113 protein-coding genes, 2 tRNA genes and 3 pseudogenes (1 of these 118 only partly in view) are annotated in these 109,125 nt (G+C 68.6%); 58 read left to right on the plus strand and 60 right to left on the minus strand.

All coding sequences use genetic code 11. The features are described 5' to 3' along the window. Positions 1–2: 2 nt before the first annotated feature. From tuf to ASC98_RS03865, 14 genes are all read left to right on the plus strand, one after another. On the plus strand, positions 3–1,147 hold a 1,145-nt coding region (tuf, locus tag ASC98_RS03805; protein WP_056806959.1), incomplete at its 3' end, for an elongation factor Tu. Between the two features lie 27 nt (positions 1,148–1,174). Then, positions 1,175–1,312: an elongation factor Tu gene (locus ASC98_RS31230; RefSeq protein ID WP_082004417.1), complete on the plus strand. Its 138-nt coding sequence runs from the start codon at positions 1,175–1,177 to the stop codon at positions 1,310–1,312. Positions 1,313–1,425: 113 nt separating this feature from the next. Continuing rightward, a complete protein-coding gene (gene rpsJ, locus ASC98_RS03810; RefSeq protein ID WP_047506357.1) occupies positions 1,426–1,740 on the plus strand; it encodes a 30S ribosomal protein S10 in 315 nt (104 codons plus the stop codon). A gap of 216 nt (positions 1,741–1,956) precedes the next feature. Continuing rightward, a complete protein-coding gene (gene rplC, locus ASC98_RS03815) occupies positions 1,957–2,628 on the plus strand; it encodes a 50S ribosomal protein L3 (RefSeq protein WP_056809648.1) in 672 nt (223 codons plus the stop codon). Further along, positions 2,628–3,248: a 50S ribosomal protein L4 gene (rplD, locus tag ASC98_RS03820; RefSeq protein ID WP_056809651.1), complete on the plus strand. Its 621-nt coding sequence runs from the start codon at positions 2,628–2,630 to the stop codon at positions 3,246–3,248. The genes rplC and rplD overlap by 1 nt, the downstream gene beginning before the upstream one ends. Beyond that, complete coding sequence (gene rplW / locus ASC98_RS03825; protein ID WP_047506361.1) at positions 3,245–3,559, plus strand: 50S ribosomal protein L23; 315 nt, start codon at positions 3,245–3,247, stop codon at positions 3,557–3,559. Before rplD ends, rplW begins: the two co-directional genes overlap by 4 nt. Next, a complete protein-coding gene (rplB, locus tag ASC98_RS03830; RefSeq protein ID WP_056809653.1) occupies positions 3,559–4,383 on the plus strand; it encodes a 50S ribosomal protein L2 in 825 nt (274 codons plus the stop codon). The genes rplW and rplB overlap by 1 nt, the downstream gene beginning before the upstream one ends. Positions 4,384–4,392: 9 nt before the next feature. After that, positions 4,393–4,671 (plus strand): 30S ribosomal protein S19, encoded by a 279-nt coding sequence (rpsS, locus tag ASC98_RS03835; RefSeq protein WP_047506365.1) that lies wholly within the window; start codon positions 4,393–4,395, stop codon positions 4,669–4,671. An 11-nt stretch (positions 4,672–4,682) separates the two neighbouring features. Continuing rightward, the gene (gene rplV, locus ASC98_RS03840) at positions 4,683–5,012 is read left to right on the plus strand and encodes a 50S ribosomal protein L22 (RefSeq protein ID WP_047586273.1); all 330 of its coding nucleotides are present in this window, start codon (positions 4,683–4,685) and stop codon (positions 5,010–5,012) included. Positions 5,013–5,028: 16 nt separating this feature from the next. Continuing rightward, positions 5,029–5,949, plus strand: coding sequence for a 30S ribosomal protein S3 (rpsC, locus tag ASC98_RS03845; protein WP_056809657.1), 921 nt, complete (start codon positions 5,029–5,031; stop codon positions 5,947–5,949). A gap of 11 nt (positions 5,950–5,960) precedes the next feature. Then, the gene (rplP, locus tag ASC98_RS03850) at positions 5,961–6,377 is read left to right on the plus strand and encodes a 50S ribosomal protein L16 (RefSeq protein WP_047506369.1); all 417 of its coding nucleotides are present in this window, start codon (positions 5,961–5,963) and stop codon (positions 6,375–6,377) included. Between the two features lie 19 nt (positions 6,378–6,396). After that, positions 6,397–6,594 carry a 50S ribosomal protein L29 gene (gene rpmC / locus ASC98_RS03855; RefSeq protein WP_047585666.1) on the plus strand — a complete coding sequence of 66 codons (198 nt, stop codon included), beginning with the start codon at positions 6,397–6,399 and terminating at the stop codon, positions 6,592–6,594. After that, a complete protein-coding gene (gene rpsQ / locus ASC98_RS03860) occupies positions 6,591–6,878 on the plus strand; it encodes a 30S ribosomal protein S17 (RefSeq protein WP_056809658.1) in 288 nt (95 codons plus the stop codon). Before rpmC ends, rpsQ begins: the two co-directional genes overlap by 4 nt. Positions 6,879–6,975: 97 nt before the next feature. Next, a complete protein-coding gene (locus tag ASC98_RS03865) occupies positions 6,976–7,482 on the plus strand; it encodes a peroxiredoxin (RefSeq protein WP_056809771.1) in 507 nt (168 codons plus the stop codon). Between the two features lie 63 nt (positions 7,483–7,545). On the opposite strand, the gene ASC98_RS03870 is transcribed toward ASC98_RS03865, so the two are convergent. Both ASC98_RS03870 and ASC98_RS03875 read right to left on the minus strand, forming a co-directional pair. Continuing rightward, positions 7,546–8,658 (minus strand): YbdK family carboxylate-amine ligase, encoded by a 1,113-nt coding sequence (locus ASC98_RS03870; RefSeq protein ID WP_056809659.1) that lies wholly within the window; start codon positions 8,656–8,658, stop codon positions 7,546–7,548. A gap of 1 nt (position 8,659) precedes the next feature. Continuing rightward, the gene (locus ASC98_RS03875) at positions 8,660–9,943 is read right to left on the minus strand and encodes a cation:proton antiporter (protein WP_056809661.1); all 1,284 of its coding nucleotides are present in this window, start codon (positions 9,941–9,943) and stop codon (positions 8,660–8,662) included. Positions 9,944–10,148: 205 nt separating this feature from the next. Between ASC98_RS03875 and htpG the strand changes: the two genes are divergently transcribed. Further along, positions 10,149–12,029 (plus strand): molecular chaperone HtpG, encoded by a 1,881-nt coding sequence (htpG, locus tag ASC98_RS03880; protein ID WP_056809663.1) that lies wholly within the window; start codon positions 10,149–10,151, stop codon positions 12,027–12,029. Positions 12,030–12,033: 4 nt separating this feature from the next. Here the strand turns inward: htpG and ASC98_RS03885 are convergent, their stop codons facing one another. From ASC98_RS03885 to ASC98_RS03895, 3 genes are all read right to left on the minus strand, one after another. Further along, the gene (locus ASC98_RS03885) at positions 12,034–13,068 is read right to left on the minus strand and encodes a serine/threonine protein kinase (protein WP_056809665.1); all 1,035 of its coding nucleotides are present in this window, start codon (positions 13,066–13,068) and stop codon (positions 12,034–12,036) included. A gap of 38 nt (positions 13,069–13,106) precedes the next feature. Beyond that, the gene (locus ASC98_RS03890; protein ID WP_056809667.1) at positions 13,107–13,922 is read right to left on the minus strand and encodes a DUF2726 domain-containing protein; all 816 of its coding nucleotides are present in this window, start codon (positions 13,920–13,922) and stop codon (positions 13,107–13,109) included. A gap of 159 nt (positions 13,923–14,081) precedes the next feature. Next, entirely contained in the window at positions 14,082–14,792 is a 711-nt protein-coding gene (locus tag ASC98_RS03895) for a GNAT family N-acetyltransferase (protein ID WP_056809669.1), read from the minus strand. A gap of 312 nt (positions 14,793–15,104) precedes the next feature. Here ASC98_RS03895 and rplM point away from each other — a divergent pair, with 312 nt between their 5' ends. The 5 genes from rplM (at position 15,105) to erpA (ending at position 17,725) form a co-directional block, all read left to right on the plus strand. Then, entirely contained in the window at positions 15,105–15,533 is a 429-nt protein-coding gene (gene rplM, locus ASC98_RS03900) for a 50S ribosomal protein L13 (protein WP_056809671.1), read from the plus strand. A 9-nt stretch (positions 15,534–15,542) separates the two neighbouring features. Continuing rightward, a complete protein-coding gene (rpsI, locus tag ASC98_RS03905) occupies positions 15,543–15,935 on the plus strand; it encodes a 30S ribosomal protein S9 (protein WP_056809673.1) in 393 nt (130 codons plus the stop codon). 156 nt (positions 15,936–16,091) lie between these two features. After that, the gene (locus ASC98_RS03910) at positions 16,092–16,802 is read left to right on the plus strand and encodes a DUF6776 family protein (RefSeq protein ID WP_056809676.1); all 711 of its coding nucleotides are present in this window, start codon (positions 16,092–16,094) and stop codon (positions 16,800–16,802) included. Between the two features lie 73 nt (positions 16,803–16,875). Beyond that, positions 16,876–17,304, plus strand: a complete 429-nt coding sequence (locus ASC98_RS03915) for a polymer-forming cytoskeletal protein (RefSeq protein WP_056809677.1) — start codon at positions 16,876–16,878, stop codon at positions 17,302–17,304. Positions 17,305–17,347: 43 nt separating this feature from the next. Beyond that, entirely contained in the window at positions 17,348–17,725 is a 378-nt protein-coding gene (gene erpA / locus ASC98_RS03920; RefSeq protein ID WP_047506389.1) for an iron-sulfur cluster insertion protein ErpA, read from the plus strand. A 73-nt stretch (positions 17,726–17,798) separates the two neighbouring features. Here erpA and ASC98_RS03925 read toward each other — a convergent pair whose 3' ends face one another. After that, complete coding sequence (locus tag ASC98_RS03925; RefSeq protein WP_056809679.1) at positions 17,799–18,905, minus strand: anhydro-N-acetylmuramic acid kinase; 1,107 nt, start codon at positions 18,903–18,905, stop codon at positions 17,799–17,801. Between the two features lie 45 nt (positions 18,906–18,950). Beyond that, a complete protein-coding gene (locus ASC98_RS03930) occupies positions 18,951–20,330 on the minus strand; it encodes a M23 family metallopeptidase (RefSeq protein WP_235581159.1) in 1,380 nt (459 codons plus the stop codon). A gap of 249 nt (positions 20,331–20,579) precedes the next feature. Between ASC98_RS03930 and tyrS the strand changes: the two genes are divergently transcribed. The 4 genes from tyrS to dtd are packed head-to-tail and all read left to right on the plus strand — an operon-like array spanning position 20,580 to position 23,510. Then, on the plus strand, positions 20,580–21,806 hold the full coding sequence (gene tyrS, locus ASC98_RS03935) for a tyrosine--tRNA ligase (RefSeq protein ID WP_056809681.1): 1,227 nt from the start codon (positions 20,580–20,582) through the stop codon (positions 21,804–21,806). A 5-nt stretch (positions 21,807–21,811) separates the two neighbouring features. Continuing rightward, complete coding sequence (locus ASC98_RS03940; protein ID WP_056809683.1) at positions 21,812–22,171, plus strand: DUF5329 family protein; 360 nt, start codon at positions 21,812–21,814, stop codon at positions 22,169–22,171. Then, positions 22,171–23,070 (plus strand): cation diffusion facilitator family transporter, encoded by a 900-nt coding sequence (locus ASC98_RS03945; RefSeq protein ID WP_056819662.1) that lies wholly within the window; start codon positions 22,171–22,173, stop codon positions 23,068–23,070. Before ASC98_RS03940 ends, ASC98_RS03945 begins: the two co-directional genes overlap by 1 nt. Further along, on the plus strand, positions 23,067–23,510 hold the full coding sequence (gene dtd / locus ASC98_RS03950; RefSeq protein WP_056809687.1) for a D-aminoacyl-tRNA deacylase: 444 nt from the start codon (positions 23,067–23,069) through the stop codon (positions 23,508–23,510). Before ASC98_RS03945 ends, dtd begins: the two co-directional genes overlap by 4 nt. Before the next feature lie 6 nt (positions 23,511–23,516). Here dtd and ASC98_RS03955 read toward each other — a convergent pair whose 3' ends face one another. From ASC98_RS03955 to ASC98_RS03965, 3 genes are all read right to left on the minus strand, one after another. After that, positions 23,517–24,488 carry a tripartite tricarboxylate transporter substrate-binding protein gene (locus tag ASC98_RS03955; RefSeq protein ID WP_056809689.1) on the minus strand — a complete coding sequence of 324 codons (972 nt, stop codon included), beginning with the start codon at positions 24,486–24,488 and terminating at the stop codon, positions 23,517–23,519. A 135-nt stretch (positions 24,489–24,623) separates the two neighbouring features. Continuing rightward, positions 24,624–27,665, minus strand: coding sequence for an FAD-binding and (Fe-S)-binding domain-containing protein (locus ASC98_RS03960; RefSeq protein ID WP_082542181.1), 3,042 nt, complete (start codon positions 27,663–27,665; stop codon positions 24,624–24,626). Then, complete coding sequence (locus ASC98_RS03965; protein ID WP_056809691.1) at positions 27,662–28,354, minus strand: GntR family transcriptional regulator; 693 nt, start codon at positions 28,352–28,354, stop codon at positions 27,662–27,664. The genes ASC98_RS03960 and ASC98_RS03965 overlap by 4 nt, the downstream gene beginning before the upstream one ends. A gap of 136 nt (positions 28,355–28,490) precedes the next feature. Between ASC98_RS03965 and ASC98_RS03970 the strand changes: the two genes are divergently transcribed. Both ASC98_RS03970 and ASC98_RS03975 read left to right on the plus strand, forming a co-directional pair. After that, positions 28,491–29,732 carry an alanine--glyoxylate aminotransferase family protein gene (locus ASC98_RS03970; RefSeq protein ID WP_056809692.1) on the plus strand — a complete coding sequence of 414 codons (1,242 nt, stop codon included), beginning with the start codon at positions 28,491–28,493 and terminating at the stop codon, positions 29,730–29,732. A 120-nt stretch (positions 29,733–29,852) separates the two neighbouring features. Beyond that, positions 29,853–30,830, plus strand: a complete 978-nt coding sequence (locus tag ASC98_RS03975; RefSeq protein WP_056809694.1) for a tripartite tricarboxylate transporter substrate binding protein — start codon at positions 29,853–29,855, stop codon at positions 30,828–30,830. Between the two features lie 3 nt (positions 30,831–30,833). Here ASC98_RS03975 and ASC98_RS03980 read toward each other — a convergent pair whose 3' ends face one another. The 9 genes from ASC98_RS03980 to ASC98_RS04020 all read right to left on the minus strand — a co-directional run bounded on the left by ASC98_RS03980 (position 30,834) and on the right by ASC98_RS04020 (position 40,330). Next, the gene (locus ASC98_RS03980) at positions 30,834–32,108 is read right to left on the minus strand and encodes a phenylacetate--CoA ligase family protein (RefSeq protein WP_056809696.1); all 1,275 of its coding nucleotides are present in this window, start codon (positions 32,106–32,108) and stop codon (positions 30,834–30,836) included. After that, complete coding sequence (locus ASC98_RS03985) at positions 32,108–32,401, minus strand: hypothetical protein (RefSeq protein ID WP_056809699.1); 294 nt, start codon at positions 32,399–32,401, stop codon at positions 32,108–32,110. Before ASC98_RS03985 ends, ASC98_RS03980 begins: the two co-directional genes overlap by 1 nt. Before the next feature lie 14 nt (positions 32,402–32,415). Further along, positions 32,416–33,237, minus strand: a complete 822-nt coding sequence (locus ASC98_RS03990) for an ABC transporter ATP-binding protein (protein WP_056809701.1) — start codon at positions 33,235–33,237, stop codon at positions 32,416–32,418. A 16-nt stretch (positions 33,238–33,253) separates the two neighbouring features. Next, positions 33,254–34,588 carry an ABC transporter substrate-binding protein gene (locus tag ASC98_RS03995; protein ID WP_056809702.1) on the minus strand — a complete coding sequence of 445 codons (1,335 nt, stop codon included), beginning with the start codon at positions 34,586–34,588 and terminating at the stop codon, positions 33,254–33,256. A gap of 38 nt (positions 34,589–34,626) precedes the next feature. Then, positions 34,627–35,691, minus strand: a complete 1,065-nt coding sequence (locus ASC98_RS04000; protein WP_056819665.1) for a branched-chain amino acid ABC transporter permease — start codon at positions 35,689–35,691, stop codon at positions 34,627–34,629. A gap of 225 nt (positions 35,692–35,916) precedes the next feature. Next, positions 35,917–36,846, minus strand: coding sequence for a branched-chain amino acid ABC transporter permease (locus ASC98_RS04005; RefSeq protein WP_056809706.1), 930 nt, complete (start codon positions 36,844–36,846; stop codon positions 35,917–35,919). Continuing rightward, a complete protein-coding gene (locus ASC98_RS04010) occupies positions 36,846–37,628 on the minus strand; it encodes an ABC transporter ATP-binding protein (RefSeq protein WP_056809708.1) in 783 nt (260 codons plus the stop codon). The genes ASC98_RS04005 and ASC98_RS04010 overlap by 1 nt, the downstream gene beginning before the upstream one ends. Next, entirely contained in the window at positions 37,625–39,577 is a 1,953-nt protein-coding gene (locus tag ASC98_RS04015; protein WP_056809709.1) for a long-chain fatty acid--CoA ligase, read from the minus strand. The genes ASC98_RS04010 and ASC98_RS04015 overlap by 4 nt, the downstream gene beginning before the upstream one ends. A gap of 111 nt (positions 39,578–39,688) precedes the next feature. Beyond that, complete coding sequence (locus tag ASC98_RS04020; protein WP_056809711.1) at positions 39,689–40,330, minus strand: VOC family protein; 642 nt, start codon at positions 40,328–40,330, stop codon at positions 39,689–39,691. A gap of 122 nt (positions 40,331–40,452) precedes the next feature. On the opposite strand from ASC98_RS04020, the gene ASC98_RS04025 reads away from it, so the two are divergent. Together ASC98_RS04025 and ASC98_RS30060 are read left to right on the plus strand one after the other, a co-directional pair. Then, complete coding sequence (locus ASC98_RS04025) at positions 40,453–41,193, plus strand: Crp/Fnr family transcriptional regulator (RefSeq protein ID WP_056809777.1); 741 nt, start codon at positions 40,453–40,455, stop codon at positions 41,191–41,193. 82 nt (positions 41,194–41,275) lie between these two features. Next, positions 41,276–42,163: a hypothetical protein gene (locus tag ASC98_RS30060; protein WP_157598153.1), complete on the plus strand. Its 888-nt coding sequence runs from the start codon at positions 41,276–41,278 to the stop codon at positions 42,161–42,163. A 16-nt stretch (positions 42,164–42,179) separates the two neighbouring features. On the opposite strand, the gene ASC98_RS04035 is transcribed toward ASC98_RS30060, so the two are convergent. Continuing rightward, positions 42,180–42,953, minus strand: a complete 774-nt coding sequence (locus tag ASC98_RS04035) for a hypothetical protein (protein WP_056809715.1) — start codon at positions 42,951–42,953, stop codon at positions 42,180–42,182. 15 nt (positions 42,954–42,968) lie between these two features. Then, the gene (locus ASC98_RS04040; protein ID WP_056809717.1) at positions 42,969–43,688 is read right to left on the minus strand and encodes a TetR/AcrR family transcriptional regulator; all 720 of its coding nucleotides are present in this window, start codon (positions 43,686–43,688) and stop codon (positions 42,969–42,971) included. Positions 43,689–43,834: 146 nt separating this feature from the next. Between ASC98_RS04040 and ASC98_RS04045 the strand changes: the two genes are divergently transcribed. The 14 genes from ASC98_RS04045 (at position 43,835) to ASC98_RS04110 (ending at position 54,549) form a co-directional block, all read left to right on the plus strand. Beyond that, positions 43,835–44,761: an ABC transporter ATP-binding protein gene (locus ASC98_RS04045; protein ID WP_056809720.1), complete on the plus strand. Its 927-nt coding sequence runs from the start codon at positions 43,835–43,837 to the stop codon at positions 44,759–44,761. Beyond that, positions 44,758–45,534 (plus strand): ABC transporter permease, encoded by a 777-nt coding sequence (locus ASC98_RS04050; RefSeq protein WP_056809721.1) that lies wholly within the window; start codon positions 44,758–44,760, stop codon positions 45,532–45,534. The genes ASC98_RS04045 and ASC98_RS04050 overlap by 4 nt, the downstream gene beginning before the upstream one ends. A 39-nt stretch (positions 45,535–45,573) precedes the next feature. Next, positions 45,574–45,846, plus strand: coding sequence for a BolA family protein (locus tag ASC98_RS04055; RefSeq protein WP_056809723.1), 273 nt, complete (start codon positions 45,574–45,576; stop codon positions 45,844–45,846). Positions 45,847–45,929: 83 nt separating this feature from the next. Next, a complete protein-coding gene (gene murA, locus ASC98_RS04060) occupies positions 45,930–47,189 on the plus strand; it encodes a UDP-N-acetylglucosamine 1-carboxyvinyltransferase (protein ID WP_056809725.1) in 1,260 nt (419 codons plus the stop codon). After that, entirely contained in the window at positions 47,189–47,833 is a 645-nt protein-coding gene (hisG, locus tag ASC98_RS04065) for an ATP phosphoribosyltransferase (protein ID WP_056809727.1), read from the plus strand. Before murA ends, hisG begins: the two co-directional genes overlap by 1 nt. Continuing rightward, complete coding sequence (gene hisD / locus ASC98_RS04070; protein WP_056809729.1) at positions 47,830–49,152, plus strand: histidinol dehydrogenase; 1,323 nt, start codon at positions 47,830–47,832, stop codon at positions 49,150–49,152. The genes hisG and hisD overlap by 4 nt, the downstream gene beginning before the upstream one ends. After that, positions 49,149–50,228, plus strand: a complete 1,080-nt coding sequence (hisC, locus tag ASC98_RS04075; protein ID WP_056819668.1) for a histidinol-phosphate transaminase — start codon at positions 49,149–49,151, stop codon at positions 50,226–50,228. Before hisD ends, hisC begins: the two co-directional genes overlap by 4 nt. Beyond that, positions 50,228–50,827 (plus strand): imidazoleglycerol-phosphate dehydratase HisB, encoded by a 600-nt coding sequence (gene hisB / locus ASC98_RS04080; protein WP_056809733.1) that lies wholly within the window; start codon positions 50,228–50,230, stop codon positions 50,825–50,827. Before hisC ends, hisB begins: the two co-directional genes overlap by 1 nt. Further along, the gene (hisH, locus tag ASC98_RS04085) at positions 50,828–51,484 is read left to right on the plus strand and encodes an imidazole glycerol phosphate synthase subunit HisH (protein ID WP_056809736.1); all 657 of its coding nucleotides are present in this window, start codon (positions 50,828–50,830) and stop codon (positions 51,482–51,484) included. 70 nt (positions 51,485–51,554) lie between these two features. Further along, positions 51,555–52,310 carry a 1-(5-phosphoribosyl)-5-[(5-phosphoribosylamino)methylideneamino]imidazole-4-carboxamide isomerase gene (gene hisA / locus ASC98_RS04090; protein ID WP_056809738.1) on the plus strand — a complete coding sequence of 252 codons (756 nt, stop codon included), beginning with the start codon at positions 51,555–51,557 and terminating at the stop codon, positions 52,308–52,310. Continuing rightward, the gene (gene hisF / locus ASC98_RS04095; RefSeq protein ID WP_056809739.1) at positions 52,310–53,074 is read left to right on the plus strand and encodes an imidazole glycerol phosphate synthase subunit HisF; all 765 of its coding nucleotides are present in this window, start codon (positions 52,310–52,312) and stop codon (positions 53,072–53,074) included. The genes hisA and hisF overlap by 1 nt, the downstream gene beginning before the upstream one ends. Next, complete coding sequence (gene rsmD / locus ASC98_RS04100) at positions 53,071–53,748, plus strand: 16S rRNA (guanine(966)-N(2))-methyltransferase RsmD (protein ID WP_082542179.1); 678 nt, start codon at positions 53,071–53,073, stop codon at positions 53,746–53,748. Before hisF ends, rsmD begins: the two co-directional genes overlap by 4 nt. A gap of 22 nt (positions 53,749–53,770) precedes the next feature. Then, a complete protein-coding gene (coaD, locus tag ASC98_RS04105) occupies positions 53,771–54,271 on the plus strand; it encodes a pantetheine-phosphate adenylyltransferase (RefSeq protein ID WP_047506454.1) in 501 nt (166 codons plus the stop codon). Between the two features lie 20 nt (positions 54,272–54,291). After that, positions 54,292–54,549, plus strand: coding sequence for a YfhL family 4Fe-4S dicluster ferredoxin (locus tag ASC98_RS04110; RefSeq protein WP_056809740.1), 258 nt, complete (start codon positions 54,292–54,294; stop codon positions 54,547–54,549). A gap of 13 nt (positions 54,550–54,562) precedes the next feature. Here ASC98_RS04110 and ASC98_RS04115 read toward each other — a convergent pair whose 3' ends face one another. From ASC98_RS04115 to ASC98_RS04155, 9 genes are all read right to left on the minus strand, one after another. After that, entirely contained in the window at positions 54,563–54,982 is a 420-nt protein-coding gene (locus ASC98_RS04115) for a hypothetical protein (RefSeq protein WP_056809742.1), read from the minus strand. Beyond that, positions 54,979–55,611: an aminoacyl-tRNA hydrolase gene (gene pth / locus ASC98_RS04120; protein WP_056809744.1), complete on the minus strand. Its 633-nt coding sequence runs from the start codon at positions 55,609–55,611 to the stop codon at positions 54,979–54,981. Before pth ends, ASC98_RS04115 begins: the two co-directional genes overlap by 4 nt. A 46-nt stretch (positions 55,612–55,657) precedes the next feature. Next, positions 55,658–57,010 (minus strand): peptidase inhibitor family I36 protein, encoded by a 1,353-nt coding sequence (locus tag ASC98_RS04125; RefSeq protein ID WP_162249333.1) that lies wholly within the window; start codon positions 57,008–57,010, stop codon positions 55,658–55,660. 161 nt (positions 57,011–57,171) lie between these two features. Then, positions 57,172–57,813, minus strand: coding sequence for a 50S ribosomal protein L25/general stress protein Ctc (locus tag ASC98_RS04130; protein WP_056809746.1), 642 nt, complete (start codon positions 57,811–57,813; stop codon positions 57,172–57,174). A gap of 107 nt (positions 57,814–57,920) precedes the next feature. Next, positions 57,921–58,883, minus strand: a complete 963-nt coding sequence (locus ASC98_RS04135; RefSeq protein WP_056809748.1) for a ribose-phosphate pyrophosphokinase — start codon at positions 58,881–58,883, stop codon at positions 57,921–57,923. A gap of 139 nt (positions 58,884–59,022) precedes the next feature. Beyond that, positions 59,023–59,099 (minus strand) — tRNA-Gln (locus tag ASC98_RS04140). Positions 59,100–59,147: 48 nt separating this feature from the next. Continuing rightward, complete coding sequence (gene ispE / locus ASC98_RS04145; RefSeq protein WP_082542177.1) at positions 59,148–60,035, minus strand: 4-(cytidine 5'-diphospho)-2-C-methyl-D-erythritol kinase; 888 nt, start codon at positions 60,033–60,035, stop codon at positions 59,148–59,150. Between the two features lie 16 nt (positions 60,036–60,051). Next, a complete protein-coding gene (locus ASC98_RS04150; RefSeq protein ID WP_056809751.1) occupies positions 60,052–60,591 on the minus strand; it encodes an outer membrane lipoprotein LolB in 540 nt (179 codons plus the stop codon). Continuing rightward, a complete protein-coding gene (locus ASC98_RS04155; RefSeq protein ID WP_056809753.1) occupies positions 60,588–62,450 on the minus strand; it encodes a tetratricopeptide repeat protein in 1,863 nt (620 codons plus the stop codon). Before ASC98_RS04155 ends, ASC98_RS04150 begins: the two co-directional genes overlap by 4 nt. Positions 62,451–62,582: 132 nt before the next feature. On the opposite strand from ASC98_RS04155, the gene mutM reads away from it, so the two are divergent. From mutM to mutY, 3 genes are all read left to right on the plus strand, one after another. Continuing rightward, a complete protein-coding gene (mutM, locus tag ASC98_RS04160; RefSeq protein ID WP_056809755.1) occupies positions 62,583–63,410 on the plus strand; it encodes a bifunctional DNA-formamidopyrimidine glycosylase/DNA-(apurinic or apyrimidinic site) lyase in 828 nt (275 codons plus the stop codon). 136 nt (positions 63,411–63,546) lie between these two features. Further along, positions 63,547–65,526, plus strand: coding sequence for a dynamin family protein (locus ASC98_RS04165; RefSeq protein ID WP_056809757.1), 1,980 nt, complete (start codon positions 63,547–63,549; stop codon positions 65,524–65,526). Position 65,527: 1 nt separating this feature from the next. After that, a complete protein-coding gene (gene mutY, locus ASC98_RS04170) occupies positions 65,528–66,598 on the plus strand; it encodes an A/G-specific adenine glycosylase (protein WP_369820478.1) in 1,071 nt (356 codons plus the stop codon). Between the two features lie 6 nt (positions 66,599–66,604). Here the strand turns inward: mutY and ASC98_RS04175 are convergent, their stop codons facing one another. From ASC98_RS04175 to ASC98_RS04190, 4 genes are read right to left on the minus strand one after another with little or no spacing between them, the layout of a single operon-like run. Further along, a complete protein-coding gene (locus ASC98_RS04175) occupies positions 66,605–67,225 on the minus strand; it encodes an LON peptidase substrate-binding domain-containing protein (protein ID WP_056809759.1) in 621 nt (206 codons plus the stop codon). 29 nt (positions 67,226–67,254) lie between these two features. After that, positions 67,255–68,235: an RNase adapter RapZ gene (gene rapZ, locus ASC98_RS04180; protein ID WP_082542176.1), complete on the minus strand. Its 981-nt coding sequence runs from the start codon at positions 68,233–68,235 to the stop codon at positions 67,255–67,257. Further along, the gene (gene recN / locus ASC98_RS04185; protein WP_200953092.1) at positions 68,232–69,929 is read right to left on the minus strand and encodes a DNA repair protein RecN; all 1,698 of its coding nucleotides are present in this window, start codon (positions 69,927–69,929) and stop codon (positions 68,232–68,234) included. Before recN ends, rapZ begins: the two co-directional genes overlap by 4 nt. Positions 69,930–69,936: 7 nt before the next feature. After that, the gene (locus ASC98_RS04190; protein ID WP_056809761.1) at positions 69,937–70,809 is read right to left on the minus strand and encodes an NAD kinase; all 873 of its coding nucleotides are present in this window, start codon (positions 70,807–70,809) and stop codon (positions 69,937–69,939) included. A 69-nt stretch (positions 70,810–70,878) separates the two neighbouring features. On the opposite strand from ASC98_RS04190, the gene hrcA reads away from it, so the two are divergent. From hrcA to ASC98_RS04205, 3 genes are all read left to right on the plus strand, one after another. After that, positions 70,879–71,901 (plus strand): heat-inducible transcriptional repressor HrcA, encoded by a 1,023-nt coding sequence (gene hrcA / locus ASC98_RS04195; RefSeq protein ID WP_056809763.1) that lies wholly within the window; start codon positions 70,879–70,881, stop codon positions 71,899–71,901. Positions 71,902–71,961: 60 nt separating this feature from the next. Further along, positions 71,962–72,038, plus strand: a tRNA-Ile gene (locus tag ASC98_RS04200). An 85-nt stretch (positions 72,039–72,123) separates the two neighbouring features. Continuing rightward, on the plus strand, positions 72,124–72,798 hold the full coding sequence (locus ASC98_RS04205) for a tRNA-uridine aminocarboxypropyltransferase (RefSeq protein ID WP_369820477.1): 675 nt from the start codon (positions 72,124–72,126) through the stop codon (positions 72,796–72,798). Positions 72,799–72,901: 103 nt separating this feature from the next. Here the strand turns inward: ASC98_RS04205 and ASC98_RS04210 are convergent, their stop codons facing one another. From ASC98_RS04210 to ASC98_RS04240, 9 genes and pseudogenes are all read right to left on the minus strand, one after another. Then, on the minus strand, positions 72,902–73,993 hold the full coding sequence (locus tag ASC98_RS04210; protein ID WP_056809765.1) for a sulfotransferase: 1,092 nt from the start codon (positions 73,991–73,993) through the stop codon (positions 72,902–72,904). Then, positions 73,990–75,003 (minus strand): hypothetical protein, encoded by a 1,014-nt coding sequence (locus ASC98_RS04215; protein WP_056809767.1) that lies wholly within the window; start codon positions 75,001–75,003, stop codon positions 73,990–73,992. Before ASC98_RS04215 ends, ASC98_RS04210 begins: the two co-directional genes overlap by 4 nt. Continuing rightward, the gene (gene cysC, locus ASC98_RS04220) at positions 75,000–75,680 is read right to left on the minus strand and encodes an adenylyl-sulfate kinase (RefSeq protein ID WP_082542175.1); all 681 of its coding nucleotides are present in this window, start codon (positions 75,678–75,680) and stop codon (positions 75,000–75,002) included. The genes ASC98_RS04215 and cysC overlap by 4 nt, the downstream gene beginning before the upstream one ends. Positions 75,681–75,696: 16 nt before the next feature. Beyond that, positions 75,697–76,419, minus strand: a pseudogene (locus ASC98_RS31480) (sulfate adenylyltransferase); the annotation flags it as partial. A gap of 1 nt (position 76,420) precedes the next feature. Beyond that, positions 76,421–77,088, minus strand: a pseudogene (locus ASC98_RS31485) (GTP-binding protein); the annotation flags it as partial. Continuing rightward, the coding region (gene cysD / locus ASC98_RS04230; RefSeq protein WP_235581160.1) for a sulfate adenylyltransferase subunit CysD at positions 77,088–77,768 on the minus strand (681 nt) is incomplete at its 5' end. The pseudogene ASC98_RS31485 and the gene cysD, both read right to left, overlap by 1 nt. A 1-nt stretch (position 77,769) precedes the next feature. Then, positions 77,770–78,236 (minus strand): annotated as a pseudogene (locus tag ASC98_RS31490) (phosphoadenosine phosphosulfate reductase family protein); the annotation flags it as partial. Positions 78,237–78,264: 28 nt separating this feature from the next. Then, on the minus strand, positions 78,265–79,032 hold the full coding sequence (locus ASC98_RS04235; protein ID WP_056805980.1) for a sulfite exporter TauE/SafE family protein: 768 nt from the start codon (positions 79,030–79,032) through the stop codon (positions 78,265–78,267). 175 nt (positions 79,033–79,207) lie between these two features. Then, positions 79,208–80,806: a methyl-accepting chemotaxis protein gene (locus ASC98_RS04240; RefSeq protein ID WP_056805982.1), complete on the minus strand. Its 1,599-nt coding sequence runs from the start codon at positions 80,804–80,806 to the stop codon at positions 79,208–79,210. A 624-nt stretch (positions 80,807–81,430) separates the two neighbouring features. Between ASC98_RS04240 and kdpF the strand changes: the two genes are divergently transcribed. The 6 genes from kdpF to ASC98_RS04270 are packed head-to-tail and all read left to right on the plus strand — an operon-like array spanning position 81,431 to position 89,474. Then, positions 81,431–81,520, plus strand: a complete 90-nt coding sequence (kdpF, locus tag ASC98_RS04245; protein WP_056805985.1) for a K(+)-transporting ATPase subunit F — start codon at positions 81,431–81,433, stop codon at positions 81,518–81,520. Continuing rightward, positions 81,520–83,328 (plus strand): potassium-transporting ATPase subunit KdpA, encoded by a 1,809-nt coding sequence (gene kdpA, locus ASC98_RS04250; protein ID WP_056805987.1) that lies wholly within the window; start codon positions 81,520–81,522, stop codon positions 83,326–83,328. The genes kdpF and kdpA overlap by 1 nt, the downstream gene beginning before the upstream one ends. A 31-nt stretch (positions 83,329–83,359) precedes the next feature. Beyond that, positions 83,360–85,444 carry a potassium-transporting ATPase subunit KdpB gene (gene kdpB, locus ASC98_RS04255; RefSeq protein WP_056805990.1) on the plus strand — a complete coding sequence of 695 codons (2,085 nt, stop codon included), beginning with the start codon at positions 83,360–83,362 and terminating at the stop codon, positions 85,442–85,444. A gap of 22 nt (positions 85,445–85,466) precedes the next feature. Then, complete coding sequence (kdpC, locus tag ASC98_RS04260; RefSeq protein ID WP_056805992.1) at positions 85,467–86,042, plus strand: potassium-transporting ATPase subunit KdpC; 576 nt, start codon at positions 85,467–85,469, stop codon at positions 86,040–86,042. A 10-nt stretch (positions 86,043–86,052) separates the two neighbouring features. Beyond that, positions 86,053–88,779, plus strand: coding sequence for a DUF4118 domain-containing protein (locus tag ASC98_RS04265; protein ID WP_056805995.1), 2,727 nt, complete (start codon positions 86,053–86,055; stop codon positions 88,777–88,779). A 5-nt stretch (positions 88,780–88,784) separates the two neighbouring features. Next, positions 88,785–89,474 carry a response regulator gene (locus ASC98_RS04270; RefSeq protein ID WP_056806315.1) on the plus strand — a complete coding sequence of 230 codons (690 nt, stop codon included), beginning with the start codon at positions 88,785–88,787 and terminating at the stop codon, positions 89,472–89,474. Between the two features lie 64 nt (positions 89,475–89,538). Here ASC98_RS04270 and ASC98_RS04275 read toward each other — a convergent pair whose 3' ends face one another. Next, positions 89,539–90,150 (minus strand): class I SAM-dependent methyltransferase, encoded by a 612-nt coding sequence (locus tag ASC98_RS04275; protein WP_056805997.1) that lies wholly within the window; start codon positions 90,148–90,150, stop codon positions 89,539–89,541. A gap of 11 nt (positions 90,151–90,161) precedes the next feature. On the opposite strand from ASC98_RS04275, the gene ASC98_RS04280 reads away from it, so the two are divergent. Next, the gene (locus tag ASC98_RS04280; protein ID WP_200953101.1) at positions 90,162–90,704 is read left to right on the plus strand and encodes a GFA family protein; all 543 of its coding nucleotides are present in this window, start codon (positions 90,162–90,164) and stop codon (positions 90,702–90,704) included. Positions 90,705–90,763: 59 nt separating this feature from the next. On the opposite strand, the gene ASC98_RS04285 is transcribed toward ASC98_RS04280, so the two are convergent. Then, the gene (locus tag ASC98_RS04285) at positions 90,764–91,789 is read right to left on the minus strand and encodes a DNA glycosylase AlkZ-like family protein (RefSeq protein WP_162249349.1); all 1,026 of its coding nucleotides are present in this window, start codon (positions 91,787–91,789) and stop codon (positions 90,764–90,766) included. 34 nt (positions 91,790–91,823) lie between these two features. Next, the gene (locus tag ASC98_RS04290) at positions 91,824–92,576 is read right to left on the minus strand and encodes an SDR family oxidoreductase (protein WP_056806004.1); all 753 of its coding nucleotides are present in this window, start codon (positions 92,574–92,576) and stop codon (positions 91,824–91,826) included. 110 nt (positions 92,577–92,686) lie between these two features. Between ASC98_RS04290 and ASC98_RS04295 the strand changes: the two genes are divergently transcribed. From ASC98_RS04295 to ASC98_RS32255, 3 genes are all read left to right on the plus strand, one after another. Then, entirely contained in the window at positions 92,687–93,598 is a 912-nt protein-coding gene (locus tag ASC98_RS04295; protein WP_056806007.1) for a LysR family transcriptional regulator, read from the plus strand. A 127-nt stretch (positions 93,599–93,725) separates the two neighbouring features. Next, positions 93,726–94,094: a DUF1428 domain-containing protein gene (locus ASC98_RS04300; RefSeq protein WP_056806011.1), complete on the plus strand. Its 369-nt coding sequence runs from the start codon at positions 93,726–93,728 to the stop codon at positions 94,092–94,094. A 252-nt stretch (positions 94,095–94,346) separates the two neighbouring features. Continuing rightward, positions 94,347–94,808: a GrpB family protein gene (locus ASC98_RS32255; protein ID WP_082542256.1), complete on the plus strand. Its 462-nt coding sequence runs from the start codon at positions 94,347–94,349 to the stop codon at positions 94,806–94,808. 50 nt (positions 94,809–94,858) lie between these two features. Here the strand turns inward: ASC98_RS32255 and ASC98_RS29255 are convergent, their stop codons facing one another. The 14 genes from ASC98_RS29255 to ASC98_RS04365 form a co-directional block, all read right to left on the minus strand. Continuing rightward, positions 94,859–95,482: an adenylate kinase gene (locus ASC98_RS29255; RefSeq protein ID WP_235581162.1), complete on the minus strand. Its 624-nt coding sequence runs from the start codon at positions 95,480–95,482 to the stop codon at positions 94,859–94,861. A gap of 53 nt (positions 95,483–95,535) precedes the next feature. Further along, positions 95,536–95,955 carry an SCP2 domain-containing protein gene (locus ASC98_RS04305; protein ID WP_056806014.1) on the minus strand — a complete coding sequence of 140 codons (420 nt, stop codon included), beginning with the start codon at positions 95,953–95,955 and terminating at the stop codon, positions 95,536–95,538. Next, positions 95,952–96,884 (minus strand): U32 family peptidase, encoded by a 933-nt coding sequence (locus ASC98_RS04310; RefSeq protein ID WP_369820813.1) that lies wholly within the window; start codon positions 96,882–96,884, stop codon positions 95,952–95,954. Before ASC98_RS04310 ends, ASC98_RS04305 begins: the two co-directional genes overlap by 4 nt. Next, entirely contained in the window at positions 96,875–97,921 is a 1,047-nt protein-coding gene (locus ASC98_RS04315) for a peptidase U32 family protein (protein ID WP_056806019.1), read from the minus strand. The genes ASC98_RS04310 and ASC98_RS04315 overlap by 10 nt, the downstream gene beginning before the upstream one ends. A 191-nt stretch (positions 97,922–98,112) precedes the next feature. After that, positions 98,113–98,850, minus strand: a complete 738-nt coding sequence (locus ASC98_RS04320) for a helix-turn-helix domain-containing protein (protein ID WP_056806023.1) — start codon at positions 98,848–98,850, stop codon at positions 98,113–98,115. Positions 98,851–98,931: 81 nt separating this feature from the next. Then, positions 98,932–101,823 carry an adenosylcobalamin-dependent ribonucleoside-diphosphate reductase gene (locus ASC98_RS04325; protein ID WP_056806026.1) on the minus strand — a complete coding sequence of 964 codons (2,892 nt, stop codon included), beginning with the start codon at positions 101,821–101,823 and terminating at the stop codon, positions 98,932–98,934. Continuing rightward, a complete protein-coding gene (locus ASC98_RS04330) occupies positions 101,820–103,073 on the minus strand; it encodes an NnrS family protein (protein WP_056806029.1) in 1,254 nt (417 codons plus the stop codon). The genes ASC98_RS04325 and ASC98_RS04330 overlap by 4 nt, the downstream gene beginning before the upstream one ends. After that, positions 103,070–104,332 carry a nitronate monooxygenase family protein gene (locus ASC98_RS04335; RefSeq protein ID WP_056806032.1) on the minus strand — a complete coding sequence of 421 codons (1,263 nt, stop codon included), beginning with the start codon at positions 104,330–104,332 and terminating at the stop codon, positions 103,070–103,072. The genes ASC98_RS04330 and ASC98_RS04335 overlap by 4 nt, the downstream gene beginning before the upstream one ends. Before the next feature lie 160 nt (positions 104,333–104,492). Continuing rightward, positions 104,493–104,882 carry a SirB2 family protein gene (locus ASC98_RS04340; RefSeq protein WP_056806035.1) on the minus strand — a complete coding sequence of 130 codons (390 nt, stop codon included), beginning with the start codon at positions 104,880–104,882 and terminating at the stop codon, positions 104,493–104,495. Positions 104,883–104,886: 4 nt separating this feature from the next. Next, positions 104,887–106,080 (minus strand): NnrS family protein, encoded by a 1,194-nt coding sequence (locus ASC98_RS04345; RefSeq protein WP_056806039.1) that lies wholly within the window; start codon positions 106,078–106,080, stop codon positions 104,887–104,889. After that, the gene (locus ASC98_RS04350; RefSeq protein WP_157598246.1) at positions 106,071–107,177 is read right to left on the minus strand and encodes a hypothetical protein; all 1,107 of its coding nucleotides are present in this window, start codon (positions 107,175–107,177) and stop codon (positions 106,071–106,073) included. The genes ASC98_RS04345 and ASC98_RS04350 overlap by 10 nt, the downstream gene beginning before the upstream one ends. Beyond that, positions 107,174–107,506, minus strand: coding sequence for a metal-sulfur cluster assembly factor (locus tag ASC98_RS04355; protein ID WP_056806324.1), 333 nt, complete (start codon positions 107,504–107,506; stop codon positions 107,174–107,176). The genes ASC98_RS04350 and ASC98_RS04355 overlap by 4 nt, the downstream gene beginning before the upstream one ends. After that, complete coding sequence (locus ASC98_RS04360; protein ID WP_056806327.1) at positions 107,503–107,970, minus strand: Rrf2 family transcriptional regulator; 468 nt, start codon at positions 107,968–107,970, stop codon at positions 107,503–107,505. Before ASC98_RS04360 ends, ASC98_RS04355 begins: the two co-directional genes overlap by 4 nt. Continuing rightward, a protein-coding gene (locus ASC98_RS04365) for a nitric-oxide reductase large subunit (protein ID WP_056806041.1) crosses the window boundary here: on the minus strand, positions 107,967–109,125 show its 3' portion. It continues 1,115 nt past the right edge of the window; only the last 1,159 of its 2,274 coding nucleotides appear in the window; its start codon lies beyond the right edge, outside the window; the stop codon is at positions 107,967–107,969. The genes ASC98_RS04360 and ASC98_RS04365 overlap by 4 nt, the downstream gene beginning before the upstream one ends.

A 109,125-nucleotide genomic window follows, 5' to 3' on the forward strand; every position in this document is an offset into this window, starting at 1 on the left:
AAATGGCAAAAGGCAAATTCGAGCGGACCAAGCCGCACGTGAACGTTGGCACGATTGGTCACGTGGACCATGGGAAGACGACGCTGACGGCGGCGATCACGACGGTGCTGTCGGCRAAGTTCGGTGGCGAGGCGAAGGCCTATGACCAGATCGATGCGGCGCCGGAAGARAAGGCYCGCGGCATCACGATCAACACCGCGCACGTCGAGTACGAGACGGCGAACCGCCACTACGCGCACGTCGACTGCCCGGGGCACGCCGACTACGTGAAGAACATGATYACGGGTGCGGCGCAGATGGACGGCGCGATCCTGGTGGTGTCGGCCGCTGACGGCCCGATGCCGCAGACGCGCGAGCACATCCTGCTGGCCCGCCARGTSGGYGTGCCGTACATCATCGTGTTCATGAACAAGTGCGACATGGTCGATGACGCCGAGCTGCTGGAGCTCGTCGAGATGGAAGTGCGCGAACTGCTGGACAAGTACGACTTCCCGGGCGACAAGACGCCGATCATCCACGGCAGCGCGAAGCTGGCGATGGAAGGCGACAAGGGCGAGCTGGGCGAAGGCGCGATCTTCAAGCTGGCCGAGGCACTGGACAGCTACATCCCGACGCCCGAGCGTGCGATCGACGGCGCGTTCCTGATGCCGGTGGAAGACGTGTTCTCGATCTCGGGTCGCGGCACGGTGGTGACGGGTCGCATCGAGCGCGGCGTGGTCAAGGTCGGCGAGGAAATCGAGATCGTCGGTATCTCGGCGACGCAGAAGACGACCTGCACGGGCGTGGAAATGTTYCGCAAGCTGCTGGACCARGGTCAAGCGGGCGACAACGTGGGCATCCTGCTGCGCGGCACCAAGCGTGAAGACGTGCAGCGCGGCCAGGTGCTGTGCAAGCCGGGCAGCATCAAGCCGCACACGCACTTCACGGCCGAGGTGTACGTGCTGAGCAAGGAGGAAGGCGGTCGCCACACGCCGTTCTTCAACAACTACCGCCCGCAGTTCTACTTCCGCACGACGGACGTGACCGGCGCGGTGGAGCTGCCGAAGGACAAGGAAATGGTGATGCCTGGCGACAACGTGAGCATCACGGTGAAGCTGATCGCCCCGATCGCGATGGAAGAAGGCCTGCGCTTCGCCATCCGTGAAGGNGGCAAATAGTCATCTGGGACAAGGAAATGGTGATGCCTGGCGACAACGTGAGCATCACGGTGAAGCTGATCGCCCCGATCGCGATGGAAGAAGGCCTGCGCTTCGCCATCCGTGAAGGCGGTCGCACCGTCGGCGCCGGCGTCGTCGCCAAGATCCTCGAATAAGGTGGAGTCATCGGTCGGTCGGGCGGGGTGCTTCGGCACCACGCCTGCCGGCCACTCACCCTCCATCGATTTCGCGATCCGCAAGGACCGCACGCTCTTTTTCAGGAACTGTCATGGCCACCAAGCAAAAGATTCGCATTCGCCTGAAGGCGTTTGACTACAAGCTGATCGACCAGTCGGCACTCGAGATCGTCGACACCGCGAAGCGCACCGGCGCGATCGTCAAGGGCCCGGTGCCCCTGCCGACCCGCATGCAGCGTTTCGACATCCTGCGCTCGCCGCACGTCAACAAGACCTCGCGCGACCAGTTCGAAATCCGCACCCATCAGCGCCTGATGGACATCGTCGATCCGACCGACAAGACCGTGGACGCGCTGATGAAGCTCGACCTGCCGGCCGGCGTCGACGTCGAGATCAAGCTGCAGTAATCGGCAGGGCCTGCGAGGAAGTGGTTGCGGCTTTGCCCGCAGCTGGCTAGAATCGCAGGCTTTCCGAAGTAGCCGGCCTTTCGAGGCCGGTCTGGTATTTGCCTTTCGGGGCAAGTCACCACCAAGTCAGCCCGGCCAATCGATGTCGGGCATGTCAAACAAAGGCTTCCAAGCGCTCCCAGTTGTTGGGGGTGGCGCGGGGGCTGGAGAATATTCATGAGTCTTAGCGAACAAGTCGGTTTGCTGGGCCGCAAGGTGGGCATGATGCGCATCTTCACGGACGACGGCGATGCCGTTCCCGTGACGGTGCTCGATGTGTCGAACAACCGTGTCGTCCAGGTCAAGACCGAAGCCACCGACGGCTACAACGCCATTCAAGTGGCGTTCGGCGCGCGCAAAGCATCGCGCGTCATCAAGCCGGCAGCCGGCCACTTTGCGAAAGCAGGGGTCGAAGCCGGTGAAGTCCTGAAGGAATTCCGCGTCACCGCCGACGTCGTCGCAGGCTTCAAGCCCGGCGCGCAGGTTCCGGTGACGACGTTTGCCGTGGGCCAGCTCGTGGACGTGCAGGGCACCTCCATCGGCAAGGGCTTCACGGGCACCATCAAGCGCCACAACTTCAGCTCGCAGCGCGCGTCGCACGGCAACAGCCGTTCGCACAACGTGCCGGGTTCGATCTCGATGGCACAGGATCCGGGTCGCGTGTTCCCGGGCAAGAAGATGTCCGGTCAGATGGGCGACGTCACCAAGACCGTCCAGAACCTCGACGTCGTCCGCATCGACGAAGCCCGCCAGCTGCTGCTGGTCCGTGGCGCGGTGCCCGGTGCGAAGAACGGCCATGTGGTCGTGCGCCCCGGCGTCAAGGTGAAAGCCAAGAAGGGAGCCAACTGATGCAACTCGAGCTCCTCAACGACCAAGGCCAGGCGACCTCCAAGGTCGACGCGCCCGACACCGTGTTCGCCCGCGACTACAACGAAGCCCTGGTCCACCAGGTCGTCGTCGCATTCCAGGCCAACGCCCGCCAAGGCACGCGCGCCCAGAAGGACCGCGCCGTCGTGAAACACTCGACGAAGAAGCCGTGGCGTCAAAAGGGCACGGGCCGCGCCCGTGCCGGCATGACCTCGTCGCCGCTGTGGCGCGGGGGCGGCCGGATCTTCCCGAACAGCCCGGACGAGAACTTCACGCACAAGGTCAACAAGAAGATGTACCGCGCCGGCATGGCCGCCATCTTCTCGCAGCTGGCCCGTGAAGGCCGTGTCGCGGTGGTCGATTCGATCAGCGTCGACTCGCCCAAGACCAAGCAGCTCGCCGCCAAGTTCAAGGCCATGGGCCTCGACTCGGTGCTGGTGATCGCCGACCAGGTCGACGACAACCTGCTGCTCGCCGCACGCAACCTCGCCAACGTGATGGTGGTCGAGCCGCGTTACGCCGATCCGCTGTCGCTGGTCTTCTTCAAGAAGATCCTGGTGACCAAGGGCGCGATCGAGCAACTCAAGGAGATGCTGGGATGAGCACGACCAAGCATGACGAGGGCCGCCTGGCCCAGGTGCTGGTGGCGCCGATCGTGAGCGAAAAAGCCACGTCCGCTGCCGAAAAGCACAACCAGGTTCTGTTCAAGGTGCTGCGCGATGCCACCAAGCCCGAGATCAAGGCTGCAGTCGAACTGCTGTTCAAGGTCGAGGTCGAGTCGGTGCAGACCGTGATTCAAAAGGGCAAGGTCAAGCGCTTTGGCCGTTCCATCGGCCGCCGCGACCACGTCAAGAAGGCGTATGTGTCGCTGAAGGCTGGCCAGGAGCTCAACTTCTCCGGGGAGGCCGCGTAATGGCCGTCATCAAAGTCAAACCGACATCGCCTGGCCGCCGTGCCGTCGTGAAGGTGGTTCACAGCCACCTCTACAAGGGCCGTCCGGAAGCGTCGTTGCTCGAACCGCAAATGCAGAACGCGGGTCGCAACAACAACGGCCACATCACGATGCGCCACAAGGGCGGTGGTCACAAGCACCACTACCGCGTGGTCGACTTCGTGCGCAACAAGGACGGCATTCCGGCGAAGGTCGAACGCATCGAGTACGACCCGAACCGCACGGCGCACATCGCGCTGGTGTGCTACGCCGACGGCGAGCGCCGCTACATCATCGCCCCGCGTGGCCTGGATGTCGGTGCCACCGTGCTGAGCGGCGCCGAAGCGCCGATCAAGGCCGGCAACACGCTGCCGATCCGCAACATTCCGGTGGGCTCGACGGTGCATTGCGTCGAACTGCTGCCGGGCAAGGGTGCACAGATCGCACGCTCGGCCGGCACTTCGGTGACGCTGCTGGCACGCGAAGGCACCTACGCCCAGCTGCGCCTGCGCTCCGGTGAAGTGCGCCGCATCCACATCGACTGCCGCGCGACGATCGGCGAAGTCTCCAACGAAGAGCACAACCTGCGCCAGTACGGCAAGGCCGGTGCGCGTCGCTGGAAGGGCATCCGTCCGACGGTTCGCGGTGTCGCGATGAACCCGGTGGATCACCCGCACGGTGGTGGTGAAGGTCGTACCGGCGAAGGCCAGGTGCCTGTGTCGCCGTGGAACACGATGACCAAGGGCTACCGCACTCGCAACAACAAGCGCACGCAGACGTTCATCGTCTCGCGTCGCAAGAAGTAAGGGGCTGCCATGACCCGTTCGCTCAAAAAAGGTCCGTTCGTTGACCATCACCTGATGGCCAAGGCCGAGAAGGCCGCGGCCATCAAGGACAAGAAGCCGATCAAGACCTGGTCGCGTCGCTCGACGATTCTTCCCGACTTCATCGGGTTGACGATCGCGGTGCACAACGGCAAGCAGCACGTGCCCGTGTACATCACCGACCAGATGGTCGGCCACAAGCTCGGTGAATTTGCGCTGACCCGCACGTTCAAGGGCCACCCGGCCGACAAGAAGGCCAACAAGAAGTAAGGATGACGACGATGGAAACCCGTTCAATCGTTCGCGGCGTCCGCCTCTCTGCCGACAAGGGTCGGCTGGTGGCCGACATGGTCCGCGGCAAGAAGGTCGACCAGGCGCTGAACATCCTGACCTTCACGCCCAAGAAGGCAGCCGGCATCATCAAGAAGGCCCTGGAGTCGGCGATCGCCAACGCAGAGCACAACGACGGTGCCGACATCGACGAGCTCAAGGTCAAGACGATCTTCGTCGAGCAAGCCGCCACCCTCAAGCGCTTTTCCGCACGGGCCAAGGGCCGCGGCAACCGCATCAGCAAGCCGACGTGTCACATCTTCGTGACCGTGGGCAACTGAGCGCAGAAGGAAAACCATGGGACAGAAAATCCATCCGACCGGTTTCCGGCTGCCGGTTACCCGCAACTGGGCTTCGCGCTGGTACGCATCGAACGCGAATTTCGCGACGATGCTGGCCGAAGACCTGCGCGTCCGCGACTTCCTGAAGGCTCGCCTGAAGAGCGCTGCCGTGTCGCGCATCCTGATCGAACGCCCCGCCAAGAGCGCCCGTGTCACCATCTTCTCGGCACGTCCGGGCGTGGTCATCGGCAAGAAGGGCGAGGACATCGAGAAGCTGAAGGCTGAACTGACGCGCCGCATGGGCGTGCCGGTCGCGGTCAACATCGAAGAAGTGCGCAAGCCCGAAATCGATGCACAGCTGATCGCCGACAGCATCACCCAGCAGCTCGAAAAGCGCATCATGTTCCGCCGCGCGATGAAGCGCGCGATGCAGAACGCGATGCGTCTGGGCGCCCAGGGCATCAAGATCATGTCGTCGGGTCGCCTGAACGGCATCGAAATCGCCCGCTGCGAGTGGTACCGCGAAGGCCGCGTGCCGCTTCACACCTTGAAGGCCGACATCGACTACGGCTTCTCCGAAGCCAAGACGACCTACGGCATCATCGGCGTGAAGTGCTGGGTCTACCGTGGCGACCGCCTCGCCAATGGCGAAGTGCCGCAACTGAAGGCCGAGGTGCCTGAAGACGACCGCCGTCCGCGTCGCAACACGCGCCCCGGCGCCCCGGCTGGCCGTGGCCGCCCGGGTGGCGGTGCCGGTGACCGTGGCGACCGCGGTGGTGATCGCGGCGGAGACCGTGCCCCCCGCCAAGGTGGTGCCCCGGTTGAAGGCAGCGACAAGCCGGCCGAGGCGACGGGTGCTCCCGCCACCGACGCGCCGACCAGCGCAGCCAAGCGCGTGCGCAAGGCCCCCGACGCCACCGGCTCGGGCAAGGCCTAAGGAGAACTAGCATGATGCAACCGTCTCGGCGGAAATACCGCAAAGAGCAGAAGGGCCGCAACACCGGCGTCGCCACCCGTGGCGCGAACGTGTCGTTCGGTGATTTCGGCCTGAAGGCCACGGAGCGTGGTCGCCTGACCGCGCGCCAGATCGAGGCCGCACGTCGTGCGATCTCGCGCCACATCAAGCGTGGCGGCCGGATCTTCATCCGCATCTTCCCGGACAAGCCGATCTCGCAAAAGCCTGCCGAAGTCCGCATGGGCAACGGCAAGGGCAATCCGGAGTACTACGTCGCTGAAATCCAGCCCGGCAAGGTGCTCTACGAACTCAACGGTGTGCCCGAAGAGCTGGCCCGCGAAGCGTTCAAGCTGGCTTCGGCCAAGCTGCCGCTGAGCACCACCTTCGTGTCGCGTCAGGTCGGCTCTTGAGGCCTGACTGGAGAAACACATGAAAGCATCTGAACTCCGCACCAAGGACGTCGCCGGCCTTGAAAAGGAAGTGGCTGACCTGCTGAAGGCCCATTTCGGTCTGCGCATGCAGAAGGCGACTCAGCAACTGACCAATCACTCGACGCTGGGCAACACGCGCCGCGACATCGCGCGTGCGAAGACCATCCTGGCCGAGAAGAAGAGGGCTGCCAAATGAGCACCACGCAAACCACGACCGAAGCGCCGCAGAAGAACACCCGCACGCTGGTGGGCAAGGTCGTCAGCGACAAGCGCGCCAAGACCGTCACCGTGCTGATCGAGCGCCGCACCAAGCACGAGCTGTACGGCAAGATCGTCGGGAAGTCGAGCAAGTACCACGCCCACGACGAAAAGGGCGAGTACAAGCTGGGCGACGTGGTCGAGATCGCCGAAGGCCGTCCGATCTCCAAGACCAAGTCCTGGGTGGTCACGCGCCTGATCGAGAAGGCGCGCGAAGTCTGATTTGAGTTGACCCTGGGGCCTTCGTCAGAAGGCCTCCCGAAGACGGTCGGAACGCTGGGATACTGGCGTCCGGCCGTTTTTTCATTTGGAGATCCGCATGCTCAAAGTTGGTGACAAGCTGCCCGCAGGCTCGCTGCAGGAATTCATCGAGGTCGAAGGCAATGGCTGCAGCCTGGGCCCGAACACCTTCGACGTCGAGAAGGAAACCGCCGGCAAGAAGATCGCGATCTTCGCGCTGCCCGGCGCCTTCACGCCGACCTGCTCGGCCCAGCATGTGCCGGGCTACGTGAAGAACGCCGACGCGCTGAAGGCCGCCGGCGTCGACGAGATCTGGTGCTTGTCGGTCAACGACGCGTTCGTGATGGGCGCCTGGGGCCGCGACCAGCACACGCAGGGCAAGGTGCGGATGATGGCCGACGGCAGCGGCACGTTCACGCAAGCCGCCGGCCTGACGCTGGACCTGGTCGCGCGCGGCATGGGCGTGCGCTCGCAGCGCTACTCGATGCTGGTCGACAACGGCGTCGTCAAGACGCTGAACATCGAGGCGCCGGGCAAGTTCGAGGTCAGCAACGCCGAGACGATGCTGGCTCAAGCCAAGGGTTGATTCCGGGGCCCGGATGCCAATCCGGGTTGTCCGGGAAACGCCGCTCCGCGATTCGCATCCGGGTCACGGCATCCAGCGGTCCGCGGCGCTGTGCACCACCGACGACAGCGGCTCGCCCGTTGCACGCAGCCCGCGCAGCCACTGCGCATCGTTGCCTTGCCGCAGGCTGTCCCGGATCAGGTTGCTGGCGTCGAGCGAGCGCAAGTCCAGCGCATGTTCGTCGACCCGTGCGAGCGTGCGCACGATGTTGTCGCGCAACTTTTCGCGCTGCTTGGTCTGCGGGTCGACGATCTCGCCGTCGAGCCCGAAGCGGCAGGCCTGGAAGCGGTTGAAGGTGTAGACAAGGTAGTCGTCTTCCGACGGCTCGAACGGCCGCTCCTCGCGCAGGTAGCGGCAGATCGCCTGCAGGTAGCAGGCGAGTGCCGCGGCCTTGTCGACGTCGAGCGGCGTGTCGCACACCCGCAGCTCGATGGTGCCGAACTCGGGCTTCGGGCGGATGTCCCAGTAGAAATCCTTCATCGACTGCACGACGCCGGTGCTCGTCATCTTGTCGAAGTACAGCCCGAAGTCGTCCCAGGTGGTCACGAACGGCGCGCGCCCGGACAGCGGAAACGCGAACACCGAGTTCAGCCGCGCCGAATCGAAGCCGGTGTCGACGCCCTGCACGAACGGTGACGACGCGCTCAACGCGATGAAGTGCGGCACGTAGCGCGACAGCGCATGCAGCAGCCACAGTGCGGTGTCGCCGTCTTCGCAGCCGACGTGCACGTGCTGGCCGAACACGGTGAACTGCTTGGCCAGGTAGCCGTACAGCTCGCTGATGTAGTGGAAGCGCTCGGTCGGGAAGATCTGCTGGTCGCTCCAGTGCTGGTAGGCATGCGTGCCGCCGCCGGCGATGCCGATGTTCAGCTTGCGGGCGGCCTGCGAGAGCTGCCCGCGCAGGTCGTGCAGCTCGGCGACCAGCCCGCTGTGCTCGCGCTGGATCGAGGTGCCGATCTCGATCATGCTGCGCGTGATCTCGGGCTTCACGTCCCAGGCGCCGGAGTGCTTCGCGAGCACGCGCAGCAGGTCTTCCGCCTGCGGTGCCAGGTCGAAATCGTGCGTGCTGACGAGTTGGAGTTCGAGTTCGACGCCCAGCGTCAGCGGCTCGGAGGTGGTGAATTCGGCGAGTGCCATGTCAGGGAGCCTTTGTCTTCGGGACGGGCGCGCACTCCTGCGCCAGGTCGCGCACCGCGCGCTCGGCCAGCAGCGGGCCGATGAACTGCAGCAGCGTGGTCGAGATCAGCAGCGCCTGCAGCACGCCGCCATTGGCGCCGGGCAACTGCGACGGCCAGCCGAAGGTGTCGGCGGTCAGCAGCACCGCGAGGCTGCTCATCGGCTGCAGTGCGATCGTCAGCGCGCCCGCCTGGCGCCAGCCGAGGCCGCTCGGCCGCGTCAGCACGGCGATCGCGATGCCCTTGCCGATCAGCCGCGCGACGACGATCACCAGCACCCACGGCCACAGCGTCGTGAAGCCGTCGAGCGTGAACAGCATGCCCAGGCAGATGAACAGCAGCACGCTGAGCGTGGCACCGGCCGTGCCGAGCTGCGGCTCGACGGTCAGGCCGTGCGCCATCCGCGAGCGCGCCACCATGCCGGCCACCAGCAGCGCCAGCAATGGCGACAGCCGCCATTGGGCCGCCAGCATCGCCGCGATGATGACCAGCGCGATCTGCAGCACCGGCGCGGTGGTCAGGCCGCGCACCTGCTTGGTCAGCTGCGTCAGCATCCAGCCGGCTGCGACGCCGAGCAGGAACGAGCCGCTGACCACCAGCAGCGCGCTGGTGATGGCGGGTTCGAGCCCGACGGGCTCCACGCCGACGCCACCGCTGGCGGCGAGCACGCCCCAGGCCTTCAGCGCGACCACCGCGAGCACGCTGTTGATGGCCGACATCATCAGCAGCCGCTCGGTGACCTGTCCGCGCGGGCGCATCTGGTGCACCAGCGCCAGCACGATGACCGGCGAGGTCGACATCGCGACGGCGCCGGCCAGCGCGGCCGAGATCGACGGCGCATCGAAGGCCAGCAGGCCGACATACACCGCGAGGCCGGACAGCACGCCTTCGAGCACGCAGGTCAGCGCGAGCCAGGGGTTGTCGATCAGCCAGCGCGGCCGGATCCGGCTGCCGAGCTCGAACACCAGCACGCCGATGGCCAGGTCGATCAGCGGCTTGACCGGGTCGAGGTCGGTGCGCTCCAGCAGCCGCAACGCCAGTGGGCTGGCCAGCGCGCCGGTCAGCATGTGGCCGCACAGGCGCGGCAAGCGGAAGCGCCGCCTCAGGATCTCGCCAAGCACCACCGCCACGACCATCACGATCGCAAAACCCAGCACCGGGTCGATCCCGCGCAAGCGGTCGAGGGTCCAGGAGGCGGTGGCGGCGGAGGGGGCGAACCAGTTCTCGAACGTGGAAGACAGGGACATGCGTCGGCAGCAGAGCGAAAGATGAGACGGCCGCCCGGATCCCCGGCAAGGATCGGGGAAACTTCGGGGCCTTGAAGGTAACCGTATCCGACCTCAGGTGCAGTGCCTCCGTGGCGCGACTTCGTGTCAGACAGCGCCTACAGGTTGGCTCGCCAACATTCGCTCCGACGTTCGTCCTCAACCTCATTTCAGCTGCGGCAAGACCATGGACAAGCAAACACTTTCCTTCCAGGCCGAGGTCAAGCAGATCCTGCACCTCGTTACGCATTCGCTCTACTCCAACAAGGAGATCTTCCTGCGCGAGCTGGTCTCGAACGCGTCGGACGCCTGCGACAAGCTGCGCTTCGAGGCGCTGAACAACGCGGCGCTGTACGAAGACGCGCCGAACCTCGAGGTGCGCATCGCGTTCGACAAGGCCGCGAAGACGCTGACGATCACCGACAACGGCATCGGCCTGTCGACTGACGAAGCGGTGGCCAACCTCGGCACCATCGCGAAGAGCGGCACGCGCGAGTTCATGAGCAAGCTCGAAGGCGACCAGAAGAAAGACGCGCAGCTGATCGGCCAGTTCGGCGTCGGCTTCTACAGCGGTTTCATCGTGGCCGACCGCATCACCGTCGAATCGCGGCGCGCCGGCCTGCCGGCCGAGCAGGGCGTGCGCTGGAGCTCGGAAGGCAGCGGCGACTTCGAGGTCGAGACGATCACGCGCGCGCAACGCGGCACCTCGGTGATCCTGCACCTGCGCGACGGCGAGGAAGAGTTCCTGACGGCCTGGAAGCTGCGCTCCATCATCGGCAAGTACTCCGACCACATCTCGCTGCCGATCCTGATGCAGAAGGAAGAGTGGGACGCCGACAAGCAGGAGCAGGTGGTCCAGGAGGAGTGGGCGCCGGTCAACAAGGCCGCGGCGCTGTGGACGCGCAGCAAGAGCGACATCACGCCGGAGCAGTACACCGAGTTCTACAAGCAGATCAGCTACGACACCGAAGCGCCGCTCGCGTTCACGCACAACCGCGTCGAAGGCCGCAGCGAATACACGCAGCTGCTGTACGTGCCGGCGAAGGCGCCGTTCGATCTGTGGAACCGCGACAAGCGCGGCGGCGTGAAGCTCTACGTGAAGCGCGTCTTCATCATGGACGACGCCGAGGCGCTGATGCCGGTCTACCTGCGCTTCGTGAAGGGCGTGATCGACAGCGCCGACCTGCCGCTGAACGTCTCGCGCGAGCTGCTGCAGGAAAGCCGCGACGTGAAGGCGATCCGCGAAGGCTCGACCAAGCGCGTGCTCGGCATGCTGGAGTCGCTGGCCGACAGCGAGGACGCCGCCGAGCGCGCGAAGTACGCGGCGTTCTGGAAGGACTTCGGCGCGGTGCTGAAGGAAGGCGTCGGCGAAGACCATGCGAACCAGGAGCGGCTGACCAAGCTGCTGCGCTTCGCGTCGACGCATGCCGATGAAGGCGTGTCGTTCGCCGACTACCTCGGCCGCATGAAGGAAGGCCAGGACGCGATCTACTACATCACCGCCGACAACCTGGCCGGTGCCAAGAGCAGCCCGCAGCTCGAGATCTTCCGCAAGAAGGGCATCGAGGTACTGCTGCTGGTCGACCGCGTCGACGAATGGCTGCTCAGCCACCTGTACGAGGTCGAGGGCAAGCCGCTGCAGAGCGTCGCGAAGGGCTCGGTCGACCTCGGCAAGCTGCAGGACGAGGCCGAGAAGAAGCAGGCCGAAGAGGTCGCGACCGCGTTCCAGCCGGTGCTCGACCGCCTGAAGGAAGCGCTGAAGGATCGTGCGAAGGACGTGCGCGCGACCTCGCGGCTGGTCGACTCGCCGGCCTGCCTGGTCGTCGAGGAGGGCGACATCAGCGGGCACCTGGCGCGCCTGCTGAAGCAATCGGGCCAGAGTGCGCCGAAGACGAACCCGGTGCTCGAGGTGAACGTCGAACACGCGCTGGTGAAGCGGCTCGAGACCAGCGCGCAATTCGACGAGCTGGCGAACATCCTGTTCGACCAGGCGGTGCTGGCCGAAGGCGGGCAGCTCGAGGACCCGGCGGCCTATGTGCGCCGCGTCACGGCGCTGTTGACGGCCTGACCGCTCAGTAAGCGGGGCCGCCGAAGGCCGGCGGCTCCCGCAGCGTCGCGATCTGCTCGCGCAGGCGCACCGCCTGGTCGGTCCAGTAGACCGGCGCGCCGAACCACGGGAAGGCGATCGGGAACGCGGGGTCGTTCCAGCGCCGGGCGAGCCAGGCGCTGTAGTGGATCATCCGCAGCGTCCGGAAGGCTTCGATCAGGCGCAACTCGCGCCAGTCGAACTCCATGAAGTCCTCATAGCCGCTCAGCAGCGCATGCAGCTGGCGGGTCGCGACGCTGCGCTCGCCCGACAGCAGCATCCACAGGTCCTGCACGGCCGGGCCGGACAAGGTGTCGTCGAGGTCGACGAAATGCGGGCCGGCCTCGGTCCACAGCACGTTGCCGGCGTGGCAGTCGCCATGCAGCCGGATCGTGCGCGTGTTGCCGACGGCATCGAAGCAGGCGGCGATCTCGGCCAGCGCATCGCGCGCCGCGCGCTCCCAGCCGGGCTTCGCATCGGGCGGGATGATGTCGCCGGCGAGCAGCCAGTCGAGCGGGCCCTGGCCGTAGGTCGCGAGGTCGAGCGTCAGCCGGTGCGAGAACGCCGACTTCGCGCCGACCAGGTGCATGCGGCCGACGAAGCGGCCGATCCACTCCATCGTGGCCTCGTCCTCCAGCTCGGGCGCGCGGCCGGAGCGGCGCTCGGTGATCGCGAAGCGGTGCGGGTCGGCGCCACCGGTGTAGTGGCACAGCGTCGAGGTGGTGCCGCTCTGCTCGCTGGTCAGCGACCACGGGCTGACGACGGGGATCTCGGCGGCGGCGAGTTCGTTCGCGAACGCATGCTCCTCGAGGATCTGCGCGTCGCTCCAGCGGCCGGGGCGGTAGAACTTCGCGACCACGACGCGCTTGTCTTCGAGGAACACCTGGAAGACGCGGTTCTCGTAGGAGTTCAGCTGGATCAGCCGGCCGTCGCCGCGCAGGCCGACCGAATCGAGGGCGTCGAGGACGACTTCCGGCGTGAGGCCGGCGTAGGGGGTTTCAATCGGCGATGCGGATGACATGCACGCATCGTAAGCGGCAGCCGCGCTGCCGCCGCGATTCAATGCCGCGTGCTCGACGCGTAGTGCGGCGGATCGACGACGACCCCGCCGACATCGTCGCCCAGCGTGCTGTCGCCGGGGTTGGTCGTCGCGAACGCCGGACCCTGGCGCGACGTGGACTTTCCGCTGCGCTCGGTGAGCCCGGAGAACTCGCTGCTCGAGAAGGCATCGAGCCGGCTGTCGGGGGAGAAGAACGAATCCTGGAACAGCGTCGAATCGCTCCACAGTGCGGTGCGCTCGGCGCGCTTCGTCGCGACCGTGGTCGCCAGCGTGTCGCGCGCCTCGTGCAGCGTGTGCGTCGGCGCGGGTTGCGGTGCGCGCGACGCGGCGCCGCTGTGCGGCACCAGCAACTGCAGTTCAGCGATCGACGGCAGGTGCTCGGTGGAGCAGCGCAGGTAGCGCACGCGGCAGGCGGCCAGCACCGACTGCTTGATCTGTTGCAGCCGGCGCGAGCCGCCGCGTTCGACATCGAGGTCGATGGCGGCCAGCACGCGGCCGTTGGCACTGCAGACCGCGAAGGTCACGTGGTTGGAGCCGAGCAGGTCGAACCAGAAGCGAACCTCGGACGGATCGTTGGGCTGGCAGAAGCGCACCAGCGGCAGCTTGGACAACACGATGTGATGCGGCAGCGCTTCACGCAGCAGGCGGTAGATGCGGCGCTCGTCGGTGCTGAACACGGGGCGGGCGGTCAGCGCCCACTCGGTCGGCAGCGGCTTGGGTTGCGGCGGCTTGCGCCCGCGCCACAACAGCACGAGGAGCGCGAGGGCCAGCAGCACGGTGACTGCCAATGCGGCGATCCAGGGCAGGACTTGCATGATCAGGGCACAGACTCGAAGAGGGTCCATCGGACCGGGGCCGAAGGCACCCGTCGAGCGACGAACCGAAGGCATCCTAGCCGTCGGCCCTCGGGGCCGCATCCCCCACATCGGGGCCGTACAGTTGTCAGAATGGTGTCTGAAAACTGATTTCGTCGCTCATTGTGACGCGATGCGGCGTGTGCCGCTCACGTGGGCCTTCACTTCGGTGACGGTGTCAAGCAGGTCGCCCATGCGTTGTGCGTGGCGCTTGAGCTGGTAGTTCAGTTCGGCGGCGTGGCGTTCCATCAGCTGGCCCATCTGCGACGCCAGGCTGTCGGGCGGCAGCTTCAACCAGGCCTCCGACTCCGACCCGTCGCGCTGAACCAAGGCGCCGGCGCGGCGGGCGATCTTCAGCATCGCGACGTTCTCGCTGAGCGCATGGATGAACAGCCGATCGCAGCCGCGGTTGCGCGCCTGCAACACGGCGCGTTCGAACAGCCGGGCGCCATAGCCACGGCCGCGCGCGTGGCCGGCGACCGAAACGCCGAATTCCGCCATCGCCGCGTCGTCGGGCCGGCTGACCGGCGCGTAGGCCAAGTGCGCCAGCGCTATCAGCTGCAGGCGCCGGTTGAAAATGCCGAACAACTCGTCGCGTTCGAAGTCCAGCGACGCGACGTAGCGCTCGATCTGGACATCCGTGGCCGGATAGCCGAATCGAAGATAGCGGTCACTTTCATTCAGCGCGAGCAAGTGTGCTGAAATTCGCTCCCGATGGCGTTCGGACATCGAGCGGATCGGCACCCAGCTGAAGCGTGGAGCTTCGGGCGTACCGCCAGGGTTCGACGCGAGAGGCGACGAACGTTCGGGGGCGGTGGCGGTGCTGCTCATGGCGGGGTGTTGGTGGAAACCCTAATGTACCAGTTCAGGCATTCTCTTGCGAGCGCGTGCAGGCAGGCGGCGCCTCTAGCCAGTCCTGGCATTGATCCGCTACACTAGAAGGCTTTTCCGTCATGGCCCGGAGAGAACCGTGGAGTTGCGCAAGGGAAACCTCAGCAAACCACGGGATGGCGAGTCCTCCAGACCCGCCGCGACGCCGTCCTGCCTGAGAGGCTGCCTGAACAAGCAGCACCGATCGCAGCGAAGGAAGTCAGGCCGTAATCCGCTGGTCGCATGTCGCGACCGGCTCATTGAAAGAACCTCATGAAGACCTTCAGCGCCAAGCCGGCCGAAGTGACGCACGAGTGGTTTGTACTTGACGCCACCGACAAGGTGCTCGGACGTGTTGCCAGCGAAGTGGCACTCCGTTTGCGCGGCAAGCACAAGGCCATTTACACGCCTCACGTCGACACCGGAGATTTCATCGTCGTCGTCAACGCAGACAAGATCCGCGTCACGGGCAACAAGGCCAACGACAAGGTGTACTACCGTCACTCGGGCTTCCCGGGCGGTATCTACGGCACCAAGTTCAAGGACATGCAAGCCAAGCACCCCGGCCGCGCGCTGGAAAAGGCCGTCAAGGGCATGCTGCCCAAGGGCCCGCTGGGCTTTGCGATGGTGAAGAAGTTGAAGGTGTATGCCGGTGACACCCACCCGCACGCCGCCCAGCAGCCCAAAGTGCTGGAAATCTAAGGAGCGGCCATGATCGGAGAATGGAACTACGGAACCGGCCGCCGCAAGTCTGCGGTGGCGCGCGTCTTCATCAAGAAGGGCACCGGCCAGATCGTCGTCAACGGCAAGCCCGTCGACAAGTACTTCGGCCGGCAGACTTCCATCATGGTCGTGCGCCAGCCGCTGGTGCTGACGGCCAACGATGCGACGTTCGACATCAAGATCAACGTGCATGGCGGTGGCGAATCCGGCCAGGCCGGCGCAGTGCGCCACGGCATCACCCGCGCCCTGATCGACTACGACGCCGCGCTGAAGCCGGATCTGAGCCGCGCCGGCTTCGTGACCCGCGATGCGCGCGAGGTCGAACGCAAGAAGGTCGGTCTGCACGGCGCTCGTCGCAGGAAGCAGTTCAGCAAGCGCTGATCGACGCGACGCCCAGGCGTTGCAACAAGGGGCCGCTTTCGAGCGGCCCTTTTCGTTTTCTGGGGTCGCCGTTCCGGCAAGGTTTGGAAACAAGCGCGCCGATGGCCGCTTCTACAATCCCTAGCTTCTGTCCCGACCTCATGCCGTACTGACCTCATGCGCTGGAAACTGCTTCGTCGTCGCATGTCCATCAGCGCACCGCGCATGATCGTCAGAAGCCACCTGCCGTGGCCGTTGCGTTGGGCGGTCGTCGCCCTGGTCTTCGGCTTCTCCGCGGCGCTCGCGCTGTGGGCCTTCGAGTTCGGCAAGGACATCGCCGGCCTCGACCGCGACGCCAAGGCCGAGCTGGGTCAGTTGCGGATCGAGGTCGCGCAGTTGCGCGCCGAACGCGAAGGCGCCCAATCGGTCGCCAACACCGCCGGCAGCCTGCTGCGCACCGAGAAGGTGGCGCAGGACCGTCTGGCCCAGCAACTGAAGCAGCTCGAGTCCGAGAACATGGCGCTGAAGGCCGACCTCGGCTTCTTCGAGCGCCTGCTGCCCGCTGGCACCGCTGAGGCCTTGACAGTGCGCGCGCTGCAGGCCGAAGCCAAGGCGCCGGGACAACTTCGTTACCAATTGCTGGTGATGCAGATGGGCAAGTCGGCTCCGGAATTCACCGGCCGCTACGACATCGTGCTCACCGGTCTGCTCGATGGAAAACCCTGGACGCTGTCGATGCCGAACGGGGGCTTGCCGCTCGCCGTGAAGCAGTACCTCCGTCTCGAAGGAATGATCGATCACCCGCTGCAGGCCGTGGTAAAAACCGTGCAGGTCAAGGTCATCGACAGCCGCGGCGCCGTCAGAGCGACGCAGATGCTCAAGCTCTGACGCCAGCCTCCGAAGACCCTGGCAAGCGCCACAAAGACGGCACCCCTCGTTGGATCACGTTGGAGCAACCACCATGTTCGGTAAAACCAAGCAGCCTCCCATCCGCACCCTGATCGGCGAGGGCACCGTGATCACCGGCGAATTGCGCTTTGCCGACGGCCTGCGCATCGACGGCGAAGTGCAGGGCGACGTGATCGCCAGCAGCGAGGCCTACAGCATCCTCGTGATCAGCGAGAAAGCCAGGGTGGTCGGCAAGGTCAAGGCCGGCCACGTGATCATCAACGGCACCGTGATCGGCCCGGTTCTGTCGGATCAGCTGCTCGAACTGCAACCCAAGGCCAGCATCGTCGGCGATGTGCGCTACGAATCGCTCGAAATGCACCAGGGTGCCCGCATCGACGGCGAACTCCACCCGTTGAAGGCCGACGAAAAAGCCCCTTTGAAACTGGCCACCGCGAACGCGGGGCCGGCGATCAATCCCACAACGGCACAAGCGGCGTGAGCTCGGCGGATAATCGGTCCGTTCGTCTCCCAAGGAATACCCCATGAGCGCAGTTGCAGAAAACCTCCAGAGCCTTGATTCCAGCGAGCCGCCGGTGCCGCTGGTGTTCACCGACAGCGCCGCGAGCAAGGTCAAGGAACTGGTCGACGAAGAAGGCAATCCCGAGCTGAAGCTGCGGGTCTTCGTGCAGGGCGGCGGTTGCTCCGGCTTCCAGTACGGCTTCACCTTCGATGAAATCGTCAACGACGACGACACGCAGATGAGCAAGAACGGCGTCACGCTTCTGATCGACGCGATGAGCCTGCAGTACTTGGCCGGTGCCGAGATCGACTACAAGGACGACCTCGAAGGCGCGCAGTTCGTGATCAAGAATCCGAACGCGACGACGACCTGCGGTTGCGGGTCGAGCTTCTCGGTCTGATTCGCTTCGTCTTCCGTTCCCTTCCCGCCAGGCCGCTTTCGAGCGGCCTTCGTCGTTCTTGGGGGATGGTGGTCTACGCCGGATAGAGCGCGCCCAGCACCCGCGGACCGCGCGCCCCGGTGACCGCCACCAGGTTGCCCGCCTCGCGCCGCACATGCGCCCGGGCCAGCCAGGCAAACGCGGCCGCTTCGACCTCGCTGGCCGGCAGGCCGCGCTCATCGCTGCGGACCACCTGGCGGCGCGGCAGCAGCGCGGCCAGGCGACCCATCAACAGGTCGTTGAAGGCGCCGCCGCCGCACACCACCACCTCCGGCGCCGTGGCCGCGTGGCGGTCGACCGCGTCGGCGCAGGCCTGGGCCGTCAGCTCGCACAGCGTGGCCTGCACGTCTTCCGGGCGCAGCGCATGGCCGACGCGCGACAGCTGGTCGTCCAGCCATTCCGGATTGAACAGGTCGCGGCCGGTGCTCTTCGGCGGTGTCAGCGCGAAATAGGGATCGGCGCGCAGCTGCGTCAGCAGGCTCGCCTCGACGCGGCCCGAGGCGCCCCAGGCGCCGCCGGCATCGAACGGGCGGTGGCAATGGCGCTGGCACCAGTGGTCCATCAGCGCGTTGCCGGGCCCGCAGTCGAAGCCGATCGTCTGCCCGCCGTGCGCGGACCAGGCCGTCAGGTTGCTGATGCCGCCGATGTTGAGCACCGCGCCGGCACGGTCGACCTGGCCGAACACCGCGCGATGGAAGGCCGGCACCAGCGGCGCGCCTTGGCCGCCAGCGGCGATGTCGCGGCTGCGGAAATCCGCGACGACATCGATGCCCGTCAGCTCGGCCAGCGCAGCCGGAGCGTTCACCTGCACGGTGTAGGGCAGCTCGTCGCCCGGCCGATGCCGGACCGTCTGCCCGTGGGCGCCGATGGCCCGGATGTCGGCTGCGCCCAGGCCGGCCTGCATCAGCAGCAGGCTCACGACGCCGCCGTAGACCTGCACCAGCGCATGCCCGGCATGGGCCGCGCGGTTCAGCTCATCGTCGCCGGCGCGCTGCAAGGCCATGAAGGCCTCGCGCAAATGCGCAGCAAAGGGAAGGTGGGCATGCGCCAGCACCGTCATGCGCTCGTTGCTGAAATCGGCGATCACGCCGTCCACGCCGTCCAGCGAGGTGCCGGACATCAACCCGATGTAGCGTTCCATCGCGCGATGGTAGCCGCGCTGCGGGCCTCGCGAGGCCCGCCGGGATTACTCGGCGTCGCCGGTGTAGTTCGCGAGCGATTCGGCGCCCTTCAGCTGCTCGCGCCAGGTGCCGGTGACCTTCGACAGCTCCTGCTGCGCTGACGCGGTCAGCACGATCGCTTCGGAGGTCTTCGCGACCACCAGCGGATCCTGCTGCTGGCCCTTCACCTTGAATTCGAAGTGCAGGTGAGGCCCGGTCGCCCAGCCGGTCATGCCGACGTTGGCGATGTGCATGCCTTGCTCGACGCGCTGGCCGACCCGCACGTCGATGCGGCTCAGGTGGGCATAAACCGTCTCGCGGTCGTTGCTGTGGCGCAGCTTGACGACGTTGCCGTAGCCGTTCTGCCAGCCGGCGAACTCGACCACGCCGTCGCCGACGCTGCGCACCGAGGTGCCGGTGGGTGCGCCGTAGTCCACGCCCAGGTGGGCGCGCCAGTTCTGCAGGATCGGGTGGAAGCGCATCGAGAAGCCCGAGGTCACGCGCGAGAACTCCAGCGGGCTCGCGAGGAACGCACGGCGCTTGCTCTGGCCGTCGAAGCCGAAGTAGCCGCCCTTGCCGGACGGGTCCTTGAACCACACGGCCGAGTAGCTGCGGCCGTTGTTGACGAACTCGGCGGCCAGCACGCGGCCGGCGGCCTGGTTCCAGGTGATCACCTCGCCATCGGCGGTCAGCGCTTCGTAGACGACGCTGAAGGTGTCGTTCTTGCGCAGCTCGCGGCGGAAGTCGATGTCGGTCGAGAAGATCTCGGCGACCTGCACCGCGACCGGATCGGGGATGCGCGACTCGTCGGTGGCCGCGAACAGCGAGCTGTGGATCGTGCCGCTGCCCAGCCGCACCTGGGCGGCCAGCGGCGCCAGCTCGACCTTGGCCTCGAAGCGGCCGTCGACGCGCTTCACGCTGAGGCGGGAGAAATGGGTCGACCACTGGGTCGGATCGGCGGGCGGGAAGCGCGCGACCAGCTCCTCGAGCTGGCCGGAGGCGTCGCTGCGCACCTGCACCATCTTGCCGGCGCGGCCTTCGAGCAGCAGGCGGGCGGTCTTGTCCGTGCGCAGGAAGGCGGCCGCCGCGACATCGGTCACGTTCACGCGGCGCAGCAGGCTGTCGGCGGTGTCGGCGTTGCGGGTCAGGTCGCTGCGGTAGAGCGACAGGTCGTGGCTGGCCAGCACCTCGAGCTGCGATCCGACGTCTTCCGGGGTGACGCTTTCCGTCACCACGCGGCGCGGCAGGTCGGACGCATCGGGTGCCATCGGCGCGATGGCGAAGGCAGTGACGCCGGCGCCCATCAGCAGCGCGACCACCATGCCGGCGAGCGTGCGCGGATGGCGGTGGACGAAACGGTGGGTGGTGGAGCCGGCCGAGGCCAGTGCTTGATCGAGAGAATCCAACGAATTCACGGCTGTGAAGGGGCGATGAAGCCCTGTCTGCAAGCACACCGCCATCGGACGCCGCGCTCTGGTCTGTCTTGCTGCCTGCAGGCGTCCACTAGAATCGCGGTCGCTTGCGGGCCCCTGTGTCTGGAGGGGGGCCGGCACCTCGGAAGCGGCGCAGTATAGCCACCGACTTCCGCGCCAATGTTTCCGGCGCTATTCCCGGAATAACCCCACAAGTTCGTTCTGCAACCGGCCTCGAAAACCATGTCCGCCCAGCCGCCTTTTCCGATCACCGACCGCACGCGCGAGGCGCTGGCGGTGTCATTGAGGGGCTGTGACGAGCTGTTACCCGAGGCCGAATGGCTGAACAAGCTTGCACGCTCTGAAGCAACAGGCGTGCCATTGCGGATCAAGCTCGGCCTCGACCCGACCGCGCCCGACATCCACATCGGCCACACGGTGGTGCTGAACAAGATGCGCCAGCTGCAGGACCTGGGGCACACGGTGATCTTCCTGATCGGCGACTTCACGTCGATGATCGGCGACCCGTCGGGCCGCAACAGCACCCGCCCGCCGCTGACCCGCGAGCAGATCGAGGCCAACGCGCAGACCTACTACCGCCAGGCGGCGCTGGTGCTGGACGAGAGCCGCACCGAGATCCGCTACAACTCCGAATGGAGCGACCCGCTGGGCGCGCGCGGCATGATCCAGCTCGCGTCGCGCTACACGGTGGCCCGCATGATGGAGCGCGACGACTTCACGAAGCGCTTCAAGGCCGGCACGCCGATCAGCGTGCACGAGTTCCTGTACCCGCTGATGCAGGGCTACGACTCGGTCGCGCTGAAGAGCGACCTCGAGCTCGGCGGCACCGACCAGAAGTTCAACCTGCTGGTGGGCCGTGCGCTGCAGAGCGAGTACGGCCAGGAGCCGCAATGCATCCTGACGATGCCGCTGCTCGAGGGGCTGGACGGCGTCGACAAGATGTCGAAGAGCAAGAACAACTACATCGGCATCACCGACGCGCCGAACGACATGTTCGCGAAGATCCTGTCGATCAGCGACACGATGATGTGGAAGTACTTCACGCTGCTGAGCTTCCGCCCCGAGGCGGAGATCGCGGCGCTGAAGGCCGAGGTCGACGGCGGGCGCAACCCGAAGGATGCGAAGGTGCTGCTCGCCAAGGAGATCACGACCCGCTTCCACAGCGCGGCGGCGGCCGAGGCGGCCGAGGCCGACTTCAACAACCGCGCGAAGGGCGGCATCCCCGACGTGATCGACGAGATCGCGCTGTCGGGCGCGCCGCTGGGCATCACCGCGCTGCTGAAGCAGGCCGGCCTCGCACCGTCGACCAGCGAGGCCGGGCGACTGATCGAAGGCGGCGGCGTGCGCGTCGACGGCGACGCGGTCAGCGACAAGGGCCTGAAGCTGAACGCCGGCACCTACGTCGTGCAGGTCGGCAAGCGCAAGTTCGCGCGCGTCACGCTGGGCTGATCGCGATGCGGCGGCGGATCGTTCTCGTCGGCCTGCTGGCGGGCGCCTTCGCGCTGGCGGCACGGGCGGCGCCGACCGAGGCCGAACGGGCGCGCATCGAGCGGCTGATCGCCTACGTCGCCGGCCAGACCGGCCTGAAGTTCGTCCGCAACGGCAGCGCCCATTCGCCGGCCGACGCGGCGAAGTTCCTGCGCGGCAAGTTCGACAAGATGGGCGAGCACGTCAACACCGCGCAGCAGTTCATCGACGAGATCGCGAGCCGCTCCAGCACCACCGGGCAGGCCTACCTGATCCGCTTCGCCGACGGCCGCACCGTGCCGGTGGCGCAGTTCCTCGGCGACGAGCTCCGGCGCATGGACCGCTGATGGGCGCGCCGCTGGGTGTCGAGGCACTGCTGCGCCTGTCGGTGGTCGCGGCGCTCGCGACCATCGGGCTGAAGACCTGGGCCTGGGGCGTCACCGGCTCGGTCGGCCTGCTGTCCGATGCGATGGAGTCGCTGGTCAACCTGGTGTCGGCGCTGTTCGCGCTGCTGATGGTGAACATCGCCCGCCGCCCGGCCGACGAAGACCATCCGTCGGGCCACACGAAGGCGGAGTACTTCTCGAGCGGCTTCGAAGGCATGCTGATCGCCGCGGCCGCGGTGAGCATCGTCTGGGCCGCGGTGCAGCGTTTCGCGCACCCGCAGCCGCTCGAATCGCTCGGCTGGGGCCTGACGCTGTCGATCGCCAGCTCGGCGATCAACGGCCTGCTGGCGTGGCAGATGATGGCCGGCGCGCGGCAGCACCGGTCGATCGTGCTGGAGGCCGATGCCCGCCACCTGATGACCGACGTCTGGACCTCCGCCGGTGTCGTCGCCGGGCTGCTGCTGGTGCAGCTGACGGGCTGGCTGTGGCTCGATCCGCTGCTCGCGATCGGCGTGGCGCTGAACATCCTGCGCGAAGGCGGGCACCTCGCCTGGCGCTCCATCGAGGGGCTGATGGACAGTGCCGTCGAGCCGGAGATCCGCGAGCAGATCGACGGCACGCTGGCGCAGTTCGCCCCGCACCCGATCCGCTTCGACCACGTCGTCACGCGGCGCGCCGGGCAACGCCGCTTCATCGACCTGCACATGCACGTGCCGGCCGACTGGACGCTCGGCCGTGCGGCCGCACTGCGCGCCGATGTCGAGCAGGCGCTGATGCACGACGTGCCCGGGCTGCGGGCGTCGATCCAGCTGCTGCCGACGAATGTCGAGGCGCAGTCCACACAGGCGACCGCGACATGATCTCGATCGCGCAACGGGTGTCGCAGGCGCGCGTCGAGGTGGACGGGCAGGTGATCGGCGCGATCGACGCCGGCCTGCTGGTGCTGGTGTGCGCCGAGCCGCAGGACACGCCGGCCATCGCCGACAAGCTGGTCGCGAAGCTGCTGAAGCTGCGCATCTTCAGCGACGAGCAGGGCAAGATGAACCGCAGCGTCACCGACATCGGCGGCGGGCTGCTGGTCGTCAGCCAGTTCACGCTGGCGGCCGATACCTCGGGCGGCAACCGGCCGAGCTTCACCGCCGCGGCGCCGCCGGCGCTGGGCCGTGAACTCTACGAGCGTGTGCTCGCCACCGCGAGGTCACAGCACCCGAACGTCGCCAGCGGCGAGTTCGGGGCGGACATGAAGGTGCATCTCGTCAACGACGGCCCGGTGACCATCCCGATCACGTTGCGGGCCTGACGGAACTCAGTCTGCGTATTGACCTGCGGCCTTGATGATCGGGCCCCACTTGTTGATCTCGGCCTCGACGAACTTCTTGTGCTCGGCGCCGTTCACGCGCGCATCGGTCACGACGACCGCGCCCAGGCCTTCTTCACGCTTGATGAAGTCCGGGTCCTTCAGCGCGACCTTCAGCGCCGCGTTGATCTTGTCGGTGACGGCCTTCGGCGTGCCCTTCGGTGCGTACAGCGCGTGCCAGATGCTGACGTTGAAGCCCTTCAGCCCCGATTCGTCGAGCGTCGGCAGCTTGGCCAGTGCCGGCGTGGTCAGCCGCTTGGTGCTGGTGACCGCATAGGCCTTGATCTTGCCGCCGGCGATCTGGCTGGTGGTGTTGGTCGTCTGGTCGCACATCAGGTCGACCTGGCCGCCCAGCAGGTCGGTCATCGCCGGGCCGGTGCCCTTGTACGGCACGGTCGTCATCTCGACCTTGGTGGTGCTCATGAACAGCAGCCCGCACAGGTGCGAGGCCGAACCGAGGCCGGCATTCGCCAGGTTGACCTTGCCCTTGTTGGCATCGAGCCACTTGGTCAGCTCGGCGTAGTTCGTGGCCGGCAGCGACGGCTTGCCGATCAGCGTCATCGGCACCTCGTTGATCATGCCGAGGTACTCGAAGTCTTCCAGCGTCTTGTACTGCATGTTGCGGTACAGCGCGGGCGAGGTGCTCATGCCGATGTGGTGCAGCAGCAGCGTGTAGCCGTCGTTCGACGCCTTCGCGACCTTGGTCGCGCCCAGCGTGCCGCCGGCGCCGCCGACGTTGTCGATGATGATGGCCTGGCCGCCCAGCGGCTTGCGCAGCGCTTCGGCCAGGTCGCGCGCGACCTTGTCGGTCGGGCCGCCGGCGGAGAACGGGACGACGATGGTCACCGGCTTCTCGGGGTACTCGGCCAGGGCCGCGGTCGCCGTCAGCAGTGCGGCGCCGGCCAGCAGGAGTTTCTTCATGGTCGCGTTCCTTTCGAGCGAGCGTGTCGGTGGGTCAGAAGACCCGAGCTTAAGGAAGCTCCGAGGCACCGGCATGGCGGAAACTACGTAACCCGGAGGCCTCGCAAGGCCATTGGTCGCGTGAAGGTGGCCAGCTCAAGCAAGATGATCGGCCAGCACCCGGGCGACGTGCAGGGCCTCGCGCTGCGCGCCGTCGGCGATCTGGTGCCTGCAGCTGGTGCCGTCCGCGACGATGATCGCGTCGGGCGCCTCGCGCACCGCCGGCAGCAGGCTCAGCTCGGCCATCTGCATCGACACCTCGTGGTGGCTCGCCTCGTACCCGAAGCTGCCGGCCATGCCGCAGCACGAGCTCTCGATCAGCGTCGGCTGCGCGCCGGGAATCAGCTTCAGCACGTCCAGCACCGGCTGGATCGCGCCGAACGCCTTCTGGTGGCAATGGCCATGCACCCGCATGGCCTGCGCCGCCGGCCTGAAGCGCGGCGCGAAGCGGCCCGCCTTCGCTTCACGCGCGAGGAACTCCTCGAGCAGCAGCGCCTGGTCGGCCAGAACCTTCGCGTCGTCGCCCAGGCCCATCACCAGCATCTCGTCGCGCATCGTCAGCAGGCACGACGGCTCCAGCCCGACGACCGCGATGCCCTGCTGCGCGAACGGCAGCAGCGCCTTCAGCAGCTCGCGCGCATTCGCCTTCGCCTGCTCCGGCATGCCGGCCGCCAGGTAGGTGCGGCCGCAGCACAGCGCCGCACCCGGGCGGCTCGCGGCGTGCACCGCATAGCCCGCCGCCTGCAGCACGCGCACCGCGGCGGTCGCGTTCTCGCTCTCGAAGCTGCCGTTGAAGGTGTCGACGAACAGCACGACCGGCTTGTCGGCCTTCAGCACTTCGGCCCGCGTCGCGAGGCCGATGTGCGGCGCCGCGCGCCGGAAGGTGTCGCGGCGAAAGCGCGGCAGGCTGCGCTTCGCCGACAGCCCGAGCCAGCGCTCGGCCAGCCCCTTCGCGCCGGGCAGCGTCTCGCGCAGGTTGAACAGCCACGGCGCGGCGCTCGCCAGCCGCGCATACGCCGGCAGGTGGGCGACCAGCCGGTCCTTCAGCGTGTGGCCGTGGCGGGCTTTGTCATGCGCGGTGAATTCGAGCTTCATCTTCGCCATGTCGATGCCGGTCGGGCAGTCGCGTTTGCAGCCCTTGCAGCCGACGCACAGGTCCATCGCGTCGCGCACCGCATCGCTGGTGAAGCCCTGCTCGCCGAGCTGGTTCGACAGCGCGAGCCGCAGCGTGTTCGCGCGGCCGCGCGTCAGGTGCTGCTCGTCGCGCGTGACGCGGTAGCTCGGGCACATCGTGCCGGCGTCGAACTTGCGGCAGTGGCCGTTGTTGTTGCACATCTCGACGGCCTTCGCGAAGCCGCCGGCCGCATCGCCACCGCTGCCGGGCGCGGTCGTGGTCTCGGTCACCGGGTCGTTCTGCACGTTCCAGGCCGACCAGTCGAAGACCGGCTTCAGCGCGATCGTCCGGTAGCCCGGCGCATAGCGGAAGAGGCTCGCATCGTCCATCTTCGGCGGGTCGATGATCTTGCCCGGGTTCATCAGGTTCAGCGGATCGAGGTGCTGCTTGATCGCGCGGAAGGCCTCGTTGATGCGCGGCCCGAACTGCCACTCGATCCATTCGCCGCGGCACAGACCGTCGCCGTGCTCGCCGCTGTAGGCGCCCTTGAACTTGCGCACCAGCGCGCTCGCCTCGTCGGCGATCGAGCGCATCTTGTGCGCGCCGCCGCCCGTGCCCCCCTGGCGCATGTCGAGGATCGGCCGCACGTGCAGCGTGCCGACCGAGGCGTGCGCATACCAGGTGCCCTTGCTGCCGTGCCGGCGGAACACCTCGGTCAGCGCATCGGTGTACTCGGCCAGGTGCGCGAGCGGCACCGCGCAGTCCTCGATGAAGCTGACCGGCTTGCCGTCGCCCTTCAGGCTCATCATGATGTTGAGGCCCGCCTTGCGGACTTCCCACAGGGCTTTCTGCGGCGCCTCGTCGCGCATCTCGACCACGCTGCCGGGCAGCTTCAGCTGGTCTCCCATCAGCTCGACGAGCTGTTGCAGTTGCGCCAGCAGCACCGCCTTGTCGTCGCCGCTGAATTCCACCAGCAGAATCGCCTGCGGCTCGCCGACCAGCGCCGCATCGATGGTCGGGCGGAACGCCGGGTTCGCGCGCGACAGCTCGATCATCGTGCGGTCCACCAGCTCGACCGCGCTCGGGCCGAGCTTCACGATGTGCTGCGCCGAGTCCATCGCGGCATGGAAGCTCGGGTAGTTGACGACACCGAGCACCTTGTGGCGCGGCAGCGGCGCGAGCTTCAGCGTCAGGCTGCGCGTGAACGCGAGCGTGCCTTCGGCGCCGACCAGCAGGTGCGCGAGGTTGACGCTGCCGTCGGCGGTGTACGGCCGCTCGCTCTGCGGATGGAAGATGTCGAGGTTGTAGCCGCCGACGCGGCGCATCACCTTCGGCCAGCGTTGGTCGATCTCGCCGCGCTCGGCGCTCGCGAGGCCGCGCACGAATTCGGCGATCGCCGTTTCCTTCGCGCCCAGCTGGTCGACGCGCCCGAAGCGCAGGTTGCTGCCGTCGCTCAGCCAGGCCTCGGCGGCGAGCACGTTGTGCACCATGTTGCCGTAGGCGATGCTGCGCGAGCCGCAGGAGTTGTTGCCCGCCATGCCGCCCAGCGTGGCCTGCGCACTGGTCGACACGTCGACCGGGTACCACAGCCCATGCGGCTTCAGGAAGGCGTTCAGGTGGTCGAGCACGATGCCCGGCTCGACCTGCACCGTCATCGCGTCGCGGTCGAATGCGATCACCTGGCGGTAGTGCTTGCTGGTGTCGATGACGAGGGCAGCGCCGGTGGTCTGGCCGCACTGCGAGGTGCCGCCGCCGCGCGGCAGCAGCGGGGTCTTCAGGTCGCGCGCGATGTCGATCGCGGTCGCGATGTCCTGCGCGCTGCGCGGCACGAACACGCCGACCGGCACGATCTGGTAGATCGATGCATCGGTCGCGTAGCGGCCGCGCGAGGCGATGTCGAACAGCGTTTCGCCCTGCGTGTGGGCAGAGAGCCGCTTCGCCAGCTCCGCAGCTTCGGGAGAGCCGAAGTCGCGCAGCGAGCGCCCGGCCTCGCGGGCCACGCCGGCTTCCACCAATGCATTCATGCGGACACCTTCGGTGACGAATCGAGTTGGCCGTGCTTCATCAGCTCGAGCACCACGTCGCGCTTGTTCAGCAGGTGCTGCACCAGCAGCTGGCGCAGGCCGTCGCCATCGCGGGCCGCCAGCAGCTCGATCATGCGTTCGTGCTCGCCCATCGCGCGCGCCCACTTGGCCTCGTCGCAGTTGGAGCGGAAGCGCAGCGCCTGCAGCCGGGCGTTCACGGTGGCATAGGTCTGCGTCAGCACCGGGTTGCGTGCCGCGGCATTGATGTGCTGGTGGATCACCGCGTTGATGCTGTAGTAGGTGGGCAGGTCGCGCCGCGTGTAGGCCGCGAGCATCTCGAAGTGCAGCGCGCGGATCTCGGCCAGCTCGGCTTCGGTGATGCGCTGCGCCGCCAACTCGCCCGACAGGCCCTCGAGCCCCGCGATCACCTCGAAGGTGTCGGCGACGTCCTGGGCCGACAGCTCCATCGCGACCGCGCCGCGGTTCGGCAGCAGCTCCACCAGCCCTTCGGCGGCCAGCATCTTGATCGCCTCGCGCAGCGGGGTGCGCGACACCTTCAGCTCCTCGCACAGCGCGCGCTCGTTGAGCTTGCTGCCCGGCGGGATGTGGTTCTCGACGATCAGCTGGCGCAGCCGCGTGCACACCTGTTGGTGCAGCACCTGGCGAGGGATCGAAATGATGTCGGCCATCGTGGACTTTCTAATTTGTATTCATTTTTTGTGCAGGTCGATGGTCATCATACGGATGCCATCACGGGTGACAACCATTGACAAAAGAATTTTGTATGCAAAACTCAAGCGCATTCGGACCTCGTCAGGAGTCGTCATGATCGCGCTAGACCAGCATCCCAGCGGCCGTCATTTCCTGCAGATCCCCGGGCCCAGCCCGGTGCCGGATCGCATCCTGCGGGCCATGAGCCTGCCGACCATCGACCACCGCGGGCCGGAGTTCGGCGTGCTGGGGCTGAAGGTGCTGTCCGGCATCCAGCAGGTGTTCCGCACGCGGCATCCGGTGGTGATCTACCCGGCGTCCGGCACCGGGGCCTGGGAGGCGGCGCTGGCCAACGTGCTGAGCCCGGGCGACGCGGTGCTGATGTACGAGACCGGCCACTTCGCGAGCCTGTGGCAGAAGATGGCGCTGCGCCTCGGCCTGAAGCCCGAGTTCCTCGCGCTGCCCGGCATCGATGCGCTGACCGGCCTGCCGAACAGCTGGCGCCACGGCGTGCAGGCCGACCTGATCGAGCAGCGCCTGCGCGCCGACGCCGGCCACCAGATCAAGGCCGTCTGCGTGGTGCACAACGAGACCTCGACCGGCGTCACCTCCGACATCGCCGCGGTGCGCCGCGCGATCGATGCCGCGAAGCACCCCGCGCTGTTGCTGGTCGACACGATTTCGGGGCTGGCCAGTGCCGACTACCGGCATGACGACTGGGGCGTCGACGTCACCGTCAGCGGCTCGCAGAAGGGCCTGATGCTGCCGCCGGGCATCAGCTTCAACGCGGTCTCGCCGAAGGCGATCGAAGCCAGCAGGAAGGCCACGCTGCCGAAGGCCTTCTGGGCCTGGGACGAAATCATCGAGATCAACAAGACGGGCTACTGGCCCTACACGCCGAACACCAACCTGCTGTACGGCCTGAACGAAGCGCTCGACATGCTGCTCGACCAGGGGCTCGACAGCGTGTTCGCCCGCCACCAGCGCTGGGGCGAGGCGGTGCGCAGCGCGGTGCGGGCCTGGGGCCTGCCGATCCAGTGCGCCGACCCGGCGGTGTACTCACCGGTGCTGACCGGCGTGATCACGCCGGAAGGCGTCGACGCCGATGCGCTGCGCAAGCTGATCCACCAGCGTTTCGACCTGTCGCTCGGCACCGGCCTCGGCCGGGTCAAGGGCCGCATGTTCCGCATCGGCCACCTCGGCGACTGCAACGACCTGACGCTGATGGCGGCACTGTCGGGCGTCGAGATGGGGCTGAAGCTGTCGGGCATCGTGACGGCCGGCAGCGGCGTGCAGGCGGCGATGGATTACTTCTCGGCGCATCCGCAGACCCCCGTGTTGAAGGCGGCGGCTTGAGCCGCTGACCGCAAGGTTTCCGGCCCGTCGCTCAGCGGGCCCGTTCTCCGTGGGGTCGAGGCGACGGCGTTCGCAGGCTCCTCTCATGTTCGCCGTTCAAGACATTCAGGAGAGATCACCATGCAACGTCGTTCCCTATTGCAGGCCGCGGCCGGCACGGTCGCCAGCCTCGGGACACCGCGCCTGTTCGCGCAGGGACTGCCCTCGGGCCCGATCCGCATCATCGTCGGCTTCCCGCCCGGTGGCGGTACCGACGCGCTGGCCCGCGTGCTGGGCCAGAAGCTGGGCGTGATGTGGGGCCAGCAGGTGATCATCGAGAACAAGGCCGGCGTCGCCGGCGTGTTGGCGGCCGACTACGTGGCGCAGCAGCCGAGCGACGGCAGCACGCTGCTGATGGCGCACATCAACAGCCATGCGCTCGCGCCGAGCCTGCAGCCGAAGCTGAACTACAACGTCGAACGCGACTTCGTGCCGATCATGCTGGTCGGCGTCACGCCGAACCTGCTGATCGCCGGCACGATGCAGCCGGCCGTCACGGTGAAGGACATCGTCGCGCTGTGCAAGGCCAAGCCGGGCGAGGTCAGCTTCGGCTCCGCCGGCTCGGGCTCGGCGCAGCACCTGGCGCTGGAGATGTTCAAGCTGGCGGCCAAGGTGAATGCGCTGCACATCCCGTACAAGGGCAGTGCGCCGGCGATCACCGACCTGATCGGCGGGCAGATCAACTACTGCTTCGAGACGATGACGGCGGCCACGCCGCACGTGAAGGGCGGCAAGGTGATCGCGATCGCGCAGACGCGCACCAAGCGCGCGAAGGGCCATCCGACCGTGCCGACGATGGCCGAGCAGGGCTTCCCTGATTTCGAGGCCACCACCTGGTATGGCCTGGTCGGGCCGGGCAAGCTGCCGAAGGGCCTCGCGCAGAAGATCAACGAGGACGCCAACAAGGTGATGGCGATGCCCGACGTGCAGGAGCGGCTCGACAGCTACGGTGCCGAAGACGGCGGCGGGTCGTCGGAGAAGTTCACCGCGTTCATCCACACCGAGATCGCGAAGTGGGCGAAGGTGGTGAAAGACGGGCACGTCAAGGCGGATACCTGATCGTCAGTCGTATTTGCGCGCGTCCTCGATGACGCGCCCGTCGTTCGGCAGGCTGCCCGGTGCGCACAGTTCCACCTCGCCGCGCAGCTTGGTCACGTCGCGGATCGCGTCGGCGACGCGTGTGACGAGGCCTTCGGCAGCCTGCGCTACCTCCACCCGCAGTGTCATCCGGTCGCTCGCCATCTCGCCGCTGACCACCAGCCGCGCCCGCACGATCTCCGGAAAGCGCTTCACCACCTCGGCCACCTGCGACGGGTGCACGAACATGCCGCGCACCTTGGCCGTCTGGTCGGCGCGGCCCATCCAGCCCTTGATGCGGGTGTTGGTGCGCCCGGTCGGGCACATGCCGGGTAGCACCGCCGACAAGTCGCCGGTGCCGAAGCGCACCAGCGGGTAGTCCGGGTTCAGCGTCGTGACCACCAGCTCGCCGACCTCGCCCTCGGGCACCGGGTCGCCGGTGCCGGGCCGCACGATCTCGACGATCACGCCTTCGTCGAGCACCAGCCCCTCGCGGGCCTCGGTCTCGTACGCGATCAGGCCCAGGTCCGCTGTCGCGTAGCACTGGTAGCCCTCGATGCCGTGGCCGCGCAGCCAGTCGCGCAGCGACGGCGGAAAGGCCTCGCCGCTGACGAGTGCGCGCTGCACCGAGCCGAGCGAAGCGCCTGCCTCGACCGCCTTGTCGACCAGGATCTTCAGGAAGCTCGGCGTGCCGACATAGCCGTGCGGCCGCAGCTCGCGCATCGCCTGCAGCTGCAGCTCGGTGTTGCCGACGCCGCCGGGGAACACGGTGCAGCCGATCGCGAGCGCGCCGCCTTCCATCATCGAGCCGGCCGGCGTCAGGTGGTAGCTGAAGCTGTTGTGCACCAGGTCGCCGGCGCGAAAGCCGGCGGCATGCAGCGCGCGCGCCGCGCGCCAGTAGTCGGTGGCCTCGCCCTCGGGTTCATAGATCGGCCCGGGCGACTGGAACACCCGGCGCGCGCCGTTCGGGCGGCGCAGGCCACGCCAGCCGATGGTCGAGAAGCCGCCGAAGACATCGTCGGCGACCGCTTCGCTGCGCTGCGCCTGCTGGCGCGCCAGCAGCTCGCTCTTGCGCGTGACCGGCAGCGCCGCGAGCGCCGCGCGATCGGTCACGCGGTCGGCCTGCAGGCCGCTCGGCAGCGCCGCGAACGCCGGCGCATGGGCTTGCGCATGGGCCAGCAGCGCGGGCAGCGCGCCGAACAGCGCGCGCTCGCGCTCGGCCGGCTCGCGGGTTTCCAATGCGTCGAAGAAGGCACCCATCACTCGTCATCCGCCCAGCGGGCCAGGCGCTTGCGCACCTCGTCGACCAGCTTGCGCACGTCGGCGCCGCTCTTCAGCACCTGCGTGTCCCATTCCGGCGTCGTGGCCGGCCGCCGGGCGATGCGCACGGTGATCGCCGCGGCATCGCTCGCGAGCTGGAGCACCTGCTTGCCTTTCCAGTCGAACGCCGCACCGCGCTCGGCCAGCGGCTTCAGCTCGCGCAGCTGGCGCTTCAGCGTGACGAGCGCCTCGTCGGGCTTGAAGGCGGGCAGCGCAAAGAAATCGTCGGACATGCTCGTCTCTCCCTTCAGCTGAGCCAACGCTTGCGGCGCTTGTAGCTTTTCACGTCGCGGAAGCTCTTGCGCGCCACGTCGTCCTTCGCGCCGCCGGTGCCGAGGTAGAACTCCTTCACGTCCTCGTTCTCGGCCAGCGCCTTGGCTGCGCCGTCCATCACGACGCGGCCGTTCTCGAGGATGTAGCCGTGGTCGGCATAGCGCAGCGCCATCGCGGTGTTCTGCTCGGCCAGCAGGAAGGTCACGCGCTCGCGCTGGTTCAGGTCCTTCACGATCTCGAACACCTCCTCGACGATCTGCGGCGCGAGGCCCATCGACGGCTCGTCGAGCAGCACCATCTTCGGGTTCGCCATCAGCGCGCGGCCGATCGCGCACATCTGCTGTTCGCCGCCCGAGGTGTAGGCGGCCTGCGAGCCGCGCCGCGTCTTCAGCCGCGGGAAGTAGCCGTAGACCTTCTCCAGCGTCTGCGCGACCGCGGCCTTGCCGTCGCGCCGCGTGTACGCGCCGGTCATCAGGTTCTCCTCGATCGTCAGGTGCGCGAAGCAGTGCCGGCCTTCCATCACCTGCACCACGCCGCGGTTCACCATCTCGGCGGTGGACAGCGCCTCGATGCGGTCGCCGCGCAGCTCGATGCTGCCCTTGGTGACCGCGCCGCGCTCGCCCGCCAGCAGGTTGCTGACGGCGCGCAGCGTCGTCGTCTTGCCGGCGCCGTTGCCGCCCAGCAGCGCGACGATGCCGCCTTCGGGCACCTGCAGCGAGACACCCTTCAGCACCAGGATCACGTGGTGGTAGATCACCTCGATCCCGTTGACGTTGAGCAAGACCGGCGCGTTCATGGCGTCGCTTCCGGCATCAGCTCTGGCAGTCTTCCGGCGTACGGCGGGTCAGCTTCTTGTCGCCCGCGTACTTGTCCGCCGCCGCCTTCACCATCGGCTTCAGGATCTGCTCGTCGGCCTGGTACCAGTCGGAGCTGAAGTTCCACTTGTTGCCGTCCCAGGTGTGCACCCGCGTCCAGCTGGTGCCCATGTGGTCCAGGCAGGAGGTGCTGACCGGCCGCATCACGCCGGCGAAGCCGAGCGCATCGAGCTTCTTCTGGTCGAGCGCCAGGTTCTCCAGCCCCCAGCGCACCTGCTCGCCGGTCATCACCTTGCCCTTGCCGTAGCGCTCCTGCGCGCGCCGCACCGCCTCGACGCCGAGCATCTGGATGATCAGCCCGCGGGTGTACAGCACCGAGCCGACCTCGTCCTTCGGGCCGGCGCCCTGGCCCTTGTCGTGCACGTACTTCAGGATGTCCTGGATCACCTTCGGCTGCTGGCCCGAGGTGTTCAGCGCGAGCGCGTTGTAGCCCTTGGCCGCGTCGCCGACGTCCTTCACGTCCGGCTCGGCGCCGGCCCACCAGACGCCGTACATCTTCTCGCGCGGGTAGCCGGTGGCGATCGCCTCCTTCAGCGCGGTCGAGTTCATCACGCCCCAGCCCCACAGCAGCACGTAGTCGGGCCGCTGCTGGCGCACCTGCAGCCAGGCCGACTTCTGCTCGACGCCGGGCGCGGTCACCGGGATCTTCACCAGTTCGAAGCCGTGCGTCTTCGCGCGCTCCTCCAGCAGCGGCATCGGCTCCTTGCCGAACGGCGAGTCGTGGTACACGAGCGCGATCTTCTTGCCCTTCAGCTTGTCGAGCCCGCCTTCCTTCTTGCCGATGTGCTGGATCAGGATGTCGGCGGCCGTCCAGTACGAGCCCATCAGCGGGAAATTCCACTTGAACACGCCGCCATCCTGCGAGGCCGCCAGCCCGTAGCCGAGCGTGATCAGCGGGATCTTGTCGGCCGGCACCTTGTCGGTCAGCGCGAAGGTGATGCCGGTGGCCTGCGGGTCGAACAGCGTCACGCCGGGACGGCCCTTCAGGCGCTCGTAGCATTCGACACCGCGGTCGGTCGCGTAGCCGGTCTCGCATTCCTCGTAGCTCAGCTTGACGCCGTTGATGCCGCCGTCGCGGGCGTTGATCATCTTCAGGTAGTCCTGCTTGCCGTTGGCCCACGGCGTGCCGTTGGGCGCGTAGGCGCCGGTGCGGTAGACGAGCAGCGGGAAGAACTGCTCCTTGGCCTGGGCGAGCGCCGCCGGCGTGGCGAGCAGGCCGGCCCAACCCACCGCGGCGATCGCGGCAACCCGTGCGAACGACTTGAACTCCATGTCTGTCTCCGTTGATGGTGGTGTTGTTGAATGCAGCGTCAGTGAGGGAACGGCCACAGCCGCAGCTTCTCGCGCGCGGTCGACCACAGCCGTGCGAGCCCGTGCGGTTCGACGATCAGGAAGAACACGATCAGCGCGCCGAAGATCATCGATTCGAGGTGCGACGCGTGCGCGGTCGACAGCGGCATGTCGAACCAGCGCGGCACCTGGTTCAGCAGCAGCGGCAGCAGGATGATGAAGGCCGCGCCGATGAAGCTGCCGCTGATCGAGCCGAGCCCGCCGATGATCACCATGAACAGCAGCTGGAACGAGCGGTCGATGTTGAACGCGGCCGGTTCCCACGCCCCGAGGTGGATGAAGCCCCACAGCGCGCCGGCCACGCCGACGATGAACGAGCTGACCGCGAACGCGGTGAGCTTGGCGTACATCGGGCGGATGCCGATCACCGCGGCGGCGACGTCCATGTCGCGCATCGCCATCCATTCGCGACCGATGCTCGCGCGCACCAGGTTCTTCGCGAGCAGCGCGAACACGCTGACGAAGGCGAGGCACAGCAGGTACTTCGACACCGGCGATTCGATCGGCAGCCCGGCGACGTTCAGGCCCGACACGCTGACCGAGCCGGACGACGAGTGGTTGGTGAACCAGCTGATGCGCAGGAAGGCCCAGTCGGTGAAGAACTGCGCGGCGAGCGTCGCGACCGCGAGGTACAGCCCCTTGATGCGCAGCGACGGGATGCCGAACAGCACGCCGACGCCGGTGGCGCACACGCCGCCGAGCAGCAGCGACGCGACGAGCGGCATGCCCGGGACGCGCACCTGGAAGTTGTAGGCCGCGTAGGCGCCGACCGCCATGAACGCACCGGTGCCGAGCGAGATCTGCCCGCAGTAGCCGACGAGGATGTTCAGGCCGAGGGCGGCCAGCGACAGGATCAGGAATGGGATCAGGATCGCGCGGAACAGGTACTCGGGGGCGGTGAGCGGCAGCACGACGAACGCGACGGCCAGCAGCGCGAGGATCGCGATGCGGTCCTGCAGCACCGGGAAGATCTGCTGGTCGGCGCGGTAGCTGGTCTTGAACTGGCCGTTTTCTCTGTACAGCATGGGAGGCCTCAATGACTCAATGAACCGTTCGCACTGAGCTTGTCGAAGTGCTGCGAACACCAGCCGCTCGCGCTGAGCCTGTCGAAGCGCCATGCGCCGGCTTCGACAGGCTCAGCCCGAACGGAGCTCTGCGGGCCGGCTTCGACAGGCTCGGCCCGAACGGAGTTCTGCGGGCCGGCTTCGACAAGCTCAGCCCGAACGGGGTAGGGTGGCCGGAGGGGGATGTCATACGCGGTCGATGATCTTCTCGCCGAACAGGCCCTGGGGCCTGACGAGGAGGAACAGCAGCGCCAGCACATACGCGAACCAGATCTCGATCCCGCCGCCGAGCATCGGCCCGAGGTAGATCTCCGACAGCTTCTCGCCGACGCCGATGATCAGCCCGCCGAGGATCGCGCCGGGGATCGACGTCAGCCCGCCGAGGATCACCACCGGCAGCGCCTTCAGCGCCACCAGCGACAGCGAGAACTGCACGCCGAGCTTGCTGCCCCAGATGATGCCGGCCACCAGCGCGACGACGCCGGCCACCGACCACACGATCACCCAGATGCGGTCGAGCGGGATGCCGATCGACTGCGCCGCCTGGTGGTCGTCGGCCACCGCGCGCAGCGCACGCCCGGTGGCCGTCTTCTGGAAGAACAGCGCCAGCAGCGCGACCAGCGTCGCCGCGACCAGCGCGGCCACCAGGTCCTCCTGGCTGATCAGCACGCCACCGTCGAAGCTGCCCTGCAGCACCAGCAGCGGTTCCTTCGGCATGCCGACGTCGATCTTGTAGATGTCGTTGCCGAACAGCGTCTGGCCCAGCCCGTCGAGGAAGTACGCGATGCCCAGCGTGGCCATCAGCAGCGTGATGCCGTCCTGGTTGACCAGCCGCGACAGGCACAGCCGCTCGATCAGCCACGCGACCACCACCATCAGCGCCGCCGCGGTGACGAAGCCCAGCAGGTTGGCCAGCAGCTTGCTCTCGAAGTGGAACCACTGCGGGAACCATTCGGAGAAGCGCGCCATCGCGAGCGCCGCGAACAGCACCATCGCGCCCTGCGCGAAATTGAACACGCCCGAGGCCTTGTAGATCAGCACGAAGCCGAGCGCGATCAGCGCATACAGCATGCCAGCCATCAGGCCGCCGAAGAGGGTCTCGAGGAAAAAGCCCATCAGTGTTGAACCCCCAGGTAGGCGCGGATCACGTCGGGGTCGCCGCGCACCTCCGCCGGCGTGCCGTCGCCGATCTTCTTGCCGTAGTCGAGCACCACGACGCGGTCGCTGATGTCCATCACCACCCCCATGTCGTGCTCGATCAGCACGATGGTCGTGCCGAACTCGTCGTTCACGTCGAGGATGAAACGGCTCATGTCCTGCTTCTCCTCGACGTTCATGCCGGCCATCGGTTCGTCGAGCAGCAGCACCTGCGGCTCCATCGCGAGCGCGCGGCCGAGGTCGACGCGCTTCTGCAGCCCGTAGGGCATCTTGCCGACCGGCGTCTTGCGGTACGGCTGGATCTCGAGGAAGTCGATGATGCGTTCGACCACGCGCCGGTGCTCGATCTCCTCGCGCTCGGCCGGCCCGAGGCGCAGCGCCTGCAGCAGCAGGTTGCTCTTCATGCGCAGGTTGCGGCCGGTCATGATGTTGTCGAGCACGCTCATGCCCTTGAACAACGCCAGGTTCTGGAAGGTGCGCGCGACGCCCATCTCGGCCACCTGGCGCGAATTCATGTGGCGGAAGGTGCGCCCGCGCAGCGCGATCGAGCCCTGCTGCGGCTGGTAGACGCCGTTGATGCAGTTCAGCATCGAGCTCTTGCCGGCGCCGTTCGGGCCGATGATGGCGCGGATCTCGTGCTCGCGCAGGTCGAAGCTGATGTCGGTCAGCGCCTTCACGCCACCGAACGACAGGCTGATGTTCTTCACGTCGAGGATCACGTCGCCCACCGCCCGGCTCATGCGGCGCTCCGGACCGCCGCGAAGGTCTTCGCGTCGGCGATGCGCAGCTCGGCCGAGACCATGCCGCTGCGGCCGTCCTCGAACTTCACCGCGGTCTCGATGTACTGCGAAGCCAGCCCGCCGTACAGCGCGTCGACCAGCACCTGGTAGCGCTCGCCGATGAAGCCGCGCCGCACCTTGCGCGTTCGCGTCAGCTCGCCGTCGTCGGCGTCGAGCTCCTTGTGCAGCACCAGGAAGCGCGCGATCTGGCTGCCGGCGAGCTTCTCGTCGGCGGCCAGGTCGGCGTTGACCTGCTCGACGCAGTCGCGCACCAGCTCGACCACCTCGGGCTTCTGCGCCAGGTCGGTGTAGCCGGCGTACGGCAGGTTGCGGCGCTCGGCCCAGTGGCCGACCGCCTCCATGTCGATGTTGACGAAGGCGCAGACCTTCTCGCGCCGGTCGCCGAAGGCTACCGCCTCCTTGATGTACGGAAAGAACTTCAGCTTGTTCTCGACGTACTTGGGCGCGAGCATCGCGCCGTCGTTTGCGCCGCCAACCAGCCGGCCGACGTCCTTCGCGCGGTCGATGATCTTCAGGTGGCCGTGCGCGTCGAGGAAGCCGGCGTCGCCGGTGCGGTACCAGCTGTCGGCGGACAGCACCTCGGCGGTGGCGGCTGCATTCTGGAAATAGCACTGGAACAGCCCGGGCGAGCGCACCAGCACCTCGCCGTCGTCGCCGACCTTCAGCTCGACGCCGTCGATCGGCACGCCCACCGTGTCGGCGCGCGCCTGGTGGTCGGGCTGCAGGCAGACGAACACCGCGGTCTCGGTCGAGCCGTAGAGCTGCTTCAGGTTGACGCCGATCGAGCGGTAGAAGCTGAACAGGTCCGGCCCGATCGCCTCGCCCGCGGTGTAGGCCACGCGCACGCGCGACAGGCCCAGCGTATTGCGCAACGGGCCGTAGATCAGCAGGTTGCCGAGCGCCCAGGCGAGGCGGTCGGCCAGCGCGAGCGGCTTGCCGTCCATGCGCGCCGGGCCGATCCGCCGCGCGAGCGCCATGCAGTGCCGGAACAGCCAGCGCTTGGGCGCGCTCGCGTCTTCCATGCGGATCATCACGCTGGTGAGCAGCGCCTCGAAGATGCGCGGCGGCGCGAAGTAGTAGGTCGGCCCGACCTCCTTCAGGTCGATGCCGACGGTGGCGGGCGACTCCGGGCAGTTGACGACGTAGCCGCAGGCGAGCCACTGCGCGTACGAGAACCCGTTCTGGCCGACCCATGCGGGCGGCAGGTAGGCCAGCACCTCTTCGCGATGGGTGAGCTTGTCGAAGCGGGCGCCGGCGCGCGCCCGGTCGAGCAGGCTCGCATGCGTGTGCACCACGCCCTTCGGATGGCCGGTGGTGCCGGAGGTGAAGAACATCGCGGCCACGTCCTCGGGCCGGTTGCGCTGCAGCTCGGTGTCGACGTGCGTCGGGTGCGCCGCATGGAAGACCCGGCCGCCGGCGATCAGCGCATCGAGCGGGGCCAGGCCGGGTTCGTCGTAGTGGCGCAGCCCACGCGGGTCGTCGAACCAGATGTGCGAGAGGGCAGGGGCCGGGCACTGCGAGCGGATCTCGAGCAGCTTGTCGACCTGCTCCTGGTCCTCGACCACCGCGAACGCGACGCCGGCACTGACGATCGGGAACACGAACTCGGTGGCGACGGCATCCTGGTACAGCGGCACCGGGATCGCGCCGAGGCATTGCGCGGCGAGCATCGTCGCGTGCAGCCGGGGCCGGTTCTCGCCGATGATGATCAGGTGCTGGCCGCGCTGCAGGCCGGCCTGCGCGAGGCCGTCGGCGAGTTCGCGCACCAGCGCGGCGAGCTGGGCCCAGCTCAGCGTCTGCCAGATGCCGAACTCCTTTTCGCGCAGCGCCGGGGCGTCCGGTCGTTGCGCGGCATGGTCGAGCATCAGACGGGGAAACGTCGTCAGCACCGCGTGTCTCCTGGTTGTCCTGCTGTTTGCGGTGACTGTACGAACAAGTTTGACGCCGTGTTGTCGTTCTGACGACAATCTTCGGGACTTCCCCCTTCGGTCTTACCCGCGCTACGCGCCGATCGTGCGCGGGCCGGTCGGGGTCAGGATCTGCGCGACGAGGCGGGGTGCGGCACCGGCGGGCAGCGGCGACACGCGAACGGCTTGCGCCAAGCCGAGCGTCGCGAGCAAGGCCGTCACGCGCCCGGGCTCCGGATGGAAGGCCTCGAAACCCTGCAGCGTGCACCCCCGATCCTGCAGGCGCGACGCGGGATGCGGCGGGGTCTGCCACTCGATCAGCGCCGGTGCGATGCCGTCCAGCGGCAGGCTGCCGTCGGCCGGGATCGTGATCAGCCATTGCAACGCGTCGCGCGTGATCGTCTCGATGCGGCCGAGCGCTTCGGACGCGGCCGCGGCGCTGCGCTCGATGTCGTCGGTGCGTGCGACCCAGTTGGACAGGCGCGGCGGGGCGTCCGGCCGCAGCGTGTCCAGCGCGAACCAGCGCGGCCAGGTCGGTGCGGCGGCGCCGGGGTTCACCGCGATGACTTCGAGGAACAGGCCCTCGCCCAGGCGCAGCAGCAGGTTGTGCGTGCCCATGCGCGGGTGTTCGCCGCCGGGCTGGGGCTCGACGCCGAGCGCATCGCGCACGAAGGCGGCGCCCTGCGCCAGCGTCGGCGCGGTGATGGTGAGGTGATCGAGCTGGCAACCGGGCATGAAGCGTCTTCGGCGGAAGGGATCGGCGCATTCTGCGCGCCGGGGCGTTGCGGCCGGATCGGTTTGACGATCCACCGTGGACCTGCCGACAATCCGTGCCCAGGATGGCGAGGGCCGTGTCGATGGATGCAGCGATTCCACCGGTGGTGCAGAAGGCGGGGCAGCCGCCGCTGCGGGTGCGTGCGCGCCAGGCCAGCGCCGACGAGCTGCACGACATCCCGTGGCTGCAGTCGCTGCAGGCCGATGAACGCGAGCGCGCGGTCGACGACCTGAAGGTGGTGCAGGTGGAGGCCGGCGAGCTGCTGTGCCGCGTCGGCAAGCCGGCGACCTTCTGGTTCGGCGTGGTCGACGGGCTGCTGAAGATGAGCAACGACTCGGCACTCGGCATGCCGATCACCTTCACCGGCGTGCCGCCGGGCGGCTGGTTCGGCGAAGGCACGGTGCTGAAGCGCGAGGTCTACCGCTACAACATCCAGGCGCTGCGCAAGAGCGTGGTGGCCGGCATCACGGTCGAGACCTTCCACTGGCTGATCGACCGCAGCATCCCGTTCAACCGCTTCGTGATGCAGCAGCTGAACGAGCGGCTCGGGCAGTTCATCGGGGCGCGCGAGATCGATCGGTTGAACGACCCGGATGCGCGGGTCGCGCGCAGCCTGGCGTCGCTCTTTCATCCGGTGCTGTACCCGGGGGTCGGCACGCTGCTGCGGATCACGCAGCAGGAGCTCGGCTACCTGGTCGGGTTGTCGCGGCAGCGGGTCAACGAGGCGCTGCATGCGCTGCAGGCCGAAGGCTTGATCCGCATCGAGTACGGTGGCTTGCGGGTGCTGGACCTGGCGGGGCTGCGCGAGCGTCTGCAGGCCTGACAGAGATCCGGGGAATCAACTTACTTGGAACGAGTGGCCGAAAGTTGCGACTCAGTTCGGTCTTCGTTGCCACCGCATCCTCATGCTTCCCAGACCGCTCCCTTCTCACCGCTTCGACCTCGGCATCAATTTGAGACGATTGATCGACCGCACGCATGTGCAAAGCGCAAGGCAGCGACAGGACGATTTCAGTCGCCGACAACGGCTTGAGGAACTGAGCAGCTGCGAGGCGGCAACTGCCTCGACGGCGCCTTTCGAGCCCTTTCGTTCGGATGACGCCTTGCCGCCCGCCGATGGTGGTGCCGGCAGCCTGCAACTCGATCAGCTTCTTCACTGGTGCGCTGAGGTGGGCGCTTCAGAGAACCTGGTATGGATCGCTTTGGAGCGTCGCGTCAGCAGCTTGCCGAAGCTTTGCTGTCGGCGCGAGGCCCTGGCCGTTCTGCGCGCCTTGCCTCGGTGTCCGGCGATGTTCTCGTCGATCAAGAAGATGGAGTTGACCCTGCCATCGGTCGAGGCACTGATGGAGGCCCTTGCGCTGTTGAAGGACTTTGCGACCGCGGCATCACCGCTCCAGCTGTCCGCGCTCGATCTGCGCGTGGCACCCGCGATGCAAGATCCGGAAGAAGGGACCTGCGATCCCGATGTGGTGAGCGCCGTCGATGACGTGGTCGAAGCGCATCCCGGCCTGTTCAGCTTGTCGTGGCGGGGGCTGCATTCGGGATTGGGCAATGGCCTCGACTACAGGTTCTACGAGTTGCTGCCGGCCAGAAGGCAGGACGCGATGGCAGCGGCCGTCGCCCGCATGGTGTCGCCATGTGTTCCCCTGAACCTCCCCAAGCTGGCACAGAACGTTGCCGGCCATCTGGTCGGCAACTTCGATGACTACGATGCTTCGCAAGCCATTCGTGCGTTGGCATGCACCAGTTCGGCCGCAAGCGGCGCGTTCGCCGGGGTGATGCGTTACGTCTGAGTGCGACGGAGCCGACTCACTCCTCCAGCTCTGCCTTCGCCATCTCCACGTCCAGTCGCTCCATCGCATCCGCCGGATTGAACGCGGCCGCATCGGCATACAGCTGCTCGGCCTCCTTCATCTTCTTGTCGCCTTCGAGCATCACCAGCCCGTTCGCGTACTCCACCATCGCGATCGCCGAGTCGGGGTTCAGCTTCAGCGCGGTCTTGAAGGCCGCGAGGCCGGCCTCCTTGCTCGCTCCCTGCGTGCGGCCGAGCAGCGAGCCGACCTTGTCGATCACCTCGGCGTGGAAGGTGCCGAGGCCGATGTGCGCATCGGCATGCTTCGGCTGCAGCTTGATCGCCGTCTCGAGCGCGCCCTTGACCTTGCTGCCCAGCCCCTGCGTCAACGCCTTCGCGACGCTGATGCCCTGGCTGTAGCGGCCGAGCGCATAGGCCGACAGGTACCAGGCGTTGGCGTTCTTCGGGTCCTCGGCGGCCTGTGCCTCGGCGCGCTCGGCGACCTCCTGGAACAGCGCGAGCTTCGTCTTCTCGTTCTTCTCCAGGTAGTTCGCGTAGATGGCCTGCGCCTTGTTGGCCACCGTGATGCCGGCACCGCCCGCCTTCAACCCGGCCTCGGTCGCCTTCTGGAACTCGCCGGCATGGAACAGCGCCCACGCGGCCAGCACCTTGTCGTCCTTCGGCAGCGGCTCGGCATCGCCGGCATGCAACCGCGCCCACTTCTTCTTCAGGCTCGCGGCGTCGAAGCTGTAGTCGGCGGCGTCGTACGGGAAAGCGGTCCACTTGGCCATGGTTGTCTCCTGGGGTCAGCGCTTCGGCAGCGCAGTCTGGTAGTTGCCGACCAGCGCGAGCAGGTGCTCGCGCGCAGCGGCATCGAGGTAGGGCGTCAGCAAACTCAGCACGTGGAAGGCGCCGCGCAGCAGCGCGGCGCCGGCACTCTCGGGTTCGAGCGCGCGGCGCGGGTCGCGCACGTACTCGTAGCTCAGCCAGTAGGTCAGCACCACCACCATCGCGGTCGCGACCGGTTCGGTCTCTCGGCTGTCGAGGGCGGACTTGCCGGGTTTGTCGGCCTTGGCGGCCGTGGGGATGGCGCCGCCGCGCACCAGGCCGTCCAGCACCGCGCGCACCGCACGCGATTTCTCGTCGAGGATCTTCTGGAACTGCGTCTCCAGCCGGCGGTTCTTCGACAGCAGGTCGTTCAGGTCGCGGTACAGGAAGCGGTACCGCCAGATCAGCTCGAACAGCATGTGGAAGAACAGCCAGGCGTCCTCGACATGGCGCACGTCGTCGGCCGCGCGCAGCAGCTCGGCGAGCGATTGCTCGTAGCGGCCGAACAGCGTGTTGATCAGCTCGTCCTTGGCCGGGTAGTGGTAGTACAGATTCCCCGGGCTGATCTTCAGCTCGGCCGAGATCAGCGTGGTCGAGACGTTCGGCTCGCCGAAGCGGTTGAACAGGTCGAGGGCCACCTCGAGGATGCGCTCGGCGGTGCGGCGCGGTGGCTTCGGGTCTTTCGAGGCGGTGGCCATCGTCGTTGTCGTTCTGGCGTGGAGCGCGGGGCATGTCCCTTGCGCGGGCAATCTAGCATCAAGTCCCGCGCCGTCCGGCCGGTATTTGCCCGCGCCAGCAAGAAGACGGTGTGCTGCCTACAATCGCCGCCTCTTCCCGGAAGAACATGGCAGCCATCTCGTTCCAGCAGGTCAGCAAGACCTATCGCTCCAAGAGCGGAAGCGCGCACAACGAGGTGCGCGCGTTGTCCGAAGTCAGCATGGACATCGAGCCCGGCGAGTTCTTCGGGCTGCTCGGGCCCAACGGCGCCGGCAAGACCACGCTGATCAGCATCCTCGCCGGCCTGTCGCAGGCCACCAGCGGGCGCGTGCTGGTGCATGGCCACGATGTCGTCACCGACTATGCCGCCGCGCGCCGCAGCCTGGGCATCGTGCCGCAGGAACTGGTCTTCGACCCGTTCTTCACGGTGCGCGAGGCGCTGGTGATCCAGAGCGGCTACTTCGGCGTGCGCGGCAACGACGCCTGGATCGACGAGCTGCTGCACCACCTCGGCCTGGCCGACAAGGCCAACGCCAACATGCGCCAGCTGTCCGGCGGCATGAAGCGCCGCGTGCTGGTCGCGCAGGCGCTGGTGCACCGCCCGCCGGTGATCGTGCTCGACGAGCCGACCGCCGGCGTCGACGTCGAGCTGCGCCAGACGCTGTGGCACTTCATCGCGCGCCTCAACAAGGAAGGCCACACGGTGCTGCTGACCACCCACTACCTCGAAGAGGCCGAGGCGCTGTGCAACCGCATCGCGATGCTGAAGCAGGGCCGGGTGGTGGCCCTCGACCGCACCTCGGCACTGCTGGCCGGCACCGCGAGCACGATGCTGCGCTTCAAGATGGATGCGCCGCTGCCGGCCTCGCTCGCCGCGCAGTCGCGCGTGACCGGTCGCATCGTGCAGATCAAGGCGCATGACGCGCACGAGGTCGAGACGGTACTGGGCGTGCTGCGCGCCGCTGGCTGCCAGCCGGAAGACCTGGAGATCGGCCGCGCCGACCTGGAGGACGTGTTCCTCGACATCATGAACGGGCCCGAGGTGAAGGCATGAGCGCCACGCCAGGATTGCTGTCGGGCACGCGCACGCTGCTCTACAAAGAGGTGCTGCGCTTCTGGAAGGTCAGCTTCCAGACGGTGGCCGCGCCGGTGCTGACGGCCGTGCTGTACCTGCTGATCTTCGGCCATGCGCTGGAAGACCACGTCAAGGTCTACGGCACCGTCAGCTACACCGCGTTCCTGATCCCCGGGCTGGTGATGATGAGCGTGCTGCAGAACGCATTCGCCAACAGCAGCTCGTCGCTGATCCAGAGCAAGATCACCGGCAACCTGGTGTTCCTGCTGGTCACGCCGCTCAGCCACTGGGCCTGGTTCCTGGCCTACGTCGGCGCGGCCATCGTGCGCGGGCTGGTGGTCGGGCTGGGCGTGCTGCTGGTCACCGCGTGGTTCGCACCGCTGTCGGTCGCGCAGCCACTGTGGATCCTGGTGTTCGCGATCGCCGGGGCGGCGCTGATGGGCGCGCTCGGGCTGGTGGCCGGGTTGTGGGCCGAGAAGTTCGACCAGATCGCCGCCTTCCAGAACTTCATCGTGATGCCGATGACCTTCCTGTCGGGCGTCTTCTACTCGGTGCATTCGCTGCCACCGGTGTGGCTGGCGGTGAGCCACCTGAATCCGTTCTTCTACATGATCGACGGCTTCCGGCGCGGCTTCTTCGGCGTCAGCGACGTCTCGCCGTGGACCAGCCTGGCGGTGGTGGCGGGCAGCCTGGCGCTCGTCTGCGCGCTGTGCCTGCACCTCTTGCGCATCGGCTACAAGATCCGGCACTGATCCTCCGGGCTTTCCGGCTGGGTGATAATCGCCGTCCTTATGGCCGACCCCACCCCCGACGACGTCCAGCGCTACATCGCGCAAGGGCTCGCCTGCGAGCACTTGCAGGTCGAGGGCGATGGCCGCCATTTCTTCGCCACCATCGTTTCGGCGGAGTTCGAAGGTGCCAGCCGGGTCAAGCGCCACCAGCGCGTCTACCAGGCCCTGGGCGATAGAATGCGCGAGCAAATCCACGCGCTGTCGATGAAGACCCTCACGCCCGCCGAGTGGGCCCACGCTGCCGAGCCCGCCTCGGCCCACCACCACCACTGAACCCAGCCGCAGTGTCCGCTGCGGCTGGCGGGCCTGCGGGTGCAGGTCATTCAGCCGTGTCGGGCCTGGGCGATTCCCACGCCATGGACAAACTCCTCATCCGCGGTGGCCGCCAGCTGAACGGCGACGTCACGATCTCCGGCGCCAAGAACGCCGCGCTGCCGGAGCTGTGCGCCGCGCTGCTGACGGCCGATCCGGTCACGCTGACCAACGTGCCGCGCCTGCAGGACGTCAGCACCACGCTGAAGCTGCTGCGCAACATGGGCGTCAGCGCCGAGCGCAGCGAATCGGCCCCCGACACCGTCGCGCTGAACGCTGCCGCCGTCACCTCGCCCGAAGCCCCGTACGACCTGGTCAAGACGATGCGGGCGTCGATCCTGGTGCTGGGCCCGCTGCTGGCGCGCTTCGGCGAAGCCACCGTCTCGCTGCCCGGCGGCTGCGCGATCGGCTCGCGCCCGGTCGACCAGCACATCAAGGGCCTGCAGGCGATGGGCGCCGACATCGTCGTCGAGCACGGCTACATCATTGCCAAGACCACGCGCCTGAAGGGCGCCCGCATCACGACCGACATGGTCACCGTGACCGGCACCGAGAACCTGCTGATGGCCGCGACGCTGGCCGACGGCGAGACGGTGCTGGAGAACGCCGCCCAGGAACCCGAGATCCGCGACCTGGCCGAGATGCTGATCGCGATGGGCGCGAAGATCGAAGGCCACGGCGGCAGCAGGATCCGCATCCAGGGCGTCGAGCGGCTGGGTGGTGTGCAACACCGGATCGTTCCCGACCGCATCGAGACCGGCACCTTCCTGTGCGCGGTGGCCGCCACCGGCGGCGACGTGGTGCTGCGGCGCGCGCGCGCCGACCACCTCGATGCGGTGATCGACAAGCTGCGCGAGGCCGGCGTCACGATCGAATCGGGCGACGACTGGATCCGCGTGAAGAACACGAAGCGCCCGCGCGCGGTGGGCTTCCGCACCAGCGAGTACCCGGCCTTCCCGACCGACATGCAGGCGCAGTTCATGGCGCTGAACTGCATCGCCGAAGGCTCGGCCAAGGTCACCGAGACGATCTTCGAGAACCGCTTCATGCACGTCAACGAGCTGGTGCGGCTGGGCGCGAAGATCGAGGTCGACGGCCACACCGCGGTGATGAACGGCGTCGAGCGCCTGTCGGGCGCGACCGTGATGGCGACCGACCTGCGCGCCTCGGCCAGCCTGGTGATCGCCGGCCTGGTGGCCGACGGCGAGACGGTGGTCGACCGCATCTACCACCTGGACCGCGGCTACGACCAGATGGAAGCCAAGCTGCGCGGCATCGGCGCCGACATCGAAAGAGTCAAGTGATGCTGACCCTTGCACTGTCGAAAGGCCGGATCTTCGACGAGACGCTGCCGCTGCTGAAGGCGGCCGGCATCGAGGTGACCGAAGACCCGGAGAAGTCGCGCAAGCTGATCCTGGGCACCAACCAGCCCGAGGTGCGCGTGGTGCTGGTGCGCGCGACCGACGTGCCCACCTACGTGCAGTACGGCGGCGCCGACCTCGGCGTGGCTGGCAAGGACATCCTGCTGGAGCACGGCGGCCAGGGCCTGTACCAGCCGCTCGACCTGCGCATCGCGAAGTGCCGCATGAGCGTCGCGGTGCGCGCCGATTTCGACTACGCCGCGGCCGTGAAGCAGGGCTCGCGCATCCGCGTCGCGACCAAGTACGTCGGCGTGGCGCGCGACCACTTCGCGGTGAAGGGCGTGCACGTCGACCTGATCAAGCTGTACGGCTCGATGGAGCTCGCACCGCTGACCGGCCTGGCCGATGCGATCGTCGACCTGGTGTCGACCGGCAGCACGCTGAAGGCCAACCACCTGGTCGAGGTCGAGGAGATCATGCAGATCTCGTCGCGCCTGGTCGTCAACCAGGCGGCGCTGAAGCTCAAGCGCGAGCCGCTGCGCCGCATCATCGATGCCTTTTCCACTGCCATAGAGTCCCGACCATGAGCGTGAAGATCCGCCAGCTCGCCACCACCGCCCCCGGCTTCGAGGCCGATTTCCAGCGGGTGCTGCATTGGTCGGCGGAGACGGATCATGCGATCGAGGAGCGCGTCGCCGCGATCCTGGCCGACGTGCAGGTGCGTGGCGATGCCGCGGTGCTGGAGTACACGCAGCGCTTCGACGGGCTGGCGGCCGCGTCGGTCGCGTCGCTCGAGATCACACGCGACGAGTTGCAGGCCGCACTGCAGGCGATCACGCCGGCACAGCGCACGGCGCTCGAAGCGGCCGCGCAGCGCGTGCGCAGCTACCACCAGCGCCAGCTCGAGGCCTGCGGCCGCTCGTGGAGCTACCGCGACCAGGACGGCACGCTGCTCGGCCAGAAGGTCACGCCGCTCGACCGCGTCGGCATCTATGTGCCGGGCGGCAAGGCGGCCTACCCGTCGAGCGTGCTGATGAACGCGGTGCCCGCGAAGGTGGCCGGTGTCGGCGAGATCGTGATGGTGGTGCCGACCCCGAAGGGCGAGCGCAACGCGATGGTGCTGGCCGCGGCGGCGATCGCCGGCGTCGACCGCGCGTTCACGCTGGGCGGCGCGCAGGCCGTCGCCGCGCTGGCCTACGGCACGGCCAGCGTGCCGGCGGTCGACAAGATCACCGGCCCCGGCAATGCCTACGTTGCGAGCGCGAAGCGCCGCGTGTTCGGCAAGGTCGGCATCGACATGATCGCCGGGCCGAGCGAGATCCTGGTGCTGGCCGACGGCAGCACGCCGCCCGACTGGGTCGCGATGGACCTCTTCAGCCAGGCCGAGCACGACGAACTCGCGCAAAGCATCCTGCTGTGCCCCGATGCGGCCTACATCGCGCGCGTCGCCGAGGCCATCGATCGGCTGCTGCCCGACCTGCCGCGCCGCGACGTGATCCGCGCATCGCTCGAAGGCCGCGGCGCGCTGATCCACACCCGCAGCATGGAAGAGGCCTGCGAGATCAGCAACCGCATCGCGCCGGAGCACCTGGAGGTCAGCTCGGCCGAGCCGGCGCGCTGGGAGCCGCTGCTGCGCCATGCCGGTGCGATCTTCCTCGGCGCGTTCACCAGCGAGAGCCTGGGCGACTACTGCGCCGGTCCGAACCACGTGCTGCCGACCTCGGGCACCGCGCGCTTCTCGTCGCCGCTGGGCGTCTACGACTTCCAGAAGCGCTCCAGCCTGATCGAGGTCAGCGAGGCCGGCGCGCAGGTGCTGGGGCCGATCGCGGCCGAGCTGGCGTATGGCGAAGGCCTGCAGGCGCATGCCCGGGCCGCCGAACTTCGACTGAAAGGGAACAAGGCATGAGCGCCGCGCTGGAACAACGCATGAAACGGGTGATCCGCCAGGACATCCAGTCGATGCACGGCTACGCGGTGCAGCCGTCGGCGGGGCTGGTCAAGCTCGACACGATGGAGAACCCGTTTCCGCTGCCGCCCGCGCTGCGCGAGGCCCTGGGCAAGCGCCTGGCCGACGTCGCGCTGAACCGCTACCCGGCCGAGCGGGGCGACCTGCTGCGCGCGAAGCTCGCAGAACACGCCGGCATGCCGGACGACTGCGACATCATGCTGGGCAACGGCTCCGACGAGCTGATCTCGCTGCTGGCGCTGGCCTGCGACGTGCCGGGCAACAGCGTGCTGGCGCCGCTGCCGGGCTTCGTGATGTACGCGATGTCGGCCAAGCTGCAGGGCCTGCCGTTCATCGGCGTGCCGACCACGGCCGACTTCGAGCTCGACCTGCCGGCCATGCTGTCCGCGGTGCGCGAGCACCGGCCGGCGCTGGTGTACCTCGCCTACCCGAACAACCCGACCGCGAACCTGTGGGACGACGCGGCGATCGACGCGATCATCGAGGCCGCGCCCGGCCTGGTGGTGATCGACGAGGCCTACCAGCCGTTCGCCGCGCGCGATTCGATGGCGCGCCTGAAGCGCCACGAGCACGTGCTGCTGATGCGCACGATGAGCAAGTTCGGGCTGGCCGGCGTGCGCATCGGCTACCTGATCGGGCGCAAGCCGCTGGTCGCCGAGGTCGACAAGCTGCGCCCGCCGTTCAACATCAGCGTGCTGAACTGCGAGGCGGCGCTGTTCGCGCTGGAGCATGTCGACGAGTACGCGCGCCAGGCCGCGATCATCCGCAGCGAGCGCGACCGGCTGCTGGCCGCGCTGCGCGAGCTGCCCGGCGTGCAGCCGTTTCCGAGCGAGGCCAACATGATCCTCGCGCGCGTGGCCGATTCGGCCGCCGCGTTCGCCGGCATGAAGGCGCGCGGCGTGCTGGTGAAGAACGTCGCCGGGCTGCACCCGCTGCTGGCCAACTGCCTGCGCCTGACGGTGGGCACGCCCGACGAGAACGTGAAGATGCTGCAAGCCCTGAAGGAAAGCCTCTGATGAGCACCGTGGAACGCAAGGCGGAGGTGGTCCGCAACACCAACGAGACGCAGATCCGTGTCGCGCTGAACCTCGACGGCACCGGTGCCGCGAGCTTCCACACCGGCATCGGCTTCTTCGACCACATGCTCGACCAGATCGCCCGCCACGGGCTGATCGACCTCGACATCGACGCCAAGGGCGACCTGCACATCGACGGCCACCACACGGTGGAAGACGTCGGCATCACGCTCGGCCAGGCGATGGCGAAGGCGGTGGGCGACAAGAAGGGCCTGCGGCGCTACGGCCATGCCTACGTGCCGCTCGACGAAGCGCTGTCGCGCGTCGTGATCGACTTCTCCGGCCGCCCGGGGCTGCACATGCGCGTCGACTTCAAGAGCGGCATGATCGGCGCGCTCGACACCCAGCTGGTCTACGAGTTCTTCCAGGGCTTCTCGAACCACGCCGGCGTCACGCTGCACATCGACAACCTGCATGGCGAGAACGCGCACCACCAGTGCGAGACGATCTTCAAGGCCTTCGCGCGGGCGCTGCGGATGGCGCTGGAGATCGACCCGCGCGCGGCGGGCGTGATCCCGTCGACCAAGGGATCGCTGTAAATGGCACGCACCGTCGCGGTCGTCGACTACGGCATGGGCAACCTGCGCTCGGTGTCGCAGGCGGTGCTGCACGTGGCGCGCGGCGAAGGGGTCGACGTAATCGTCACGTCGAAGCCCGACGAGGTCTACGCCGCCGAGCGCGTCGTGCTGCCCGGCCAGGGTGCGATGCCGGACTGCATGCGCGAGCTGCGCGAATCGGGCCTGCAGGAAGCCGTGCTGCACGCCGCCGCCAACAAACCGCTGATGGGCGTGTGCGTTGGCATGCAGATGCTGCTGTCCAGCAGCGAAGAGGGCCCGACCGACGGGCTCGGGCTGATCCCCGGCGCGGTGCGGCGTTTCCAGCTCGCCGGGCAGCTGCAGCCCGACGGCAGCCGCTTCAAGGTGCCGCAGATGGGCTGGAACCAGGTCTGGCAGCGGGCCCGGCCGCGCGTGCACCCGATCTGGGCGGGCGTGCCGGACGGCTCGTACTACTACTTCGTCCACAGCTTCTATGCGCAACCGGCCGATCCGGCCGACAGCGCCGGTGAAACCGATTACGGCGTTCGCTTTACCTGCGCGCTGGCTCGGGATAACATTTTCGCCACGCAGTTCCATCCCGAGAAAAGTGCCGAGCACGGGCTTGCCCTGTACCGCAACTTCCTGCATTGGATTCCTTGAACGCTGGTCAGCGTCACCTTTGCGCCTTCTCGGTCCGACCGATCATCCACCCCACCTCCTTGATTCGGCCATGCTGCTGATCCCTGCCATCGACCTGAAAGACGGTCACTGTGTCCGCCTGAAGCAGGGCGACATGAACGACTCCACCATCTTCAGCGAGGACCCGGCCGCGATGGCGCGACGATGGGTCGACGCCGGCGCGCGGCGCCTGCACCTGGTCGACCTGAACGGCGCGTTCGCCGGCAAGCCGGTCAACGAGGCGGCGATCAAGGCCATCCTGGCCGAAGTCGGCGACGACATCCCGGTGCAGCTGGGCGGCGGCATCCGCGACCTCGACACCATCGAGCGCTACCTCGACGACGGTCTCAGCTTCGTGATCATCGGCACCGCCGCGGTCAAGAGCCCCGGCTTCCTGAAGGACGCCTGCAGCGCGTTCGGCGGGCACATCATCGTCGGGCTCGACGCGAAGGACGGCAAGGTCGCGACCGACGGCTGGAGCAAGCTGACCGGCCACGAGGTGGTCGATCTCGCGAAGAAGTTCGAGGACTACGGCGTCGAAGGCGTGATCTACACCGACATCGGCCGCGACGGCATGCTCAACGGCATCAACATCGACGCGACCGTCAAGCTGGCGCAGGCGCTGTCGATCCCGGTGATCGCGTCGGGCGGGCTGTCCGACCTGACCGACATCGAGCGGCTGTGCGCGATCGAGGACCAGGGCGTCGAAGGCGTGATCTGCGGCCGGGCGATCTACACCGGCAACCTCGACTTCACGCTGGCGCAGAAGCGCGCCGACGAGCTGAACGGCAACCGAAACGGCGCCTGATGCTTGCCAAACGCATCATTCCCTGCCTCGACGTCACCGGCGGACGGGTCGTCAAGGGCGTCAACTTCGTCGAGCTGCGCGACGCCGGCGATCCGGTCGAGATCGCCGCCCGCTACAACGAGCAGGGCGCCGACGAGATCACCTTCCTCGACATCACCGCCACCAGCGACGGCCGCGGCCTGCTGCTGCACATGATCGAGGCGGTGGCCTCGCAGGTCTTCATCCCGCTGACGGTGGGCGGCGGCGTGCGCACGGTGGACGATGTCCGCACGCTGCTGAACGCCGGGGCCGACAAGGTCAGCTTCAACTCGGCCGCGGTGGCCAACCCGCAGGTCATCCGCGATGCGTCGGCCAAGTACGGCGCGCAGTGCATCGTGGTCGCGATCGACGCCAAGTCGCGCGAGGACGGCCAGCCCGGCTGGCAGGTCTACACCCACGGCGGACGCCGCAACACCGGGATCGACGCGGTCGAATGGGCGCGCACGATGGCCGAACACGGCGCCGGCGAGATCCTGCTGACCAGCATGGACCGCGACGGCACGCGCATCGGCTTCAACCTGCCGCTGACGCGGGCGGTCAGCGATGCGGTCGACGTGCCGGTGATCGCCTCGGGCGGCGTCGGCACGCTGGACCACCTGGTCGAGGGCATCCAGCAAGGCGGTGCCGATGCGGTGCTGGCGGCCAGCATCTTCCACTACGGGCAGCACACGGTCGGTGAAGCGAAGGCCTTGATGGCCGCACGCGGGATCCCGGTTCGCCTGTGAGGGCCGCGAAGCGGGGCACGACCGCCGCGAAGGTCGAGACGCCGGACCAGGCCGGCAAGCCGGGCAAGGCCCCGGCGCCGAAGGCCGGGCTGCCGCGCGAGGTGCGGGTGATCGGCGGCGTGTGGAAGCGCAGCAAGCTGCCGGTGGCCGATGCCCCGGGGCTGCGGCCCACGCCCGACCGGGTGCGCGAGACGCTGTTCAACTGGCTGGGCCAGTCGCTGGACGGCTGGCGCTGCCTGGATGCCTACGCCGGCAGCGGGGCGCTCGGCTTCGAGGCCGCGTCGCGCGGCGCGGCCGAGGTCACGATGATCGAGCGCGACGGCCGGCTGGCGCGTGGCCTGCGCGAGGTGCAGGAACGGCTGAAGGCGGTGCAGGTGCGCGTCGAGGCCGCCGACGCGCTGGCCTGGATGGCGCGCAGCGCGCCGGGCCGCTTCGAGCTGATCTTCATCGATCCGCCGTTCGACGCCGATGTGTTCCTGCCGGCGCTGAAGGCCGCGGCACCGCTGGTCGTCGACGGCGGCTTTGTCTACCTGGAGGCCGACCGGGCCTTCGCGGAGGCCGAGCTGGCGCCGCTCGGCCTGGTCCTTCAGCGCCACGGCCGCGCCGGCGCGGTGCATTTCCATTTGCTGCGCCGCAGCTACACTGCGCCGCAAACGCCCGTGGAAACCGTGTGAGCCCGATCCGAAGGAGCCTGTCTTGACCTCTGTGACCCGCCTCACCGCCGTCTACCCCGGCACCTTCGACCCGATGACGCTCGGGCACGAAGACCTGATGCGGCGCGCCGCGCGCCTGTTCGAGCGGCTGATCGTCGCGGTGGCCGCCGGGCACCACAAGCGCACGATGTTCACGCTCGACGAGCGGCTGGAGATCGCGCAGGAACTGGCGGCCAAGCACCCGAACATCGAGGTGATCGCGTTCCGCGGGCTGTTGCGCGACTTCGTGGTCTCGCACGGCGGCAAGGTGGTGGTGCGCGGGCTGCGCGCCGTCAGCGACTTCGAGTACGAGTTCCAGATGGCCGGCATGAACCGCCAGCTGATGCCCGACGTGGAAACGGTGTTCCTGACGCCCAGCGACCACTACCAGTTCGTTTCCGGCACCTTCGTGCGCGAGATTGCCACCTTGGGCGGTGATGTCTCGAAGTTCGTGTCACCCTCGGTGCTCAACCGACTTCAACAACGCGTCAAACCCGACGCCTGAGCTCTCGCGGGACCCGTGCCATGGCCTTGATGATCACCGACGACTGCATCAATTGCGATGTGTGCGAGCCCGAGTGCCCGAACCAGGCGATCTCGATGGGGCCGGAGTACTACGTGATCGACCCGGGCAAGTGCACCGAATGCGTCGGCCACTTCGGCGAGCCGCAGTGCGTGCAGGTCTGCCCGGTCAGCTGTATCCCGGTCAACCCGGAACACGTCGAGACGCAGGAGAGCCTGTGGGAGAAGTACCGGCGGCTGCAGGCGCAGGCGGCCGGCTGAGCGATACCTCAGGTCACTTCGCCGGCTTGCCCTTGGTGGGCGGCACGATGATTTGCACCTCGTCGTCTGCGGTCTTGGTGCCCTTGGCGGACCTGGCCTTCGTTGATTTGCCCTTTGCGGGCTTGGCCTTGGGCGCCGACGCGGCATGCGCGACTGGCGCGAGGTTCATCGCGCTCGACGGCCGGACGGCTGCCTCGCGTGCGAGCCGGTCCTGTTCCATCTTCGCGCCGGTCTCGGCCTGCTTGTGGGCCGCCGCCTCGGCCTCGGCGCGCTGCTTCGCGGTGCGCCCGTCGCGGGCGTCGACGGCCTCGCCATCGGTGCACGGCAGCTGCGAGTAGACGTTGCGGTCGGGGCCGCAGCGGTAGACCGTCGGCCCGGCCATCGCGCTGGCGCACGCAACGGTCGACAGCAGTGCGATCAACGGGCGCTTCATTCGGTCTTCTCCGCGGCGGGAGCGTCCGGTGCCGCAGGCCGCGTCGGTTTCGGGCGCGGGGGCTTCGCGTTCAGCTTCATCGTGGCCTTCTCCATCTCGCCGGCGGCGATCAGGTCGAGCACGCTCATCGTCTTCGCGATCGTCTCCCCGATCGCGTCGCGCGCCTCGGGCTTGGGCTTGCGCAGCACGTAGTCGATCACCTCGGCCTTCACGCCGGGGTGGCCGATGCCGAGGCGCAGGCGCCAGTAGTCGGCGGTGCCGAGCTGTGCATGGATGTCGCGCAGCCCGTTGTGGCCGGCATGGCCGCCACCGCGCTTGAACTTCGCCTGGCCGGGCATCAGGTCGAGCTCGTCGTGGGCGACCAGGATCTCGTCGGGGGCGATCTTGAAGAAGCGGGCGAGCGCCGCGACCGACTTGCCCGACACGTTCATGTAGGTCTGCGGCTCCAGCAGCCAGACCGGTCCGTCGGGGCGGTTGACCCGCGCGACGAGCCCGAAGTAGCTGCGCTCAGGGACGAGCGAGGCCTTCCATTCGCGCGCGACCGCATCGATCCACCAGAAACCGGCGTTGTGGTTGGTCGCTTCGTATTCCGGCCCGGGGTTGCCGAGGCCCACCATCAGTCGAATCATCCGCGGATTATCGACTGGGGGCCCGACGCGCCGGACCGGTACAGGTTTACTTCACCAGCGGAGCGACGCCGTTCGCGAACGGCCAGCCCTGGGTCTCGTCGGTGCCGATCTCCCAGTCGAACGCGCCGCGGATCGTCGGGTGGTTGGCCTTGACCTGGTTCCAGGTGTCGATCGCCTGCTGGCGCGTCATGTAGTTCGTGACGCCGGCGTTGATGCCGAAGCCGACGACCACGTGCTCGGCGCCCAGCAGCCCGACCCATTCCTTGATGCTGTTGACGACGTAGGCCGGGTCGGCCAGGTTCGGGCCGTCGTAGTACTGCGGCGCGCAGTAGTCGATCGCACCGGCGTCCACCATCGACTTGCAGAACACCTTGTCCACCGAGTTCCACGGGGCCGGCGGGGCGCTGATGACGAAGCCCGGGAACTGGCGCTTCAGCTCGAGGCTGATCCAGATCATCTCGTTGGTGTCCGGCGCCTGGCTGCCTTCGAAGGTGTTCCAGTCCATGCCGTCGAGGCCGCCGAGCTGGTTCGCGATCCCGACGATGCTGTTGACGAAGGTCTGCGACTTCGTGCGATTCGGGAAGCTCATGCCGTTGCCGGCACCGCCGACCGACAGGATGATCTTGCGGCCTTGCGTCGTGCGGGCGTACTGGATGTCGGCCTTCAGGTTGGTCGCAGCGCCGCGGCCGTCGCCGGGCGCGCTCCAGGTGACCGCGCCGGTCGTGCCGGGCGAGCCGCCGACCGGGCGGGCAGCGAACAGGTAGACCAGGTTGTAGTTCGCCGGCAGGTCGCGGATGCGCAGCGGCGACGGCTTCCAGTCGGGGTAGTAGCCGCCGGCGACCTTGGCCGGCAGGCCTCCCGGGTTCCCGGTGCCGCCGCCGCAGGTGGTCGGTTGCCAGTACCAGGTGCTGATTGTCGGATTGGTCGCGTCGCTGCCGTTCGCGGTGACGTTGACCAGCTTGTAGTAGTTGCCGTTCGGCACGTAGCGCACGACGGTGCCGACGGTTCGGTAGATGGTGCCTTCGACCCAGTCGACGGCACCGCAGCTGGCGGCCTGCGTGACCTTGTACGACGAGACGAAGTCGTTGAAGCCCAGCGGCACCAGGTTGGCGTTGTCGGCGGCGAGCTTCAGCGAGCGGCCGCCGTAGTTCGAATGCTCGAACAGCTCGACCTGGTAGCCGCTGCGCACCTTGACCGACGACGCGCGGTCGTTCCACGCGCTGCCGATCCAGCCGCTGCTGGCGCCGCTGCAGGTCGACGCGCCCTGGTAGTTGACGTGCTCGTACAGGCACACCGCGTCGGCGTCGGCCGCCTGCGCGGCAGGGGCGAACGCGGCCCCCAGTGCTAGCAGCGCGGCCCAGCCGGCGCGCTGCAATGAATGGGTGATGGAACTCGGCATGCTTGCTCCCCGGGTGGTGATGGGGCTGCACGGTAAGTCCATCGGCGGTCGCGAATCGTGTCTCAAACGTGACGACTGAAACCGCTTTCAATTCCCGTGCTTCGCTGAAAGCAAAAAGCCCCGCCAAGGCGGGGCTTCGTGCAAGCAGCAGGCCGGAGGTCTTACCCGCGGTTCTGCTTCTCGCTCTTCTTGGCCTTGGTCGGGGCCGCGGCCACCGGGGCCACCACCACCGGAGCGGCTTCTTCTTCGGCCGGCACCGAGGTCGAGACGATCACCGGGTTCGGCTTGCCCTGCGTGACGACCTTGATGCCGTCGGCCAGCTTCAGGTCGCTGACGTGCATCGATTGGCCCTTGGCCAGGTTGGCCAGGTCGACGGTCAGGAACTCGGGCAGCTGCGAGGCCAGGCACTGGATCTTCAGCTCGGTGACGACGTGGTTCACCAGGCAGCCATCGGTCTTGACGGCCGGCGAGCCTTCTTCGTTGATGAAGTGCAGCGGCACCTTCTTGACGATCTTGGTGGTGGCATCGACGCGTTGGAAGTCGATGTGCAGCACGATCTGGCGGAAGGGGTGCATCTGGTAGTCACGCAGCAGCACCTGTTCGGTCTTGCCGGCCAGTTCCATCTCAAGGATCGACGAGTGGAAGGCTTCCTTCTTCAGCGCATGGAACAGCGCGTTGTGATCGAGCTCGATCATCGAAGGGGTGCCGGCGCCATAGACGATGCCGGGAACTTTGTCAGCCAGGCGCAGGCGGCGGCTCGCTCCGGTCCCCTGCAGCTTGCGCTCGAATGCGACGAATTTCATGTGGACTCCAAAAATTGGAAGACACCCGCGACCAGGTGTCGAAAACAGGGTCTTGCGACCCTGGCGATCGTGGCCGGCGCCCGAGGGCTACGGCCTTTGCTTGCGGATCAGAAGTTGCTGTTCTGCTCCGCGAACAAGGAAGTCACCGATTCACCGTCGGAGATCCGGCGGATGGTTTCGGCGAACAGGAATGCCACCGACAGCGGACGCACCTTCGAGCAGGTCTTGCCCTCGTCGCTGAGCGGGATGGTGTTGGTGATGACGACTTCGTCGAGCTGCGAGCCCTTGATGCGCTCGATCGCCGGACCGGAGAACACCGCGTGCGTGCAGTACGCATAGACGTTCTTCGCGCCGCGTTCCTTCAGCACCTCGGCCGCCTTCACCAGCGTGCCGGCGGTGTCGATCATGTCGTCCATGATCACGCAGTTGCGGCCGTCGATGTCGCCGATCACGTGCATGACCTCGGAGACGTTGGCCTTCGGGCGGCGCTTGTCGATGATGGCCAGGTCGCAGCCGAGCTGCTTGGCCAGCGCCCGGGCGCGCACCACGCCGCCGACGTCCGGCGACACCACCACGAGATCCTGGTAACGCTTACTCTGCAGGTCGGACAGCAGCACCGGCGACGCGTAGATGTTGTCGACCGGGATGTTGAAGAAGCCCTGGATCTGGTCGGCGTGCAGGTCCATCGTCAGCAGGCGCTCGACGCCGACGGCCTCGAGCATGTTGGCGACGACCTTGGCGCTGATCGGCACGCGCGTCGAGCGCGGGCGGCGGTCTTGCCGGGCATAGCCGAAGTAGGGGATCACGGCCGTCACGCGGCGGGCCGAAGCGCGCTTCAGTGCATCGACCATGATGCACAGCTCCATCAGGTTTTCGTTCGTCGGCGCGCAGGTGGGCTGGACGACGAAGATGTCGCGGGCGCGGACGTTCTGCTGGATCTCGATGGCGACTTCACCGTCGGAGAAGCGGCCGACCGAAGCCTTGCCGAGTTCGATGCCGAGATGCGATGCGATTTCCTGCGCAAGGGCGGGATTGGCATTGCCGGTGAACAGCACGGTGTTGAAAAGCACGTTTCCTCCGTCGACGCTCTGGCGGGGTGCGTTGCGGGGTGCGAGCAAGGGCGCATTCATGGTCCAGCGCACCCACCCTTCCGTTTCAGCCCCGCGTGCGCTGGTGTGAGCACCGGGAAACAAGGCACATCAAAGAATTTGGCAGGGGAGGAAGGACTCGAACCCTCGCATGTCGGAATCAAAATCCGATGCCTTAACCAACTTGGCGACTCCCCTACACCGGTTGACCGCAGCCATCGGACCGCGATCCACCTTCAACTTGTCTCAGTCAGCGCACCAGCCCTGCAAGGGATGCTGCACCAGACTGCGGCACATCCGACCCACCCAACCCGACGGCAAGTCCGTCGGCATTGTCGCCGTGGGCGAGTCAGCCATGCCAGCTCTCGAAAACACCGCGCTGCCGGAGCCCGTCATGCGGCTGTTGCCGAAGCGGGCCTCGAGCAGGCGGGCGGCTTGCGCCACATCGGGACACTGGCTCTCGGCCGGGGGCTGCAAATCGTTGCGACCGAACCCGTGCTGAAGCTTTTGTATCCCACCGTCCTCAAGGAAGCCTGCGACTATAACAGCATCTGTGTCGCGAACGAGCAGCGGGCTGAGAAAGATGCCACGGGTTTCGATGCTCGCGGCCGGTTTCACGACCGCCAGCCACTGCGCGGGCAGGTCGAGCGGCGTCAGTTTCTCGCCGATGCCCTCGACCCAGGCGCTGCCCTTTTTCGAATTCGCAAGGAAGAACGGCACGTCGGCCCCCAGCGTCAGGCCGAGCGCCATCAGCCGGTCGCGCGGCCAGTTCAGGCCCCACAGCCGGTTCAGCGCAAGCAGCGTGCTGGCCGCGTCGGAGCTGCCGCCGCCCATGCCGGCGCCCCACGGCACCTGCTTGTCGATCGAGATGTCGGCCCCGAGCGAGGTGCCCGACGCCGCCTGCAACGCCCGCGCGGCACGCAGGCACAGGTCGTCGGCGGGCAGCGCAGCGCTCAGGTCATGGCGCGCGAGCTGCCCGTCGCGGCGCAGTTCGAGGTGCAGCGTGTCGGCCCAGTCGATCAGCACGAACGCCGACTGCAGCAGGTGGTAGCCGTCGTCGCGCCGGCCGACGATGTGCAGGAACAGGTTCAGCTTGGCCGGCGCGGCCACGTCGTACAGGGCGGTCAGGCTCATCGGGCGAGAAGGCAGGTCAGGGGCGATCGATGCGCGCACGCACGACCACGGCCGGCGCCTGCGCGCGTTGTGCAACCACCCAGCCTTCGTCGAAGCGGGCGAGGTTCACGTCCCAGCCCAGTTGCTGGAAGCCCGCGTCGGCCGGCGGCACGGTCGCGCGGCTCGGCGCCCCGGTCCAGGCGCGGCCACGCAACCAGTCGAACAGCGCGACGATCGGCAGGCTCTCGCCGAGCATCTCCTGCGTCAATGCATCGAGATCGGGGTAGCTGCGTTGCTCGCCGCCAGTCGTCAGCAGCGCCTTGCGGCCGGACCAGCGCGCCTGCGCGATCGTCGTGCCGAGCGGCGTCGACAGGTCGAGCCGGCCATCTTGCGGCGTGCCTTGCAGCTCGAAGCTCGCGCTGACCGAGCGCGCCGGCGTCGATGGCGTCGCGTCGACCTTCACCGACATCCGCCCCGAGAGCGACTCCGACGATGCGGTCGGCGCCAGCGGCTGCAGCGTCGTGCAGGCGCTCAGCAGCGCGCCGGCCAGCAGCGTCGCGAGGGCGCGCCGGCTCACAGGTCGACCCGCAGCCGTGCGAGCGTTTCTTTCAGCACGTCGTTCGCGTTGTCGCGGGTGCGGGCGTCGCGCAGCACCTTGCGGGCCTCGTCGCGCTGGCCGCTGATCCACAGCACCTCGCCGAGGTGGGCGGCGATCTCGACGTCCGGCCGCGAGCGATAGGCCTGCTGCAGCAGCTTCAGGGCTTCGCTGCGGTTGCCCAGTCGGTACTCGACCCAGCCGAGGCTGTCGGTGATGAAGGGTTCGCCCGGTGCGAGGTCGAGCGCCTTGCGGATCAGGTCGCGCGCCTCGGGCAGCCGCTGGTTGCGCTCGGCCAGCGAGTAGCCCAGCGCGTTGTACGCATGGTGGTGGTCGGGCTTCAGCTCGATGACGCGGCGCAGCAGGCGCTCCATCTCGTCCATGCGGTTCAGCTTCTCGGCCATCATCGACTGCTCGTACAGCAGGTCGGGATCGTTCGGGAAGCGCTGGTTCGCCTTCGCGAGCACCGTGTTGGCCTCGCTCCACTGCTTCACGTCGCGCAGGATCTGCGCTTCGGCGAGCAGCTTGGCACGCGCGTCTTCGGTCGTCTTCTCGGGCGCCTTGCGGATCAGGTCGCGCGCTTCCTTGACCTTGCCCTGGCGGGCCAGCAGCGACGCGCGCCGGGTCTGCACCTCGAGCGCACGCTGCGGGCTGTCGACCTTCTTCAGCCAGGCCTCCGCGCCGGCGTAATCGCGCTGCTGCTCGGCGGCCTGCGACAGCAGCAGGTAGGCCTGCACCAGGCCCTGGTCGGCGGTCGGCGGCGCCTCGTCGTCATCGTCGTCGCCGCCGGGCGCCACGGGCGCAGCCGGCGCTGGCGCCTGCGCGAAGCTGCCGTTGCCGGCCCGCTGCACGTACTGCATCAGCGCGGCCTGGGCTTCCTTCGGGTGGCGCAGTTCGAGGTGCAGCGCGCCGAGCGTCAGCCACGGCGTCGGCAATTGCGGCTCGGCGCGGGTCACCGCTTCGAGCTGCGGCACCGCATCGGCATAGCGTTGCGTGGAATTGAGCACCCGCGCGTAGAGCAGGCGGAACGAGCTGCTCTTCGGCTGGGCTTCGAGGTAGTCGGCGATCAGCGGCTCGACCGGTTGCCCGGCCGCCAGCAGCTCCAGCGCCAGCAGCGCCGGGCCTTCGGCGGTGCGGTCCAGCGTGTGCGCCTGCTGCGCCAGCTCGAACGCGCGCTTCGCATCGCCGGCCGCGAGCCAGGCCCTGCCGATCGCGACACGGGCCGCGGCGCGCGTCTCGGGCACGTCGAGCGACGGTTCGAGCCAGGCCTGCAGCTGGGTCGCGGTCTGCGTCTTGTCGGTGGCGCGGGCGAACAGCCGCGGCAGCGATGCGATCAGCGCACCGCGCTCGGCCAGCGGCGTCGCGGCGAGCATCGCGCGCAGCGGTTCGTCGGCCTCGGCCTGCCGGTTCAGCGCGATCAGCAGCCGCACCTGGTAGCCCATCGACTCCACCGAATCGGGGATCGCGCTGCGCCAGGCCTGCGCGGCCGCCAGCGCCTGGTCGCCGGCGCGCGCCTGCAGCGCGATCTCGGTGGCACGGCGGAACAGCTCGGGGTCGCGCGTCTTGCGGGCCGCGTCGAGCAGCACCTGGTAGGCGGTGCCGACCTCGCCGGAGCGCAGCTCCATCTCGCCGATCAGCAGCTGGTAGAACAGCGGCGCGTCGATCGTCGAGTTCTCGAACGGTTCGGGGGCGACGCCGCTGGCCGCTTCGGCGGCCGGCGCGGGCAACGCATCGTCGCGCGGGGCCGGCACCTGGGCCTGCGCACCGGTCATCAGTGCCAGCGCACAGGCCACCGCGAGCGCCGTGCGCGCTGCGTGGGGAACGAGGGAAAGGGCCGGCATGCAATGCTCCTGAAACCGTGAATGATTCTAGGGTCTGGTGAGCGCCGCCCGAGAAGACCCCGGGCGGGTCCGGACAAGCGGCACAAGCCCCCGAAGCCGGTCCGACCCGGGCGCGTCGCGATAATTCCCTGCATGCCAGAACTTCCGGAAGTCGAGGTCACCCGACAGAGCTTTGCCGAGCGCATCGCCGGTGCCCGCGTGACCGCCGTGCGCGTGGGCAAACCGCTGCGCTGGCCGCTCGGCCACGAACCGCAGGCGCTTGTCGGACAGCGCGTCGGCGATGCGAGCCGCCGAGGTAAATATTTGTGGCTGCCGCTGTCGGCCGATGTCGACGGCCGGGCCGGCCTGCTGATGCACCTCGGCATGTCGGGCTCGCTCGCGTTCAGCGACCAACCCGGCCCGCCGGGGGCGCACGACCACTTCGACCTCGCGACCACCCGCGGCACGCTGCGCCTGACCGATCCGCGGCGCTTCGGCGCGGTGGTCTGGTCGGAGGCGCTCGACGACGGCGCGGCGGGCAAGCTGCTCGCCGGCCTCGGGCTGGAGCCGTTCGATCCGGCCTTCACCGGCGCCTACCTGCATGCGGCGCTGCAGCGGCGGCGCGTCGCGGTCAAGCTGGCGCTGCTCGGCGGCGACATCGTCGTCGGCGCCGGCAACATCTACGCCTGCGAGGCGCTGTTCGCCGCCGGCATCAACCCGCGGCTGCGCAGCGACCGCCTGAGCCGCCCGCGCGCCGAGCGGCTGGCCGCCGCGGTGCGCGACACGCTGGCGCGGGCGCTCGCGCTCGGCGGCTCGACGCTGCGCGACTTCCGCGATGCGCACGGCATGGCCGGCGCGTTCCAGCTGCAGGCCGGCGTCTACGGCCGCGAGGGCGAGCCCTGCGGCGTGTGCGCCACGACCATCCGCCGCATCGTGCAGGGCCAGCGCTCGACCTTCTTCTGCCCGCACTGTCAACGCTGAGCGAGCGCTTCAATCCCCAAGGAATCGACACTTCCCGCGGGGCTCGGGTGTCGAGATGTTTCGACCGGCGGTCGTCCGACGACCTTGCGCTACCATGAAAGCGCGGCGCGCCACTTTCTTGCGCGCCCGCCCACCCATGTCAACTTCCTTTGCTAGCAGTGTCGATGAGCTGGGCCAGTGGCGACAGTCGATCGGACGTCGGCTCGACGAATACAGCCGCTTCCTGACCGACAACGACCTGGCCGATCCCGCGGCCAGCGAAGCGCTGGATGCACTGCGCCGCAACCTGGTGGGCGAGAAGCTCGTGGTGGCCTTCGTCGCGGAGTTCTCGCGCGGCAAGTCCGAGCTGATCAATGCGATCTTCTTCTCCGACACCGGCCGCCGCGTGCTGCCGGCCACGCCGGGCCGCACGACGATGTGCCCGGTGGAACTGGGCTACGAAGCCGGCGAGGCACCGGCGCTCGCGCTGCTGCCGATCGCGACCCGCCTCGAAGGCCTGTCGCTGGCTGAACTGCGCGGGCAGCCGAAGGCCTGGGGCCACATCCCGCTCGACATCCAGTCGCCCGACCAGCTGACCGAGGCGCTGCGCGAAGTGATGCGCACGCAGTGGGTGTCGGTCGACGATGCGCGTGCGCTCGGCTTCTGGAGCGACGACAACGGCGAGGACAACCCGCCGACGAACGACGCCGGCGAGGTCGAGGTGCCGGCCTGGCGCCACGCGATGATCAACTACCCGCACCCGCTGCTGCAACGCGGCCTGGTGGTGCTGGACACGCCGGGCCTGAACGCGATCGGCGCCGAACCCGAGCTGACGCTGAGCCTGCTGCCGGCGGCGCACGCGATCGTCTTCATCCTCGGCGCCGACACCGGCGTCACCAAATCCGACATGACGATCTGGCGCGACCACCTTGGCTCGCCGTCCAGTTCGGCCTTCGTCGTGCTGAACAAGATCGACGCGCTGCTGGACCCGCTGGCCACCGTCGAGCATGTGCAGGGGCAGATCGAGCAGCAGCGCCAGTCGACCGCGCGCACGCTCGATGTCGCGAGCGAGCGGGTGTTCCCGCTGTCGGCGCGCCAGGCGCTGGCCGCGCGCATCGACGGCGATGCCGCCGGCCTGGCGCAGAGCCGCCTGCCGTTCCTCGAAGAAGCGCTCGGCGCGCAGCTGCTGCCGCAGCGCCGCGAGGCCTTCCAGCAGACGGTGATGGAATCCGCCCAGCGCATGGAGGCGCAGGTCAACCGGCGCCTGGGCGACCGCCGCCGGCAGATGGCCGAGCAGGTGCTCGAGCTGCGCGGGCTGCGCGGCAAGAGCGGCGCCAAGGTGCGCATGATGCTGGAACGCGTGCAGGCCGAGACCGCCGAGTTCGAACAGTGCACCGCGCGGCTGCAGGCGATGCGCATGGTGCACAGCCGCATGCTGAAGAACGCGCTGCTCGACCTGACCAGCGACCGCCTGCGCCAGGAAGTGATCGAGATGCAGAACGCGATGACCGCGTCGCTGCTGCACCTGGGCGCGAAGAAGGCCTTCATCGCGCTGTGCGGCCGCCTGCGCGAGCTGCTCGAAGCGGCGCAGGTGCGCGGCGCCGAGATCCACGACATGCTCGGCGCGTCGTTCGCGAAGCTGAACGCCGAGTTCGGCTTCAGCCTGGCGATCACGAAGGCGCCGGACTTCGGGCGCTTCATCAACGACCTGACGCTGATCCAGCGCAACTACGTGCAGTACCTCGGGCTGACGCAGGCGCTGCGGCTGTCGCAGCCGAAGTTCATGGAGCAGTTCCGCCGCATGCTGGTGTCGAAGCTGCGCGTGGTGTTCGAGAACGCCAGCGGCGAATTCGAGCTGTGGAACAAGACCGCATCGGCCCAGGTCGATTCGCAGCTGCGCGAACGCCGCCGCGGGTTCCGCCGGCGCCGCGAGGCGCTGGAGCGCATCCAGTCGGCCGCAGGCGACCTGGAGCAGCGCCTGGCCGAGCTGGAAGCACAGGATGCGCAACTGCAGCAACTGCAGACGCGCAGCACCGAACTCGGCAACCGCCTGAAGCAGCAGGCGCAGCGCGAGCTGACCGGCACGGCGAGTGCGTCACCCAGCGGCGCCATGCCGCTGTACGCGGCCCAAGCTTGAATTGACGCTGCAGGACAGTTTCGCGAAACCGCTGATCGCGTGGCAGCGGACGCACGGCCGCCATGCGCTGCCGTGGCAGCAGTCGCGCGACCCGTACCGCGTGTGGCTGTCCGAGATCATGCTGCAGCAGACCCAGGTCACGACGGTGCTGGGCTACTACGCGCGCTTCCTCGAACGCTTTCCCGATGTGCAGGCGCTGGCCGCGGCGTCGCAGGACGACGTGCTCGCGCTGTGGAGCGGCCTGGGCTACTACAGCCGCGCGCGCAACCTGCACGCCTGCGCGAAAGCGGTGGTGGCCGAGCACGGCGGCGCGTTCCCGCGCAGCAGCGCGGTGCTGCAGCAGCTGCCGGGCATCGGCCGCTCGACCGCGGCGGCGATCGCGGCGTTCTGCTTCGGCGAGCGGGTCGCGATCCTCGACGGCAACGTCAAGCGCGTGCTGACGCGCTTCCTCGGCTTCGACGGCGACCTGGCCGAGGCGCGCCAGGAGCGCGCGCTGTGGGACGAGGCGACGCGCCAGCTGCCCGATGAGGGCATCGAGGCCTACACGCAGGGGCTGATGGACCTCGGCGCCACCGTCTGCGTCACGCGCTCGCCGAGCTGCCTGCTGTGCCCGGTGCAGGCCGGCTGCCAGGCGTTGCGCGACGGCGCGCCGGAGCGCTACCCGGTGAAGACGCGCAAGCTGAAGCGCGGCCGGCGCAGCAACACCTGGCTGTGGCTGCAATGGGGCGAACGGCTGTGGCTGCTGCAGCGGCCCGGCAGCGGGGTGTGGGCCGGGCTGTGGAGCCTGCCGGAGTTCGATACGCCCGACGCGCTCGACGCGGCATCGGCCGACTGGCCCGGCACGCCGCAGGGGCTGCCGATGTTCACGCACGTGCTGACCCACCTCGATTGGACGCTGCAGCCGGTGCGCTGGACCTTGCCGGCCGATGCCACCGAAAACGAGGTGGCCGCGATCACCGCGACGCTGGCGGACGGCGAGCAACGCGGCGACTGGGTCACGCTGCCCGAGGCGCTCGCGATGGGCCTGCCGGCCCCGCTGCGCAAGCTGCTGACGACCACGCCGCCCGCTTGACGGCGCCTACTTGACGACGCCCTTGCTGCGCAGGAATTCGTCGACCAGCTGAAGCCGCACCACGGCGTCGGGCAGCTCCATCAGTTTCTGCTTGGCGGCCAGCGAGATCGGCAGGATCTCGCACCAGCGGTTCGCGACCCAGCCGGCGTTGTCGAACAGGAAGGGCTTCAGGAACGGTTCCGCGCCCTGCTGCTTCAGCGTCGCGATCGCGTTGGCCAGGCCACGCACCGTCTCGATCATCGCGTCGACCGGCAGCGAGGCCTCGTCGTCGGCCAGCATCTCGACCTGGGCCAGCCACAGGCCGTCGGCTTGCTGGCGCATCCGGTTCACCGCGAAGCGCCGGGTGCCGCGGCAGCGCACCTGCAGGATGCCCGGCTGCGCGCTGTCGACCTCGATCAGCTCGGCCAGCGTGCCGGTCTCTTCGAGCGCGACCGGTTCGCCGGGCTTGCGCACCTCGCCGCCCTGGCGCAGCGCGACGACACCGAACGGCGTGTTCTCGCGCAGGCAGGCGCTCATCAGGTCGAGGTAACGCGCTTCGAACACCTTCAGGCTCAGCAGCCCGCCAGGAAACAGCACCGCCTGAAGCGGGAACAACGGAATGTCGATGGTGGAGGTGTCGGCAGTCATTCAACGGGGCGGCCGGGTGGGCCGCGTTCTCAATCGCGGGCGTCGAGCTCGCGGTGGCGAATCAATGTACCGCTGCGCGCGGCAAATCGCTTCGCCAGGGATTCGGTCAGGTAGACCGAGCGGTGCTGGCCACCGGTGCAACCGATGGCCACCGTCAGATAGCTGCGCTGGTCGCGTTCGAACGACGGCAGCCAGCGTGCGATGAAGGATTCGATCTGCGCCAGCATCTCGGCCACTTCGGGCTGGGCCTCGAGGTAGGCCGCGACTTCGGGATCGCGGCCGGTCTGCGGGCGCAGCTCGCGGATGTAGTGCGGGTTCGGCAGGATGCGCACGTCGAAGACGAAATCGGCGTCGAGCGGCACGCCGTGCTTGAACGCGAACGACTCGAACACCAGCGTCAGCCGGTGCGCCATCGCCTTCACCAGGTCGCGCATCCACAGCCGCAGCTGGGCCGGGCGCAGCTGGCTGGTGTCGACGACGGTGGAGACCTCGCGCAATTCGGCCAGCAGTTCGCGTTCGAGTTCGATCGCCTCGGTGAGTGCGCGGTGGCCGTCGGCCGCGCGGTCGTCCTTGCGGCGGCCCGGCGACAGCGCCGACGCCTCTTGCGACAGCGGGTGCGGGCGGCGCGATTCGGAGAAGCGGCGCACCAGCGTGTCGGTGTTCGAATCGAGGAACACCGAGCGGATCGCGGTGCCTTCGGCGCGCAGTTCGGCGATCAGCGGCAGCAGGTGGGGCAGCGAGCCGGCGCTGCGCACGTCGACCGCGATCGCGACGCGGCGCATCGAGCGCTCGTGCTCGAGCCGCAGGAAGTCGCGCAGCAGCTCGGGCGGCAGGTTGTCGACGCAGAAGAAGCCGGCGTCTTCGAGCGCATGCAGCGCGACCGACTTGCCCGAACCGGAGATGCCGGTGACGAGCACGACCTCGTGCGGCGCGACGGCGGGCGGCGTCGGCTCGGCCGCCGGTGCGGCCGGCGCGATGTCGGGCGTGGCGTCGGGCGGGAGCGCGCTCATGGCTTCTTGCGGCCGCGCGGTGCGGGCGCGATCGTGTCGGCGGCCACCGACAGCATCTCCTGCGCATGCGCGAGGCTGGTGTCCGACAGGCGCTCGCCGCCCAGCATGCGCGCGATCTCGGCGACGCGCACCTCGCCGGCGACGGCATCGATGTCGCTGTGCGTGCTGCCGGATTCGGTGCGCTTCGAGACGACGTAATGGTGATCGGCACAGGCGGCGACCTGCGGCAGGTGGGTGACCGCGAGCACCTGGCGGTCGCGGCCGAGCTGCTTCATCAGCCGGCCGACGGTGTCGGCCACCGCGCCGCCGACGCCGGAATCGATCTCGTCGAAGATCAGCGTGCCGGCGGCATCGCCGCCTTGCGACAGCTGGCTGGTCGTCACCGCGATCGCCAGCGCGATGCGCGACAGCTCGCCGCCCGACGCGACCTTGCCCATCGGCCGCGGCGTGCTGCCGGCATGGCCGGCGACCAGGAACTCGGCCGATTCGAGGCCGAAGGACTGCGGTGCTTCCTGGGCGGTGAGGGCGACCTCGAAGCGGCCGCCGGCCATGCCGAGCTGCTGCATCGCCTGCGTGACGGCGGCGGCCAGCTTCGGCGCCGCCGTCTTGCGCGCCGCGGACACGCGCTTCGCCTCGGCGCTGAACGCGGCATGCGCCTGCGCGAGCGCCGCGTCGAGCGCGTCGAGGTCGGTGGCGGCGTCGAGCGTGCGCAGCTCGCCCTTCCACTGGTCGAGCAGTGCCGGCAGCTCGGCCGGCGCGCGGCGGTAGCGGCGTGCCAGGCTGACCCAGGCGGACAGGCGCTCGTCGAGCTCCTGCAGCCGCTCCGGCTCCAGCTCGGTGTGGTGCAGGTAGCCGCTGAGCGTGTGCGCGGCGTCCTGCAGCTGCGCCTGCGCGCTCTGCAGCACCTCGGCCACGCCGGCGAGGCGGGCGTCGAATTCGGCCATGTTGCCGAGCGCATCGGCGGCGGCGCTGGTCAGCGATTCGGCGTTGACCTCGGCCTCGCTGAGCGCGTCGAGCGCGTGGCGGGCGGCGTCCATCAGCGCCTGCGAGTTCGACAGCCGCTGGTGGTCGGCATTCAGCGTCTCCCACTCGTCGGCTTCGGGGCCCAGCTTGTCGAGCTCGCCGATCTGCCAGGCCAGGCGCTCGCGCTCGCGTTCGAGGTCGGCCTGCTGGCTGCGCGCCTTGTCGAGCGCATCGCCGGTGGCCTTCCAGCGCGACCAGACGGCGCCGAGCGGCGCGACGTCGACACCGGCATAGGCGTCGAGCAATGCGCGCACCGACGCGCTGCGGGTGAGGCTCTGCCAGGCGTGCTGGCCGTGGATGTCGACCAGGTGATCGGCCGCCTCGCGCAGCTGTGCGACGGTGGCCGGGCTGCCGTTGACCCACGCGCGGCTCTTGCCCTGCGCATCGATGACGCGGCGCAGCAGCAGCGTGTCGGCGCTGTCGAAGCCGGCGTCGTCGAGCCAGGCCGCGAGGCTGGCGGGCGCGTCGAACTCGGCCGTGATGTCGGCGCGGGCCGCGCCTTCGCGCACCACGCCGGCGTCGCCGCGGCTGCCGAGCGCGAGCTGCAGCGCGTCGATCAGGATCGATTTGCCGGCGCCGGTCTCGCCGGTCAGCACCGAAAAGCCGCCGGCCAGTTCGACCTCGAGCGAGGTCACGATGACGAAGTCGCGCAGCGCGAGTCGTTTCAGCATGATGGGGTCACAGTCCGGCGTTCCAGTGCAGTTTGCCGCGCAGCGTGGCGTAGTAGCTCCAGCCGCGCGGGTGCAGGAAGCGCACCTGGTGCGCCGAGCGGCGCACGACGATGCGGTCGCCGTGCAGCAGGCTCGCGAGGCTTTGCATGTCGAAGCTGACGCTCGCATCGCGGCCGGCGAGGATCTCGATGCAGATCTCGCCGATGTCGGGCAGCACGATCGGGCGGTTGGAAAGGTCGTGCGGCGCGATCGGCACCAGCACCCAGCCGGCGATGCCCGGGTGCAGGATCGGGCCGCCGGCCGACAGCGCATAGGCGGTGGAGCCGGTCGGCGAGCCGACGATCAGGCCGTCGGCCCGGTGGTTGGCGACGAATTCGTCGCCGATGTCGATCTTCAGCTGCACCATGCTGGCGGTGGCGCCGCGGCTGACGACCACGTCGTTCATCGCGATGCCTTCGAAGATCACCCGGCCATCGCGCCAGACGCCGCCTTCGAGCATGGTGCGGCGTTCTTCTTCGTAGTCGCCGGCGATCATCGGGGCGAGGGCTTCCTCGAACTGGTCGATCGGCAGGTCGGTGATGAAGCCCAGGCGGCCCTGGTTGATGCCGACCAGCGGCAGGTTGAAGCGGGCGAGCTGGCGAGCGATGCCGAGCATCGTGCCGTCGCCGCCGACCACCACCGCGAGGTCGCAGTGCTGGCCGAGCTGTTCGGGCGTCAGCGCCGGGTAGTCGGTCATGCCGGTGTTGAGTGCCGTTTCGGCTTCGAGCGAGACCTCGAGGCCTTGCCGGCCCAGGAATTGCGCGATGTCCTGCAGCACCCCGCGCATGCCGAGGGCCTGGTACTTTCCCACCAGCGCTGCGTGTCGAAAACGGGTCGGCATGCGCGGGATTACACCACAGCGCCCCCTGGAAACCGGGGCGCAAACCGGCCTCGCGCCTACAATGAAACCATGCTGGACGAGCGAGCCAAAACACTGCTGAAAGCGCTGGTCGAACGCTACATCGCCGACGGACAACCGGTGGGGTCGCGCACGCTGTCGCGGGCTTCCGGGCTCGACCTGTCGCCGGCCACCATCCGCAACGTGATGGCCGACCTGGAAGAACTGGGGCTGATCGCGAGCCCCCACACCAGTGCGGGGCGCATCCCGACGGCGCGTGGTTACCGCCTGTTCGTCGACACGATGCTGACCGCGCAGCCGCTCGACCTGGCGCGTGCGACGCCCGCGATCGAGCAGCCGCAGCTGCAGCCCGACCAGCCGCAGCGGGTGATCGCGAACGCGGCGCAGCTGCTGTCCAGCCTGTCGAGCTTCGTCGGCGTCGTGACGGCGCCGCGCAAGGCGAGCGTGTTCCACCACATCGAGTTCCTGCGGCTGTCGGAGAAGCGGGTGCTGGTGATCCTGGTGGCGCCCGATGGCGACGTGCAGAACCGGGTGATCTTCACCGCGCAGGATTACACGCAGAGCCAGCTGATCGAGGCGAGCAACTACCTGACGGCGCAGTACGCCGGCCTGACGATCGAAGAAGTGCGCGAGCGGCTGAAGAGCGAGGTCGATGCGTTGCGCGGCGAGATCGCGGCGCTGATGCAGGCGGCCGTGCAGGCCGGCAGCGAGGCGATGGCCGACAGCCAGGAGCAGGTGGTGATCTCCGGCGAGCGCAACCTGCTGACGGTGCAGGACTTCAGCAGCGACATGGGCTCGCTGCGCAAGCTCTTCGACCTGTTCGAGCAGAAGACGCAGCTGATGCGCCTGCTCGACGTGAGCAGCCGCGCCGAAGGCGTGCGCATCTACATCGGCGGCGAGAGCATGGTGGTGCCGTTCGAGGAGCTGTCGGTGGTGTCCGCGCCGTACGAGGTGAACGGGCAGGTGGTCGGTACGCTGGGGGTGATCGGGCCGACGCGGATGGCGTACGACCGGATGATCCAGATCGTCGACATCACGTCGCGGCTGGTCAGCAATGCGCTGAGCCAGAAGTAGGTCCGTTCGGCTGCACAGCGGCGCGAGCTGCACACCTACAATCGGCGCTCCTTTCCCGAGGGGCCGTTAGCTCAGTTGGTCAGAGCAGAGGACTCATAATCCTTTGGTCGTTGGTTCAAGTCCAACACGGCCTACCAACGCGATCGAGGACTTGGCACTGTTCGGCCGGGAGCCTCGATCTTCCGGTGTAGTCGCCGGAGCTCAGCCTTCCACGCCTTCGTGTTGACCTGGTCGATCGGCCGGCCGACGTGCGACCATGCCGGCGTGAACGGTGCATCAACCCTCTGCCGCGTGGCTTGCGCGCGCTGCCTGCGGCCGCAGGTGGCGTGCCTGTGTGCGCTGACAAGGGCGACCGCCCATCGAACCGAAGTGCTGGTCCTGCAGCACCCGCGGGAACAGCGGCAGGCCAAGAACAGCGTCGCGCTGTTGCGTCTGTCCCTGGCGCATTGCGAAGTGGTCGTTGGCGAGCGCTTCGAGCCGGGGGCGTTGGCGGCGCTGTTGCAGAGGCCCGGGATGGACACGCGGCTGCTCTACCCGGACGTGCCCATGGCCCCGGCGTCGTCGGCCGCCGGGACGGCGGCGGGTGCGTCGGTGCGCCTGGTGGTCATCGATGCGACATGGCGCAAGAGCCTGCGCATGCTTCTGGAGCACCCGGCCCTGGCGGCGCTGCCACGGCTGTCGCTGGACGCGCCAGCGCCGACCCGTTACAGGGCGATTCGCGCGGCTCGGCGAGCCGACCAGGTCTCGACACTGGAGGCTACCGTGCAGGCGCTGGCGACGCTGGAGGGCCGGTCCTTCGACGCCGGGCCACTGCTCGACGCATTCGGCCTCTTCGTCGCGGGGGTTGCGGCCCGTCAGAGGCCCCAGGCGAAATCGGCCGAGACGCAGCAGGCATGACGACCGTCGACCTCAGCGCAGGCTTCAGCATTCACCAGATCGCCCATGGTGCATTGGCATTGCCGTATGCCGCCCCGCGGCACGAATTGCAATGGCCACCACGTCATGTGGCTGCAGTTGCGGCATGCAACCGGGACTGATGTGCGAGGTTCAAGCGCTCGCGCACGGCGGCAAGGTGGTCCGCCCTGACCCGCCGCAGAACGAAGTCGCGGTAGTTGGTGCTGCTGAGTTGGCTCCAGGCCTGCGCCCGGCCCACCGCGGATCGCTGCGCGCGCGATGCGAGAACCGCTTCGTCCGGAATGGGAGCGTTCGCGTCGGTCATGAATTCATAGCCGTAGGAGCGCATGTGCTCCGTCGCCACCGTTTCGATGACCTCGATTTCGTCGACGCTCAGCTGGCTCTTGAACTTGTCCCGGTTTGCCGGGATGGGACCGAAGCAGTTGGAGGACCACAGATCCGACAGCTTCGACATCTGCCGTGCTTCAGTGGAAGCTGCCACGTCGAGCATCTGCGGCAGGAAGTCCAGGCCGATGAAGTCGCAGATGCCGCGCAGCACCAGCTCCTGGTCGGCGAGGAAATCCTCGTACCGGATGGTGAGCACGCGCTCTGGATGCGTGTGGACGAGGCGCTGGGCCGCATCATGCGCGGCGACCCACGTCATCGCATTGAGCGTGCTGTCGAAGTCGTGGATGATCGCGCGGTTCATCGACGCCACCTGGGCGCGCGGGTCCCGCACCACGTTCAGGAACAACATGTCCGGGAAGAGCTCCATCAACTCGGCGGCGTAGTGGATGCTGTCGAGGGACTTGTCCATCACGACGCGGGCGTGCTGCTGTTCGCCGCTGCGCAGCAGCAGCTCCCACACCACGCGATGCACGCTGCGCTTCTCGTCCTTGATGGCGTCGAAGATCTCGCCCGGATCGAACGCGACGTCGGGCCACTTCACCATGCTGGCGGCCTGCAGGCCGACGACGTCCACGACGAGCTGGAAGTAGTTGCGGTCCTCGGCCAGGTCGCCGTAGAGCGGAACCAGCGGCATGAAATCGACGATGTGCAGCGGATACGGCGAATAGAACCCGTCACTGAAATTCAGCCGGAGTCTCAGCGCATGGCTGCCGCATCGACGCAACGGCACCATCAAAAGCGGGCGAGGGCGGCCCGGATGGGACGTGGAGGTGGCTGGCTGACGGGTCATGATGGTTTCCCTGTGATGTGATTTGAAAAGTCGGCGATGAACTGCTCCAGTTCGGTCGCCGGCAGCCGATCGATGCCGGCGGCCGCATGCCGTCCACCGCCACCCGGATAGAGTCGGCACAACGCTTCCGCCGGCCTGCACTGCGCAGGCGATCGGACGCTGACCAGGAAGTGGCCGTCCGAACGGCGCGTGAGCACCGCGAACGACCTGTGCGGCTCGTCGCGCGAGAGGCGGTTCGCCAGCGTTCCGGAAAGCCGCCGGGCCCATGCCGTACCCGGCAGCAGGTAGACGTCGCCATCGGTGCTTCGCCAATGGGGCTCGAGCGTTTCGAGGTGATGCTGATCGTCGGCGCGGCCGGCGGCCAGGTGGCGGTATTCGTCCGCATCGGCGATGAAACCGAATGGGCTCTCGAAGTGGTGCACCGCCCGGTAGAGGTCGATCGGCGGGAAGTGCAGGTCTTCCACGGCTTCGCCGTAGGCGTTGTAGTTCAGAAGCTGCCCCAGCTGCTCGAGGCTCGCCGTCTCGTTCGTGCCGAGACCGCGCTGCGAGGCAAGACGGCGCGCAACCTCGAACAAGCCGTCGCCGAAGGCTCCCACGACGGCCCACTCGCGAAAGCGGCCGCCCAAGTGGCGGTCTGCCAGCAAGGCCGTGCAGACGTCCGCGGAAGGATCGATGTGGCTTTCCAGGCGCGGGTGGCAGAACAGGCTGCGTGCCGAATGGTGATCGAAGTAGCGCACGCGCCCGCCGGCCTCCAGTGCGCGGCGCACGCCGACTTCGTTCCTGTCGAACGACACGTCCAGCACGGTCAGGTCGCTGGGCGGGTTCGAGTCGCCCCATTGCCCCAGCAGATCGATGTCGCGCTTGACGCCACTGACGAGCTGCGCTGCACGCGGCTCGGCCATGCGCAATTGGTGCAGGCTGCAGATGCCGTCGGCGTCGCCATTGAACAGGTCCACCGCCGGCAGGTGGCCCGGGCGGTCCGACGATGCGAATGGCTGGATCGGCGTCATGACACGATGGCGCAGCGACCGACAAGAAAGTCCATCAGCTTCTCTGCTGATTGATCGGGGCTGTGCAGGTCGGTGTCGATGCGCAGCGCGGGAGACTGCGGGGTCTCGTACGGTGCCGACACGCCGGTGAAATGGGGGATGGCGCCCGCGCGGGCCTTTTCATAGAGACCTTTCGGGTCCCGTGCTTCGCAAACGGCCAGCGCCGTGCTGACATGGACTTCGATGAACCTCGCGTCGCCGATGATGGACCGGGCTTGTTCCCTGTCTTCCTGCCGCGGCGAAATGAGCGCGGTGAACACGATCAGCCCCGCGTCGTTCATCAGCGCGGCAACTTCCGCGACACGCCGGATGTTCTCGCGCCGTTCTGCGGGCGAGAAGCCAAGATCGCTGCTGAGGTGGTGGCGGATGTTGTCGCCGTCCAGCACGAATCCCAGGTGCCCCTGGGCATGCAGCCGGCGCTCCACCGCATAGGCCAGGGTGGATTTGCCTGCGCCGCTGAGGCCTGTCAACCAGACCGTCGCCGGCTGCTGGCGCAGCAAGGTGTGCCGCTCCGTCGCCGAGACCAGGCTCGGGTGCTTCACCACGTTGAGACATGTCGCGCCGCGTGCCACCGCAGGGGCATCGGCGTCGACATGGCACGGACGCGCCCGGACAAGGGAATGCGTGGAAGGAGTCATGGCGCGAGCAAGCCTCTCAGGACGGCGAACGTTCATTGACCAGCAATGCCCCGCTGGTGCGATTGGTCGCCGGGTCGACGATGATCAGCGAGCCGCCGACGCGGTTCGACTCGTACGCCTCGACCGGCAGCGCCTGCTGTGTCTCGACGATCACGTGGCCGATCTCGTTGACGGCCAGCTGGTGCGCTTCGGTCGCTTCCAGCGTGTGGATGTCGAGCCGGCTCTCGATCGCGGTGATGCGTGCCTGCACCCAGCGGTTGCCGTGGCGCACCCAGTACTTGCGACCGACGACGGCCGGCTCGGTGTCGAGCCAGGCGAGCGTCGCGCTGAAGCGCTGCGTCTCGTGGATGGTCGACGGCGTCGCGATCCAGTCGCCGCGCGAGACGTCGAGCTGCCGGTCGAGCACGACGCCCGCCGACTGGCCGGCCTCCACCACGTCGGCCACATCGCCGGCCAGCCGCACCTCGGCCACCACCGCGGTCTGGTTGCTCGGGAAGACCTGCACCGTGTCGCCGGCCTTCACSCGGCCGTGGGCCACGCGGCCGTACAGCGTGCGCGGCTGGTTGCCGGTGCCTTCGCCTTCGCGCGACACGTACTGCACCGGGATCAACAGGTCACCGTCCTTGCGCTCCTGCAGTGCCGGCAAGGCTTCCAGCAGCTGCAGCAGCGACGGGCCGTCGTACCAGTCGGCGGCCAGCGGCTGCGTGACGTTGTCGCCGCGCAGCGCCGACACCGGGATNGGCAAGGCTTCCAGCAGCTGCAGCAGCGACGGGCCGTCGTACCAGTCGGCGGCCAGCGGCTGCGTGACGTTGTCGCCGCGCAGCGCCGACACCGGGATCACGCCGGCCACCGCRATGCCGGCCTGCTGCGCGAACGCCAGCAGCGCGGTCTTCGTSGCSGCRAAGGCCTGCGCCGGGTCGCTGACCGCRTCGAGCTTGTTGACCGCGAACACGATGCTCGGCACGCGCAGCAGGTGCGCCAGCAGCGCATGGCGGCGCGTCTGCGCCAGCAGCGGCATCGGGCTGGCGTGGGTGTCGAGCTTGGTGATGTCGACCAGYACSACGGCCGCATCGCTGCCGGCCGCGGCCGTCACCATGTTGCGGGTGTACTGCTCGTGGCCGGGGGCGTCGGCGATGATGAACTTGCGCTGCCGGGTCGCGAAGTAGCGGTAGGCCACGTCGATCGTGATGCCYTGCTCGCGCTCGGCCTCCAGCCCGTCGGTCAGCAGCGACAGGTCGATCGGCGCSCCGGCGGCGCGCTTCTCCAGCGTGTCGAGCTGGTCGGCCAGGATCGCGCGGCTGTCGAACAGCAGCCGGCCGATCAGCGTGCTCTTGCCGTCGTCGACGCTGCCGGCGGTSAGGAAGCGCAAGGCGCGGTGGTCTTTCACTTGAACTTGCGGGGTGCTCATCAGAAGTAGCCCTCTTTCTTGCGGCGTTCCATCGACGCRTCSGASGTGCGGTCGTCCATGCGGGTCGCRCCGCGTTCGCTGACCGTCACCTTCAGCGTCTCGGCGACGATCTCGGTCGCGTTGGCGGCCGGGCTCTCGACCGGGCAGGTGCAGGTCATGTCGCCGACSGTGCGAAAGCGCACCTCGGCGGTCTCGACCACCTCGCCGGCCTCGGGCGGCGTCACCTCGGTCAGCGGCACCAGCAGGCCCTTGCGGCGGATCACCTGGCGGTCGTGCGCGTAGTACAGGTTCGGCAGCGGGATGTTCTCGCGGGCGATGTACAGCCACACGTCGAGTTCGGTCCAGTTGCTGATCGGGAACGCGCGCATGTGCTCGCCCGGCTTGATGCGGGTGTTGAACAGCGTCCACAGCTCGGGGCGCTGCTCCTTCGGCTGCCATTGGCCGAAGCTGTCGCGGTGCGAGAAGATGCGCTCCTTCGCGCGGGCCTTCTCTTCRTCGCGGCGSGCRCCGCCCATCAGCACGTCGAAGCGGTGTTCCTCGATSGCTTCGAGCAGCGCCACCGTCTGGTGGCCGTTGCGCGACTCCAGCGGGTGCGACAGGCGCACCGTGCCGCGCTTGATCGAGTCTTCGAGGTGGCCGACCACCAGGCGCTCGCCCATCTCGGCGATGCGGCGGTCGCGNTCCAGCGGGTGCGACAGGCGCACCGTGCCGCGCTTGATCGAGTCTTCGAGGTGGCCGACCACCAGGCGCTCGCCCATCTCGGCGATGCGGCGGTCGCGAAACTCGATCACTTCCGGAAAGTTGTGGCCGGTGTCGACGTGCAGCAGCGGGAACGGCAGGCGGCCCTTGAACTCACCATCGGCGCCYTTGGTCTTGAAGGCCTTCTCGGCCAGGCGCAGCACCACGCAGGAATCCTTGCCGCCCGAGAACAGCAGGGCAGGGCGCTCGAACGCGGCGACGGTCTCGCGCAGGATGAAGATGGCTTCTTCCTCGAGCCAGTCGAGGTGGGATTGATCGAGGTGGGCTGTCACCCGCTCGGGCACGGCGCGCGAACGGGGACGCTCGCGTTCGAGTGGCCCGCCGGCGGCCGCTTCGTCCGGGAGCACCGCAACGAGATCGCAAAGGGAGGGGTCGTCATGTCGTTTCATGGGGTCCTTCGTTGCCGGGCGTCCGCGCTCAATGGATGACGCGGAGGCCGGCAGTCAACAGAGACACGCACAACAACCCGCGTGTCACCTTTTCCGGCAGGGATCTGATCAATCGCGCGCCCAGCCAGATGCCGGGCAGGGATCCGACCAGCAGGCTGGCGAGCAACGGCCAGTTGACGTTCCCGAGGGCCGCATGCCCCAGGCCCGCGACAAGCGTGAGCACCGCCGCATGGGCGATGTCCGTTCCGATCAGGCGTTGGATGGGAAGTCGCGGGTAGAGGACGAGGGTCAGGGTCGCGCCGATCGCGCCGGCGCCGATCGAGCTGAGCGACACCAGCACTCCCAGCAGCAGCCCGGCGACCACGGTCAACGCGCGCTTGCGCGATGTCGTGAGCAAGGCATCGAGCTTCAGGCCCACGGTGTGGCAGAAGGGACGACAGGCCACCGCGGCCGCGGTCATCAGCAGGGCCACGCCCAGCACCTGCATCATCAGCAGGCTGACCCCCTTCGTCATGCCGGTATGGCGCATCAGCACGATCGTTGCGATCGTCGCCGGGATGCTGCCCAGCAGCATCCACCCGACGATGCCGTAGTCGACGTGGCCTTGGCGGTGGTGGGCGACCGTTCCGTTGGCCTTGGTGATGGCCGCGAACCACAGGTCGGTGCCGATGGCCACCGGCGCACTCAGGTTGAAGACGCCCATCAGCAGCGGCGTCATCAGCGATCCGCCACCCACGCCGGTCAAGCCGACGATGGCACCGATTGCAAACCCACTCGCCACTGCCAGCCAGTCCATGACATCCCCATCTTGAGGTGCCGGCGGGAGCCGGCGCGGTGGATAGCGTTCCAACCGATGCCCAGGCGGCGTCGGTCGCGACCGGCAGCACTGCTGCTGCGCGGTCGTGTCGATTCAAGCGTTGTGGCGGCGCGTGGAGTCCAGGCGGAACCCGGACGTCGAGCCCTGCCGTTGTCTAGGCGAAGCTGTGCTGCGGCGCGGCATCGTTGCCGGCGACGCGAAACACGGAGATCGCCACCGACAGCTTCTCGGCCTGTTGACGCAGGCTCTCGGCAGCCGCCGATGTCTCCTCGACCAGGGCCGAGTTCTGCTGCGTGGTGTCGTCCAGCTGCGCCACCGCCTGATTGATCTGGCCGACGCTGGAGCTCTGTTCCGAGCTGGACTGCGTGATGTCGGCGATCAACTCGCTCACCTTGCGAACCTGTTGCACGGCCTCGTCGATGGTCTTGCGCGCCGCATTGACCTGCACGGTGCCGGCGTCCACCTTTTCCACGCTGCTCGTGATCAGGCTCTTGATCTCCTTGGCCGCGTCCGCCGAGCGCCGGGCCAGGTTGCGCACCTCGCCCGCCACCACGGCAAAGCCGCGTCCTTGCTCGCCGGCGCGCGCCGCCTCCACCGCGGCATTGAGTGCCAGGATGTTGGTCTGGAAGGCGATGCCGTCGATCACCGTGATGATGTCGGAAATCTTGCGGCTCGAATCCTGGATGCCTTCCATGGTCTCGACCACGCGCTCGACCGCGCCGCCGCCCTGCCCGGCCACCTCGGACGCCTTGCCCGACAGCAGGTTGGCTTCACGCGCATTGTCGGAATTCATCTTGACGCTGTCGGCCATCTGCTGCATCGACGCGGCGGTCTGCTGCAGGCTCGAAGCCTGCGACTCCGTGCGCGAGGACAGGTCGAGGTTGCCATGGGCAATCTGCGTCGCGGCGGTCACCACGGTGTCCACGCCGACGCGCACCGTGCTGACCATGCTGGACAGATTGGTCGTCATCAGATTGAGCGAGCCCAGCAGTTCGCCGATCTCGTCCTGCGACCCGATCGGCGCCTGGCGCGTCAGGTCGCCTTCGGCCACTGCCCGGGTGATGGTCACCGCTTCGGTCAGCGGTCGGGTGATCGACCGCGTGATCGCCAGGGCTGCCACCACACCCACCAGCATGGCCGCTGCCGCCAGGCCTCCCAGCGTCCACAGCACGGCCTGGTAGGTTTCCCGGCCTTGCTCGATCATGCGCTGGGCATTCTCATCGCTGTGCGCCAGCCAGGCGTCCTTCGCCTTGATGAGGTTCATGTTGTCCACGCGGGCCTCGCCCAGCATGATGCCGACGGCGACGTCTCGCTGTGCCGGATCGTCGAGGATGGCGCGCGACGCCGCCATGACCTTCTCATTGGAACGCACGAAGGTCTCGAACCTGGCCTTCACTTCCTGCCAATTGGCGCGGTCCTGATCGTCCTGGAACAAGGCGCGCGAAGAATACCCCTCGAGCACATTGCGTGCGGAGTCGACCGATTTCGCGGTCATCGATTCGGCCTCTTTTTTCTGCTCCAGCTTGCCGAGGATGTGGAGGAACGAGCGGCGTCGCGCATCGTCGGCGCTGCGCATGAACTCGGTGACGAGCTTGTAGGACGCCATGATGTGGCTGTCGTAGTACTCGGTGTGTGCCTGCAGGCGATCGGCCTGCACCTTGGCCGTGAAAGCCAGGACCGCCAGCATGGCCAGCAAGACGGCGAAGCCCGCACTGAGGCGCGTGCCGATCTTCACTTTGGACAGGAATTTCATCCTTTTGCTCCCTGAGATAGACGCTGAAATGTGTCACTACTATCGACACGATGGGAAATTAATAGAGTCGGAAAAGACCGGAAATCCACTCCCAATTGCGTCGTTGAATGATCGTCTTCGATTTATTGCGCCGCGCAATTGACACCAATCAATGATGATCAATTGGCCCCTCGGCATCAACATGTCGCCGTCCCGGCGAACGTGAAAATATCCGCGCGATGCCGCAGATCGAATTGGCGGGCGACTCGCAGCAATGAGCGCTGGGAATTATCCGACGCGGGTGGCGCGTACTGCGTCACGGCGAGGCGGTTGGAGGTGATCGGAGTCATCTATCCGACAAGCAATGCGGTCGCGGTAATTGGGATGCTTTTCCACGCGCGCACCACCCTGTGAACTGTGCCGATTTTTCGCCGGCCGGCACTGCGGGGGCGAAGGCTCTTTATGCATTCTTTATGCGCCGAGCCCGAATCTATATACCGATTTGATGCGGCGATCCCTACGCTTGCAGACATCCGAATCACCCCGTGAGGAGTTCATGGACGTTCTGTTTCTGGGCGCGGTCGCCGCGATGTTCATCGCCATCGTCGGCATGACCATCGGCTGCGATCTGTTGGGAGCACGCCAATGAGTTGGCTCTACTGGCTCGCGGGCCTGGCCTCGCTCGGCCTGCTCGCCTACCTCGTCTTTGCATTGCTGAAGGCGGAGGACTTCTGATGAACTCGCAAGCCTGGATTCAGCTGGCGGCCTTCCTGGCCGCCCTCGTGCTGCTCGCGTGGCCGCTCGGCCGGTGGCTCGCCGCGGTGGCAGAGGGGCGCTTCCCGCGCTGGCTCGCGCCGTTCGTGAAGGCCGAGCACGGCCTGTACCGGCTGGCCGGCGTCGATGCCGCGGCCGGCATGGGCTGGCGCCGCTACGCGATCGCATTGATGGTCTTCAACCTGCTCGGCGTGCTGGCGGTCTACGCGCTGCAGCGCCTGCAGGGCGTGCTGCCGCTCAACCCGCAGGGGATGGCCGCGGTCAGCGCCGACTCGGCGTTCAATACCGCGATCAGCTTCGTCAGCAACACCAACTGGCAAGGCTATGCCGGCGAGTCGACGATGAGCTACCTGACCCAGATGCTCGCGCTGACGGTGCAGAACTTCTTTTCGGCCGCCACCGGCATCGTCGTCGTGATCGCACTGGTGCGGGGCTTCGCGGCCCGCTCGTCGGCGTCGATCGGCAACTTCTGGGTCGACATCACCCGCGTCACCGCGTATGTGCTGCTGCCGCTGTCGCTGGTGTTCGCGATCTTCCTGGTCGGCCAGGGCGCGATTCAGAACGTCGACGCCTACCAGGACGTGAACACGCTGGAGAGCACGAGCTACCAGTTGCCGAGGAGCGGTCCCGATGGCCAGCCGCTGAAGGATGCCAAGGGCAACCCGGTGATGGACGACCTGAAGACCGACAAGCAGACGCTGGCCATGGGTCCGGTCGCGTCGCAGGAGGCCATCAAGATGCTGGGCACCAACGGTGGCGGTTTCTTCAATGCGAACTCCGCGCATCCGTACGAGAACCCCACGCCGCTGAGCAACCTGCTGCAGATGCTGGCGATCTTCCTGATCCCGGCCGCGCTGGTGTTCATGTTCGGCCGCATGGTCGGCGACATGCGCCAGGGCTGGGCGGTGCTGGCCGCGATGACGGCGATCTTCATCGTCTCGGTGGTCGTCGTCACCGCACAGGAACAGCAGGGCAACCCGCTGCTCGCACCGCTTGGCGTCGACCAGGTCGCGAGCGACACGCAGCCGGGCGGCAACATGGAAGGCAAGGAGGCCCGCTTCGGCATCGCCGCCACCGGCCTGTTCGCTGCCGTCACCACCGCCGCATCGTGCGGCGCGGTGAACGCGATGCACGACTCGTTCACGCCGCTCGGCGGCATGGTGCCGCTGGTGCTGATGCAACTCGGCGAAGTCGTCTTCGGCGGCGTCGGCACCGGGCTGTACAGCATGCTGATCTTCGCGATCCTGGCGGTGTTCATCGCCGGGCTGATGATCGGCCGCACGCCCGAGTACCTGGGCAAGAAGATCGAGACCGGCGAGATGAAGATGACCTCGATCGCGATCCTCGTCACGCCGATCCTGGTGCTGGCCGGCGCCGCCATCGCGGTGCTGGCCGATGCCGGCAAGGCGGGCATCGCCAACCCCGGCGCGCACGGCTTCTCGGAGATCCTGTACGCGCTGACCTCGGCCGCCAACAACAACGGCAGTGCCTTCGCGGGCCTGTCGGCGAACACGCCGTTCTACAACACGCTGCTGGCGGTGGCGATGTGGTTCGGCCGCTTCGGCGTGATCGTGCCGGTGCTGGCCATCGCCGGTTCGCTCGCCGCGAAGAAGCGCCTGGCCGTCACGGCCGGCACGCTGCCGACGCATGGGCCGCTGTTCGTCACCCTGCTGATCGGCAGCGTGCTGCTGGTCGGCCTGCTCAATTACGTGCCGGCGCTGGCCCTCGGGCCGGTGGTCGAGCACCTGATGTTGTGGGCCCCGAAGTGACCACACCGCAGAGCCACGACAGGACACCCTCATGACAACCGTCCAGAATTTTTCGATGTTCGACCCGGCGCTCGTGAAGCCGGCCGTCGCCTCGGCCTTCGCGAAGCTCGACCCGCGCGTGCAGTGGCGCAATCCGGTGATGTTCGTCGTCTACGTCGGCAGCATCATCACGACGCTGCTGTGGCTGCAGGCGCTCGGCGGACAGGGCGAGGCGCCGCAGGGCTTCATCCTGGCCGTGACGCTGTGGCTGTGGTTCACCGTGCTGTTCGCCAACTTCGCCGAGGCGCTGGCCGAAGGCCGCAGCAAGGCCCAGGCGTCGTCGCTGCGCGGCATGAAGCGCAAGACGATCGCGAAGAAGCTGGAGCGGCCGTTGCACGGCGCGGCCTGGCACCCGATGGAAGCCGACGAACTGCGCAAGGGGGCTGTCGTGCTGGTCGAGGCAGGCGACGTGATTCCGCTCGACGGCGAGGTGATCGAAGGCGTGGCCTCGGTCGACGAGAGCGCAATCACCGGCGAGTCGGCCCCGGTGATCCGCGAATCCGGCGGCGATTTCGCATCGGTCACCGGCGGCACCCGCGTGCTGTCCGACTGGCTGGTGGTGCGCATCGGCGTCAACCCGGGCGAATCCTTCCTCGACCGCATGATCGCGATGGTCGAGGGTGCCAAGCGCCACAAGACGCCGAACGAGATCGCGCTGACGATCCTGCTGGTCGCGCTGACCATCGTGTTCCTGGTCGTCACGGTGACGCTGCTGCCGTTCTCGATCTTCAGCGTCGACGCGATGAAGCTCGGCACGCCGGTCACCATCACGACGCTGATCGCGCTGCTGGTCTGCCTGATCCCGACCACCATCGGCGCGCTGCTGTCGGCGATCGGCGTGGCCGGCATGAGCCGCATGATGGGCGCCAACGTGATCGCCACCTCGGGCCGCGCGGTCGAGGCGGCCGGCGACGTCGACGTGCTGCTGCTCGACAAGACCGGCACCATCACGCTGGGCAACCGCCAGGCCTCGGCCTTCGTGCCTGCCAAGGGCATCGCCGAGCAGGTGCTGTCCGACGTGGCGCAGTTCGCGTCGATGGCGGATGAAACGCCGGAAGGCCGCAGCATCACCGTGCTGGCCAAGCAGAAGTTCAACCTGCGCGAGCGCGACCTGACGAGCCACAAGGTGGCGTTCGTCGCGTTCACCGCGCAAACGCGCATGAGCGGTGTCGACATCGACAACGGCGACGGCACCGTGCGCCAGCTGCGCAAGGGCGCCGGCGAGGCGATCCGCAAGCACGTGGAATCGCTCGGCGGCAGTTTCCCTGCCGATGTGAAGGCAGCCACCGAAGAGATCGCGCGCAAGGGCAGCACGCCGCTGGTGGTGGCCGACGGCGCGCGGGTGCTCGGCGTCGTCGAGTTGAAAGACATCGTCAAGGGCGGCATCAAGGAGCGCTTCGCCGAGCTGCGCCGCATGGGCATTCGCACGGTGATGATCACCGGCGACAACCGCCTGACCGCCGCAGCGATCGCGGCCGAAGCCGGTGTCGACGATTTCCTCGCCGAGGCCACGCCCGAAGCCAAGCTGAAGATGATCCGCGACCACCAGGCCGACGGCCGCCTGGTCGCGATGACCGGCGACGGCACCAACGACGCCCCGGCGCTCGCGCAGGCCGACGTGGCGGTCGCGATGAACACCGGCACGCAGGCCGCGAAGGAGGCCGGCAACATGGTCGACCTCGACAGCAACCCGACCAAGCTGCTGGAGATCGTCGAGACCGGCAAGCAGCTGCTGATGACGCGCGGCTCGCTGACCACCTTCTCGATCGCCAACGACGTGGCCAAGTATTTCGCGATCGTCCCGGCGGCCTTCGCCACCACCTACCCGCAGCTCGCCGCGCTGGACGTGATGCGGCTCACCAGCCCGTCGTCGGCCATCCTGTCGGCGGTGATCTTCAACGCGATCGTCATCGTGTTCCTGATCCCGCTGGCGCTGAAGGGCGTCAGGTACCGCGCGATCGGCGCCGCCGCGCTGCTGCGCCGCAACGTGCTGGTCTACGGGCTGGGCGGGCTGATCGTGCCGTTCATCGGCATCAAGCTGATCGACCTGCTGCTGTCGGCCCTGCACCTCGTCTGAACCCGGCCTGAAGGAGAACTCCATGCATTCCACCATTCGCCCGGCCCTGGTCGTGTTCGCGGTGCTGACCGCGCTGACCGGCGTCGCCTACCCGATCGTCGTCACCGGCATCGCCCGCGTGGCCTTCCCCGAAGAAGCCGCCGGCAGCCTGATCGCGCGCGACGGCAAGCCGGTCGGCTCGGCGCTGATCGGCCAGGGCTTCAGCGACCCGAAGTACGTGTGGGGCCGTCCGTCGGCCACCGCGCCGATGGCCCACAACGCCAGTGCCTCCGGCGGCTCCAACCTGGGGCCGCTGAATCCGGCGCTGGTCGATGCCGTCAAGGGGCGCATCGACGCGCTGCGCGCCGCGGACCCCGGCAACGCGGCGCCGGTGCCGGTCGACCTGGTCACCGCGTCGGCCAGCGGCCTCGATCCCGAGCTCAGCGTGGCCGGCGCGCAGTTCCAGGCTGCGCGGGTCGCGAAGGCGCGCGGCCTGTCGACGAAGCAGGTGCAGGACCTGATCGCGCAGCACACCCAGGGCCGCTGGCTCGGCTTCCTGGGCGAGCCGCGGGTCAACGTGCTGCGCTTGAACCTCGCGCTCGACGCGACGCGGGGTTGAGAATGCACGCATGACCGACGACCGGCGACCCGACCCCGACGCGCTGCTGGCGCAGATCCACGCCGAACAACGGCGGGACGGCCGCGGCCGGCTGCGCATCTACTTCGGCTCGTCGGCCGGCGTCGGCAAGACCTGCGCGATGCTGGTGGCGGCCCGCAAGCTGCGGGCCGAAGGCGTCGATGTCGTCGCGGGGGTCATCGAAACCCACGGGCGCAGCGAGACCGCGGCGCTGCTCGACGGCCTGCCGGCGCTGCCGGTCCGCCAGGTCGAGTACCGCGGCCGCCGCCTGGGCGAGTTCGACCTCGATGCGGCGCTGGCCCGGCGCCCCGGGCTGATCCTGGTCGACGAGCTGGCCCACTCCAACGTCGCCGGCTCGCGCCACCCGAAGCGCTGGCAGGACGTGGAGGAACTCCTGGCCGCCGGCATCGACGTCTACAGCACGCTGAACGTGCAGCACCTGGACAGCCTGAACGACGTGGTCGGCGGCATCACCGGGATCGTGGTGCACGAGACGCTGCCCGACACCTTCTTCGACCGGGCCGACGAGATCGTGATGATCGACACGCCGGCCGACGAGCTGATCGAGCGGCTGCACGCGGGCAAGGTCTACCTGCCGGCGCAGGCCGAGCGCGCCGCGAAGAACTTCTTCCGCAAGGGCAACCTGATGGCGCTGCGCGAGCTGGCGCTGCGGCGCACGGCCGATCGCATCGAAGACGACGTGCAGGCGTACCGGACCGACCGGTCGATCGCGAAGGTGTGGAAGACCGAGGGGGCGCTGCTGTGCTGCATCGGCCCGCAGGAAGGATCGGAGCACGTGGTCCGCAGCGCGGCGCGCCTCGCGCAGCAGCTCGCCGTGACCTGGCATGCGGTCTATGTGGAGACGCCGGCCCTGCAGCGGCTCCCGGCCGCGCGCCGCGAGGGCATCCTGCAGGCCGTGAAGCTGGCGCAGGACCTGGGCGCCAGCGCGGCGGTGCTGTCGGGACAGGATGTCGCGCAGGCGTTGGTGGCGCATGCGCGCGGGAACAACCTGGCCAGGCTGGTGATCGGGCAGGGCGGACGCTCGGGGTGGTTGCCGCGGCGTTCCCTCGGCCAGGCCTTGTCGCGGATGGCGCCGGACATCGACCGTTTCGAGGTGGGGCAGGACCACCGCCCGCGGACCGCCGCGTCGGCGCGGCCCGAGGTGGACGAGGCGGCGGCGGGTGCCGCCCTGCAGGCTCGCCGGTACGGGCTGGCGGCCGCGGTGTGCGGCGTCACGGCGCTGCTTACTCACCTGATGGTGCCGTACTTCGACCTGGCGAACATCGTGATGGTGTTCCTGCTGAGCGTGGTCTGCGTGGCGGTCTGGCTCGGGCGCGGGCCGGCCGTGCTGGCGGCGTTCGTCAGCGTTGCCGCGTTCGACTTCTTCTTCGTCGCGCCGCGCATGTCGTTGGCCGTGTCCGACGTGCAGTACCTGCTGACCTTCGCGATCATGCTCACCGTTGGCCTGGTGACGGGCCAGCTGACGGCCGGCCTGCGCTTCCAGGCGCGGGTGGCGACGCACCGCGAGGCGCGGTCGCGGGCGCTGTTCGAGGCGGCGCGGGACCTGTCGAACACGCTGACCCAAGAGCACGCGATCGAGGTGGCGCAGGCGGTGATTGCACGCGAGTTCCGCGCGCAGGTGGCGGTCTATGCGCTGGACCTGGCCGATCGGCTTCAACCGCCGCTGGAGCCCGCCGCGGGCCTGGACCTCGGCACGGCGCAGTGGTCGCTCGATCACGGCCAGGCGGCGGGACTGGGAACCGACACGCTCGCCGGCAGCGCCTGGCTGTACCTGCCGCTGAAGGCGACGATGCGCTCGCGCGGCGTGCTGGCCGTGCAGCCCGGCGAGCCGCGCTTCCTGCTGGTGCCCGAGCAGCGGCAGCAGCTGGAGACCTTCGCGGCGCTGACGGCGATGGCGCTGGAGCGCGTGCACTACGTCGAGGTCGCGCAGGGCGCCACCGTGCAGATCGAGTCGGAGCGGCTGCGCAATTCGTTGCTCGCCGCGTTGTCCCACGACCTGAGGACGCCGCTCGCGGCGCTGGTGGGGTCGGCCGACATGCTGGCGGCCAGCGAGCCGCCGCTGGCGCCTGCGCAACTGGCACTGGCGCACGGCGTCGGCGAGAAGGCGCTGCGCATGGCCGACATGGTGACGAACCTGCTCGACATGGCACGCATCCAGAGCGGCGAGATCCGGTTGCGCATCGAATGGCAATCGGTCGAGGAGATCGTCGGGGGATCCGTGAAGGCCGCCCACGGCGCCCTGGGCCCGCGCCCGCTCGCGATCCGGATCGATCCGGGCGTTTCGCTGGTGGAATGCGATGCCGTGCTGATCGAGCGGGTGATGGTCAACCTGCTGGAAAATGCCGGCAAGTACACGCCCGCCGACACCTGCGTCGAGATCCTCGCGGCGCCGCGTGAAGGCCAGGTCGAGATCAGCGTGCGGGACCACGGCCCCGGCGTGCCGAAGGGCCGGGAAGACGCGATCTTCGAGAAGTTCACGCGCGGCCAGGCTGAATCCTCCACCCCGGGCGTCGGGCTCGGGCTGGCCATCTGCCGCGCGATCGTCGAAGCCCACAAGGGCCGCATCCGCGTGCAGCCGACCCATCCGCACGGCGCGACCTTCTCGTTCACCTTGCCCGTGGGCACACCACCCGTGATCGACCTGACCGAAGATGCGCCGTGCTCGCACGCCGCGATGGGGCCGCAGGAGGAACGCTGATGTCGATGAACAACCCGATCGCCCTGGTGCTGGAGGACGAAGCCGAGATCCGCCAGTTCGTGTGCAGGTCGCTGAGCGCGGAGGGCTGGCAGGTCTTCGAAGCGGCGACGTTGAAGCAAGGCCGCATCGAGGTCGGCACGCGCCGGCCCGACCTGGTGATCGCCGACCTCGGGCTGCCGGACGGCGACGGGGTGGACTTCGTCCGCGAACTGCGCGCGTGGTCGGGCGTCCCCATCATCGTGCTGTCTGCACGCACGCACGAAAGCGAGAAGGTGGCGGCGCTCGATGCCGGCGCGGACGACTACATCACGAAGCCGTTCGGCGTGGCGGAGCTGCTGGCGCGCACCCGCGCCAACCTGCGGCGCATCCGGGCCGGACGGTCGACGCCGGAGCTGAGCTTCCGGTTCGGCGACGTCGAAGTCGACCTGGCCGCGCGTTGCGTGCGCAAGGCGGGCGCCGAGGTCCACCTGACGCCCATCGAGTACCGCCTGCTGGCGCTGCTGGTGGCCAACGCCGGGCGCGTGCTGACGCATCCGCACCTGCTGCGCGAAGTCTGGGGACCGGGGCATTCGCAGAGCACCCCCTACCTGCGCGTCTACATGGGCAACCTCCGGCAGAAGCTGGAGGCGGATTCGGCGCAGCCGAAATACATCCTCACGGAAACGGGCGTCGGCTACCGGCTGCTCGCCGACTGACCGCGTGGTGGAGCTGGGGACGCGGGTGCAGATCCAGGGCGCCTGCCGCGGGTTGCCCCGGCGTTCACGGCGCGCGGCGCGCCAGGTAGGTGATCCAGTCGTTGCCGTCACGCCCCACGCTGTCCGCGTCCCAGCTGACCGACAGACCGGCTGCGGCGAGCCGTTCAGTGAAGCGCTCGCGCGTCCAGCACACGGTGTGGTAGTCGCCCGTCGTCTCGCCTTCGCCCTCGCGCATCGCGGCGAGGAACGCTCCGCCCGGCCCCAGCGCGTTGTGGATCTTGCGCAGCACGGCGTCGGTCTGGTTCCGCTCGACATGGATCAGCACGCCCATCGCGAGCACGCCGTCGTAAGGCCCTCCGAGTTCGTCGGTCACGACGTTCAACAGCTCGGCACGCTTGCCGCGCTCCGCCATCAGGTCGATGAAGGCCTGGGTCGCGTCGGTGCGCCGGACCGCCAGTCCGAGCGACTCCAGGACGTCGGCGTCGCGACCCGGCCCCGAGCCGATCTCCAGCACCCGTCCTCCGGGCGGCACGGCCTCGACCAGTTGCCGCAGCGCCTTCAGGATGTGCGCAGGCCGTTGCGGGTCGACGAGCGTGTCGTACTCCCGTGCAGAACCTTCGTAGGACTGGAGGGTCTGGTGCATGCGGGCATGGGCAGTGGTGCTCGGCTTGGTCATCGTGCTTCCCGGTGGTCGACACCCTGAGCGTAGAGCAAGGGCACGGCCATGGCCATCGTCATGAGATCGGCGGGTGCGACACTTGGGCCATGACATCGCTGCATGACCACGCCATGGGTTTGCCACGTGATGCCGACGCGCACGCTGCCGCTTCAGGCGGTGCTCTTTCAGATCACACAGAAGGCCTGCCGATGCATCAAGGCTCTTGCCATTGCGGCGCCGTCCGCCTCACGCTCCCCTCCACACCGGAAGTCGCCACGGACTGCAATTGCTCGCTCTGCCGCAGGATCGGCGGTCCGTGGGTGTATTTCGAGTTCGGGACGGTGACCATCGAAGGCCATCCCGGCTCGACCGAGGCCTACGTCCAGGGCGACAAGACCCTGCGCACGATCCGCTGCCGGCATTGCGGCTGCGTCACGCACTGGGAGCCGATCGACGTGAAGGCCGGGGCGAGACATGGCGTGCACCTCGGCAACTTCGACCCGCGGTTGATCGCCTCGGTGCGAGTCCGCAAGTTCGACGGCGCCGACACCTGGAAATTCCTCGACGAGTGAGTCTGCATCCGGGCGGTTCCGACCTGCGCGAGCGGCATGCCTGCCGCGCACGGCGTCTTTCAGGCGACCCAATGCACGCGGGTCCGGTTCGCGGCGCCGGGCAGCGGCAGCGATTGCGCTTCGGCCGTGACCGCGTCGCGCTCGGCGGATGACATCGGTTGCCACGGCTGGACCGTGACGTCGCGGCCCGCGCGGCGCCAGGTGCCGACAAGTTCGCCGTCGAGCATGACGGCGCCGGGCCAGACGCGGGAGGTCCACAGCGCAGCGCGGCGGTCCGCCTCGGGAACCAGCAGCTCGCGATCCGCGCCCTGGAGGAGGAAGTACGCGTCCCCGCTCGGCAGCAGCCGCACGCCGTCGGCCGGCCCGGCGTCCGCCCGGAACCCGGCCTCCTGCTCCGCGAGGATCCATGCGTCGCCGAGCGGCGTCCGCACGGGAATGAGGCCTGGCGCGAGTGCCTTGTGCGCTGCAAGTGCTTCGGCCTTTGCGATCCCGGCCCACGCGGCGAAGCCCTCGGCCGTCGAGGGACCGAACACGTGCAGGTGCCGGCGTGCCAGCTCGAGTCGTGCCTGCGCCGGATCGATCGCCGGCCGCTCGACGGTGCGGACGGTCGGCCGTTCGGCACCGTCCCAGCGAATCAGGACGGTACCGGTCGCTGCCGCATAGCGCAGCGAGTTGGGCGCGACGCCCATCCCTCGTCCGGCCTCGCTGTAGGGCATCGCCCGCCCGTCGAGCCACTGGTGCAGCCGACCGGCAAGATCCTCGGCCCTGCGCCGCTGCGCGCCGCCGGCCGGAAGCCTGCCGAGCGAGAAGATGGCTCGATCTTCGGCCGCCACCGCGTACGCGCTGAACCGCGGGCCCCAGAGCTGGACAAGGGACGAGTGCGACCAGGCTTCGGGCGTCGTGCCGGTGACCCGGGCATGCAACGACAGGACGGCCGCTCGCGGCATGCTGTCCTGCAGGCCGGCCAACGCTGCGCGTCGCACCGCTGCCGCGCCGGGCGGCAGCCGCCTGAGCAGTCCGTTGGCATCTCGACGATGGGTCAGGATCTGCTGCCGTGTCAGCTCGAGAGGCTGCCGTTTGTGCATGCCTGTCATTGTCCACCGGGGTCGCGGAGGGGGGTCATACCTGGGTCATGCCGCCATCGGCGAACAGTTCGACGCCGTTGACGAAGCTGCTTTCGTCGCTGGCAAGGAACACCGCCGCCTTGGCGATCTCGTCGGTCGTGCCGACACGGCCCAACGGAATCGTCCTGGACTGCATCTCGATGAACCCGTCGAGCTGATCTCCCTTGAGACCCAGCAGGTCGTAGGCCGGCGTCGGGACCACGCCGGGACTGAGGACGTTGATGCGGATCCCCGCGTCCTTCAGGTCCAGCATCCAGCTTCGCGCCAGGTTGCGCACGGCCGCCTTGCTGGCGCTGTAGATGCTGAAACCCGGCGTTCCCTTGATCGATGTGGTCGAGGCATTCAGCACGATGGTCGCGCCCTTGGGCATGAGCGGCAGCGCCTTCTGCACCGTGAACACCAGGCCGCGCACGTTGGTGGCGAAGATGCTGTCGAAGTGGGCCTCGGTGATCTGCCCCAACGGGGCCACCTGGCCGCCACCGGCATTGGCGAACAGCACGTCGAGTCGGCCCTTTTCCTTGCGGATCGTGGCGTACAGGCGATCGAGATCGCCCAGATCGGCGACGTCGCTGCGCACGCCCGTCGCGTTGCGCCCCAGTTCGCTCACGGCCGCGTCGAGTTGCTCCTGCCGGCGGCCGGTGATGAAGACGTGAGCGCCTTCAGCGACGAAGCGCCGCGCGGTCGCCAGGCCGATGCCGCTGGTGCCGCCGGTGACGAGGGCGATCTTGTCGGTGAGTCTGGAAGTCATGAGGTCTGCCTTGAATGCTCGTTGAGAAGCAATGCAGTTTGGGAGCGCAGCCACCTTGAACCAAGACCGGGAACGGAACCGGTCTTTTTCCAATCCGCTAATAATTCCCGATGGACCAGATCACCGCCATGCGCGTGTTTGCCCGCGTTGTCGAGGCCGGCAGTTTCACGCGCGCCGCCGACCAGTTGCAGATGCCCAAGCCCAGCGTGACCAAGCTGGTCCAGCAGCTGGAAGCGCGCCTGAAGGTCAAGCTGCTGCAGCGCACGACCCGGCGCGTGACGGTGACGCCGGAGGGCGCGGCCTACTACGAGCGCACGGCGCGCGTGCTGACCGAACTTGACGAGATCGAATCCGACCTGACCCAGGAGCGGACCCATCCCAGGGGTTGCGTGCGCGTCGATGTGGGATCGGTGGTGGCCAATCTGATCCTGATGCCCCAATTGCCCGCCTTCTGCGAGCGCTATCCGCACGTGCAACTGGCGCTGGGTGTCAGCGACAGGCCGGTCGATCTGGTGGGCGAAGCGGTCGATTGCGTGATTCGCGGCGGCGCGATGACGGACCAATCCCTGGTGGCGCGCCGAATCGCGCAGATGGCGTTCGCCACGGTCGCGTCGCCGGCCTATCTGAAGCGGCATGGCACCCCCCGCAGGCCGGAAGACCTGCTGGAGGGTGGGCATGCGATGGCCAGCTATTTCTCGGCCGGAACCGGCCGGATCGTGCCGGCCCCGTATGTGCGAGGCGAGGAGCGGTTCGAGATCACCCGCCAGGGTCCGATCGCCGTCAACGAGAGCACCGCGCATGTGAACGCCGCCTTGACCGGCCTCGGTCTGGTGCAGACTTTCGCGCCCATCGTGCAGCCGCACCTGGCGAGCGGCGCCTTGGTCGAAGTGCTGGCCGACTGGGCACCGCCCCCCATGCCGTTCTACGTGGCCTACCCACCCAACCGCCACCTCAGTGTGAAACTGCGGGTCTTCGTGGATTGGGTGGTTGAGGTCTTCGAGCCCTACAACACCGGACACTGAGCCGGGCGCGCTGCAGATCGGGCGCTGACGGGTGTCGATTCGGCCTCCTTCCGTTCGTCGATGAAGTACGGGGCGCTCTCCTCTCTATACCGGGAGCGCCGACCGCCAACCCAACAGGAGTCAAGCCATGTCCTACATAGACGGTTTCGTGATTGCGGTTCCCACGGCCAACAAGCAGAAGTTCATCGAGCACGCGCGTCATTTCGACTCGCTGTTCATCGAGCTCGGCGCGACCCGTGTGATCGAGGGCTGGGGCGACGACGTCCCCGACGGCAAGGTCACCGATTTCCGCCGTGCGGTCCAGGCCACGGCCGAGGAGACGGTGGCCTTTTCCTGGGTCGAATGGCCGGACAAGGCCACGCGCGACGCCGCCATGAAGAAGATGATCGAAGACCCGCGCATGGACCCGTCCACACCCGGCAATCCGCCGATGCCCTTCGACGGCAAGCGCATGATCTTCGGCGGCTTCGAACAGGTGGTCGAAGTGAAGGCTTGAGTGGCGCAGAGCCATCACGATGCCCTCGGCTTCGGCCGCCGCCATTGAACTCACAGTGCACGGCGAAAACGAAGTTGCGCAGGCGTTGTATGGAAAATTCGGATTCGCTCGCGAAGGAACACACCGTCGAGGCTGGTGCCTCGATGGCCGTCACTCCGATGTGCATTTCATGGCGCGCGTGCAGCCGTACGGAGGATTTCCTTGAACAGGAGAATCGTGGAAATCGCACCATACAACCCGTTGTGGAAAACAATGTTCGAACAGGAGCGGCAAGCGCTGGAGAGCGTTCTTGGCCGACACGCCCGGATCCATCACATTGGCAGCACATCCGTAGTCGGGCTTGCTGCGAAGCCCGTCATCGACGTCCTTGTCGAGGTTCCTCGCGTGGAGCGGCTCGACGCATTGACTGCCGCCTTCCTCCGGATTGGCTATGAGCCGCGCGGAGAGAACGGAATCCCTGAGCGTCGTTACTTCGTCAAGGGATCCTCGAAGCGAACCCATCAAGTTCATGCGTTTCGCACTGGATCCCACGATGTCCGTCGTCATCTCGCGCTGCGAGATTTTTTGCGAGCGAACAGCGAAGCGCGCGAAGCATACGCTGCGGTCAAGCGCCGGGCTGCCGCCGAATGCGGCAACGATGTCCATGCGTACACGACACTGAAGGATGAATTTGTCCGGCTGCTTGAATCTCGCGCTCTGACCGCTTTCCGATAGCGTTCGGGGGGGCGCGTCCGAACGCTTGCATTCTGTCGTTCGCCGACGATTCAGCGCGTGGACCTGAAGTCGGCAAAGGCCGTCACCTCGCTCCTCTGGCGAAGACAGGTCTTTGCACCCGGGAAGTCGTTGAACAACCGTTCGTGACCGGCGTGCGAGCTTGAACCCTCTCGCGTTCTGTACGTCTCCGACCAGCTGAGCAAAGCTTTGAATGACTCATCCGTTCCGCCCCGTCGCACTCCGCGCCGCTTGAGGTTGACAGCGCATTCGGACTCATCGAGGCAGAGCCAGATCAGCGCCGTTGTCATCGAGGCGACCTCGCGCGCGAGCCAGCCGTAGATGCCTTCGATGACCCAACTGCGTGATCCCGTTGCGGCCTCTCTTGCCAGTTCGATCGCACGCTCCCTGCTCCGCGCAACGTCGGATCCGCCTGGCTCCCAATGAATCAGATCGAGATCGATGTGCGGTGCCTGGAGAGAACCGGCAATCCGCTCGGCAAGCCAACTCTTTCCAGAGCCCGAATTCCCGATGATGAGAGTTCTTGTGAGGTTCATGTCGGACGCAGGGAGATCGTGGGTCAGAGGAACAAGCGCGGGTTCGATCAATCTCTCGTGCAGTATCCCGCGGTTGCCTTCGATGACTCGCCGAGATTCGAGATGCTCGCGCGTCGCCATGCCGAGCACCTTGTCGTCCCGGACCAGCCATCAGGACCAGCGGTGCCAGCCTGTCACCCCCACAGCGGCCCGATGGCATCGAGCGTGTTCTTCAGCACGAGTGCCATCTCGGTGTCGCCCTCCATCACCAGCTGGCGTTCGAAGAAGAGCCGGTCGGCATCGTCCTGTCCTGCAAGGAGGCGCCAGAAGGACGGCGCCGCCGCGGCGATGCGCAGCACGGCGGGCCCCGCGCCCGCGACGCCGAACCCGCCGGCGCCCAGCACGATCCCCAACGACAGCCCGAGGTCGGTCACCTCCACCGCGACGCGCCGGTTCGACAAGGCCTCGCGCGCGTCGCGAGGCAGCCGCGGCAGCAGCAGGCGATTGAGCGATGACGCCAGCAACTGCGCCGGTGGCGCCATCGGCAGCCGCGACAGCAGCGGGCGACACCGGGCGGCGATCTCCAGCCCGAACGGCACGAGCGTGGCCTTCACCGTGCGGCGCTCCAGTCGATGCCCGGCTGCGCCAGCGCGAAGCCGTTGACGAGATCGATCGACGGCGTCAGCGCCTGCACGGCGGCCAGCGCCTCGGCGGCATCGCCGGCGCGGTTCATCACCTGCTGGAACGCCTCGATGACCGCGAGAAAGCCCGTCGACATCGGCGACAGGCGAAGCCGCGACACGCCGGCCGCCACCAGCGCGGCCCGGTTCGCGATCAGGCACTGGATCGCCGCCGACTGGGTCTGCACGCCGTTCAGGGCCAGGAAGGGACGTCCGTCCGAGGTCGACAGCAGCAGTCCGTCCGCGTCGTCGCGGCACCTGAACTCGCATGCGTCCTTGCTCAGCCGGTGGTGCCGCGCGGTGAAGCACCGGGCCGAGACGGCCAGCGGCATCCGCCCGTAGGCGAACACCTCCGTCGCCGCGGCGCTGCCGCCGTCATTGACGATGCCCACCGTCGCCAACGGCAACTCGATCGGCGCGACCCATCGGCAGGCGCCCATCCGCAGGTACTGGCGCAAGGCCTCCCGGTTGTACACGTTGATGTGCGGCCCCAGCACGAAGGGCCGCTTCATCCCGGTGAGGACGTTGAGGGCCGACGCATCGCCCGCTTCGACGCAGAATTCCGCCTGCTCCGCGATGCGGCGGAGCGCGCGCAGGTCGGCCTCCGACTCGATGAGGGTCTGCGTCGCCAGGACGACCTCCTTTCCGCACGCGTGCAGGTCCCGGGCCAGCGCCAGCCAGTCGGCGGTCTTCATCTCGTGCCGTCGCGCGCACACGACCTCGCCGAGCACCACCGTGCCGGCACTCGATTCCGCCACGCCGGCGTAGAAGTTCATCAGGTCGGCGCGGGGCCAGTAGTACTGCACGGGTCCCACGGTCAGCTCGAAGCTGCCGGCCGCTGCGGCGTCGGAGCTCATCGCCATGGCCGGTCGTACGCGCCGAGCGTGTGGTGCTGCCCTTCGGACAGGTGCGCCAGCGTCGAGGTCCACGCCGGATCGACCCGGTAGCGGCGGCCGTCGGCGACCGACGCGTCGATGGCCTGGCGCCACACGCGCGTGACCTGTTCGACATAGGACGGGCTGCGCTGGCGACCCTCGATCTTGATCGCCCGCACCCCCATGCGCACCAGGTCCGGCAGCACGGCCAGGGTGTTCAGGCTGGTTGGTTCCTCGAGCGCGTAGTCGCGTGCGCCGTCGACCTCGAAGCGCCCCTTGCACAGCGTCGGGTACCCGCGCGGTTCGCCGGGTGCGTAGCGGTCGATGAGCAGGCCGTTCAACCGGGCTTCGACGGCCTCCGCGCTTTCCACCCAGCGCACCGCCGACGGCGGAGAACAGACGCCGGCATTGTTGGGCGATTGCCCGGTCGCGAACGATGACAGCGCACAGCGGCCTTCGACCATGACGCACAGGCTGCCGAAGCCGAAGACCTCGATGTCGACCGTGCTGTGGGCGATGACGCTGGCGATCTGCGAGAGCGTCAGCACCCGCGGCAGCACCGCGCGCCGGATGCCGAAGTGGCGTTGGTGGAAGGCGATCGCCTCGTGGCTGGTGGCCGAGGCCTGCACCGACAGGTGCAGCGGCAGGTCCGGGTGCTTGTCGCGGGCATGAGCCATGACCGCGATGTCCGCCGCGATCAGGGCATCCGCGCCCAGCGCGGCGGCCGTGTCGACGGCCCGCTGCCAGGTGTCGACCTGGCTCGCTTCGGCGTAGGTGTTCAGCGCCATCAGCACCTGGCGGCCGCGGGCGTGCGCGTACGCGACGCCCTCGCGCAGCTGCGCATCGTCGAAGTTCAGCCCGGCGAAGTTGCGGGCGTTCGTCGCATTGCGCAGCCCGAGGTACACCGCGTCGGCGCCGGCGTCGACGGCCAGCTTGAGGGCCCGCAGCGAGCCGGCCGGACACACCAGCTCGGGGGCGCGGGGAGGGGGGGGCTCGTGGTTCTGCGGTTCAGGGTGCTGCGGCATGCCGGCACGGTACGCCGTTGGCGCGGCTGCGCATTGACCCGACACAAGCTTGGGTCACAGCGCCTCGCACATCGCCGTCGGGCGAGGACGGCTTGGGGGTGGGCGCTCATGGCATTCCGGTCGGACGGGGGAGGGGCTCCACCATAGGCCGCGACCGGCAGGCGGTCCTTGATGCCGCGCAAGCGCGGCGCTCAGCCGCCGTTGTCGCCGGCCAGTTCCTGCAGCCCCGACAGATCGATGATGCTGACCTGCCGCTGCCGGACGTCCAGCACGCCGCGCTCGTGCAGCCGCGAGAAGCTGCGGCTGACCGTCTCCAGCTTCAGGCCGAGGTAGGTCCCGATCTCTTCGCGCGTCATGCGCAGCACCAGCGATGCGGCCGAGTAGCCGCGGTTGCCGAGCCGCCGTGCCAGGTTCAGCAGGAAGGCGGCCAGGCGCCGGTCGGCATGCACGTTGGACAACAGCAGCAGCACCGCGTGGTGGCGCACGATCTCGCGGCTCAGGATGCGGTGGAACTCGGCCTGCAGGTCGGGGAACTGCTGGGCCAGTCGCTCCAGCGTCGGGTAAGGGACGACGCACACCTGCGAGTCCTCCAGCGCCAGCGCGTCGCAGGCGTGCACGCCGTCGCCGATGCCATCCAGCCCGAGCAGGTCGCCGGACATCTGGAAGCCGGTGATCTGGTCGCGCCCGTCCGGCGACGACACCCGGGTCTTGAAGAAGCCGCTGCGCACCGCGTACAGCGACTCGAAGCGGCCGCCCTGGCGGAACAGCGCCTCGCCGCGGCGCAGCGAGAGCCGGGTCGCGACCAGCGTGTCGGGGTGCCACGACGGCGGCGCATTGGACGGCGGGGTCAGGCACAGGTCGCGCAACACGCAATGCGCGCAAGCCGCCGATGGCGCGGTGGAAAGGGCAGCAGCGGGTGGACGGTCCATGGCAAGGCAGGCGGCGAGGGTGCGCCATTGTTCGGCCCGACCCCCGCCACCGCCTTGCGATGGATCAACGGCGGCGGGCCGCTAGCCGCAACTGCCCAGGTGGCCGCAGGCGGTGCAGAACAGGCAGCCGTCGCGGTGGATCAGCGAGGCATTGCCGCATTCGGGGCAGGGCGCGCCGTGCGGGGCGGCCGGCGCCGCCGCGCTGGCCGCAGCCGCCGGCACTTGAAGGATGCCCATGCGGTGGACCGGATGGCCGTCCTCGTCCAGCACGCCGAGCTGCGTGTAGCGGTGCAGGATCAGCCGCGCCATGTACGCCACCGTCGACGGCCAGGTCTGCTGTCGCTGCCGGTCCGGCGCGGTGCCGGGCACGAAGGCCATGAAGTGCCCGAGCGGCTCGGCATAGTTCAGCAGCTTGCGCAGCTTCATGCCGATCCAGGCCGGGTCGAGCACCCGCATGTCCAGCGACAGCAGACGGGCCAGCCCGTCCATCGCGCGCGGGTAGTTGCCCGACAGCCCGACGCTGCAGGGCCGGGTGGTCGTCGCGCCGTGCCCGTCGGGCACCACCACCTCCTTCAGCGTCATCGTGAACTGCTCGTCGCTCGCCGGGTTGTGGATGTCGACCGACCAGGCCAGCGTGCCGTTGGGGCCGGTCTGCGGTTCGCCCGCGCTGAACAGCGAGTCCATCACCGGCGTCGCCGCCGCGCCGTCCGTCGCCGACCACAGGCCGAGCTGCTCGCAGCGCCAGCGGATCACCGCGGCGGTGGCCGCGACGACGCCGGGGAAGCGGCGCGGCGCGGCGTCCGGCGGAAACGGCATGTCGAACGTGCGTTCTTCCTGCACGGTGGCCAATTGATCGAGCTTCAGGCGCACCCAGGCTGCATCGCGTGCCCGCAGGTCCATCGACAGCGTCTTGGCGAGCGCGCCCAGCCCGCGCGGCTGCTCGGCCCCGTTGACCCAGACCTCGAACGGCGCCAGGCGGGCGGTCGCCTCGTCCACCGGCAGGTCGCCGACGAACAGCGCGAACTCGCCGTGCGGGTGGCGCACCATGTAGCACCAGGCCTGGTTGCCCGCCGGCAGCGGCGGCCGCCCCGGCCAGCGCAACGACGCGAGCACCGCCGGGCGGGTGCGCTCGAGCGCCAGGCGCCGGTTCACCGCGTCGGCCTCGACCGGCAGCGGCGGCGCCTCGACGCTCAGCACCGAACCGAGCACCGCGTTCGGGCGGTAGGTGGCCAGCCCCTTCAGGCCGGCCCGCCAGGCCTGCAGGTACAGGTCCTGGAAGTCGGCGTAGGGGTAGTCCGCCGGCACGTTCACCGTCTTCGAGATCGACGTGTCGATGCACGGTGACACGGCGGCCACCATCTGCGCATGTGCCGAGGCCGAGATGTCCAGCGCGGTGACGAAGGCCGGCGTCAGCGGTGCATCGTCGCCCTTCAGATGGCGGTACAGGCGCCAGGCGTGGTCCTGCACCGCATGCGCGACGACGCTGCCGTCGGCCATCCGCTTCTTGCGCGTGTAGGTCCACGAGAAGGCCGGTTCGATGCCGTTGCTGGCGTTGTCGGCAAAGGCCAGGCTGATGGTGCCGGTCGGTGCGATCGACAGCAGGTGCGAGTTGCGCAGGCCCCCGGCGCGGATGCGCTCCTTCAGCGCCGCTGGCAGGCGCGACGCGAAGCTGCCGCCGCCGAGGAACAGGTCGGCATTGAAGAGCGGGAACGGCCCGCGCTCCGCGGCCAGGTCGCAGGAGGCCGAGTACGCCGCGTCGCGCATCACCGCGGCGATGCGGCGCGCGGCCGCGCGCGCGTCGGCGCTGTCGTAGCGCAGGTTCAGCATCACCAGCGCGTCGCCCAGGCCGGTGAAGCCGAGGCCGATGCGGCGCTTGCCGGCGGCCTCGTCGGCCTGCTGCGGCAGCGGCCAGTGGCTCAGGTCGAGCACGTTGTCGAGCATGCGCACCGCGACGCGGGCCTGCTCGGCGAAGCCGGCCTCGTCGAAGCGCGCGGCGGCGCTGAACGGATCGGCGATGAAGCGCGTCAGGTCGATCGAGCCGAGGCAGCAGCAGCCATACGGCGGCAGCGGCTGTTCGGCGCACGGGTTGGTGGCGGCAATGTGTTCGCAGTAGGCCAGGTTGTTGTCGGCGTTCATGCGGTCGAGGAACAGCACGCCGGGCTCGGCATGGTCGTAGGTCGACTGCATGATCTGCTCCCACAGCGCGCGCGCCGGCAGGCTGCCGTACACCCACAGCCCGTCGCCGCGCTGGTGGGCGCCTTCGCGCAGCCGCTGCGGGCCCGGCTCGGCGCGGTGCACCAGGTCGATCCCGGCGTCGCGCTGCACCGCCTCCATGAACGCATCGGTCAGGCCGACCGAGAGGTTGAAGTTGCTGAGGTCGCCCCGGTCCTTCGCATGGATGAACTCCTCGATGTCGGGGTGGTCGCAGCGCAGCACGCCCATCTGCGCGCCGCGCCGCGCGCCGGCCGATTCGACCGTCTCGCAGGAGCGATCGAACACCCGCAGGTACGACACCGGCCCCGAGGCGCTGGAGCGCGTGCTGGCGACCCACGCGCCGCGCGGGCGGATGCGCGAGAAGTCGTAGCCGACGCCGCCGCCGCGGCGCATCGTCTCGGCCGCCTCGGTGAGCGCGGTGTAGATGCCGGGGTGGCCCTCGTCGTCGGTCGCGATCGAATCCCCGACCGGCTGCACGAAGCAGTTGATCAGCGTGGCCGCCATCTCGGTGCCGGCGGCCGAGTTGATGCGGCCGGCGGGCACGAAGCCATGGCGTTGCGCATCGAGAAAGCGCTGTTCCCAGTGCAGCCGCGCCTCCGGCGCCTCCGCCTGCGCCAGCGCGCGTGCAACGCGCCGGCGCACGTCGTCGATGCTGCGCTCGTCGCCCTTGGCGTACTTCTCGAGCAGGATTTCCTCGCTGATCGGCTGGGGTGGCAGCAGGTGGGGAGCGGTGTCGGCAGCGAGCGTGTCGGTGGTCATGGGCGGTCGGGTGATGAAGTCGTGCATGACGGTAGCGGCGCGTTGCGGGCAAGGCTTTGACCCGCGTCAGCGAGCGGTCGAACTCCGGCCTGCAGCAGCCAGGCGCCGCAGCGCACGGACCAGGTCGTCATGGCCGCCGCCCACAGGGCGGCCGCGAGCGGCAGCAGGGTCGTGCCGGCCACCGGCCACAGCGAGGCGGCCACGCGCGCGACGGCGGCGGCCTGCAGCAGCAGGAACAGGCCGAGCGTCGCGCCGTCCGCCGCCAGCGACCGACCGCCGTGGGTGGCGGTGATGCGCGTGACCATCGCGATCAGCAGGCTGCCGGCGTGCCCCATGGCCAGCGCATGCAGCGCGGCCCGTGCGGTGCCCGCGGGCAGGCCGGGCAGGTGGGCGGCGGCGCCGAGCGCCAGCGCGACGGCCAGCCAGGCGAAGCCGGTGAACAGCATCGCCACCAACCGGCTCGGCAGGCCATGCCGCCGCCACCAGCGCCAGGCGGTGACGGCCAGCCAGGCCGCGACCCCCGCTTCGGCGAGGGCGACGCCGTCGGCCAGCCACGGCGTCGCCGGCCGCCACGCGCCGACGACGGCATCGCCGCACCAGGCGACCACCACGGCGGCGGCCAGCCAGCCGCCCGACCTGCGAGGAAAGAACGGCAGCATCCGGTGCGATGCGGCGGTGAACACCGGCAGCACGAAGCCGCCCAGCGCGAGCGGCGGGGCCGCGTCCAGCGCGGCGGCATGGCCGGTCGCCAGCGCGACGGCGGCGAGCGCCATCGCGGCGGCGCCGACGCTGCACGCGGCCAGGATCGCGGCGGCATGCGCCTTGTCGGCCGCCCGGCTGGCGCACAGCAGCGACGCGAGGCGCAGGCACAGGCTCGACCAGCCCGCGGCCACCGAGGCCATCCCGGCGGCCGCGAAGGTCGCCTCCAGCGGCATGCCGGCCAGCACGACGACCCAGCCGGCCCCCATCGCGGCGACCGGCGCGAGCAGCCGCCGCGCCGGGAGCGCCGGCACCTGCAGCCAGCGCGGACCGGCGGTGAACAGGAAGCCGGCCATGTAGAGCGGCAGGAAGCCGAGCGTCATCAGCAGCCCGTGGGCATGGCGCGGGGCCACCGCCCAGTGCGACGCGATGCCCGGCGGCCCCGCCAGCAGCGCCAGCCACCCGAGCGAGGCGACCGCCAGCAGCAGGCCCGCGGCCGCGAAGCACAGCCGGTGCGGTGCGTCCAGCAGGCGCCGCACCCCGGTGCTCAATCGGTTGTGGCGGCGACTGCGGGTGCGATCGCGGGGGTGGCAGCGGCGGGTGCGGGCGTCAGCAGCCGCTCCATCAGCTCGTGCACGCTGCGGATCTCGCTGCCGAACGGCAGCCGCCCGACGCCGCGGAAGAACAGGCCCTTGCGCACGTCGCCGCGCAGCGCGGCGGCGAGCTGCGTGTCGATGCAGAACTGGCCCCAGTCGGCCAGCCCGTCGCGCAGGCCGCACTGGGCCAGGCAGTCGAAGGCCAGCGTGCAGCGCGGCTTGACCTGCGCGTTCTCCTTCAGCCGCGGCTCGGCCTTCAGGTAGTTGCGCAGCCACGGCGTCGCGACCGCGCGGGCCGGCAGGCCGGCCACGCTGGTGAACTCGACCAGGTCCTCGTCGCGTGCCTCGGCCAGCACGCGCTTGAAGCCCGCATGGGCATCGCCTTCGGTCGTGACGGCGAACGGCGTGCCCAGCTGCACCGCGGCCGCGCCGAGCGACTGCAGTCGCGCGATGTCGGCGAAGCTGCGCACGCCGCCGGCGGCGATCAGCGGGATCTCCTTCTCGACGCCATGCTCGCGCAGGAAACCCAGCACCTGCGGGATCACGGTGTCGAAGTCGAAGCGCGGGTCGTGCAGGTCGCTGATGCGCGCGGCGCCGAGGTGCCCGCCGGCCAGGCCCGGGTGCTCCAGCACGATGGCGTCGGGCAGGCGCTGCTTGCGCTCCCACTTGCGCAGCAGCAGCTGCACGCCGCGGGCGTCCGACAGGATCGGCACCAGCAGCGTGCGGGGATGCTCGCGCGCCAGCTCCGGCAGGTCCAGCGGCAGGCCGGCGCCGACGACCACCGCGTCGATGCCGCACTGCAGCGCGCAGGTCACCGAGGCCGCGTACTCGCCGACGGCGCGCATCACGTTGATCGCGAGCAGCCCGCGCCCGTTCGCGAGCGCGCGCGCCGCGTGGATCTCGCGGTCCAGCGCCACCAGGTTGGCTTCGTTGATGGCCGCTTTCGCCGCGGCGGTCGCCCACGCGGTGCCGATCGGCAGGTTGTGCGTGCGCTCCATCAGGTCCGGGTGCAGGCGCCGCAGGTCGACCGACGAGATCGTGCCGAGCGCGCCCAGGCTCGCCACCGTGCCCGCCAGGCGGTGCGCGGAGACGCCCACGCCCATGCCGCCCTGGACGATCGGCAGCAGCGAGCGGCCGCCAAGGCGCAGCGGCGCAAGGCCACTGCGTGCGAGGGAGTCTTGCAGTGTGTCGGCGGGGGCGGTGGAAGGGTGCATGGCGATCGGGAGGGTGAGGGGTCGACGATAGCCAGCGCCGGCGAAGCGGGGCTTGATGGGGGTCAAGCACGGGGCGCTTGCGCACGTGGCTTGACGGCGCTCAAGTCGTGCAGGCGGCGGTGTTCCGCCTGGCCGGCGCCTGAGCCAGGGCCTGTTGACGCTACGCGAGCGACAGCACCCCGAGCGGGCTCTTGGTGATCGCGACCGACACGATGTAGCCGAAGCACAGCAGCGCCGCGATCCACGCGGCGGCGCGCCAGCGCCACGGCAGCCCCGGGCGCAGCGCGACGACGCCCAGCCCGATGTAGAGCACGAGGCCGGCCACCTTGGCGGCCAGCCAGGGCGCCGAGCCGGGGTGGATGCGCAGCATCCACGCGAGCGTCAACGCCGACAGCAGCAGCACCGAATCGACCAGGTGCGGCAGCGAGCGCGCGGCGCGGCCGCGCACCCAGCCGGCGCCGGCCAGCGCGGCGATGCCCCGCACGAAGAAGCCGGCGAACGACAGCGCCACGGCACCCTGGTGGATCAGCTTGACGGTGGCGTAGTCCATGGGGTCAACCGGCACGGCCGTCGAGCCGCGCACGAACGAGGAACGGTGCGTAGTGAATCACGAACAGCCCGAACCCCGCCGACCACAGCGCGGCCGAGGCCAGCACCGCCGCCAGCGTCCACGCCGGCCAGGCCCACGGCAGCAGCACGCGCAGCAGCGCGGCGCCCAGCACCAGCAGGTAGCAGGCGACGTCGATGCGGTCGGCGCGCAGCGGCCGGCCGGTGTGGCCGCGGCTGGTGCGGGTCATCATGCCGATCACCAGGCCGCCGAGGGCGCCGGCGGTCAGCGCATGGGTCGCGAGCGACGGGCTGGTCCAGCCGAGCGCGGCGCAGGCGCGCAGCGCCAGGTGCAGCGGGATCCACGCATACGCGGCGTGCAGCACCCACACCAGCGGCGTGCGCAGCGTCTTCCACGGCCGCCACAGCGCCCAGCGCAGCGCATGCGCCAGCGCGCCGAGCAGCGCGACGCCCACCAGCGCGAGCGGCGGCAGCGGCAGCAGGTCGACCACCAGCAGCGCCAGCACCGCGCCCAGCGCGACCCGCTCGACGCGCGGCTCGCGCTGCGCGCCGGCACCCGGCACGCCGTTGTTGGTGAACATCGGCACCACCCGGCCGGCCATCACCGCCATGATGAACAGCATCGCGTCGAGTGCGACCTGCAGGCTGCCGAGCGCCGGCCGGTCCAGCAGGCCGAGCTGCGACAGGTGCATCGAGAAGTTCGCCGCGCCCAGCAGCAGGAGCAGGCCGACGAAGAAGTAGTTGCGCCGGTTGCGCGCGGCATGGAACGGAACGGCCAGCGCGATGGCCGCGGCCGGCGCGAACGCGCTGTCCACCAGCGCGGCGGTCCAGCCGAACGGCGTCAGCACCAGCACGCGCCCGGCCACCCACAGCAGGGCCAGCGCGGCCAGGCCGCCGCCGGTCGGGGTCGGCCGGTCGGTCCAGTTGCGGCCGGCGGTGAACAGGAAGCCCACCACCACCGCCAGCGCGAAGCCGAACAGCATCTCGTGCGCATGCCACACCGGCCCGGACAGGTAGGGGCGCGGCAACCAGCCGGCGAACTGCAGCGCCCACAGGCCGATCGACAGCGATGCGAAGCCGCCGGCCAGCAGGTAGAACGGCCGGAAGCCGAGCGCCCACAGCGCGAAGCTGCGCGGGTCGACGCGGGCGGTGCGGGGATCTTCGAGTGGAATCAGCGGCATCGTGGCCTCCGATGCAAGGGGCGGTGCCAGGCCAGTGCCGAACCGGCCAGGGTCACCATGAACAGCGCGAGCGCGGCGGCATTCAGGGCCGTGCCGACGCTGCGCCAGGAAGGATCGACCAGGCTGCCCGGCAGGCGCAGCAGCAGCGAGCCGTGCAACAGGGCCAGCGGCAGGTAGAACCACGGGCCGAAGCGCAGTTTCACCCGCGCGACCGCCGGCAGGATCACCGGCGCGTGGCCCATCACCATGCTGAAGATGAACCCCAGCCCGAGCGCATGCAGCGCCCAGTCGCGGCCCGGGCAACCCCAGGCGACGCCGATCCATGCCACGCCAGCCACCGCGAGCCACACGTAGCCGGCCAGCAGGCTCACCGCCATGTAGCGGGCCAGGCCATGCGCATGCCAGGTGCGGCGGGCGATGTCGTAGCGCAGCAGCCACAGCGCCAGCGCGACCAGCGTGCCGCCGTACAGCACGCCGGCTTCGAACGGCCGGCGGCCGGTCAGGGCCGCGGCGGCCAGCAGGCTCAGCAGCAGGGCCACCAGCACGGCCTGCGCCGCCGGGCGGTGGCGCATCAGCCGGGCCATCTCCAGGCGCTCGGCCGCGACGGTCAGCACGATGAACGCAAACCACCACGGCAGCGTCGCCTCGGTGGGCTGGCCGAGCGCGAACAACAGGTTGCCGACCAGCCACGCAACGGCCGCGGGCAGCAGCAGCGCCGAATGCACGGCCCACTGGCGTGCCGACACCGCGGTGCTGGCGCCGACGAACACCGCGGCCGCGGCCACGCCCAGCCAGCCGCCCACGGTGTCCAGGCCGGCCAGCAGCGCGAGGCTGCCCAGCCCCGAGGCCCACGGCGCGACGAAGGCCCAGCCTTGCTTCAGCGCGACCGCACGCTCGATCGCGATCGTGGTGCCGAGCAGGCCCGACAGCATCAGCGCGGCATGCTGGCCGAGTGCCAGCCGCCCGAGGCCTTCCGGCAGCCAGGCCGCCTGCAGCCAACCGGCGCGCAGCAGCCCGGCGGCCACCGCGGCCACCAGCGACACCGCGACCAGCAGCGCCAGGCCCAGCCGGGCGAGACCCGATGCCTGCGCGTTCACCGCTGCAGGAAGCGGCGGGCCCGCTCGCTCATCCGGTCCGGTGTCCATGCCGGTTCCCAGCACACCTCGACCGCGATCGCACAGCCGGCCGGCAGCACCCGGTCGAGTTCGTTCTCGACGTCTTCGACGATCAGGTCGATCACCGGGCAGGCCGGCGACGTCATCGTCATCCGCACTTGCGCGCCGGCGTCGTCCACCTGCAGACGGTAGACCAGGCCCAGGTCGGTGATCGACAGCGCGAGCTCGGGGTCGACGACCCGCGCCAGTGCGGCCAGCAACGGCTCGCGCAACGCCTCGGGGCCGTCGAAGTCGATGGGGGCGGCGTTCATGCGCACCCCGCCTGCAGCGCGGCGGGCGGCGACCGCACGAACAACACCTCGGCGAGCGCCGGCGCGTTGCGGACCAGGTCGGCCAGCGTGCTGCGGTCGAGCGCGGCGTAGAAGGCCTCCAGCGCGTCGTGCAGCACGCCCCGCAGCGCGCACACCCGCGCGATGCGGCAGGCGTCGGGCTGCTGGCCGAAGCAGTCGCCAGGGCGGGTCTGGGCCTCGGTCGCCCGCACCACCGTGCCGACGCCGATCTCGGCGGCCGGCCGGCCCAACGCGATGCCGCCGCCGCGTCCGCGCACGGTGCTCAGCCAGCCGTGCTGGCCGAGGAACCAGACCACCTTGGTCAGGTGGTGGGCCGAGATGCCGAACGAGCCGGCGATCTCGCGGATCGTGACCTGCCGGCCGGGCTTCGCCGCGAGGTAGATCAGCACGCGCAGGCTGTAGTCGGTGAAGCCGCTGAGCCTCATGGCCGCACCGCCCGCGCGGACGGCACGGCCGCCGCGTCGGCGGCCGGGCGGCGCAGCAGCCGCCACGCATACACCGCCAGCAGCAGCGCGCCGCCGGCGAACACCACGTCGCCGGGCACGCGCAGCCACACCAGCGTTTCCATCACCTTCGAATGCACGACGGCCGGCGAGCGCGCGAACCACATGCCCTGGTCGATGCTGGCCCAGGCCTGCCAGATGCCAGCCGGCAGCAGCGACAGGAACACCATCATCGCGAGGCCTGCATTCATGCCCCACCACGCCGGTGCCAGCAGGCGGTCGGCATGCAGGTGCCGCGCATACAGCCCGCGCAGGCAGAACAGCATCAGCCCGATGCCGAGCATGCCGTAGACGCCGAACAGCGCCGCATGCCCGTGGGCGGCCGTCATGTTCAGGCCCTGCACGTAGTACAGCGAGGCCGGCGGGTTGATCGCGAAGCCGAGCACGCCGGCGCCGACCGTGTTCCAGAACCCCACCGCGACGAAGCACATGATCGGCCAGCGGTAGGCCGCCAGCCACGGCGCGCGCTGCGAACGGCGCCAGGTCTGCAGGGCCTCCAGACCGAGCATCGCGAGCGGCACGACCTCGAGCGCGGAGAACACCGCGCCGACGGCGATCACCGAGGTCGGCGTGCCGGTGAAGTACAGGTGGTGCAGCGTGCCCAGGATGCCGCCGAACAGGAACACGATGGTCTCGGCGACGATCGCGCGGTTGGCGCTCGCGGCGCAGACCAGGCCCAGCCGCGTGAAGATCAGCGCGACCACCGCGGTGGCGAAGACCTCGAAGAAGCCTTCGACCCACAGGTGCACCAGCCACCAGCGCCAGTACTCGACCATCGAGTAGTGGGTGTGCTGGCCCCACATCAGCGAACTGGAATAGAAGCCGCCGATGCAGGCCGCCGACAGGAACACCATCGCGATCAGGCCGCGGGTCTCCGACGGCTTCTTCAGCGCCGGCCACAGTGCGCGGCCGAGCAGCAGCAGCCAGAACAGCAGGCCGACGAACAGCAGCAGCTGCCAGACGCGGCCCATGCTGGTGAATTCGAGACCCTGGTTGCCGATCCAGAAGCTGAAGTCCACGCCGCGGTGCTGCAGCGTGCCGAGCCAGCCGGTGGCGGTGGAGCCGACCACGATGGCG

This window comes from Rhizobacter sp. Root1238 (genome assembly GCF_001425825.1).
In the GTDB taxonomy this organism is placed as follows: domain Bacteria; phylum Pseudomonadota; class Gammaproteobacteria; order Burkholderiales; family Burkholderiaceae_C; genus Rhizobacter.

What these genes read in the sequence shown, in the direction of transcription:
- ASC98_RS04295 (WP_056806007.1), top strand. Translation starts at nt 92,687, where the DNA reads ATGGACCAGATCACCGCCATGCGCGTGTTTGCCCGCGTTGTCGAGGCC.
- rpsQ (WP_056809658.1), top strand. Translation starts at nt 6,591, where the DNA reads ATGAGCACCACGCAAACCACGACCGAAGCGCCGCAGAAGAACACCCGC.
- ASC98_RS04285 (WP_162249349.1), bottom strand. Translation starts at nt 91,789, where the DNA reads ATGCACAAACGGCAGCCTCTCGAGCTGACACGGCAGCAGATCCTGACC.
- hisG (WP_056809727.1), top strand. Translation starts at nt 47,189, where the DNA reads ATGCTGACCCTTGCACTGTCGAAAGGCCGGATCTTCGACGAGACGCTG.
- ASC98_RS04050 (WP_056809721.1), top strand. Translation starts at nt 44,758, where the DNA reads ATGAGCGCCACGCCAGGATTGCTGTCGGGCACGCGCACGCTGCTCTAC.
- pth (WP_056809744.1), bottom strand. Translation starts at nt 55,611, where the DNA reads ATGATTCGACTGATGGTGGGCCTCGGCAACCCCGGGCCGGAATACGAA.
- ASC98_RS03915 (WP_056809677.1), top strand. Translation starts at nt 16,876, where the DNA reads ATGTTCGGTAAAACCAAGCAGCCTCCCATCCGCACCCTGATCGGCGAG.
- ASC98_RS04175 (WP_056809759.1), bottom strand. Translation starts at nt 67,225, where the DNA reads ATGACTGCCGACACCTCCACCATCGACATTCCGTTGTTCCCGCTTCAG.
- ASC98_RS03960 (WP_082542181.1), bottom strand. Translation starts at nt 27,665, where the DNA reads ATGAATGCATTGGTGGAAGCCGGCGTGGCCCGCGAGGCCGGGCGCTCG.
- rplB (WP_056809653.1), top strand. Translation starts at nt 3,559, where the DNA reads ATGGCCGTCATCAAAGTCAAACCGACATCGCCTGGCCGCCGTGCCGTC.
- ASC98_RS04265 (WP_056805995.1), top strand. Translation starts at nt 86,053, where the DNA reads ATGACCGACGACCGGCGACCCGACCCCGACGCGCTGCTGGCGCAGATC.
- ASC98_RS04310 (WP_369820813.1), bottom strand. Translation starts at nt 96,884, where the DNA reads ATGGCGATGAGCTCCGACGCCGCAGCGGCCGGCAGCTTCGAGCTGACC.
- ASC98_RS04045 (WP_056809720.1), top strand. Translation starts at nt 43,835, where the DNA reads ATGGCAGCCATCTCGTTCCAGCAGGTCAGCAAGACCTATCGCTCCAAG.
- hisF (WP_056809739.1), top strand. Translation starts at nt 52,310, where the DNA reads ATGCTTGCCAAACGCATCATTCCCTGCCTCGACGTCACCGGCGGACGG.
- rpsI (WP_056809673.1), top strand. Translation starts at nt 15,543, where the DNA reads ATGATCGGAGAATGGAACTACGGAACCGGCCGCCGCAAGTCTGCGGTG.
- ASC98_RS30060 (WP_157598153.1), top strand. Translation starts at nt 41,276, where the DNA reads ATGCTTCCCAGACCGCTCCCTTCTCACCGCTTCGACCTCGGCATCAAT.
- ASC98_RS03990 (WP_056809701.1), bottom strand. Translation starts at nt 33,237, where the DNA reads ATGAACGCGCCGGTCTTGCTCAACGTCAACGGGATCGAGGTGATCTAC.
- mutM (WP_056809755.1), top strand. Translation starts at nt 62,583, where the DNA reads ATGCCAGAACTTCCGGAAGTCGAGGTCACCCGACAGAGCTTTGCCGAG.
- ASC98_RS04115 (WP_056809742.1), bottom strand. Translation starts at nt 54,982, where the DNA reads ATGAAGCGCCCGTTGATCGCACTGCTGTCGACCGTTGCGTGCGCCAGC.
- dtd (WP_056809687.1), top strand. Translation starts at nt 23,067, where the DNA reads ATGATCTCGATCGCGCAACGGGTGTCGCAGGCGCGCGTCGAGGTGGAC.
- rplV (WP_047586273.1), top strand. Translation starts at nt 4,683, where the DNA reads ATGGAAACCCGTTCAATCGTTCGCGGCGTCCGCCTCTCTGCCGACAAG.
- ASC98_RS03910 (WP_056809676.1), top strand. Translation starts at nt 16,092, where the DNA reads ATGCGCTGGAAACTGCTTCGTCGTCGCATGTCCATCAGCGCACCGCGC.
- ASC98_RS04005 (WP_056809706.1), bottom strand. Translation starts at nt 36,846, where the DNA reads ATGGGCTTTTTCCTCGAGACCCTCTTCGGCGGCCTGATGGCTGGCATG.
- ASC98_RS04025 (WP_056809777.1), top strand. Translation starts at nt 40,453, where the DNA reads ATGGATGCAGCGATTCCACCGGTGGTGCAGAAGGCGGGGCAGCCGCCG.
- cysC (WP_082542175.1), bottom strand. Translation starts at nt 75,680, where the DNA reads ATGACTCCTTCCACGCATTCCCTTGTCCGGGCGCGTCCGTGCCATGTC.
- ASC98_RS04110 (WP_056809740.1), top strand. Translation starts at nt 54,292, where the DNA reads ATGGCCTTGATGATCACCGACGACTGCATCAATTGCGATGTGTGCGAG.
- ASC98_RS31230 (WP_082004417.1), top strand. Translation starts at nt 1,175, where the DNA reads ATGGTGATGCCTGGCGACAACGTGAGCATCACGGTGAAGCTGATCGCC.
- ASC98_RS03940 (WP_056809683.1), top strand. Translation starts at nt 21,812, where the DNA reads ATGCGGCGGCGGATCGTTCTCGTCGGCCTGCTGGCGGGCGCCTTCGCG.
- ASC98_RS04340 (WP_056806035.1), bottom strand. Translation starts at nt 104,882, where the DNA reads ATGGACTACGCCACCGTCAAGCTGATCCACCAGGGTGCCGTGGCGCTG.
- rpmC (WP_047585666.1), top strand. Translation starts at nt 6,397, where the DNA reads ATGAAAGCATCTGAACTCCGCACCAAGGACGTCGCCGGCCTTGAAAAG.
- ASC98_RS04020 (WP_056809711.1), bottom strand. Translation starts at nt 40,330, where the DNA reads ATGCCCGGTTGCCAGCTCGATCACCTCACCATCACCGCGCCGACGCTG.
- rplW (WP_047506361.1), top strand. Translation starts at nt 3,245, where the DNA reads ATGAGCACGACCAAGCATGACGAGGGCCGCCTGGCCCAGGTGCTGGTG.
- tyrS (WP_056809681.1), top strand. Translation starts at nt 20,580, where the DNA reads ATGTCCGCCCAGCCGCCTTTTCCGATCACCGACCGCACGCGCGAGGCG.
- ASC98_RS04130 (WP_056809746.1), bottom strand. Translation starts at nt 57,813, where the DNA reads ATGAAATTCGTCGCATTCGAGCGCAAGCTGCAGGGGACCGGAGCGAGC.
- ASC98_RS04300 (WP_056806011.1), top strand. Translation starts at nt 93,726, where the DNA reads ATGTCCTACATAGACGGTTTCGTGATTGCGGTTCCCACGGCCAACAAG.
- ASC98_RS03965 (WP_056809691.1), bottom strand. Translation starts at nt 28,354, where the DNA reads ATGGCCGACATCATTTCGATCCCTCGCCAGGTGCTGCACCAACAGGTG.
- hisD (WP_056809729.1), top strand. Translation starts at nt 47,830, where the DNA reads ATGAGCGTGAAGATCCGCCAGCTCGCCACCACCGCCCCCGGCTTCGAG.
- ASC98_RS03955 (WP_056809689.1), bottom strand. Translation starts at nt 24,488, where the DNA reads ATGAAGAAACTCCTGCTGGCCGGCGCCGCACTGCTGACGGCGACCGCG.
- ispE (WP_082542177.1), bottom strand. Translation starts at nt 60,035, where the DNA reads ATGAGCCTGACCGCCCTGTACGACGTGGCCGCGCCGGCCAAGCTGAAC.
- rplD (WP_056809651.1), top strand. Translation starts at nt 2,628, where the DNA reads ATGCAACTCGAGCTCCTCAACGACCAAGGCCAGGCGACCTCCAAGGTC.
- hrcA (WP_056809763.1), top strand. Translation starts at nt 70,879, where the DNA reads ATGCTGGACGAGCGAGCCAAAACACTGCTGAAAGCGCTGGTCGAACGC.
- ASC98_RS03875 (WP_056809661.1), bottom strand. Translation starts at nt 9,943, where the DNA reads ATGTCCCTGTCTTCCACGTTCGAGAACTGGTTCGCCCCCTCCGCCGCC.
- ASC98_RS04360 (WP_056806327.1), bottom strand. Translation starts at nt 107,970, where the DNA reads ATGAGGCTCAGCGGCTTCACCGACTACAGCCTGCGCGTGCTGATCTAC.
- hisC (WP_056819668.1), top strand. Translation starts at nt 49,149, where the DNA reads ATGAGCGCCGCGCTGGAACAACGCATGAAACGGGTGATCCGCCAGGAC.
- ASC98_RS03970 (WP_056809692.1), top strand. Translation starts at nt 28,491, where the DNA reads ATGATCGCGCTAGACCAGCATCCCAGCGGCCGTCATTTCCTGCAGATC.
- rpsS (WP_047506365.1), top strand. Translation starts at nt 4,393, where the DNA reads ATGACCCGTTCGCTCAAAAAAGGTCCGTTCGTTGACCATCACCTGATG.
- htpG (WP_056809663.1), top strand. Translation starts at nt 10,149, where the DNA reads ATGGACAAGCAAACACTTTCCTTCCAGGCCGAGGTCAAGCAGATCCTG.
- ASC98_RS04275 (WP_056805997.1), bottom strand. Translation starts at nt 90,150, where the DNA reads ATGACCAAGCCGAGCACCACTGCCCATGCCCGCATGCACCAGACCCTC.
- kdpB (WP_056805990.1), top strand. Translation starts at nt 83,360, where the DNA reads ATGACAACCGTCCAGAATTTTTCGATGTTCGACCCGGCGCTCGTGAAG.
- ASC98_RS03890 (WP_056809667.1), bottom strand. Translation starts at nt 13,922, where the DNA reads ATGCAAGTCCTGCCCTGGATCGCCGCATTGGCAGTCACCGTGCTGCTG.
- ASC98_RS04165 (WP_056809757.1), top strand. Translation starts at nt 63,547, where the DNA reads ATGTCAACTTCCTTTGCTAGCAGTGTCGATGAGCTGGGCCAGTGGCGA.
- rplP (WP_047506369.1), top strand. Translation starts at nt 5,961, where the DNA reads ATGATGCAACCGTCTCGGCGGAAATACCGCAAAGAGCAGAAGGGCCGC.
- ASC98_RS03995 (WP_056809702.1), bottom strand. Translation starts at nt 34,588, where the DNA reads ATGGAGTTCAAGTCGTTCGCACGGGTTGCCGCGATCGCCGCGGTGGGT.
- ASC98_RS04355 (WP_056806324.1), bottom strand. Translation starts at nt 107,506, where the DNA reads ATGAACGCCGCCCCCATCGACTTCGACGGCCCCGAGGCGTTGCGCGAG.
- ASC98_RS04325 (WP_056806026.1), bottom strand. Translation starts at nt 101,823, where the DNA reads ATGACCACCGACACGCTCGCTGCCGACACCGCTCCCCACCTGCTGCCA.
- rpsC (WP_056809657.1), top strand. Translation starts at nt 5,029, where the DNA reads ATGGGACAGAAAATCCATCCGACCGGTTTCCGGCTGCCGGTTACCCGC.
- kdpA (WP_056805987.1), top strand. Translation starts at nt 81,520, where the DNA reads ATGAACTCGCAAGCCTGGATTCAGCTGGCGGCCTTCCTGGCCGCCCTC.
- erpA (WP_047506389.1), top strand. Translation starts at nt 17,348, where the DNA reads ATGAGCGCAGTTGCAGAAAACCTCCAGAGCCTTGATTCCAGCGAGCCG.
- hisH (WP_056809736.1), top strand. Translation starts at nt 50,828, where the DNA reads ATGGCACGCACCGTCGCGGTCGTCGACTACGGCATGGGCAACCTGCGC.
- ASC98_RS04315 (WP_056806019.1), bottom strand. Translation starts at nt 97,921, where the DNA reads ATGCCGCAGCACCCTGAACCGCAGAACCACGAGCCCCCCCCTCCCCGC.
- ASC98_RS03870 (WP_056809659.1), bottom strand. Translation starts at nt 8,658, where the DNA reads ATGGCACTCGCCGAATTCACCACCTCCGAGCCGCTGACGCTGGGCGTC.
- rapZ (WP_082542176.1), bottom strand. Translation starts at nt 68,235, where the DNA reads ATGAGCGCGCTCCCGCCCGACGCCACGCCCGACATCGCGCCGGCCGCA.
- ASC98_RS03895 (WP_056809669.1), bottom strand. Translation starts at nt 14,792, where the DNA reads ATGAGCAGCACCGCCACCGCCCCCGAACGTTCGTCGCCTCTCGCGTCG.
- ASC98_RS03885 (WP_056809665.1), bottom strand. Translation starts at nt 13,068, where the DNA reads ATGTCATCCGCATCGCCGATTGAAACCCCCTACGCCGGCCTCACGCCG.
- ASC98_RS04270 (WP_056806315.1), top strand. Translation starts at nt 88,785, where the DNA reads ATGAACAACCCGATCGCCCTGGTGCTGGAGGACGAAGCCGAGATCCGC.
- ASC98_RS03975 (WP_056809694.1), top strand. Translation starts at nt 29,853, where the DNA reads ATGCAACGTCGTTCCCTATTGCAGGCCGCGGCCGGCACGGTCGCCAGC.
- rpsJ (WP_047506357.1), top strand. Translation starts at nt 1,426, where the DNA reads ATGGCCACCAAGCAAAAGATTCGCATTCGCCTGAAGGCGTTTGACTAC.
- hisA (WP_056809738.1), top strand. Translation starts at nt 51,555, where the DNA reads ATGCTGCTGATCCCTGCCATCGACCTGAAAGACGGTCACTGTGTCCGC.
- hisB (WP_056809733.1), top strand. Translation starts at nt 50,228, where the DNA reads ATGAGCACCGTGGAACGCAAGGCGGAGGTGGTCCGCAACACCAACGAG.
- ASC98_RS03945 (WP_056819662.1), top strand. Translation starts at nt 22,171, where the DNA reads ATGGGCGCGCCGCTGGGTGTCGAGGCACTGCTGCGCCTGTCGGTGGTC.
- ASC98_RS03865 (WP_056809771.1), top strand. Translation starts at nt 6,976, where the DNA reads ATGCTCAAAGTTGGTGACAAGCTGCCCGCAGGCTCGCTGCAGGAATTC.
- rplM (WP_056809671.1), top strand. Translation starts at nt 15,105, where the DNA reads ATGAAGACCTTCAGCGCCAAGCCGGCCGAAGTGACGCACGAGTGGTTT.
- ASC98_RS04240 (WP_056805982.1), bottom strand. Translation starts at nt 80,806, where the DNA reads ATGAAATTCCTGTCCAAAGTGAAGATCGGCACGCGCCTCAGTGCGGGC.
- ASC98_RS04290 (WP_056806004.1), bottom strand. Translation starts at nt 92,576, where the DNA reads ATGACTTCCAGACTCACCGACAAGATCGCCCTCGTCACCGGCGGCACC.
- ASC98_RS03980 (WP_056809696.1), bottom strand. Translation starts at nt 32,108, where the DNA reads ATGGGTGCCTTCTTCGACGCATTGGAAACCCGCGAGCCGGCCGAGCGC.
- ASC98_RS04320 (WP_056806023.1), bottom strand. Translation starts at nt 98,850, where the DNA reads ATGGACCGTCCACCCGCTGCTGCCCTTTCCACCGCGCCATCGGCGGCT.
- ASC98_RS03985 (WP_056809699.1), bottom strand. Translation starts at nt 32,401, where the DNA reads ATGTCCGACGATTTCTTTGCGCTGCCCGCCTTCAAGCCCGACGAGGCG.
- ASC98_RS04055 (WP_056809723.1), top strand. Translation starts at nt 45,574, where the DNA reads ATGGCCGACCCCACCCCCGACGACGTCCAGCGCTACATCGCGCAAGGG.
- ASC98_RS04335 (WP_056806032.1), bottom strand. Translation starts at nt 104,332, where the DNA reads ATGCACCCTTCCACCGCCCCCGCCGACACACTGCAAGACTCCCTCGCA.
- ASC98_RS04155 (WP_056809753.1), bottom strand. Translation starts at nt 62,450, where the DNA reads ATGCCGGCCCTTTCCCTCGTTCCCCACGCAGCGCGCACGGCGCTCGCG.
- ASC98_RS04345 (WP_056806039.1), bottom strand. Translation starts at nt 106,080, where the DNA reads ATGCCGCTGATTCCACTCGAAGATCCCCGCACCGCCCGCGTCGACCCG.
- kdpF (WP_056805985.1), top strand. Translation starts at nt 81,431, where the DNA reads ATGAGTTGGCTCTACTGGCTCGCGGGCCTGGCCTCGCTCGGCCTGCTC.
- ASC98_RS32255 (WP_082542256.1), top strand. Translation starts at nt 94,347, where the DNA reads ATGTTCGAACAGGAGCGGCAAGCGCTGGAGAGCGTTCTTGGCCGACAC.
- ASC98_RS04040 (WP_056809717.1), bottom strand. Translation starts at nt 43,688, where the DNA reads ATGGCCACCGCCTCGAAAGACCCGAAGCCACCGCGCCGCACCGCCGAG.
- rplC (WP_056809648.1), top strand. Translation starts at nt 1,957, where the DNA reads ATGAGTCTTAGCGAACAAGTCGGTTTGCTGGGCCGCAAGGTGGGCATG.
- ASC98_RS04000 (WP_056819665.1), bottom strand. Translation starts at nt 35,691, where the DNA reads ATGCTGTACAGAGAAAACGGCCAGTTCAAGACCAGCTACCGCGCCGAC.
- ASC98_RS04190 (WP_056809761.1), bottom strand. Translation starts at nt 70,809, where the DNA reads ATGCCGACCCGTTTTCGACACGCAGCGCTGGTGGGAAAGTACCAGGCC.
- ASC98_RS04235 (WP_056805980.1), bottom strand. Translation starts at nt 79,032, where the DNA reads ATGGACTGGCTGGCAGTGGCGAGTGGGTTTGCAATCGGTGCCATCGTC.
- ASC98_RS29255 (WP_235581162.1), bottom strand. Translation starts at nt 95,482, where the DNA reads ATGGCGACGCGCGAGCATCTCGAATCTCGGCGAGTCATCGAAGGCAAC.
- murA (WP_056809725.1), top strand. Translation starts at nt 45,930, where the DNA reads ATGGACAAACTCCTCATCCGCGGTGGCCGCCAGCTGAACGGCGACGTC.
- ASC98_RS03925 (WP_056809679.1), bottom strand. Translation starts at nt 18,905, where the DNA reads ATGGAACGCTACATCGGGTTGATGTCCGGCACCTCGCTGGACGGCGTG.
- ASC98_RS04035 (WP_056809715.1), bottom strand. Translation starts at nt 42,953, where the DNA reads ATGGCCAAGTGGACCGCTTTCCCGTACGACGCCGCCGACTACAGCTTC.
- ASC98_RS04125 (WP_162249333.1), bottom strand. Translation starts at nt 57,010, where the DNA reads ATGCCGAGTTCCATCACCCATTCATTGCAGCGCGCCGGCTGGGCCGCG.
- kdpC (WP_056805992.1), top strand. Translation starts at nt 85,467, where the DNA reads ATGCATTCCACCATTCGCCCGGCCCTGGTCGTGTTCGCGGTGCTGACC.
- recN (WP_200953092.1), bottom strand. Translation starts at nt 69,929, where the DNA reads ATGCTGAAACGACTCGCGCTGCGCGACTTCGTCATCGTGACCTCGCTC.
- ASC98_RS04215 (WP_056809767.1), bottom strand. Translation starts at nt 75,003, where the DNA reads ATGACGCCGATCCAGCCATTCGCATCGTCGGACCGCCCGGGCCACCTG.
- ASC98_RS04010 (WP_056809708.1), bottom strand. Translation starts at nt 37,628, where the DNA reads ATGAGCCGGGCGGTGGGCGACGTGATCCTCGACGTGAAGAACATCAGC.
- ASC98_RS04210 (WP_056809765.1), bottom strand. Translation starts at nt 73,993, where the DNA reads ATGACCCGTCAGCCAGCCACCTCCACGTCCCATCCGGGCCGCCCTCGC.